104 protein-coding genes, 4 tRNA genes and 1 pseudogene (2 of these 109 running past the window's edge) are annotated in these 113,954 nt (G+C 59.0%); 55 read left to right on the top strand and 54 right to left on the bottom strand.

The genetic code is table 11. The features are described from left to right. Positions 1-245, top strand: partial view of a drug/metabolite exporter YedA gene (gene yedA / locus ACA052_RS25245; protein WP_497647279.1) — the 3' end only. The gene continues 682 nt to the left of window position 1, outside the view; only the last 245 of its 927 coding nucleotides appear in the window; the start codon falls outside the window, past its left edge; it ends in the stop codon at positions 243-245. Between the two features lie 65 nt (positions 246-310). Further along, positions 311-1,645 carry an RNA helicase RhlE1 gene (rhlE1, locus tag ACA052_RS25240; protein WP_497647278.1) on the top strand — a complete coding sequence of 445 codons (1,335 nt, stop codon included), beginning with the start codon at positions 311-313 and terminating at the stop codon, positions 1,643-1,645. A gap of 135 nt (positions 1,646-1,780) precedes the next feature. On the opposite strand, the gene ACA052_RS25235 is transcribed toward rhlE1, so the two are convergent. Next, positions 1,781-3,019, bottom strand: coding sequence for a TIGR03862 family flavoprotein (locus ACA052_RS25235; RefSeq protein ID WP_497647277.1), 1,239 nt, complete (start codon positions 3,017-3,019; stop codon positions 1,781-1,783). A gap of 281 nt (positions 3,020-3,300) precedes the next feature. Beyond that, complete coding sequence (locus ACA052_RS25230) at positions 3,301-4,221, bottom strand: histone deacetylase family protein (protein WP_497647276.1); 921 nt, start codon at positions 4,219-4,221, stop codon at positions 3,301-3,303. Between the two features lie 75 nt (positions 4,222-4,296). On the opposite strand from ACA052_RS25230, the gene ACA052_RS25225 reads away from it, so the two are divergent. The 3 genes from ACA052_RS25225 to ACA052_RS25215 all read left to right on the top strand — a co-directional run bounded on the left by ACA052_RS25225 (position 4,297) and on the right by ACA052_RS25215 (position 6,434). After that, positions 4,297-4,866, top strand: a complete 570-nt coding sequence (locus ACA052_RS25225) for a GNAT family N-acetyltransferase (protein ID WP_497647275.1) — start codon at positions 4,297-4,299, stop codon at positions 4,864-4,866. Positions 4,867-4,974: 108 nt separating this feature from the next. Beyond that, on the top strand, positions 4,975-5,844 hold the full coding sequence (gene tesB, locus ACA052_RS25220) for an acyl-CoA thioesterase II (RefSeq protein ID WP_497647274.1): 870 nt from the start codon (positions 4,975-4,977) through the stop codon (positions 5,842-5,844). Next, a complete protein-coding gene (locus ACA052_RS25215; protein ID WP_497647273.1) occupies positions 5,841-6,434 on the top strand; it encodes an HAD family hydrolase in 594 nt (197 codons plus the stop codon). Before tesB ends, ACA052_RS25215 begins: the two co-directional genes overlap by 4 nt. Before the next feature lie 94 nt (positions 6,435-6,528). On the opposite strand, the gene ACA052_RS25210 is transcribed toward ACA052_RS25215, so the two are convergent. Further along, positions 6,529-7,485 carry an alpha/beta hydrolase gene (locus ACA052_RS25210; RefSeq protein ID WP_497647272.1) on the bottom strand — a complete coding sequence of 319 codons (957 nt, stop codon included), beginning with the start codon at positions 7,483-7,485 and terminating at the stop codon, positions 6,529-6,531. Next, positions 7,486-8,382, bottom strand: a complete 897-nt coding sequence (ypfJ, locus tag ACA052_RS25205) for a KPN_02809 family neutral zinc metallopeptidase (protein WP_497647271.1) — start codon at positions 8,380-8,382, stop codon at positions 7,486-7,488. A gap of 465 nt (positions 8,383-8,847) precedes the next feature. On the opposite strand from ypfJ, the gene ACA052_RS25200 reads away from it, so the two are divergent. Further along, on the top strand, positions 8,848-9,624 hold the full coding sequence (locus ACA052_RS25200) for an IclR family transcriptional regulator (protein WP_497647270.1): 777 nt from the start codon (positions 8,848-8,850) through the stop codon (positions 9,622-9,624). Between the two features lie 209 nt (positions 9,625-9,833). Next, on the top strand, positions 9,834-10,712 hold the full coding sequence (locus ACA052_RS25195) for a DMT family transporter (RefSeq protein WP_497647269.1): 879 nt from the start codon (positions 9,834-9,836) through the stop codon (positions 10,710-10,712). Between the two features lie 95 nt (positions 10,713-10,807). Here ACA052_RS25195 and ACA052_RS25190 read toward each other — a convergent pair whose 3' ends face one another. Further along, complete coding sequence (locus tag ACA052_RS25190; protein ID WP_497647268.1) at positions 10,808-12,109, bottom strand: MFS transporter; 1,302 nt, start codon at positions 12,107-12,109, stop codon at positions 10,808-10,810. Between the two features lie 393 nt (positions 12,110-12,502). Between ACA052_RS25190 and quiC the strand changes: the two genes are divergently transcribed. Next, positions 12,503-14,404 carry a 3-dehydroshikimate dehydratase QuiC gene (gene quiC / locus ACA052_RS25185; RefSeq protein ID WP_497647267.1) on the top strand — a complete coding sequence of 634 codons (1,902 nt, stop codon included), beginning with the start codon at positions 12,503-12,505 and terminating at the stop codon, positions 14,402-14,404. A 102-nt stretch (positions 14,405-14,506) separates the two neighbouring features. Further along, a complete protein-coding gene (locus tag ACA052_RS25180; RefSeq protein WP_497647266.1) occupies positions 14,507-15,184 on the top strand; it encodes a TetR/AcrR family transcriptional regulator in 678 nt (225 codons plus the stop codon). Between the two features lie 80 nt (positions 15,185-15,264). On the opposite strand, the gene ACA052_RS25175 is transcribed toward ACA052_RS25180, so the two are convergent. The 3 genes from ACA052_RS25175 to ACA052_RS25165 form a co-directional block, all read right to left on the bottom strand. Next, a complete protein-coding gene (locus ACA052_RS25175; RefSeq protein WP_497647265.1) occupies positions 15,265-16,119 on the bottom strand; it encodes a shikimate dehydrogenase in 855 nt (284 codons plus the stop codon). Between the two features lie 5 nt (positions 16,120-16,124). Next, positions 16,125-16,565 (bottom strand): type II 3-dehydroquinate dehydratase, encoded by a 441-nt coding sequence (gene aroQ, locus ACA052_RS25170; protein ID WP_497647264.1) that lies wholly within the window; start codon positions 16,563-16,565, stop codon positions 16,125-16,127. A 207-nt stretch (positions 16,566-16,772) separates the two neighbouring features. Next, positions 16,773-17,684, bottom strand: a complete 912-nt coding sequence (locus ACA052_RS25165) for a LysR family transcriptional regulator (RefSeq protein WP_497647263.1) — start codon at positions 17,682-17,684, stop codon at positions 16,773-16,775. A 116-nt stretch (positions 17,685-17,800) separates the two neighbouring features. Here ACA052_RS25165 and ACA052_RS25160 point away from each other — a divergent pair, with 116 nt between their 5' ends. Then, positions 17,801-18,007, top strand: coding sequence for a tautomerase family protein (locus tag ACA052_RS25160; protein ID WP_059402046.1), 207 nt, complete (start codon positions 17,801-17,803; stop codon positions 18,005-18,007). 123 nt (positions 18,008-18,130) lie between these two features. On the opposite strand, the gene trmA is transcribed toward ACA052_RS25160, so the two are convergent. Both trmA and ACA052_RS25150 read right to left on the bottom strand, forming a co-directional pair. Then, positions 18,131-19,210 carry a tRNA (uridine(54)-C5)-methyltransferase TrmA gene (trmA, locus tag ACA052_RS25155; protein WP_497647262.1) on the bottom strand — a complete coding sequence of 360 codons (1,080 nt, stop codon included), beginning with the start codon at positions 19,208-19,210 and terminating at the stop codon, positions 18,131-18,133. Continuing rightward, positions 19,207-20,502, bottom strand: a complete 1,296-nt coding sequence (locus ACA052_RS25150) for an NCS2 family permease (RefSeq protein ID WP_497647261.1) — start codon at positions 20,500-20,502, stop codon at positions 19,207-19,209. Before ACA052_RS25150 ends, trmA begins: the two co-directional genes overlap by 4 nt. A gap of 223 nt (positions 20,503-20,725) precedes the next feature. On the opposite strand from ACA052_RS25150, the gene ACA052_RS25145 reads away from it, so the two are divergent. Next, positions 20,726-21,172 (top strand): DUF4879 domain-containing protein, encoded by a 447-nt coding sequence (locus ACA052_RS25145; RefSeq protein ID WP_497650398.1) that lies wholly within the window; start codon positions 20,726-20,728, stop codon positions 21,170-21,172. 66 nt (positions 21,173-21,238) lie between these two features. Beyond that, complete coding sequence (locus ACA052_RS25140; RefSeq protein WP_497647260.1) at positions 21,239-21,790, top strand: DJ-1 family glyoxalase III; 552 nt, start codon at positions 21,239-21,241, stop codon at positions 21,788-21,790. Between the two features lie 5 nt (positions 21,791-21,795). Here ACA052_RS25140 and ACA052_RS25135 read toward each other — a convergent pair. Then, positions 21,796-21,978, bottom strand: a pseudogene (locus ACA052_RS25135) (HigA family addiction module antitoxin); the annotation flags it as partial. A gap of 45 nt (positions 21,979-22,023) precedes the next feature. Next, complete coding sequence (locus ACA052_RS25130; protein WP_497647259.1) at positions 22,024-23,262, bottom strand: MFS transporter; 1,239 nt, start codon at positions 23,260-23,262, stop codon at positions 22,024-22,026. Positions 23,263-23,780: 518 nt separating this feature from the next. On the opposite strand from ACA052_RS25130, the gene ACA052_RS25125 reads away from it, so the two are divergent. The 3 genes from ACA052_RS25125 to ACA052_RS25115 are packed head-to-tail and all read left to right on the top strand — an operon-like array spanning position 23,781 to position 26,413. Next, complete coding sequence (locus tag ACA052_RS25125) at positions 23,781-25,220, top strand: cytochrome ubiquinol oxidase subunit I (protein ID WP_497647258.1); 1,440 nt, start codon at positions 23,781-23,783, stop codon at positions 25,218-25,220. Between the two features lie 3 nt (positions 25,221-25,223). Continuing rightward, on the top strand, positions 25,224-26,231 hold the full coding sequence (cydB, locus tag ACA052_RS25120; protein ID WP_497647257.1) for a cytochrome d ubiquinol oxidase subunit II: 1,008 nt from the start codon (positions 25,224-25,226) through the stop codon (positions 26,229-26,231). Between the two features lie 14 nt (positions 26,232-26,245). Then, positions 26,246-26,413, top strand: coding sequence for a DUF2474 domain-containing protein (locus tag ACA052_RS25115; RefSeq protein WP_074880353.1), 168 nt, complete (start codon positions 26,246-26,248; stop codon positions 26,411-26,413). A gap of 73 nt (positions 26,414-26,486) precedes the next feature. Here the strand turns inward: ACA052_RS25115 and ACA052_RS25110 are convergent, their stop codons facing one another. Continuing rightward, positions 26,487-27,611, bottom strand: a complete 1,125-nt coding sequence (locus tag ACA052_RS25110; protein WP_497647256.1) for a methyltransferase — start codon at positions 27,609-27,611, stop codon at positions 26,487-26,489. A 163-nt stretch (positions 27,612-27,774) separates the two neighbouring features. Beyond that, on the bottom strand, positions 27,775-28,494 hold the full coding sequence (locus tag ACA052_RS25105; protein ID WP_497647255.1) for an autoinducer binding domain-containing protein: 720 nt from the start codon (positions 28,492-28,494) through the stop codon (positions 27,775-27,777). A 321-nt stretch (positions 28,495-28,815) separates the two neighbouring features. Here ACA052_RS25105 and ACA052_RS25100 point away from each other — a divergent pair, with 321 nt between their 5' ends. Beyond that, a complete protein-coding gene (locus tag ACA052_RS25100) occupies positions 28,816-29,592 on the top strand; it encodes a ferredoxin--NADP reductase (protein WP_497647254.1) in 777 nt (258 codons plus the stop codon). Positions 29,593-29,629: 37 nt separating this feature from the next. On the opposite strand, the gene mscL is transcribed toward ACA052_RS25100, so the two are convergent. Next, positions 29,630-30,049 (bottom strand): large-conductance mechanosensitive channel protein MscL, encoded by a 420-nt coding sequence (mscL, locus tag ACA052_RS25095; protein ID WP_497647253.1) that lies wholly within the window; start codon positions 30,047-30,049, stop codon positions 29,630-29,632. A gap of 606 nt (positions 30,050-30,655) precedes the next feature. Here mscL and radA point away from each other — a divergent pair. Further along, entirely contained in the window at positions 30,656-32,023 is a 1,368-nt protein-coding gene (gene radA / locus ACA052_RS25090; RefSeq protein ID WP_497647252.1) for a DNA repair protein RadA, read from the top strand. 111 nt (positions 32,024-32,134) lie between these two features. On the opposite strand, the gene ACA052_RS25085 is transcribed toward radA, so the two are convergent. Next, a complete protein-coding gene (locus tag ACA052_RS25085) occupies positions 32,135-32,503 on the bottom strand; it encodes a PilZ domain-containing protein (RefSeq protein ID WP_497647251.1) in 369 nt (122 codons plus the stop codon). A gap of 160 nt (positions 32,504-32,663) precedes the next feature. Between ACA052_RS25085 and ACA052_RS25080 the strand changes: the two genes are divergently transcribed. The 3 genes from ACA052_RS25080 to yjiA all read left to right on the top strand — a co-directional run bounded on the left by ACA052_RS25080 (position 32,664) and on the right by yjiA (position 36,067). Further along, a complete protein-coding gene (locus tag ACA052_RS25080) occupies positions 32,664-34,730 on the top strand; it encodes a carbon starvation CstA family protein (RefSeq protein ID WP_497647250.1) in 2,067 nt (688 codons plus the stop codon). 15 nt (positions 34,731-34,745) lie between these two features. Beyond that, positions 34,746-34,943, top strand: a complete 198-nt coding sequence (locus tag ACA052_RS25075; protein WP_007895266.1) for a YbdD/YjiX family protein — start codon at positions 34,746-34,748, stop codon at positions 34,941-34,943. A 152-nt stretch (positions 34,944-35,095) separates the two neighbouring features. Then, entirely contained in the window at positions 35,096-36,067 is a 972-nt protein-coding gene (yjiA, locus tag ACA052_RS25070; RefSeq protein ID WP_497647249.1) for a GTPase, read from the top strand. A 102-nt stretch (positions 36,068-36,169) separates the two neighbouring features. Here yjiA and ACA052_RS25065 read toward each other — a convergent pair whose 3' ends face one another. The 5 genes from ACA052_RS25065 to ACA052_RS25045 form a co-directional block, all read right to left on the bottom strand. Then, positions 36,170-36,859, bottom strand: a complete 690-nt coding sequence (locus ACA052_RS25065; RefSeq protein ID WP_497647248.1) for a GntR family transcriptional regulator — start codon at positions 36,857-36,859, stop codon at positions 36,170-36,172. Positions 36,860-36,883: 24 nt separating this feature from the next. Beyond that, positions 36,884-37,588, bottom strand: a complete 705-nt coding sequence (locus ACA052_RS25060) for a FadR/GntR family transcriptional regulator (protein ID WP_497647247.1) — start codon at positions 37,586-37,588, stop codon at positions 36,884-36,886. Positions 37,589-37,668: 80 nt separating this feature from the next. Continuing rightward, positions 37,669-38,982: a C4-dicarboxylate transporter DctA gene (locus ACA052_RS25055; RefSeq protein WP_497647246.1), complete on the bottom strand. Its 1,314-nt coding sequence runs from the start codon at positions 38,980-38,982 to the stop codon at positions 37,669-37,671. 255 nt (positions 38,983-39,237) lie between these two features. Continuing rightward, positions 39,238-40,491, bottom strand: a complete 1,254-nt coding sequence (glyA, locus tag ACA052_RS25050) for a serine hydroxymethyltransferase (RefSeq protein ID WP_123509173.1) — start codon at positions 40,489-40,491, stop codon at positions 39,238-39,240. 222 nt (positions 40,492-40,713) lie between these two features. Continuing rightward, entirely contained in the window at positions 40,714-44,562 is a 3,849-nt protein-coding gene (locus ACA052_RS25045; RefSeq protein ID WP_497647245.1) for a sensor domain-containing protein, read from the bottom strand. A 283-nt stretch (positions 44,563-44,845) separates the two neighbouring features. Between ACA052_RS25045 and ettA the strand changes: the two genes are divergently transcribed. Continuing rightward, the gene (ettA, locus tag ACA052_RS25040; protein ID WP_497650397.1) at positions 44,846-46,510 is read left to right on the top strand and encodes an energy-dependent translational throttle protein EttA; all 1,665 of its coding nucleotides are present in this window, start codon (positions 44,846-44,848) and stop codon (positions 46,508-46,510) included. A 170-nt stretch (positions 46,511-46,680) separates the two neighbouring features. On the opposite strand, the gene ACA052_RS25035 is transcribed toward ettA, so the two are convergent. The 4 genes from ACA052_RS25035 to ACA052_RS25020 form a co-directional block, all read right to left on the bottom strand. Next, positions 46,681-47,175, bottom strand: a complete 495-nt coding sequence (locus ACA052_RS25035; protein WP_497647244.1) for a GreA/GreB family elongation factor — start codon at positions 47,173-47,175, stop codon at positions 46,681-46,683. Between the two features lie 70 nt (positions 47,176-47,245). Beyond that, entirely contained in the window at positions 47,246-47,602 is a 357-nt protein-coding gene (locus tag ACA052_RS25030; RefSeq protein ID WP_497647243.1) for a hypothetical protein, read from the bottom strand. A 156-nt stretch (positions 47,603-47,758) separates the two neighbouring features. Further along, the gene (locus tag ACA052_RS25025; RefSeq protein ID WP_497647242.1) at positions 47,759-49,612 is read right to left on the bottom strand and encodes an Lnb N-terminal periplasmic domain-containing protein; all 1,854 of its coding nucleotides are present in this window, start codon (positions 49,610-49,612) and stop codon (positions 47,759-47,761) included. Between the two features lie 220 nt (positions 49,613-49,832). Beyond that, entirely contained in the window at positions 49,833-50,321 is a 489-nt protein-coding gene (locus ACA052_RS25020) for a DUF3015 domain-containing protein (protein WP_497647241.1), read from the bottom strand. A 278-nt stretch (positions 50,322-50,599) separates the two neighbouring features. On the opposite strand from ACA052_RS25020, the gene ACA052_RS25015 reads away from it, so the two are divergent. Both ACA052_RS25015 and ACA052_RS25010 read left to right on the top strand, forming a co-directional pair. Continuing rightward, a complete protein-coding gene (locus ACA052_RS25015) occupies positions 50,600-53,038 on the top strand; it encodes a Lon protease family protein (protein WP_497647240.1) in 2,439 nt (812 codons plus the stop codon). Positions 53,039-53,330: 292 nt separating this feature from the next. Continuing rightward, the gene (locus tag ACA052_RS25010) at positions 53,331-53,654 is read left to right on the top strand and encodes a PA4575 family protein (protein WP_497647239.1); all 324 of its coding nucleotides are present in this window, start codon (positions 53,331-53,333) and stop codon (positions 53,652-53,654) included. A gap of 23 nt (positions 53,655-53,677) precedes the next feature. On the opposite strand, the gene ACA052_RS25005 is transcribed toward ACA052_RS25010, so the two are convergent. After that, positions 53,678-55,507, bottom strand: a complete 1,830-nt coding sequence (locus ACA052_RS25005; protein WP_497647238.1) for a hypothetical protein — start codon at positions 55,505-55,507, stop codon at positions 53,678-53,680. Positions 55,508-55,666: 159 nt separating this feature from the next. Between ACA052_RS25005 and ACA052_RS25000 the strand changes: the two genes are divergently transcribed. The 3 genes from ACA052_RS25000 (at position 55,667) to bamJ (ending at position 57,425) form a co-directional block, all read left to right on the top strand. Next, on the top strand, positions 55,667-56,155 hold the full coding sequence (locus ACA052_RS25000) for a TIGR00645 family protein (protein WP_020296439.1): 489 nt from the start codon (positions 55,667-55,669) through the stop codon (positions 56,153-56,155). Positions 56,156-56,375: 220 nt separating this feature from the next. Further along, complete coding sequence (locus ACA052_RS24995; RefSeq protein ID WP_497647237.1) at positions 56,376-56,687, top strand: DUF6482 family protein; 312 nt, start codon at positions 56,376-56,378, stop codon at positions 56,685-56,687. Positions 56,688-56,807: 120 nt separating this feature from the next. Beyond that, positions 56,808-57,425, top strand: coding sequence for a BamJ family beta-barrel-assembly machinery protein (bamJ, locus tag ACA052_RS24990; RefSeq protein WP_497647236.1), 618 nt, complete (start codon positions 56,808-56,810; stop codon positions 57,423-57,425). A gap of 131 nt (positions 57,426-57,556) precedes the next feature. Here the strand turns inward: bamJ and ACA052_RS24985 are convergent, their stop codons facing one another. The 3 genes from ACA052_RS24985 to ACA052_RS24975 form a co-directional block, all read right to left on the bottom strand. Then, positions 57,557-57,814, bottom strand: a complete 258-nt coding sequence (locus tag ACA052_RS24985; protein ID WP_283181734.1) for a PA4570 family protein — start codon at positions 57,812-57,814, stop codon at positions 57,557-57,559. A gap of 205 nt (positions 57,815-58,019) precedes the next feature. Further along, positions 58,020-58,361, bottom strand: a complete 342-nt coding sequence (locus ACA052_RS24980) for a zinc ribbon domain-containing protein YjdM (protein WP_497647235.1) — start codon at positions 58,359-58,361, stop codon at positions 58,020-58,022. A gap of 178 nt (positions 58,362-58,539) precedes the next feature. Beyond that, entirely contained in the window at positions 58,540-59,508 is a 969-nt protein-coding gene (locus ACA052_RS24975) for a polyprenyl synthetase family protein (RefSeq protein WP_497647234.1), read from the bottom strand. A 240-nt stretch (positions 59,509-59,748) separates the two neighbouring features. Here ACA052_RS24975 and rplU point away from each other — a divergent pair, with 240 nt between their 5' ends. The 5 genes from rplU (at position 59,749) to ACA052_RS24950 (ending at position 63,511) form a co-directional block, all read left to right on the top strand. After that, positions 59,749-60,063 carry a 50S ribosomal protein L21 gene (gene rplU, locus ACA052_RS24970; RefSeq protein WP_003176051.1) on the top strand — a complete coding sequence of 105 codons (315 nt, stop codon included), beginning with the start codon at positions 59,749-59,751 and terminating at the stop codon, positions 60,061-60,063. 35 nt (positions 60,064-60,098) lie between these two features. Next, positions 60,099-60,374 carry a 50S ribosomal protein L27 gene (rpmA, locus tag ACA052_RS24965; RefSeq protein ID WP_007901871.1) on the top strand — a complete coding sequence of 92 codons (276 nt, stop codon included), beginning with the start codon at positions 60,099-60,101 and terminating at the stop codon, positions 60,372-60,374. 194 nt (positions 60,375-60,568) lie between these two features. After that, positions 60,569-61,792 carry an Obg family GTPase CgtA gene (gene cgtA, locus ACA052_RS24960; protein ID WP_059402008.1) on the top strand — a complete coding sequence of 408 codons (1,224 nt, stop codon included), beginning with the start codon at positions 60,569-60,571 and terminating at the stop codon, positions 61,790-61,792. A 123-nt stretch (positions 61,793-61,915) separates the two neighbouring features. Further along, positions 61,916-63,034: a glutamate 5-kinase gene (gene proB / locus ACA052_RS24955; RefSeq protein ID WP_497650396.1), complete on the top strand. Its 1,119-nt coding sequence runs from the start codon at positions 61,916-61,918 to the stop codon at positions 63,032-63,034. Positions 63,035-63,046: 12 nt separating this feature from the next. Continuing rightward, positions 63,047-63,511, top strand: coding sequence for a CreA family protein (locus ACA052_RS24950; RefSeq protein ID WP_010467533.1), 465 nt, complete (start codon positions 63,047-63,049; stop codon positions 63,509-63,511). A gap of 184 nt (positions 63,512-63,695) precedes the next feature. Here ACA052_RS24950 and rpsT read toward each other — a convergent pair whose 3' ends face one another. Next, entirely contained in the window at positions 63,696-63,974 is a 279-nt protein-coding gene (gene rpsT / locus ACA052_RS24945; RefSeq protein WP_008154937.1) for a 30S ribosomal protein S20, read from the bottom strand. Positions 63,975-64,226: 252 nt separating this feature from the next. Here rpsT and murJ point away from each other — a divergent pair, with 252 nt between their 5' ends. The 6 genes from murJ to ispH all read left to right on the top strand — a co-directional run bounded on the left by murJ (position 64,227) and on the right by ispH (position 71,799). Then, entirely contained in the window at positions 64,227-65,765 is a 1,539-nt protein-coding gene (gene murJ / locus ACA052_RS24940; RefSeq protein ID WP_497647233.1) for a murein biosynthesis integral membrane protein MurJ, read from the top strand. A 129-nt stretch (positions 65,766-65,894) separates the two neighbouring features. Beyond that, positions 65,895-66,845, top strand: a complete 951-nt coding sequence (ribF, locus tag ACA052_RS24935; protein WP_497647232.1) for a bifunctional riboflavin kinase/FAD synthetase — start codon at positions 65,895-65,897, stop codon at positions 66,843-66,845. Then, entirely contained in the window at positions 66,846-69,677 is a 2,832-nt protein-coding gene (gene ileS, locus ACA052_RS24930) for an isoleucine--tRNA ligase (protein ID WP_497647231.1), read from the top strand. Next, positions 69,670-70,182 carry a signal peptidase II gene (gene lspA / locus ACA052_RS24925; RefSeq protein ID WP_497647230.1) on the top strand — a complete coding sequence of 171 codons (513 nt, stop codon included), beginning with the start codon at positions 69,670-69,672 and terminating at the stop codon, positions 70,180-70,182. The genes ileS and lspA overlap by 8 nt, the downstream gene beginning before the upstream one ends. 7 nt (positions 70,183-70,189) lie before the next feature. Continuing rightward, positions 70,190-70,627 carry an FKBP-type peptidyl-prolyl cis-trans isomerase gene (fkpB, locus tag ACA052_RS24920; protein ID WP_497650395.1) on the top strand — a complete coding sequence of 146 codons (438 nt, stop codon included), beginning with the start codon at positions 70,190-70,192 and terminating at the stop codon, positions 70,625-70,627. A gap of 224 nt (positions 70,628-70,851) precedes the next feature. After that, a complete protein-coding gene (gene ispH / locus ACA052_RS24915; protein ID WP_497647229.1) occupies positions 70,852-71,799 on the top strand; it encodes a 4-hydroxy-3-methylbut-2-enyl diphosphate reductase in 948 nt (315 codons plus the stop codon). Here the strand turns inward: ispH and ACA052_RS24910 are convergent. Then, a complete protein-coding gene (locus tag ACA052_RS24910; protein WP_497647228.1) occupies positions 71,776-72,324 on the bottom strand; it encodes a GspH/FimT family pseudopilin in 549 nt (182 codons plus the stop codon). The two genes, ispH and ACA052_RS24910, sit on opposite strands and share 24 nt — an antisense overlap. A gap of 130 nt (positions 72,325-72,454) precedes the next feature. Here ACA052_RS24910 and ACA052_RS24905 point away from each other — a divergent pair, with 130 nt between their 5' ends. Genes ACA052_RS24905 through thiO form a run of 7 tightly spaced genes read left to right on the top strand, consistent with a single transcriptional unit; the run spans position 72,455 to position 79,207 of the window. After that, positions 72,455-72,928, top strand: coding sequence for a GspH/FimT family pseudopilin (locus ACA052_RS24905; protein WP_497647227.1), 474 nt, complete (start codon positions 72,455-72,457; stop codon positions 72,926-72,928). Continuing rightward, positions 72,925-73,374 (top strand): type IV pilus modification protein PilV, encoded by a 450-nt coding sequence (pilV, locus tag ACA052_RS24900; protein WP_497647226.1) that lies wholly within the window; start codon positions 72,925-72,927, stop codon positions 73,372-73,374. The genes ACA052_RS24905 and pilV overlap by 4 nt, the downstream gene beginning before the upstream one ends. Further along, the gene (locus ACA052_RS24895) at positions 73,371-74,084 is read left to right on the top strand and encodes a PilW family protein (RefSeq protein WP_497647225.1); all 714 of its coding nucleotides are present in this window, start codon (positions 73,371-73,373) and stop codon (positions 74,082-74,084) included. The genes pilV and ACA052_RS24895 overlap by 4 nt, the downstream gene beginning before the upstream one ends. Before the next feature lie 10 nt (positions 74,085-74,094). After that, a complete protein-coding gene (locus tag ACA052_RS24890) occupies positions 74,095-74,577 on the top strand; it encodes a pilus assembly PilX family protein (RefSeq protein ID WP_497647224.1) in 483 nt (160 codons plus the stop codon). Further along, the gene (locus ACA052_RS24885) at positions 74,564-77,638 is read left to right on the top strand and encodes a pilus assembly protein (protein WP_497647223.1); all 3,075 of its coding nucleotides are present in this window, start codon (positions 74,564-74,566) and stop codon (positions 77,636-77,638) included. The genes ACA052_RS24890 and ACA052_RS24885 overlap by 14 nt, the downstream gene beginning before the upstream one ends. A 14-nt stretch (positions 77,639-77,652) precedes the next feature. Further along, positions 77,653-78,051: a type IV pilin protein gene (locus tag ACA052_RS24880; protein WP_497647222.1), complete on the top strand. Its 399-nt coding sequence runs from the start codon at positions 77,653-77,655 to the stop codon at positions 78,049-78,051. A 55-nt stretch (positions 78,052-78,106) separates the two neighbouring features. Further along, positions 78,107-79,207, top strand: a complete 1,101-nt coding sequence (gene thiO / locus ACA052_RS24875; RefSeq protein ID WP_497647221.1) for a glycine oxidase ThiO — start codon at positions 78,107-78,109, stop codon at positions 79,205-79,207. Positions 79,208-79,298: 91 nt separating this feature from the next. On the opposite strand, the gene ACA052_RS24870 is transcribed toward thiO, so the two are convergent. The 4 genes from ACA052_RS24870 to ACA052_RS24855 form a co-directional block, all read right to left on the bottom strand. Beyond that, positions 79,299-80,639 carry a sigma-54-dependent transcriptional regulator gene (locus ACA052_RS24870; RefSeq protein WP_497650394.1) on the bottom strand — a complete coding sequence of 447 codons (1,341 nt, stop codon included), beginning with the start codon at positions 80,637-80,639 and terminating at the stop codon, positions 79,299-79,301. A gap of 2 nt (positions 80,640-80,641) precedes the next feature. Further along, positions 80,642-82,231 carry a sensor histidine kinase gene (locus ACA052_RS24865; RefSeq protein ID WP_497647220.1) on the bottom strand — a complete coding sequence of 530 codons (1,590 nt, stop codon included), beginning with the start codon at positions 82,229-82,231 and terminating at the stop codon, positions 80,642-80,644. Continuing rightward, positions 82,221-82,454, bottom strand: a complete 234-nt coding sequence (locus tag ACA052_RS24860) for a PP0621 family protein (RefSeq protein ID WP_497647219.1) — start codon at positions 82,452-82,454, stop codon at positions 82,221-82,223. The genes ACA052_RS24865 and ACA052_RS24860 overlap by 11 nt, the downstream gene beginning before the upstream one ends. A 136-nt stretch (positions 82,455-82,590) precedes the next feature. After that, positions 82,591-83,613: an outer membrane protein assembly factor BamD gene (locus ACA052_RS24855; protein WP_497647218.1), complete on the bottom strand. Its 1,023-nt coding sequence runs from the start codon at positions 83,611-83,613 to the stop codon at positions 82,591-82,593. A 151-nt stretch (positions 83,614-83,764) separates the two neighbouring features. On the opposite strand from ACA052_RS24855, the gene rluD reads away from it, so the two are divergent. The 8 genes from rluD (at position 83,765) to ACA052_RS24815 (ending at position 90,633) form a co-directional block, all read left to right on the top strand. Further along, the gene (rluD, locus tag ACA052_RS24850) at positions 83,765-84,727 is read left to right on the top strand and encodes a 23S rRNA pseudouridine(1911/1915/1917) synthase RluD (RefSeq protein WP_007942311.1); all 963 of its coding nucleotides are present in this window, start codon (positions 83,765-83,767) and stop codon (positions 84,725-84,727) included. Continuing rightward, positions 84,724-85,449, top strand: coding sequence for a peptidoglycan editing factor PgeF (pgeF, locus tag ACA052_RS24845; RefSeq protein ID WP_497647217.1), 726 nt, complete (start codon positions 84,724-84,726; stop codon positions 85,447-85,449). Before rluD ends, pgeF begins: the two co-directional genes overlap by 4 nt. Before the next feature lie 130 nt (positions 85,450-85,579). Beyond that, entirely contained in the window at positions 85,580-88,144 is a 2,565-nt protein-coding gene (gene clpB, locus ACA052_RS24840) for an ATP-dependent chaperone ClpB (protein WP_194940747.1), read from the top strand. A gap of 298 nt (positions 88,145-88,442) precedes the next feature. Beyond that, positions 88,443-88,518 (top strand) — tRNA-Asn (locus tag ACA052_RS24835). Positions 88,519-88,527: 9 nt separating this feature from the next. Continuing rightward, positions 88,528-88,604, top strand: a tRNA-Pro gene (locus tag ACA052_RS24830). Between the two features lie 5 nt (positions 88,605-88,609). Continuing rightward, a tRNA-Lys gene (locus ACA052_RS24825) sits at positions 88,610-88,685 on the top strand. Positions 88,686-88,780: 95 nt separating this feature from the next. Then, positions 88,781-88,857 (top strand) — tRNA-Pro (locus ACA052_RS24820). A 150-nt stretch (positions 88,858-89,007) separates the two neighbouring features. Next, positions 89,008-90,633, top strand: a complete 1,626-nt coding sequence (locus tag ACA052_RS24815) for a methyl-accepting chemotaxis protein (RefSeq protein ID WP_497647216.1) — start codon at positions 89,008-89,010, stop codon at positions 90,631-90,633. 62 nt (positions 90,634-90,695) lie between these two features. On the opposite strand, the gene ACA052_RS24810 is transcribed toward ACA052_RS24815, so the two are convergent. The 5 genes from ACA052_RS24810 to ACA052_RS24790 all read right to left on the bottom strand — a co-directional run bounded on the left by ACA052_RS24810 (position 90,696) and on the right by ACA052_RS24790 (position 94,149). Next, a complete protein-coding gene (locus tag ACA052_RS24810) occupies positions 90,696-91,094 on the bottom strand; it encodes an HvfA family oxazolone/thioamide-modified RiPP metallophore (protein WP_150654468.1) in 399 nt (132 codons plus the stop codon). Between the two features lie 320 nt (positions 91,095-91,414). Beyond that, positions 91,415-92,713 carry an NAD(P)/FAD-dependent oxidoreductase gene (locus ACA052_RS24805; protein ID WP_497647215.1) on the bottom strand — a complete coding sequence of 433 codons (1,299 nt, stop codon included), beginning with the start codon at positions 92,711-92,713 and terminating at the stop codon, positions 91,415-91,417. A 60-nt stretch (positions 92,714-92,773) separates the two neighbouring features. Beyond that, positions 92,774-92,947 carry a DUF3094 domain-containing protein gene (locus ACA052_RS24800; RefSeq protein ID WP_032830895.1) on the bottom strand — a complete coding sequence of 58 codons (174 nt, stop codon included), beginning with the start codon at positions 92,945-92,947 and terminating at the stop codon, positions 92,774-92,776. Positions 92,948-92,998: 51 nt separating this feature from the next. After that, a complete protein-coding gene (locus tag ACA052_RS24795; RefSeq protein WP_497647214.1) occupies positions 92,999-93,526 on the bottom strand; it encodes an MOSC domain-containing protein in 528 nt (175 codons plus the stop codon). After that, positions 93,523-94,149, bottom strand: a complete 627-nt coding sequence (locus tag ACA052_RS24790; RefSeq protein ID WP_157709730.1) for a DUF1780 domain-containing protein — start codon at positions 94,147-94,149, stop codon at positions 93,523-93,525. The genes ACA052_RS24795 and ACA052_RS24790 overlap by 4 nt, the downstream gene beginning before the upstream one ends. A gap of 138 nt (positions 94,150-94,287) precedes the next feature. Here ACA052_RS24790 and ACA052_RS24785 point away from each other — a divergent pair, with 138 nt between their 5' ends. After that, complete coding sequence (locus tag ACA052_RS24785; protein WP_497647213.1) at positions 94,288-94,977, top strand: energy-coupling factor ABC transporter permease; 690 nt, start codon at positions 94,288-94,290, stop codon at positions 94,975-94,977. A 33-nt stretch (positions 94,978-95,010) separates the two neighbouring features. Here ACA052_RS24785 and yacG read toward each other — a convergent pair whose 3' ends face one another. The 5 genes from yacG to pilB are packed head-to-tail and all read right to left on the bottom strand — an operon-like array spanning position 95,011 to position 99,622. Then, on the bottom strand, positions 95,011-95,211 hold the full coding sequence (gene yacG / locus ACA052_RS24780; RefSeq protein ID WP_497647212.1) for a DNA gyrase inhibitor YacG: 201 nt from the start codon (positions 95,209-95,211) through the stop codon (positions 95,011-95,013). Next, positions 95,208-95,831 (bottom strand): dephospho-CoA kinase, encoded by a 624-nt coding sequence (coaE, locus tag ACA052_RS24775; protein ID WP_497647211.1) that lies wholly within the window; start codon positions 95,829-95,831, stop codon positions 95,208-95,210. Before coaE ends, yacG begins: the two co-directional genes overlap by 4 nt. Continuing rightward, positions 95,828-96,700, bottom strand: coding sequence for a prepilin peptidase (locus ACA052_RS24770; protein WP_497647210.1), 873 nt, complete (start codon positions 96,698-96,700; stop codon positions 95,828-95,830). Before ACA052_RS24770 ends, coaE begins: the two co-directional genes overlap by 4 nt. A gap of 1 nt (position 96,701) precedes the next feature. Further along, on the bottom strand, positions 96,702-97,919 hold the full coding sequence (locus ACA052_RS24765; RefSeq protein ID WP_497647209.1) for a type II secretion system F family protein: 1,218 nt from the start codon (positions 97,917-97,919) through the stop codon (positions 96,702-96,704). A 2-nt stretch (positions 97,920-97,921) separates the two neighbouring features. Beyond that, a complete protein-coding gene (gene pilB, locus ACA052_RS24760) occupies positions 97,922-99,622 on the bottom strand; it encodes a type IV-A pilus assembly ATPase PilB (protein ID WP_497647208.1) in 1,701 nt (566 codons plus the stop codon). Between the two features lie 224 nt (positions 99,623-99,846). On the opposite strand from pilB, the gene ACA052_RS24755 reads away from it, so the two are divergent. Next, entirely contained in the window at positions 99,847-100,263 is a 417-nt protein-coding gene (locus ACA052_RS24755) for a pilin (protein WP_497647207.1), read from the top strand. Positions 100,264-101,330: 1,067 nt separating this feature from the next. After that, positions 101,331-101,684, top strand: a complete 354-nt coding sequence (locus ACA052_RS24750; RefSeq protein WP_497647206.1) for a BON domain-containing protein — start codon at positions 101,331-101,333, stop codon at positions 101,682-101,684. 229 nt (positions 101,685-101,913) lie between these two features. Here ACA052_RS24750 and ACA052_RS24745 read toward each other — a convergent pair whose 3' ends face one another. From ACA052_RS24745 to folK, 9 genes are all read right to left on the bottom strand, one after another. Then, positions 101,914-102,210, bottom strand: a complete 297-nt coding sequence (locus ACA052_RS24745; protein WP_497647205.1) for a DUF2845 domain-containing protein — start codon at positions 102,208-102,210, stop codon at positions 101,914-101,916. Further along, the gene (locus tag ACA052_RS24740; protein ID WP_497647204.1) at positions 102,210-105,158 is read right to left on the bottom strand and encodes a DUF748 domain-containing protein; all 2,949 of its coding nucleotides are present in this window, start codon (positions 105,156-105,158) and stop codon (positions 102,210-102,212) included. The genes ACA052_RS24745 and ACA052_RS24740 overlap by 1 nt, the downstream gene beginning before the upstream one ends. A 93-nt stretch (positions 105,159-105,251) precedes the next feature. Then, complete coding sequence (locus tag ACA052_RS24735; protein ID WP_497647203.1) at positions 105,252-106,268, bottom strand: class I SAM-dependent rRNA methyltransferase; 1,017 nt, start codon at positions 106,266-106,268, stop codon at positions 105,252-105,254. Between the two features lie 175 nt (positions 106,269-106,443). Then, positions 106,444-107,316 carry an oxygenase MpaB family protein gene (locus ACA052_RS24730; protein WP_497647202.1) on the bottom strand — a complete coding sequence of 291 codons (873 nt, stop codon included), beginning with the start codon at positions 107,314-107,316 and terminating at the stop codon, positions 106,444-106,446. 134 nt (positions 107,317-107,450) lie between these two features. Further along, positions 107,451-109,388, bottom strand: a complete 1,938-nt coding sequence (gene acs, locus ACA052_RS24725; RefSeq protein ID WP_497647201.1) for an acetate--CoA ligase — start codon at positions 109,386-109,388, stop codon at positions 107,451-107,453. A 234-nt stretch (positions 109,389-109,622) separates the two neighbouring features. Next, complete coding sequence (gene pgi, locus ACA052_RS24720) at positions 109,623-111,287, bottom strand: glucose-6-phosphate isomerase (RefSeq protein WP_497647200.1); 1,665 nt, start codon at positions 111,285-111,287, stop codon at positions 109,623-109,625. A 320-nt stretch (positions 111,288-111,607) separates the two neighbouring features. After that, complete coding sequence (gene panC, locus ACA052_RS24715) at positions 111,608-112,468, bottom strand: pantoate--beta-alanine ligase (protein ID WP_497647199.1); 861 nt, start codon at positions 112,466-112,468, stop codon at positions 111,608-111,610. Beyond that, positions 112,465-113,265, bottom strand: a complete 801-nt coding sequence (gene panB / locus ACA052_RS24710) for a 3-methyl-2-oxobutanoate hydroxymethyltransferase (protein ID WP_497647198.1) — start codon at positions 113,263-113,265, stop codon at positions 112,465-112,467. The genes panC and panB overlap by 4 nt, the downstream gene beginning before the upstream one ends. 346 nt (positions 113,266-113,611) lie before the next feature. Next, a protein-coding gene (folK, locus tag ACA052_RS24705; RefSeq protein WP_497647197.1) for a 2-amino-4-hydroxy-6-hydroxymethyldihydropteridine diphosphokinase crosses the window boundary here: on the bottom strand, positions 113,612-113,954 show its 3' portion. The gene runs 143 nt beyond the window's last position; the window shows 343 of its 486 coding nt (coding positions 144-486); the start codon falls outside the window, past its right edge; it ends in the stop codon at positions 113,612-113,614.

The raw sequence follows: 113,954 nt of genomic DNA, 5'->3' as shown, positions 1-113,954 counted from the left end.
CCTTCAACGCCTACATGTACCTGTTGAAAAACGTGCGTCCGGCGGCGGCCACCAGTTATGCCTACGTCAATCCGGCGGTGGCGGTGTTGCTGGGGATCGTGTTTGTCGGCGAAACCATCGGTATCGAAGAGGCACTGGCGATGCTGGTGATCATCAGCGCCGTGGTGTTGATCGGGTTACCCCAGTGGCGTAGGGCTGCTGTTCGGCCTGCCGTAGCGGTGCCGACAGAATCCCGTGTGAATTAGGGTAAACTGCGCGCCATTGCACACTCGTTTTGCACAACCGCGCTGAATTTTCCTACGGTACTCCCATGACTTTCGCCACCCTTGGCCTGATCGAACCCTTGCTGCGCTCTCTCGAGACGCTCGGCTACCAGACCCCGACGCCGGTTCAGGCGCAAGCCATTCCGGCGGTGCTGGCCGGTCGCGACCTGATGGCTGCCGCCCAGACCGGCACCGGCAAGACCGCCGGTTTCGCACTGCCGCTGCTGCAATTGCTGGCCATGGAAGGACCGAAAGTGGCGTCCAACTCGGTACGCGCGCTGATCCTGGTACCGACCCGCGAACTGGCCGAACAGGTTCACGAAGCCGTGCGGCAGTACGCCGAGAACCTGCCGTTGAGCACTTACGCGGTGTACGGCGGCGTCAGCATCAACCCGCAAATGATGAAGCTGCGTAAAGGTGTCGACGTGCTGGTGGCGACGCCGGGGCGTTTGCTCGACCTCTATCGCCAAAAGGCTCTCAAGTTCAATCAACTGCAAACCCTGATTCTTGACGAAGCCGATCGCATGCTCGACCTGGGTTTCTCCGAGGAGCTGGGGAACATTTACCGCGTGCTGCCGAAGCAACGTCAGACGCTGCTGTTCTCCGCGACCTTCTCCGATGCGATCCGCTTACTGGCCGGGCAAATGCTCAACGATCCGCTGAGCATCGAAGTCAGCCCGCGTAACGTGGCTGCCAGCACCGTCAAGCAATGGGTGGTGGTGGTAGACAAGAAGCGCAAGCCGGAGCTGTTCATCCATTTGCTGCGCAAGGGCAAGTGGAAACAGGTGCTGGTGTTCGCCAAGACCCGTAACGGCGTGGACGCACTGGTGGAAAAACTCCAGGGCCTGGGCATAAACGCCGACGGCATCCATGGCGACAAACCGCAGGCGACCCGTCAACGGGCACTGGACCGGTTCAAGGCCAGCGAAGTGCAAATCCTGGTCGCCACCGACGTCGCGGCCCGTGGTCTGGATATTGAAGATTTGCCCTTGGTGGTCAACTTCGACCTGCCGATCGTGGCTGAGGACTACATCCACCGCATCGGTCGCACCGGTCGCGCGGGTGCCACCGGGCAGGCTATTTCGCTGGTTTGCGCCGATGAAGTGAATCTGCTGTCGGCCATCGAGACGTTGACCCGTCAGACGTTGCCTCGGCAGGTGGAACATGACTTCGAGCCTGAGCACCGCGTGCCGGACACCGATGCCAGTGGTCAGGTGGTCAAAAAACCTAAAAAGCCGAAGAAGCCGAAGACTTCCAGTGGCGGTAAACGCAACCTGGGTAAATGGGTTGAGAGCGGCGATGCTTCGGCGCCGGAGCCTTCGATCAAGCCTGTGCGCAAGGTGCCGGTGTTTAATACCGGGCCGCGTAAGCGTAAGCCTTGATCTACTGCGGCGGCTGTTAGGCCGCCTTCGCGAGCAAGCCCGCTCCCACACTGGATTTTCTGTGGACACATCATTTGTGAACACCAGAGATCAAATGTGGGAGCGGGCTTGCTCGCGAAGAGCGCGCCTCGGTCTTCAGCCTTGGCGCTTCAACCACTCCACCATCCCCAATCCCGCAGCTCGCCCACTGGCGAAACACGCCGTCAGCAGATAGCCGCCTGTGGGCGCTTCCCAATCCAGCATTTCTCCCGCGCAAAACACTCCAGGCAGTTGCTTGAGCATCAAGCGCTCATCCATTGATTCGAACATCACGCCCCCCGCGCTGCTGATGGCTTCGTCCAACGGGCGGGTTTTCACCAGCGTCAGTGGCAGCGCCTTGATCGCTTTGGCCAGCAATGCCGGGTCGGCGAAACATTCAACGGCTGTCAGCTCGCGCAGCAACGCCGCTTTCACGCCATCAATCCCGAGCTGACTGTGCAGGTGTTTGGACATCGAACGCGAACCGCGCGGTTTGCTCAGCGCAGCCTGAACTTTATCCACAGGCTTGCCGGGCAGCAGGTCGAGATGAACAGTCGCCGAGCCGTGCAGGTTGATGGCTTCGCGAATAGGCGCCGACAGGGCGTAAATCAAACTGCCTTCAACCCCGGTCGCCGTGATTACACACTCGCCAAGGCGTGGTACGTCGTCGTTGAGGCCGATGGCGATGTTTTTCAGCGGTGCGCCGGCGAATTTGCAGACCATCAACTCGCTCCAGGCCTGCACCTCGAAGCCGCAATTGCTGGGTTGCAGCGGCGCCAGTCCTACACCGAGCTGTTCGAGTGGCCGCATCCACGCGCCGTCCGAACCCAGGCGCGACCAACTGCCGCCGCCGAGGGCCAGCAAGGTCGCAGAGGGCATTAAGGTTTTCTCACCCTCAGGGCTGGCAACTTTCAGGCTGCCATCGGCGTTCCAGCCAAGCCAGCGGTGGCGGGTGTGGATAACGACGCCGGCCTCTCGCAACCGCTTGAGCCAGGCCCGCAACAGCGGGGCGGCCTTCATGTCGGTAGGAAACACCCGGCCCGAGCTGCCGACAAATGTTTCGATGCCCAGGTCATGAATCCATTGGCACAGTGCCTCGGCGCCAAATGAGCGAAGCAGCGGTGCAATGTGCGGGGCGCGTTCAGCGTAGCGTGAGAGAAACGCCGGGTAGGCTTCGGAATGAGTGATGTTCATGCCGCCGACACCGGCCAGCAGGAATTTTCGCCCCACTGAAGGCATGCCGTCGTACAGATCGACCTTGAGTCCGGCCTGGCTCAGCACTTGCGCCGCCATCAAACCGGCGGGACCGCCGCCGATGATGGCGACGTGAGGGGAGGAGGGCGAAGGCTGGGTCATGGTGAGAGCTGCGGCGTGGCGGAATAAGCCGGGCATTCTATCAGCACAAATTAATGTGGGAGCGGGCTTGCTCGCGAAAGCGCTGTGTCGGTCAACATCAGTGTTGAATGTTAAATCGCCTTCGCGAGCAAGCCCGCTCCCACAAGGGGTCGTGGTGTTTCAAAGATGTGATCAAAAAACAACCACCGCTTTGCAGGCTATATGCAATCTGGCCTGTAGGACCTTTCACTCAGGTTATCCACAGGCAGTTCCACAGGCATTGTGGGTAAAGCATCCACAGCTCAATGACAACCTGATGACGTCCACACCCGCTGCGCGCTGTGATGCAGGATTCCATGACGACGCGCCAACGCCTGGCGGTCCTTGCTGTAACCGCCGCCAATCACTCCGACCACCGGAATATCCCGGCCCAGGCAATGCCGCATCACGCTTTCATCGCGAGCGGCAACCCCTTCGTCGGTCAACTTCAAGTACCCCAGTGCGTCATCTTTATGCACATCGACCCCGGCGTCATACAGCATCAGGTCCGGTTGGTAGAGCGGCAGCAGGTAGTTGAGCGCATCGTCTACTACCTTCAGGTAATCCGCATCGCCCATGCCCTTGGGCAACGGGATATCCCAGTCACTTTCGGCTTTGCGTGCAGGAAAGTTCTTTTCGCAATGCAGGGAGACGGTCACCGCTTCCGGGGTGTTGTGCAGGATGCGTGCAGTCCCGTCGCCTTGATGCACGTCGCAATCGAAGATCAGCACCCGATTCACACGACCGCTTTCCAGCAGGAACCGGCTGATCACCGCCAGGTCATTAAAGATGCAAAATCCCGCCGGATAATCGTAGTGCGCGTGATGCGTACCGCCCGCCAGGTGACAGGCGAGGCCATGTTCAAGTGCCTGCTCGGCCGCCAGCAACGAACCACCCACCGCCCGCACCGTGCGCCGGGCCAGGGCTTCGCTCCACGGCAAACCGAGGCGCCGCTGGTCTTCGCGGGACAACTGGCCACTCATGTAACGCTCGATATAGGCAGCGTCATGGGCGAGGGCGAGAATCTCCGGCGGACAGAGTTCCGGTCGCAGCAAGTCAGCGTCGCGGGTCAGGCCGCTGTCCACCAGGTGATCGCGCAGCAGGCGAAACTTGTCCATCGGGAAGCGGTGATCCGCCGGAAACTCGGGACTGTAGTCTTCGTGGTAGATCAGCGGCAGTGACATGAGTGATTTCATGGGTGAATGAAGGAAGGATCCTACCAGCGTTGTAGACTTGCGGCATGGAAAGGGGAGGACACGATGGAGCCGATACTGGAACTCGAGAGCGCGCGACTGCTATTGCGGCAGTGGCGCGATGAGGATTTGCCGGAGTTTGCGGCGATGTGCACCGATCCCCAGGTGATGCGGTATTTCCCGGCGCCCTTGAGTCGACTGGAAAGCGCTTCGTTGATCGGCCGGATTCGTGGGCATTTTGCCGAGCACGGTTTCGGCCTTTGGGCGCTGGAGCGCAAGGACACCGGCGCTTTCATCGGTTTTACCGGGCTGGGTGTGGTCGGTTTCGACGCGCCCTTCACCCCGGCCGTGGAGATCGGCTGGCGCCTGGCGCGTGAACATTGGGGGCTGGGCTATGCCAGTGAAGCGGCGTGGACCGCTCTGCGCTGCGGTTTTGACCGCCTGGCGCTGGAAGAGGTCGTGTCCTTCACCACTCAAGCCAATACGCCTTCGGAAAAAGTCATGCAGGCGATTGGCATGCACCATGATTCAGCCGACGACTTCGAACACCCGAAGCTCGCGGTCGATCATCCCCTGCGGCACCATGTGCTGTACCGCATCAGTCGTGAACAATGGCTGCAAACCTTGCATGGATAAGCGGGCGCAGACGTTTACAATGGCGGCCATAGAGTGGCCCGGGCCAGAACCTGAATCGACCGCCGCAGCCAAGACTGCGCGGCATTGTGTTGTGTGAGGAGAGTCTGAATGAGCCAAGTGTTGGATGATCTGGTCGACCTGCTGACCCTTGAACCGATCGAAGAAAACCTGTTCCGTGGCCGCAGTCAGGACCTGGGCTTTCGTCAGTTGTTCGGCGGTCAGGTGATCGGCCAATCCCTGTCGGCGGCCAGCCAAACCGTCGAAGAAGCGCGGCACGTGCATTCGATGCACGGTTATTTCCTGCGTCCGGGGGATTCCGCGTTGCCGGTGGTGTATCAGGTTGATCGGGTGCGCGACGGCGGCAGTTTCAGCACGCGTCGGGTGACGGCGATCCAGAAGGGCAACCCGATCTTCACCTGTAGCGCTTCGTTCCAGTACGACGAAGAAGGCTTTCAGCACCAGGCCGAGATGCCGACTGTGGTCGGCCCGGAAAACCTGCCCTCGGAGCTGGAGCTCACTCAGCAGCGTGCGCACCTGATTCCGGAGCACATGCGCGAAAAATTCCTGTGCCCCAAACCGATCGAATTCCGACCGATCACCGAGAAAGATCCCTACAACCCGCAACCGTCGGATCCGATCAAGTACGTCTGGTTTCGCGCCGACGGTGCGCTTGCCGACTCCCCGGCGCTGCACAAATACCTGCTGGCTTATGCCTCGGACTTCGGCCTGCTGACCACGTCGATGCAGCCCCATGGCAAATCGGTCTGGCAGAAAGACATGCAGGTCGCCAGCCTCGATCACGCGCTGTGGTTCCACGCCGATCTGCGCGCAGATGACTGGTTGCTCTACGCCATGGACAGCCCGTGGGCCGGCAATTCTCGTGGCTTCACCCGGGGCAGCGTGTTCAATCGTGCCGGGCAACTGGTGGCTTCGGTCACTCAGGAAGGCCTGATTCGTCACCGCAAGGATTGGGCATGAGCCTCGCCGAGGTGCGGCATTGGGTGTTCGACATGGACGGCACCCTGACGGTGGCCGTGCATGACTTCGCGGCGATCCGCGTGGCCTTGGCGATTCCTGCCGAAGACGACATCCTGACCCACCTCGCGGCGCTCCCGGCGGATGAAGCGGCAGCCAAGCATGCGTGGTTGCTGGAGCACGAACGGGATCTGGCGCTGGGTTCGAAGCCAGCACCGGGTGCGGTGGAGTTGGTGCGAGAGTTGGCCGGACGTGGTTATCGCCTCGGCATTCTGACGCGCAATGCTCGGGAGCTGGCGCATGTGACGCTGGAGGCGATCGGCCTGGCCGACTGTTTCGCGGTGGAGGATGTGTTGGGCCGCGACGAAGCGCCGCCTAAACCGCATCCGGGTGGTTTGCTGAAGTTGGCGCACGCCTGGAACGTGCCAGCGAGCGAGCTGGTGATGGTCGGTGATTACCGCTTTGATCTGGATTGCGGGCGGGCGGCGGGGGCACGGACGGTGCTGGTGAATCTGCCGGATAACCCGTGGCCTGAGCTGACCGATTGGCATGCGGCGGATTGTGTGGTGTTGCGGGAAATGCTGTTGGCTTGAGAATTAAGGTCAAAAGATCGCAGCCTCCGGCAGCTCCTACAGGGGTACGCGATTTCCTGTAGGAGCTGCCGGAGGCAGCGATCTCTTGATCTTTTTATTGAAACAACACCTTCTGCCCCTCCGGCGACGTGAACATCCCATCCCCATTGTGCCCAACCCCGGGCACTTCGATCAGCCGCTGACTCAAGCCCTGAGGATGGCTGCGCTTCAAATAATCAAAATAATTTCGCCCGCGGATCAACCGATACGCACCCTGGGCCTCAGCCTCACAGCCTTTATCCAGCGCCGGGTGTTTTGGGTCGATGTCTTGCTGGCCCAGAAGATAAACGATGTCACGCTTGACGTAGTTTTCTTCCAGCTGCGCAGGTGCTTTTCCCTCAGCATAGGCAGGTAAATCCGACAGCCCGTATTTCCAACGATTGAAACCGGGACACGCCGCGTGATTGAACGCCACCGGCCGGCGCTCATCGAAATACGCGTAGGAAGACGGGTTGGCGATGACATAGCGCACCTGAACGCCGGCGGCCTTGAGTTCTGGCTGATCCTCGCTCAGCAAGGCATATCGCTGAACGACTTGAGCTCCGCCGGAATGCCCGGCAATCACGACTTCTTTCAGATCTGGAAACTGTTGATGATCACCGAAGCGGGCGATGATTTGATCGAGGGCGCCGTAGGAACTCAGCGGGAACGGAGCGGTGGATAATCCGCCAGCCATCCAGTCATTTCCCTGCCAGCGCAAGACCGTGTCCGCCACGGGGTGGCGTGCAATGTCGGTTTCATTGAGGAATTGCGGGGCGATCACCAGCGTGGTCGCGCTTTGCCCGGCCTGTTCGGCTGCGTGCTCGGCGCTCTGACGATAGGTTTCGGCATTGCGCAGCCGACCGTGGATGATGATCAGTACGCGTTCGATTTTTGCTGGAGCCGGGCCGATGCCCACGGCCATCTCACCTTCTTTCAACAGCAGGCGACCGGTGCTGATCTCCTTGACCCCATTTTCGGCCGCCAAGGTATTTGCGCAGGTGAACAGCAGTACCAGCAGCCACTTATTCATTTACAGGTTTTTCGCCGCAAAGGTATCGCACTGGCCGACCTGGCCTTGTGCGAACCCGGTTTTGAACCAGCGCACCCTTTGCGCCGACGTACCATGGGTAAACGAGTCCGGTACTACGCGCCCCTGGCCTTTTTGCTGCAAACGGTCGTCGCCAATGGCGTTGGCGGCATTCAGCGCTTCTTCGATGTCACCCGGTTCCAGCCAGTTCAGGCGTTTTTGTGCGTTGTTGGCCCAGACCCCGGCCAGGCAATCGGCTTGCAGTTCTTGGCGCACCAGCAAACCGCCGTCTCCTTCCATCTGCCGGCCTTGCTGGCGAGCCGTCTGAATTTTCGCTGAAACGCCGAGCAGCGTCTGAACGTGGTGTCCGACTTCGTGAGCGATCACGTAGGCCTGGGCGAAGTCGCCGGCGGCAGAAAACCGTTGTGACATTTCCTGGAAGAACGCCATGTCCAGATAGACCTTCTGGTCTGCCGGGCAGTAGAACGGGCCTGTCGCTGACGTCGCCAGACCGCAGGCCGAGTTCACGCGGTTGCTGAACAGCACCAGCGTCGGATTTTTATACTGCCGACCGGCCTGCTGGAAAATCTGGCCCCACGTGTCTTCGGTATCGCCGAGAATCGAGCGCACGAACTCGGCGCCTTCATCATTGGCGGGCGGCGCCTTGCGGGTTTGGGACGAGGCCGGTGCCGATTGCTCGCTCATCTGACCGGTCAGTTGGCCGAGGATCTGCATCGGGTCCTGGCCGGTGATCCAGCCGATTCCGACGATCAAGATGATGGCGGTCAGGCTCAGGCCCTTGCCGCCACCGAAGCGCATCCCGCCACCACCGCCACCGCCGACATCATCACCACGGGCATCGACCACGTTGTCGCTGCGTCGGCCTTTTTTCCATAGCATGTGGGAATCCTCTATTTGTCCGTGGGGTTGAGTGTAGCTGTGTGGGGACGGCGTCAGTCCGGTTGTCCGGCTTTCGCGTACGGAGCGTTTGCCTTGCTGACAGTAGGAACATGGATAACCCATCGAATTCCTTCACGTGTCGGGTTTTTATCGAGCGGGCGAATGCCAATTGCCGAACAGTCAAGCCGTAATACGGTCTGTAGCAGCTGGCGAAGCCTGCGTCCGGCTGCGCAGCAGTCGTATTCCAGCGATGTGGTGTTTCAGGAAAAACTCGCGCTCAGGTTTTTCGAGTGCTGCGCAGCCGGACGCAGGCTTCGCCAGCGGCTACATAAAGCGCGTTTTGCCTGCCATTTCTTAACTGACTGGTATTGGGGCTAACGCCTGTGTTTATCCCGCGTCGAGTTCCAGATTTCGCAATAATCGGTTCGTCTTCTAGAATCAGGCAAATTATGTACGGAACCTCCCATGGCCGGCAGTCAGATCGAACGTGTCTTCAACGTGCTGGAAAGCCTGACCAGTGATCCGCGGGGCCTGCCGATGCAGACGCTGGCGGGGCAACTGGACATCCCCAAAAGTGCAACTCATCGTCTGCTCGCGGAGCTGATTCGGCTGGGTTATGTGCGGCAGAATCCGGAAAACCTGCGGTACCACCTGTCGACCAAATTGGTGGCGATGGGTTTTCGTTTCCTGTCGGGCAGCGGTGCCGATATCGTTCAGCCGGTGCTTGATCGCCTGGCTCAGGAGACCGGTGAGTTGGTGCGTCTCGGGGTGATTGAAGGGGAGCGGCAGATCTGGATTGCCAAGTCTCAGGGTGCCCGTTCCGGTCTGCGTTATGACCCGGACATGGGTCGCGATGCACCGTTGTTCTATACCGCGTCCGGCCATGCATGGCTGGCGTGCATGAGCGATGCCCAGGCGTTGTCGCTGGTGGAGCGCCAGGGTGGCGACCGGCCTAAAGACCTCGGGCCAAATGCACCGCGGTCCACTATTGAACTGCTGGAACGGCTGCGACTCGCGCGGGAGCAGGGTTATGCCTGGGTCGAGGAAAGCTCGGCGGTGGGCACCTCGGCGATCGCGGCGGTGGTACGGCATCCGAGCGAGGGCCGAGTGCTGGGTGTGTTGAGCATCGCCGGGCCGAGTGCGCGTATGCCGGGGGCACGACTGCACGAGTTGGCGCCGTTGTTATTGGGGTATGCCGAAGAGTTGTCGGCGGCGAGCCTGGCGTCGGAGTTCTTCAACTAATTTGGATTCATTGTAGGAGCGAGCTTGCTCGCGATGGAGTGTCAGCTTGCGCGGTGTCGACTGACACTCCATCGCGAGCAAGCTCGCTCCTACAGTAAAGGGTGATTTCCGGAAAATTGTGCGCTGTTCGCCCATTTTCGGGTTGTGGTCATGTCAGAATCTGGAACCCGGTTCTAAATTAGTGAATTTGCAAGGCATAAGGGAAACCCATGACCGTCAGCACCCCGCTCTCCGGCGTAAACCAACCCTTTAAAGGGATTTTGCTGATCGTCGTCGCGACCTTCCTCTTCTCCAGCCATGACGCCTTGTCGAAATACCTGTCGGGCTTCTACCCGATTGTCATGGTGGTCTGGGCCCGCTATGTGGTTCACACCTTACTGATGGCCGGGATTTTTTTGCCGCAAGCCGGGTTGCGTGTCCTACGCACTAAACGGCCGCTGCTGCAGGTGCTGAGGGCGTTGTGTCTGTTGGGCACCAGTTTGTTTTTCACCACGGGTCTGCAGTACATCCCGTTGGCCGAAGCCACGGCGGTCAACTTCCTTGCGCCGGTGCTGGTCACCGCGTTGTCGTTGCCACTGCTGGGTGAACACGTCAGCCGAGGCCAATGGATCGCGGTGATCTGCGGCTTTATCGGCGTGGTGATCATCGTCCATCCCGGCGGCGATCTGTTTACGCCCGCGGTGTTGCTGCCGCTCTGTTCTGCGCTGTTTTTCTGCTTCTATCAATTGCTCACTCGCAAGCTCAGCAACATCGACAGCCCGACCACTAGCAACTTCTTTGCTGGCCTGTGCAATACGTTGGCCATGAGTGCGCTGGTGCCGTTCTTCTGGCAGATGCCAAGCGTTGGGCACGGCTTCATGATGGTGGCGCTGGGCGCCTGCGGGATGACGGCACACTTGTTTCTGACCCAGGCTTTCCGTTACGCCGCCCCCGCGCTGCTGGCGCCATTCGGCTATTGCCAGATTGTGTTTGCCGGTTTGCTGGGCTGGCTGTTGTTTTCCCACACACCGACCTTGACCACGGTGGTCGGGATCGCGGTGATTTGCTGCAGCGGGTTGGCGGCAGCGTGGCAGCAGAGCCGTCGGTAAAACGGTGAACGAACTGTGGGAGCGAGCCTTTGTGGCGAGGGGACAAGTCCCCTCGCCACAAAGGCTCGCTCCCACAGGGGAATTGCGTCGGATTTTTACTCGGTAACGGTTGGAATCTTGCGCGGCGCCATGAAGTACATCCAGGTCAGCGCGATGAAGTACATCGCCGGAATCAGGGTGAACAGCACGGTGTAGTTGTTGTTGGTGACCGTCAGAATGTGGCCGACCAATTGAGTCATGAACATCCCGCCGATGGCGGCGCACATGCCGCCGAAACCGAACACCGTGCTCATCATGTGTTTAGGCGTGTAGTCCATCACCAGGCTCCAGATGTTCGCGGTCCAGGCCTGGTGTGCGCCGATGGCCAGGGAGATGGCGAACACCGCGACCCACAGGCTGCTCGAACCGGCGGCCATGATCACGCCGATGATGCAGCAGGCGAACAGGAACATGGACATCAGTCGCGCCTTGATCGGGTTGATTCCGCGGCCGATCAGGAACGAAGACAGGATCCCGCCACCCACACTACCGAAGTCAGCCGTCAGGTAGATGATGATCAGCGGGATACCCATCTGGGTCACGTTGATCCCCAGATTGTATTGCTGGTTCAGAAACGGCGGCAGCCAATACAGGTAGAACCAGAACACCGGCGCCGTCATCGAGTAGGCGAGGGCGAAAGCCCAGGTGCCACGCATGCGCAGGATTTTCGAGAATGGCACGCGGGCCTGTTCCGGTTCGACTTCTTTCTGGATGTAGTCCAGTTCCGATTGTTTAACGCTCGGGTGTTCTTCCGGGTTGAAATACTTCAAGCCCCAGAACAGCAACCAGATCCCGCCCAGTGCCGACATGCACAGGAACGCCGCTTGCCAGCCCCACACATGGAGGATCAGCGGCAAGAGCATCGGGGTGAACATCGCGCCGACGTTTGTCCCGGCGTTGAAGATGCCGGTGGCCACGGCGCGTTCGCCGGCCGGGAACCACAGCCGCGTGGTTTTCACGCAGGCCGGGTAATTGGCGGCCTCAGTCAGGCCGAGGATAAACCGGCAGACCATGAAGCCGACCGCCGACGTGGCCAGGCCGTGAGCGCCGGTGGCAATGCTCCAGAGCAGCACCGCGCAGAAGAACACACGTTTCACGCCGACCCGGTCGATCAACCTGCCTTGCAGCACGAAGCCGATGGCGTAGCCGACCTGGAACCAGAAGTTGATGTTGGCGTAATCCATCGCCGTCCAGCTCATTTCCTTGGCCAGGATGGGCTGCATGACGCCCAGTGCGGCGCGGTCGATGTAGTTCAGGGTGGTGGCGAAAAACACCAGCGCCAGCATGCCCCAACGGGTTTTGCCAACCGCCATGGCGCCACGGATCTTGTCGCCGATGCCGCCAGCGGCAGGAGACATGGAGGAACGCTCCACGGGAGAGCTTTGAGAAGGAGTCATGTAGGCCACCGATTATTTTTATGTGGTGTTCTGGGTCTTTGGTCACCGAGACCGATGTTGTCACCGGACTCAATGTGAAGTCGATGGTGGGCAGTGGACGAAAAATCGTCAATTCGCCAAGGGCCTTTTTGTTCGATAATCGAACGGAAAACTAACTGGATAGTACACATTGAGTGTCTCGCAGCCAATAATTCCCCCAGGATAAACGCCACCCCTGTAGGAGCTGCCGAGTGAAACGAGGCTGCGATCTTTTGATTTTATAAAACCAACATCAAAAGATCGCAGCCTGCGGCAGCTCCTACAGGAATGCAAAACCTCGATAACAAGATTGTCTCCACCACCGGGAGTCGAAACATGCAGCGTTCCATTGCCACCGTGTCCTTGAGCGGTACCCTGCCGGAAAAACTCGAAGCCATTGCCGCCGCCGGTTTTGACGGCGTGGAGATTTTCGAAAACGACCTGCTCTATTACGACGGCAGTCCCCGGGAAATTAAACAGATGTGTGCCGATCTCGGGATCGCCATCACGCTGTTCCAACCTTTCCGCGACTTCGAAGGCTGCCGCCGCGATCGCCTGTCGCGCAACCTGGAGCGGGCCGAGCGCAAGTTCGACCTGATGCAGGAACTGGGCACCGATCTGGTGCTGGTGTGCAGCAACGCCTCGGCCGATTCAATCGGTGATGAACGCATCCTTGTTGACGACTTGCGCCTGCTGGCCGAGCGGGCCGGTGCTCGTGGCTTGCGGATCGGTTACGAAGCGCTGGCGTGGGGGCGGCATGTAAATACTTATCAACAGGTCTGGAACATCGTCCGTCAGGCCGATCACCCAAGCCTCGGTGTGTTGCTGGACAGTTTTCACACGCTGTCGCTCAAGGGGGATCCGAGCGCCATCGCCGAGATTCCGGGTGACAAGATTTTCTTCGTGCAAATGGCCGACGCACCGATCCTGGCCATGGACGTCCTGGAGTGGAGCCGGCATTTCCGTTGCTTCCCCGGGCAGGGTGAATTCGATTTGCCGGGGTTTCTTGCCCCTATCATCAAGAGTGGCTACACCGGGCCGCTGTCGCTGGAAATCTTCAATGACGGCTTTCGCGCCGCGCCGCCTCGGGCCAATGCCGCCGACGGTTTGCGTTCGTTGCTGTACCTCGAGGAAAAAACCCGTGAGCGGTTGGCGCAGGAGGCCAAACCAGCGACCAGCGCCGACATTCTGTTCGAGACGCCCAAGGCCAGCGAGTACAACGGCGTCGAGTTTCTCGAGTTCGCCGTGGACGAAAGCCTTGGCGCCAAGCTCTCCCATTGGCTGGAGCGGTTGGGGTTCGTCAAGGTGGGCCAGCATCGTTCCAAGAGCGTCAGCCTGTTCCGCCAGGGGGATATCAACCTGATTCTCAACTCCGAGCCTTACTCATTCGCCCACAGTTTTTTCGAGGCTCACGGCCCATCGCTGTGTGCCACGGCTGTGCGGGTCAAGGACAGCGCCAGCGCTTTGGCTCGGGCCGTGGCCTACAAAGGCCAGCCGTATCGCGGACTGGTGGGGCCCAATGAACTGGAGCTCGCGGCCGTGCGCGCACCGGACGGCAGCCTGATTTACCTGGTGGATCAGGACGCCGATGTCTACGGGACTGATTTCAATCTGCAACCGACGGCGGCGGTCAGCGGCGGCCTCAAGCGCATCGACCACATGGCGATGGCTCTGCCGGCCGACAGCCTCGACAGCTGGGTGCTGTTCTATAAAAGCTTGCTGGATTTCGAGGCCGACGACGAAGTGGTGTTGCCCGATCCGTACGGTCTGGTGAAGAGCCGAGCCTTGCGCAGCCGCGACAGTTCGATCCGCTTGCCACTGAACATTTCCGAGAACCGCAACACCGCGATCTCACATGCGTTGTCGAGTTATCGCGGCTCGGGCGTGCACCATATTGCCTTCGATTGCGACGACATTTTCACTGAGGTCAGCCGGGCCAAGGAGGCGGGGGTGCCGCTGCTGGATATCCCGCTGAATTACTACGATGACTTGGCGGCGCGGTTCGATTTCGACGACGAGTTCCTTAGCGAACTGGCCTATTTCAACGTGCTTTACGACCGTGACGCTCAAGGAGGCGAGCTGTTCCACGTCTATACAGAGCCGTTCGAAGGGCGGTTTTTCTTTGAGATTATCCAGCGCAAGAACGGGTATGCCGGTTACGGCGCGGCGAACGTGGCGGTGCGACTGGCCGCCATGGCCAAATCTCGCAGTGGCGCCGTTCGTCAGGCAAAGTTGTAGGGAATTCGTAAGCGCGGGGCTAATCCGTTGCCGCACGACTTCCTTCAGTGTGCGGCGCGGCCCATAATCGCCAGCCTGTGCAGTAATGGCCGTGAGCCCGCAATGACAATACATTCAGACCTCTCTGCAGCCGCCGAAGAACCCATCGTCGAGCCGCGCAAGAGTCGCAAGAACAACCCGGAAAAAACCCGCGAGAACATCCTTCAGGAGGCCATCGTCGAGTTCGTCCAGCAAGGGCTCTCCGGTGCTCGCGTCGATGCTATCGCCGAGCGCATCCACACTTCCAAACGCATGATCTATTACTACTTCGGCAGTAAGGAACAGCTCTACGTCGAGGTACTGGAGAAACTCTACGGCGATATCCGCAGCACTGAAAACCGCCTGCATCTGGCGGAGCTGGCGCCGCTGGAGGCCATTCGACGGCTAGTGGAGTTCACCTTTGATCACCATGATCGAAACGTTGATTTCGTGCGCATCGTCAGTATCGAGAACATTCACAACGCCGAGTATGTAAAACGCTCCGATGCGATCAAGGCGATGAACAACACCATCCTCGATTCATTAGGCGTGATTTTGCAGCGCGGTGCTGAGGAGGGGGTGTTCCGTAGTGGCTTCAATCCGCTGGACGTGCATTTGCTGATCACGTCGTTTTGCTTCTATCGTGTCTCGAACCGCCATACCCTGGGTGAGATTTTTCAGATCGACTTGTCGGAAGAAAGCGTCAAGCAACGTCATCGGGAAATGGTCTGCGAGTCGGTTTTGCGCTATCTGCAGGCCTGAAAAGATCGCAGCCTGCGGCAGCTCCTACAAAGGCACGTATTCCCATGTAGGAGCTGCCGCAGGCTGCGATCTTTTGATCCTCAACCGTTCATGCTCTGAAAATGCGCCAGCATTCGCCGGGCATCCGGCACCACGCCGCTGAATAACTCGAACGCCTTGACCGCCTGGAACACCGCCATGTTGCCGCCATCCAGCGTGCGGCAACCCAAGGCCCGGGCATTGCACAGCAGTTCGGTTTCCAGCGGGAAGTAAACGATCTCCGCCACCCATAACTGCGCCCGAAGCAACTCCACCGGTACCGGCATGCCCGGCAGCTTTTTCATGCCCATGGGCGTGGTATTCACCAGGCCGTCGGCCTGCGCCATCGTGCTCGACAAATCATGCCCGGCCACCGCCCGGCCGGCGCCGAAGGTCTGATTGAGGTTGTCGGCCAGACTTTGGGCGCGGCTGATTTCCACATCAAAAATGCTCAGTTGTTGTACGCCCTCGCTCAATAGCGCGTGGGCCACCGCCGCCCCGGCGCCACCTGCGCCCATTTGTACGATACGTTCGACGGCAACGCCCTTCAGGCCTCGACGAAAACCTTCGGCAAAACCCAGGCAGTCAGTGTTGTGGCCGATGCGTTTGCCATCCTTCAGAACGACGGTGTTCACCGCGCCAATGGCTCGGGCTTCCGGCGACAATTCGTCGAGCAGCGGGATGATCGTCTGCTTGCACGGGAAGGTGATGTTCAGCCCTGTGAAATTCATACGCTCCGCGGCCATTAGCAGGTCGGGCAGGGCGGCGCTGTCGAGTTGCAACTGATCAAGGTCGATCAGGCGATAGAGGTAACGCAAACCCTGGGCATCGCCCTCCTGCTCGTGCAGCGCCGGAGTGCGGGAAGCCTGGATGCCGGCGCCGATCAGTCCGGCCAGTACCCCGTTGTTCTGAGTCATGGTGTTCACCCTTTCAAACGCTGGCTGAAATGCTCCAGCGCGAGGCGATAACCATGGCTACCGAAACCGGCCATTACCGCGGTGGCAATGGCCGAAACGAATGAGTGGTGGCGGAAGGGCTCGCGGGCGTGGACGTTGGACAGGTGAACTTCAATCACCGGCAACTCGCTGGCGACGAGGGCATCGCGGATCGCAACCGACGTGTGGGTCCAGGCAGCCGGGTTGATGACGATCCCGGCGCAACGGCCCCTCGCGGCATGAATCCAGTCGAGCAATTCGCCTTCATGGTTGGTCTGGCGAAACTCCACCGCCAGACCGAACTCTTCGGAGGCACGTGCGCACAACACCGAGATATCCGCCAGGGTTTCGTGGCCGTAAGTCGCCGGTTCACGGGTGCCGAGCAGGTTCAGGTTCGGGCCATTGAGCACCAGAACGATAGGGTTCATCGGGGACTCTCCACTTATTATTTTTGGCATTGGCTGAGGGGTTCAGCCTGTGGAGATAAATTGTACTAGATGGTTAATTTGGTCAATCGGAGAGGTGCTGTGCCGGGCTTTTGTGTGCGGTGATCGAACATCAAAAGATCGCAGCCTTCGGCAGCTCCTACAGGGGAACGCGTTCAAAATGTAGGGGCTGCCGAAGGCTGCGATCTTTTAACGTGGCAAATGCTCAACCAGAAAATCGATGAATGCTCTTAGCCGCAACGGCACATGCCGACTTTGCGGGTAAAGCAGGGTGAACGGCCGCGAGCGTCCGCTATAAGGCTGGAGCACTTCCACCAGCGAGCCATCGGCCAGTTCGTTTTCGACAATGAAGCGATAGGTTTGAAACAACCCCGCCCCGTGTTTTGCCAGGGTCACGCCACCCAGCACATCGTCCGAACAACTGAGGTTGCCCTCGGCAAGAATCTCGCGCTGCACGCCGTCGTCGTTGAACAGCCAGGCAATCCGTCGGCCGCTGCTGGGCAGTTCGTACTGGACGCATTCGTGTTGCTTGAGGTCGTCCAGGGTGTGCGGAGTGCCCGCACGCTTCAGGTAATCGGGGCTGGCAATCATCACCAGCGCCGCGTCCTCAAGGTGTCGGGCGATCAGCCCCGAATCCGGAATCGCCCGCACGCGGATGGCCATGTCATACCCTTCGCCGACGAAATCGATGTTGCGGTTGCTGATGTGCGACTCGACTTTTACTGACGGGAACCGGGCCCGAAACTCAGGCAGCAACGGCAGGATGCGATGGTGGGCGTAGGTGGTGGGAATACTGATGCGCAAGGTGCCGGAAGGCTCCTGCTGCTGGCCCATGACCTCACGTTGGGCTTCGACCAGTTGTGCCAGCGCCTGACGACATTCCTCGTAATAACGCCGACCACTGTCGCTCAGTTTGACGCTGCGGGTGGTGCGCGCGAACAACCGCACACCCAGGCGTTCCTCCATGCGCGATACCGAACGGCTCACGGCCGCCGGCGTAACACCGGCCACCAGTGCGGCCGCGGTAAAACTGCCAGCCTCGGCGGCCAGGCAAAACAGTTCGATGCTGCCGAGCTGAAGATCGTCGAAGGTTCGCTGCATGATTGATTACACCGGGGATCAAATGAAGTAGTGAATTGCGCCACTGTAGATGAAATAGCCGGAGCAGTGCTTTACTTGACCTGCGCCTAATTTAATTACCGGACAGGAGCAATATCATGCCTTTCGTCAGCGTACGCATCACCCGTGACGGCGTGACTCGGGAGCAGAAAGCCCAGGTCATCGCCGAAATCACCGACACTTTGAAGCGCGTCCTCGGCAAGCCTCCGGAGCTGACCCACATCGTCATTGAGGAAGTCGACACCGATAACTGGGGGTATGCGGGCATCACCACCACTGAATATCGAAAAAATCAGCCGGGTTGATTCGGTTATGGAGTTGTAGGAGCGAGCTTGCTCGCGATGATCGTTAACGATAACGCGTGTTTGCTGGATAAAACACGGCGCTTTGAGTCCATCGCGAGCAAGCTCGCTCCTACAGGGGGCTGCTCAGCGCCGGGTCAACAACACCCCGGACTCCATGTGATGAGTCCACGGGAACTGGTCGAACATTGCACACCGGGTGATGCGGTGAGTGTCGTGCAGTTGGGCGATGTTGGCCGCCAGGGTTTGCGGGTTGCAGGAAATGTACAGGATGTTGTCGAAGCGGCGCGTCAGCTCGCAAGTGTCCGGGTCCATGCCGGCGCGAGGCGGATCGACGAAGACGCTACCAAACTCGTAGCTCTTGAGGTCGATGCCGTGCAGGCGACGGAATGGCCGCACTTCGTTCAGCGCTTCGGTCAGCTCTTCGGCAGACAAACGCACCAGGGTGACGTTATCCACAGCGTTTTCGCTGAGGTTGCTCAACGCCGCGTTGACTGAACTCTTGCTGATTTCGGTGGCCAGCACTTTGCGCACACGGGTGGCGAGTGGCAGCGTGAAGTTGCCGTTGCCGCAATACAACTCCAGCAAATCATCCGGGCGATCACCGAGTGAGTCATAAGCCCAGTTGAGCATCTTCTGGTTCACGGTGCCGTTCGGCTGGGTGAACGCGCCTTCCGGCTGGCGGTAGCTGAAGGTGCGGCCGCCGACTTCGAATTGCTCGACCACGTAATCGTGGCCGATCACTTCGCGCTTGCCTTTGGATCGGCCAATAACACTGACGTTAAGGTCAGCCGCGAGTTTGGACGCGGCAGCGTGCCAGTGCTCGTCCAGCGGGCGGTGATAACACAGGGTGATCATCGCATCGCCGGCCAGGGTGGTCAGGAACTCCACCTGAAACAGTTTGTGGCTCAGGGCCGCGCTGGCTTTCCACGCCGCTTTAAGCTGCGGCATCAACTCATTGATGCGCAGGCTGGCAATCGGAAACTCTTCGATCAGGATCGGCGTGCGTTTGTCTTCCTGGGAAAACATCGCGTAGTGCCGCTCGCCCGCTTCGCGCCACAAACGGAACTCGGCCCGCAGACGGAAGTTTTTCAGGGGCGAATCGAACACGACGGGCTCCGGCGCATCGAACGGAGCCAGCAGGTCACGCAGGCGCGTGGCCTTTTCTTCGAGTTGAACGGCGTATGCCTGGGAATCAAAAGTCATGCGTTGAACCAACCCAGCTTGATGACGAACAGAATCGATAGAATCACCAGTGCCGAGTTCAGCTCACGGCCGCGACCGGACAACAGCTTGATCACGGTCCAGGAAATGAAACCGAACGCGATGCCGTTGGCGATGGAGTAGGTGAACGGCATGGCCAGCGCGGTGACCACGACCGGTGCGGCCACAGTGATGTCGTCCCAATCTATTTCGGCCAGGCCGGAAGTCATCAGTACCGCGACGAACAGCAGTGCCGGTGCGGTGGCAAACGCGGGAACGCTGGCGGCCAGTGGCGAGAAGAACAGCGCCAGCAGGAACAGAATGGCCACCACCACAGCGGTCAGGCCCGTGCGGCCACCGGCACTCACGCCGGCGGCGGATTCGATGTAGCTGGTGGTGGTCGAAGTGCCCAGCAAGGACCCGGCCATGGCAGCGGTACTGTCGGCGATCAGGGCACGGCCCATTTTCGGCATGTGGCCATCCTTGCTCATCAGGCCGGCGCGCTTGGCGACGCCGATCAGGGTGCCGGAGTTGTCGAACAGGTCGACGAACAGGAAGGCAAAGATCACGCTGACCAGACCGATGTCCAGTGCGCCTTTGATGTCCAGTTGCAGGAAAGTCGGCGCCAGCGACGGCGGCATCGACATGACACCGCCGAACGGTGTGAAGCCCAAGGCGATGGAAGCGATGGTCACTACCAGGATGCCGATCAGCACTGCGCCGCGCACCGCCAGTGCTTCGAGGGCAACGATCAGGGCAAAACCGAGGGTGGCGAGGATCGGGGCCGGTTGCTTCAGGTCACCGAGGCCGACCATGGTCGCGGGGTTGCTGACCACGATGCCGGCGTTGTGCAGGGCAATCAGTGCCAGGAACAGGCCGATACCGGCGGCAATCGCCGAGCGCAGCGGCAGCGGGATGCTGTTGATGATCCATTCACGGATGCGGAAGATCGACAACAGGAAGAAGCACACTGCCGAAATGAACACCGCGCCCAGCGCCACTTGCCAGGTGTGGCCCATGTGCAGGACCACGGTGTAGGTGAAGAAGGCGTTCAGGCCCATGCCCGGTGCGAGGGCGATCGGGTAGTTGGCAATCAGGCCCATCACTGTCGAGCCGAAGGCGGCTGCCAGACAGGTCGCGACAAACACCGCGCCCTTGTCCATGCCGGTCTCGCCGAGGATGCTCGGGTTGACGAACAGAATGTAGGCCATGGCCAAAAAGGTCGTGACGCCCGCCAGAATCTCGGTGCGTACGTTGGTGTTGTGTGCCTTGAGTTGAAACAGCCTTTCCAGCATGTCTGCTCCCCGTGGCGCGCCCGGCGCCGTGAATGTATCGACCTCAACAGCAAAGCACAGACCGCTGCAGGCGCCTGGTAATTTTCTGTGGGTCGGAAAAAGCCGCGCATCATACCAGCAGCGTGGGGTTATGGCTGCTTATGGCTGCGATCGTCGTCGATGTTTTGCGGTCAAGCCAAGTGCGCCATACTGCGCGCTGGTTTTGGGGCTAGATAGGAATTGCATGAAAAAGCCTGGTTTTGCCGCATTCGGCGCAATGATCGGCCTGTTTCTGATCACACAAACCGCCTTGGCGGCCTCGGCACCGCCGTTGACCCAGGTGAAAGTGCTCAAAGTCGAATCGCCGGGCTGCGGCTTTGAAGATATTGCCGAGGGTCAGGAGCAGACCCGTTGCAATCACAGCGGACCGCACATCAAGGTCTACGTGCTGGAGGTCGGTTACGGTCGCCAGCCCCGGGTCGCACTGGATGGCTTCGAAGTGGACGGCACCCGGAGCAAGGTGTGCGCGTTCGCTAACGGCAACCTGACCGATTGTTCCGAACGGACGAAAATAGTGGGCTATCTGTATGTCTTCGATCTGGCTGGAAAACAGGAAGGCACCTTCACTTTCAGCAACACGTCGATCAATGCGCCCGGCAACACGATATCAACGCAGCTTTACATCAAGTAAAGACAGGCTCGAACAAGGGGCAGGAAAGCTGACTACGCTCTAAAGATCATCCTGTGGACTGCGCCCATGACCTTTAGAGCCTTGATTACCCTCGCCGAGGGCATCGATGACCTGCAAACAGTGACGTTGATCGATGTGTTGCGCCGCGCCAAAGTTGAAGTGGTGGTGGCGAGCATCGAAGGACGGCGCATGCTCACCTGTGCCCGTGGCACCCGAGTGACAGCCGACGCGATGTTGGTGGATTTGCTGGCCCAACCGTTCGACCTGATCGCACTGCCAGGTGGCGCCGTCGGGGCGCAACACCTGGCGGCCCATCAACCCTTGCAACAATTGCTCAAGGATCAGGCAGCGGCCGGGCGTTTGTTCGCCGGCATCGCCGAAGCCCCGGCCCTGGCACTGCAAGCCTTTGGCGTCCTGCGTCAGCGGCGCATGACCTGCCTGCCTTTGGTCAGCCATCAACTCTCGGGCTGCAACTTCATCGATCAGCCGGTGGTGGTCGATGGCAATTGCATCACTGCCCAAGGCTCCGGTGCGGCGTTGGAGTTTGCGCTGACGCTGGTGGAGCAACTCTGCGGCAAAGCCATGCGGGTGACGGTGGCGGGGGAGTTGCTGGTTTAGAAATGTCAGGCGTGAACGGCAAGGAGTTTGATGACCGGTTGCTCTCGCTGCTCTGCTTGCCAGAGATCGTAGTCGGTCTGAGCCCCTAGCCACATCCGCGCCTTACCAAGCCCGGCCCGCTCCAGACGAACCGCGAGGTCTGGGCTGATCGGCGCGTGTCCATGCAGTACACGCGAAAGGTGCGGGCGTTGGGGTGAAACAGGTGTAAACCTATTTCAGGACTAGACAGCGCTTCAAACTTTGGCTTCTTCCGCCGGCACATGCATCCGGTCGCGACTGGCCAGGGTCGGGAACAGTTTGATCCAGACGCCCGTCACCACCAGCGTGCCTATGCCGCCCATGACCACCGCCGGCACGGTGCCAAACCAATGGGCGGTGAGACCGGATTCGAACTCACCCAGCTGGTTCGAAGCGCCGATGAACAAGCCGTTCACCGCGCTCACCCGGCCACGCATTTCGTCCGGCGTTTCCAGCTGCACGAAGGACGCGCGAATCACCATGCTGATCATGTCTGCTGCGCCCAGGACCACCAGCACCGCCAGTGAGAACCAGAATGATGTGGACAGGCCGAACGCAATGGTCGCGACACCGAACACGCCGACGGCGGTGAACATCACCCGGCCGACCTTGCGATCCACGGAGAACCGCGCGAGCCAAAGCGACATCAGCAACGCACCGACGGCGGGAGCCGAACGCAGCAGGCCCAGGCCCCAAGGGCCGGTCAGCAGAATGTCTTTGGCGAACACCGGCAGCAACGCTGTCGCGCCACCCAGCAATACGGCAAACAGGTCCAGGGAGATCGCCCCGAGAATATCCGGGCGGCTGCGGATGAAACGGATGCCCGCCATCAACGAATGGAGCGTTGCCTTGCCCTTGTTCAACGGTGTTTGTCGGGCCGGGAGGTTGAGCATCAATGTGCAGGCGATGATGTAGAGAATCACCGTCGGCCCATAGACCCAGACACTGCCGAAGGCGTAGAGCAGGCCACCGAGGGCCGGAGCGACGATCGTTGCCGATTGTTGTGCCGATTGGGCTGCCGCGACGGCGCGGGGGAACAGTGCGTTGGGAACGATGCTCGGGAGCAAGGCTTGCGTCGTCGGCATCTCGAAGGAGCGCGCAGCGCCGAGCATAAACGCCAGGATGAAGATCATCTCGCGGGTGACATGATCGGTCGCGCTGCCAATGGCCAGCGACAGCGCGATCAACGCTTGCACGGATTGGCAGATCGCCGCGACCTTGCGCCGGTCATAGCGGTCCGCGACATGTCCGGTGTGCAGCATGAAGAGCACGCGAGGGGCGAATTCCACCAGCCCTACCAAACCCAGATCGAGCACGTTCCCGGTCAGTTGATACAGGTTCCAGCCGATGGCGACGGTGAGCATCTGAAAGCCGCTGGCGGTAAACACCCGAGCCAGCCAGAACGCGATGAAAGGGCGGTGATGACGTAACAGCAACGGTGCTTGGCTGGGCATCTGAGGCAGAGTCTTGGGCGAGGGGAGGCCCGAGATTATCACCAACCTGTAACCAGAAGTTGCAGCAGGGGGAAATTTAGTTAGCTAGACACCGATGTTGGTTCTGTGACTTGTAGCAGCTGCCGAAGGCTGCGTTCGGCTGCGCAGCAGTCGTCATATCGAACACTGCGGTGCTTCAGGCAGAACCGAGTTAGCCGGATGTGCGCCTGCTCCGCAGCCGAACGCAGCCGAACGCAGCCGAACGCAGCCTTCGGCAGCTGCTACAGGGGCTATGAGGCAACCTGTCACGCGGCAAAAGACCACACCGTCCATCATCCAAAACCGGACTACTCTTTTACCCATGCTTGATCCAGATCAAAACCTGTATGGAATTGATCCGGCGGCCAGATGGCCAGACTCCCTACGTTGTGATGTTTGTAAAAAAAGAACGAATTCAAATTCGCCACACTCCATATCCGTGGGGGCAGTGGGTGTAGGCCGCAAGCCTTCAGCCGGAATTACCTGACAGAGGAAGACTTATGTTCGGTTTGGAGGCGCTTGATCTCGCCCGAATTCAGTTCGCGTTCACCATCTCATTCCACATTCTGTTCCCGGCCATCACCATTGGCCTGGCGAGTTACCTGGCGGTGCTCGAAGGTTTGTGGCTGAAAACCCATAACGACACTTACCGCGATCTGTACCACTTCTGGTCGAAGATCTTTGCCGTCAACTTCGGCATGGGCGTGGTGTCCGGGCTGGTCATGGCCTACCAATTCGGCACCAACTGGAGCCGCTTTTCTGACTTCGCCGGTTCGGTTACCGGGCCGTTGCTGACGTACGAAGTCCTCACGGCCTTCTTCCTTGAGGCCGGTTTCCTTGGCGTCATGCTGTTTGGCTGGAATAAGGTCGGACGCAAACTGCACTTCTTCGCCACGGTCATGGTCGCCATTGGGACCTTGATTTCGACCTTCTGGATTCTCGCCTCCAACAGCTGGATGCAAACCCCGCAGGGCTACGAAATCGTCAACGGCCAGGTTATTCCCACCGATTGGCTGGCGGTGATTTTCAACCCGTCGTTCCCCTACCGCTTGATGCACATGGCCACGGCGGCGTTTGTCGCCACCGCGTTCTTCGTCGGCTCGTCGGCGGCCTGGCACTTGCTGCGTGGCAAGGACAACCCGGCGATTCGCACCATGCTGTCGATGGCGATGTGGATGGCGTTGATCGTGGCGCCGATTCAGGCCGTCATCGGGGACTTCCACGGTCTCAACACGCTTGAGCATCAGCCGGCGAAAATCGCCGCGATTGAAGGTCACTGGGAAAACGTCGGTGATGAACCGACGCCACTGATCCTCTTTGGCTGGCCCGACATGAAAGCCGAGAAGACCAAATTCGCGGTCGAGATTCCGTACCTGGGCAGCCTGATCCTGACGCACTCCCTGGATAAACAGGTGCCGGCGCTCAAGGAGTTTCCACCGCAAGACCGGCCAAATTCGACCATCGTGTTCTGGTCATTCCGCGTCATGGTCGGCCTGGGCTTCCTGATGATCTTCACCGGTTTGTGGAGCCTGTGGCTGCGCAAGCGCGACAAGCTGTATACCTCGCGGCCGTTCCTGTACCTGGCGTTGTGGATGGGGCCATCGGGGCTGATTGCCATTCTCGCCGGCTGGTTCACCACTGAAATCGGTCGTCAGCCGTGGGTGGTTTACGGCCTGATGCGCACGGCGGATGCGTCCTCCAATCACAGCTTCATGCAGATGAGCATCACCCTGGTCCTGTTTGTCGTGGTCTATTTCGCATTGTTTGGTGCCGGTCTGGGCTACATGATGCGCCTGGTGCGCAAAGGGCCGAAGATCGACGAAGGCGCGGAGACGCCCGATGGCGGTCCAGGCAAGAAACGTACGCCGGCCCGTCCGCTGTCCGCAGCCGACGATTCCGCCGATGCCGACCACGGCCCAAGCCTACAAAAGGAGATTTGAGTCATGGGTATTGATCTTCCGCTGATCTGGGCCGTGATCATCATCTTCGGCATCATGATGTACGTGGTCATGGACGGTTTCGATTTGGGAATCGGGATTCTCTTCCCGTTCATCAAGGGTAAAACCGATCGTGACGTGATGATGAACACCGTCGCGCCGGTCTGGGACGGTAACGAAACCTGGCTGGTGCTCGGTGGTGCCGCGTTGTTCGGGGCCTTCCCGCTAGCCTATTCGGTGGTGCTTTCGGCCTTGTACCTGCCGCTGATTTTCATGCTCATCGGGCTGATTTTCCGCGGGGTGGCTTTCGAGTTCCGCTTCAAGGCCAAGGACGACAAGCGTCATTTGTGGGACAAGGCGTTTATTGGTGGTTCGGTCGCTGCGACGTTCTTCCAGGGTGTAGCGCTGGGGGCATTCATTGATGGGCTGCCGGTGGTCAACCGTCAATTTGCCGGTGGCTCACTGGACTGGCTGACGCCGTTCACCCTGTTCTGCGGCGTAGCGCTGGTGGTGGCTTATGCGCTGCTCGGCTGTACCTGGCTGATCATGAAAACCGAGGGCAAGTTGCAGGAACAGATGCACGATCTGGCGCGGCCACTGGCGTTCGTGGTGCTGGCAGTGATTGGTATCGTCAGTATCTGGACTCCGTTGGCCCATGCCGAGATCGCGGCGCGCTGGTTTACCCTGCCGAACCTGTTCTGGTTCCTGCCGGTGCCCATCCTGGTATTGGTGACCATGTATGGTCTGATTCGCGCGGTGGCTCGCAATGCGCACTACACGCCGTTTCTGCTGACGCTGGTGCTTATTTTCCTCGGCTACAGCGGTTTGGGTATCAGCCTGTGGCCGAACATCGTGCCGCCGTCAATCTCGATCTGGGACGCCGCCGCACCGCCGCAAAGCCAGGGCTTCATGCTGGTCGGCACCTTGTTCATCATCCCGTTCATCCTGGGTTACACCTTCTGGAGCTACTACGTGTTCCGTGGCAAGGTGACCCACGAAGATGGTTACCACTAGAGGAGATCCCGATGATGGCTGGCAAACATTCCTTGCAGGAGATCGAAGCCGCGGAGAAAAAGCCGCTTTGGCAGCGGCTCGGCTGGCTGGCAATGATCTGGACCGGCAGCGTCGTGGCGCTGTTCATCGTGGCGAGCCTGATGCGCATGTTCATGAATGCCGCAGGCTTGACGACCCACTGATCTGCACCTGATCCCATCCCGTTGCCCTGTGGCACGGATTTGTAACCCTCCTGACGGAGGGTTTTTTTTGCAGTTACTTGCGTGCCTTGAGAATCACGAATTTCGGCGTCGCCGCCACTTGTTCGACACCGCGGAACAACCGCGCCAGCTTGCTGTGATAACCCAGGTGACGATTGCCGACGATGTACAGCGCACCGCCTGTCACCAGCGCCTCACGCGCTTGCTGGAACATCCGCCAGGCAAGAAAGTCGCCGACGACCTGTTGCTGGTGAAACGGTGGGTTACACAGCACCACCTCCAGCGACTGAGGTTCCTGGCCCGCCAAGCCATCGCCGGCACGCATGATCACCTCACGCTCACCCAGTGCCGCGCGCCAGTTGTCGGCCGCCGACTGCACGGCCATGAACGATTCGTCCACCAGCGTGTAGTGAGCCTCGGGGTTTTGCAGGGCGCTGGCGATGGCGAGCACTCCGTTGCCGCAACCCAGGTCGGCGACGCGCGCTGCGCCCAGATTCTTCGGCAAGTGCGGCAGAAATGCGCGTGTGCCGATATCCAGGCCCTCGCGGCAGAATACATTGGCGTGGTTGAGCAGTTCGATTGCCGGTTCGTCGAGCCGATAGCGCGAAGGATAAGGCGATACGGCAGGCGTTCTGGTTTCAGCGGTAGCGATGAGCAACCGAGCCTTCTTCACGGCCAACGATGCCTGTACCGGACCGATGTAGCGCTCCAGCAGATCGCCTGCCGCGCGGGGCAAATGCTTGATCATAGCGGCGGCAATGACTTGGGCGCCGGGGGCCAAATGACCTTGCAGGCGAATCAATTGCTCCTCCAGCAGGGCCAGTGTCTTGGGAACTCGAATCAGTACCCGGTCGAACGACCCCGTGAAGGCATCGCTGGCAGGCACGCTCGGCACCGCATCGAACGCCTGCCCATTACGCATCAGATTTTTTTCCATCCCCTGAAAGGCCAGGAACGAGTCCCCGCTGCTGGTCACCAGAACCTTGCCCACCAGACTGGCAGCCAATGCGCCGAAGCTGTCATTGAGCACCAGTACCCGTGTTTCGGTGGACGGTTGCTGTTCGGCCAGATGATTGAGCAAGTACTCGTCGGCTGCGTCAAACGCTTGAAGGGGTTCGTTCTGTTGTTCAGGCTGGCGGATCAGGTCGAGTCGGGCGAAGGGTGTTTCGAGCAAAGGCATCGGGCGGGGGCTCTTGGTAATCAACGGGTGTCCCGCCGCCAAGAGGCGTTTTCGCGGGCGGAACCGGCTGAGTGGAATGCGCCGTGGAGGTTCACACAACATCACTCAGGAGGGACCGCAAATGGTACGTTTTTTTCTTTTGGATTACTCGCAGGTTTTTTGATCAGCCGGGTAGATAGCCTGCCTTCGCAGCCGCAATAACCGCGGAAAGCTTGTTATTGACTCTGAATTTCTCAATCACCTTCTGTACGTGGAAATTGACGGTACGGGGGGTGACGTTGAGGATGACCGCGCTCTCGCCCGCGGTCTTGCCATCGGCCGCCAGTTTCAATACGTCGATTTCACGCTGTGACAAATGCGGCGTAGCAGGGGGAGGGGCTTTCCTGGGCAACGTCTGCGCCACCAGTGCGTGGAGGTGCTGCCCCATGAAAATTGAAAAGCCGAGGTGTTCATACAGCTCAAGTGCCGTGACCGGACAATGGCTTCTGGCCAGGCTCAAAATGCTGTAAAGGCCGGTTTCTTCGTCAAGCACCGATTGTGACCACCCATGCCGCATATTATGGTAATCGAGCGAATCCCATAACCACGGAACCTTGGAGAAGAGTTCTTCATGCCACATGATTGGCATCATTGTGTGATTGCAATGCGCTACTACCGGGTCAATGTCACGATGCAGTTTTTCCACATAATTCTTATCGAACCCGGTCGGGTAATTGTTTAATCGCACAGTGTGAAGCGTCCCGCCTTTTGTTTGATAAGTTGTTGAAAAAGCGAAAAATTTGTAGCCGATATTTTTCGCAAAAGTGAGGGAGATTCGATAGGCAGTCTCAATGTCCTTCGTCATCAAAAGTTGATTGAGGTGCGATTCCTTCCACCGTTCCATAGGGGACTCCAATTGTATATTTTCGCGAGGGTGCTTATTGGATCCGAGACCCGGCACGTTGCGAGTGTAGGATATTTCCTATAAAAGCGCTGAAATATTTTGATGTTATTGTCTTATAAAAAACACTTGTTCGGTTCTAATACCGGTTGGCGTTTTGTTTGTGATTTTAAATGTCATGATTAATATTAAATAGTTCGTATGCTAACAAAGGTGTTAGTCAGAGGCATATATGAGAGTGAAATTCAATGACACTACAAATCGTCGGTGTTTAATTCGAATGCTTTGAGGGACACTGGGGCTGCCAGTTCAACGGAGCGACCCATGACCGCCAGTGCAGAAAAATTCACTCTCCAGACCTTGCTCGACGTCCAGCCGTTGACCCCGAACCTCTTTAGCCTGCGGACCACCCGGGACTCGGGCTTTCGGTTTCGCGCGGGTCAATTTGCCCGATTGGGGGTAACCAAGGCTGACGGCAGCACGGTATGGCGGGCTTATTCCATGGTGTCGTCGCCCTACGACGAGTTTCTCGAGTTCTTTTCAATCGTGGTGCCTGGGGGCGAATTCACCAGTGAATTGAGCCGCCTGGAAGTCGGCGATACGTTATTGGTCGAGCGCCAGGCCTTTGGTTACCTGACACTTGATCGCTTCGTCGACGGGCGTGACTTGTGGCTGTTATCCACAGGCACCGGCGTGGCGCCGTTTCTGTCGATCCTGCAAGACTTCGAGGTGTGGGAGAAATTCGAGCGAATCATCCTGGTCTACAGCGTGCGTGAGTCGCGTGAATTGGCCTATCAAGAGCTGATCGCCGGGCTGGCACAGCGTGATTATCTGGCGGAGGTCGCACACAAGTTGCAATTTATAGCCACCGTCACTCGCGAACAGCATCCGGGCGCGTTGAGTGGCCGGATTACGACGCTGATCGAAAGTGGCGAGCTGGAGCGAACGACCGGCCTGGCCCTGACCGCTGAACATTCACGGGTGATGCTTTGCGGTAACCCGCAGATGATCGATGACACCCGCCAGCTGCTTAAACAGCGGGACATGCACTTGAGCCTCAGCCGACGACCCGCGCAAGTGGCGGTAGAAAACTACTGGTAAAAAAAACGGCGCCCCAAAGGCGCCGTTTTTTCTTGCACTAAAGCGAGGGCCGATTGTTCTGGGCTTTCAACAGGTCGCGGATCTCGCTTAATAGCTCCTCTTCCTTGGTCGGAACCGGCGGCAAAGTAGGGGCGACCGCTTCCTCACGCTTCAGGCGGTTGATGGCCTTGACGCCCATGAAAATTGCGAACGCGACGATGATGAAGTCGATCATGCTCTGGATGAATTTACCGTACGCGAGCACCACCGCCGGGACATTGCCGTCGGCGGCCTTGAGCGTGATGGCCAGGTCACTGAAGTCCACCCCACCGATCAGCAGGCCGATCGGAGGCATCACGACATCGCCCACGAACGACGACACGATCTTGCCGAAGGCGGCGCCGATGATGATACCGACGGCCATGTCGACGACGTTGCCTTTGACCGCGAAGGCCTTGAACTCACTTATCACGCCCATAGGTTATTTCCTTGTTACAGATGAGGTTGGTGAACGCAGTGTAAATCAGCAAAATGCTTCCTGCTCGAAACACCTGCTTACAGCGCTTGCGTGGTATCGACCGGGTCCCCGGCAAAAAGTTTACAAAATGCGATCCCCATTGTGCGAGCAACCTGGTCAAACCGGGGGAATGCTTTCAGTGATTTTTATGCTCGGCTCGGCGTATCTTTCCATGGTTGTTTCTATCGGTCACTGTCGAGGCTGGATGGACTGACTATTACTAAAGTTCTACAGATAAGTTGGTTGTGTATCGAAATATCGCCAAGACATAACCACGAGCATGACGCACTCATCGAGTGCTCGATTTTCTTGATTGTATTTCCAAGCTGATTATTGGGGAGGAGGTTGTACGGCTATGTTGAAGTTGATTAAGGCCTGTACAGGTTTGTCGCTAAGTGCTGGGGATGTTTTAAATCTATTGTTGTGGGAGAGTTATACAGGCGTTCATTAGTTGTATTGATTCAATGTCGTTAATTCGAAAAGTTGTCACCCCGAAATCGCCAAGCCACAGCGTCGCACTGATCCGGCCTACCTGAGTTATCATCGGGTCTTTTGCCGGGAGTTCAAATGGCCAAGGCCAAGCGCATGTATGGCTGCACCGAATGCGGGTCGACTTTTCCCAAGTGGGCCGGTCAATGCGGCGAGTGCGGCGCCTGGAACACCTTGACTGAGACCATGGTCGAGAGCGGTGGTGCTGCGGCTCCGAGCGGGCGTACCGGCTGGACGGGGCAACAGGCCCAGATCAAGACCCTGGCCGAAGTCAGCGTGGAAGAAATTCCGCGTTTCTCCACTGCGTCCAGCGAGCTTGACCGCGTGCTGGGCGGTGGCCTGGTGGATGGGTCGGTGGTGTTGATCGGCGGTGACCCCGGCATCGGTAAATCGACCATTCTGTTGCAAACCCTATGCAACCTGGCCAAGAGCATGCCGGCGCTCTATGTCACTGGCGAAGAATCCCAGCAGCAAGTAGCCATGCGCGCCCGTCGCCTCGGCTTGCCGCAGGACCAACTGCGGGTCATGACCGAAACCTGCATCGAAACCATCATCGCTACGGCTCGGGTCGAAAAACCCAAGGTCATGGTGATCGACTCGATCCAGACGATCTTCACCGAACAGTTGCAATCGGCGCCGGGCGGGGTGTCCCAGGTTCGTGAAAGTGCGGCGTTGCTGGTGCGCTATGCGAAGCAGAGTGGCACCGCGATTTTCCTGGTCGGTCACGTCACAAAAGAAGGCTCGTTGGCCGGGCCACGAGTGCTCGAGCACATGGTCGACACTGTGCTGTATTTCGAAGGGGAGTCCGATGGACGCTTGCGTCTGTTGCGGGCGGTGAAAAATCGTTTCGGCGCCGTCAACGAATTGGGCGTGTTCGGGATGACCGACAAGGGTTTGAAAGAAGTCTCTAACCCTTCGGCGATTTTTCTCACGCGCGCTCAGGAGGAAGTCCCGGGCAGTGTGGTCATGGCGACGTGGGAAGGCACACGGCCGATGCTGGTGGAGGTTCAAGCGCTGGTGGATGACAGCCACCTGGCCAATCCGCGACGGGTCACGCTGGGGCTGGATCAGAATCGGCTGGCGATGTTGTTGGCCGTGTTGCACCGGCACGGTGGCATTCCGACCCACGATCAGGACGTGTTCCTCAACGTGGTGGGCGGTGTGAAAGTGCTTGAAACGGCCTCCGACCTGGCGCTGATGGCCGCGGTGATGTCCAGTTTGCGCAACCGGCCATTGCCGCATGATCTGCTGGTGTTCGGCGAAGTGGGTTTGTCGGGTGAAGTGCGTCCGGTGCCGAGCGGCCAGGAGCGCTTGAAGGAAGCCGCCAAGCACGGTTTCAAACGCGCCATCGTGCCCAAGGGGAATGCGCCGAAAGAGGCCCCGCCGGGGTTGCAGATCATCGCCGTCACACGCCTCGAGCAAGCCCTCGACGCACTATTCGAATAACCCCCCTGTAGGAGCTGCCGCAGGCTGCGATCTTTTGATCTTGGCGTCTTCAAGGGCGTTGAAAATCAAAATCAAAAGATCGCAACCTGCGGCAGTTCCTACATAGAACGTTCAAACCTCAATCAGCGCACCCAGCTCACGTTCCAGCTCCTGAGCATCGCCCAGATTGAGCTCGATCAACCGCCGCAGGCGTTCGATGGATTCCAGGCTTATGTGCCGGCAGACGAAGCCCAGCTGACCGTGGTCTTCGTGCGTCAGGTGCACATCCATGGCGATGTCGATTTCGTCGGTCAGATGAATATCGACGAAGAAGTCCTTCGATTGATCCCCCGACCACAGAACGGGCTTCTCAATCAGCAACCCCTTGAGCGACAAGTCCACCAGCTTCACTGGCCAGGTGACTTCCCCTTGACTCAGCTCAGTTCTGGCATCGAACGCTATACGTTTGAAGCGGCGGCGATCGGCGCGATGGTCGCTCATGGTGCAATCCTCGATAAGGTTCGCTGACTATAGACCCGCATCGCCTAAGGCTGCCACCGAAGGCAAATTCCTAGACCAATGTCGGGGTATGGCCTTTGCCGTCAGGAGAGCTAAACTCGGGGTGGCTGTCTTTCTTGTCCACCCTGGCTGGAATCATAAAATGAAAAATAATAATAGCCTGCTACGCCATCTGCCCTGGCTGCTGCTGGCAATCGTAGGAGCGTGCGCCCTTGGCGTAGTGGCATTGCGCCGAGGCGAGGCGATCAATGCCTTGTGGATTGTGGTCGCCGCCGTGGCCATTTATCTGGTTGCATACCGCTATTACAGTCTGTTCATCGCTACCAATGTGATGCAACTCGACCCGCGACGGGCCACCCCCGCCGTGCTCAACAATGACGGTCTGGACTATGTGCCGACCAACAAACACATTCTCTTCGGTCACCACTTCGCGGCCATCGCTGGCGCGGGGCCGCTGGTCGGTCCTGTGTTGGCGGCGCAGATGGGTTATCTGCCCGGCACACTGTGGCTGATTGCCGGCGTGGTGCTGGCCGGTGCGGTTCAGGACTTCATGGTCCTGTTCCTGTCCACCCGCCGCAACGGTCGCTCGCTGGGCGACATGGTCCGTGAAGAAATGGGCCGCATCCCCGGGACCATCGCGCTGTTTGGCTGCTTCCTGATCATGATCATCATCCTCGCGGTGCTGGCGCTGATCGTGGTCAAGGCCCTGGCCGAAAGCCCGTGGGGCATTTTCACGGTGATGGCGACCATCCCGATCGCGATGTTCATGGGCATTTACATGCGCTACATCCGCCCGGGCCGCATCGGTGAAATATCCGTGGTTGGCGTGCTGTTGCTGCTGGGTTCTATCTGGCTCGGCGGGCAGATTGCTGCCGATCCGGTCTGGGCCAAGGCGTTCAGCTTCACCGGAATCCAGATCACCTGGATGCTCATCGGCTACGGTTTCGTTGCCGCCGTGCTGCCGGTGTGGCTGATTCTCGCACCGCGCGACTACCTGTCGACCTTTCTGAAAATCGGCACCATTGTCGCGTTGGCGATCGGCATCCTGATCACCATGCCCGAGCTGAAAATGCCGGCACTGACCCAGTTCATCGACGGCACCGGGCCGGTGTGGAAGGGCGGTCTGTTCCCGTTCCTGTTCATCACCATCGCCTGTGGTGCGGTCTCGGGTTTCCACGCGCTGATTGCCTCCGGTACGACACCGAAGTTGCTCGCCAGCGAAGGCCATGCCCGCTACATCGGTTATGGCGGCATGCTGATGGAATCCTTTGTGGCCATCATGGCCATGGTTGCCGCATCGGTGATCGAGCCAGGCGTGTACTTCGCCATGAACAGCCCCGCGGCAATTGTCGGCGGTGATGTGATGCAAGTGGCGCAAACCGTCAGCAGCTGGGGTTTTGCAATTACTCCGGAAGCCTTGCAAGCGGTGGCCAAGGATATCGGTGAAACCACTGTCCTGGCTCGCGCCGGCGGCGCACCGACCCTGGCGGTCGGTATCGCGCAGATCCTGCACAGCGTGCTGCCGGGTGAAAACACCATGGCATTCTGGTACCACTTCGCGATTCTGTTCGAAGCGCTGTTCATCCTGACCGCAGTCGACGCCGGTACCCGTGCCGGACGGTTCATGCTGCAGGACTTGCTTGGCTCCTTCGTGCCGGCGCTTAAACGCACCGAATCCTGGACCGCCAACCTGATCGCAACGGCCGGTTGCGTGGCGATGTGGGGTTACTTGCTGTACCAAGGTGTGATCGATCCGCTCGGTGGTATCAACACCTTGTGGCCGCTGTTCGGTATTTCCAACCAGATGCTGGCCGGTATCGCGCTGATGCTGGCGACCGTGGTACTGATCAAAATGAAACGCCAGCGCTACATCTGGGTCACGATGCTGCCCGCCGTGTGGCTGCTGATCTGCACCGTCACCGCAGGCTTCATCAAGCTGTTCGACGCCAACCCGGCGATCGGCTTCCTGGCCCTGGCGAAAAAATACAGCGATGCGCTGGCCAACGGTCAGATCCTTGCCCCGGCCAAGGACATCACGCAGATGCAGCACGTGATCTTCAACGCCTACACCAACGCGACGCTGACGGCGCTGTTCCTGTTCGTGGTCTTCAGTATCCTGTTTTATGCGCTCAAGGTCGGCATTGCTGCCTGGGGTACAAAGGAACGTACGGATAAAGAAGCGCCATTTCATGCTGTGCCAGACGCGTAATCGAGGATTGCAACCATGTTCAATGACCTGAGTCGCCTCGGTAAATACCTGGGTCAGGCCGCACGCCTGATGGTCGGCATGCCCGACTACGACAACTACGTCGAGCACATGCAAACCAAGCACCCGGACAAACCGGTGATGAGCTACGAGATGTTCTTCCGGGAACGCCAGGAAGCTCGTTACGGTGGCAAGGGTGGGCCGAAGTGCTGTTGACCCGTTAAGCCTCTTGTAGGAGCGAGCTCGCTCGCGATGGACGTCAACGATAACGCGTGCTTTCTGAATGCACGCGTTGTCCTTGTGTTTATCGCGAGCAAGCTCGCTCCTACAGTTATTTTTGCGCCCTTATTTTTGAAGGAAAATCAGGTTTGCTATCTCCCATCCCAGTCACGATCCTCAGCGGCTTCCTCGGCGCGGGCAAAACCACGCTGTTGCGCCATCTGCTCAAAGTCGAGCACGGACTGAAAATCGCCGTGATCGAGAACGAATTCAGTGACGCCGGCATCGACACCCAGTTGTTGGGCGATGAGCCGGTGCAAGTGATGACGCTGTCCAATGGCTGCGTCTGCTGCACCATCCACACCGACCTGACCAAGGCGTTGTACCTGCTGCTCGAACGCCTGGACAGCGGTGAAATCGCCTTCGATCGCCTCGTGATCGAATGCACCGGGCTGGCCGATCCGGCACCGGTGGCGCAAACCTTCTTCATCGACGAAGAGCTGCGCGAACGTTACATCCTTGACGGCATCATTACCCTTGTCGATGCCGCGCACGCTGACGTGCACCTGACCCAGACCATCGCCCAGGCACAGATCGGTTTCGCCGATCGCCTGTTGGTGAGCAAGCGCGATCTGGTGGATGAGCCGACGTTCAACGCCTTAAGCGAGCGCCTGACCCGTATCAACCGTCGCGCGCCGATCCGTGTGGTCGATCATGGCCAGATCGATCTCGCCGAATTGCTTGACGTGCGTGGTTTCAACCTCAATGCCGACCTCGGCGGCGGTGTGAGTTTGCGCCCGGTCAGCAAAACGCCGTCTATTGATCGTATTTCCAGCCTGGTGCTGCGTACCGACAAGCCGCTGGATATCGACAGGCTCAGTGAATTCATGAACGACTTGCTGGAAGAGCACGGCAAGCAACTGCTGCGTTACAAAGGTGTGCTAAGCATCGTTGGTGAGCCTCGGCGGATGGTGTTTCAGGGAGTGCTGAAGCTTTACGGTTTCGACTGGGACACGGAATGGGCAGAGGGCGAGGTGCGGGAAAGCGTGATCGTGTTTATTGCCGATGATTTGCCGGAAGAGAAGATTCGTGCGGGGTTTGCGCGAGTGGCGGCCATCTGATGCATCTGCGGCGTTAGTTATGACCCCTTCGCGAGCAGGCTCGCTCCCACAGGGGAGTGCATTCATTCCCCCTGTGGGAGCGAGCCTGCTCGCGAAGGCGATCTAGCCGGCAACACGATTTTGACTGAGTGACGGTCCGGCGTTCAGCAAAGTCTCTTCCAAATGATCCAGATGCCGGCTCAGCAATGTCTCCGCCATCAACGCGTCCCCCCGCTGCACAGCCTGCAGAATTGCCTGATGCACCTGCCAAACGCAATATCCCTGCGCCCGAGATTCAAACTGCGCAATCGCGAGGGAAACGAGTGGCACGAGGCTGCCAAGAAAGTGCGCCAACGGAGCATTTTCCGCCATTTCTGCCAGCCGCAAATGAAACTCCCCCGACAGCCGAATCGCCGCGCCTCGCTCGGTACAGTGGCGCTCGCTGTCGATCAACGCACCCAGGCGTTTCAAATCATCTGCACAAGGTTCCCGACAGGCCAGCCGCACCAGCGTGGTCTCCGTCAGCCGCCGCGCATGCAGCGTTTGCCCGATCTGCTCCGCATCAAGCGCAGCGACACGCGGCCGGTGATTCGTGCGAAGGACAATAATCTGCTGATGGGACAGCTGCGTCAGCACGCCACGAATATCACTGCGTCGAGCACTGAACATTTGCGCCAGGCTTTCTTCGGTAAAGCGGCTGGTCGTATCGATTCGCTGTTCGAGTATCGCGTCGAAGACCCGCGAATAAAGATCGTCCGCCCGCGGCGAAAAGGGCAGGGCAGAGAGTGTTTGCGCTGAAGCGAAGCTGTTCATGGCCTGTCTCCGGTTCCAGGGGGTTCAACTGCCGAGGTTGTCATCCGGGATGTTCAATTCGATGCCCATCCGCTGGCCTTCGCGAAGGATGTGCCGACGCATTTCGGCGCTGGCCTGGGCGCTGTTCTTGCTGCGGATCGCGCGCACCACGGCTTCGTTTTCTTCGAGGCGCTCGGCCAGGTGTTCGGGTGAGTTGCGCAGCACGTCGGCGCTTTGTTTGAGGGCGTTGCTGGTCTGTTGCACCACGCTCTGGAAAATCGGGTTTGAGGTCAACGTGAACAGCTCTTCGTGGAACGCGATATAGGCGTTCGCGCCGGCTTCACTGTCATTGGCGTCAAGCGCTTCTCGCATGTCCATCAGGGTCAGGCGCAATTGTCCGACTTCCTTGCTGCTGATCGACTGCGCCACCAACCCGACAATGAACGGCTCGAGTGTGTAGCGCAGTTGCAGCACATCCTCCAGGCTCGCCCCGGCCACCGCGCTGTCGTGGCTTTGGCTGTCGCTGAGATTGGCGTCCAGCACCACCACGCCTTTGCCCGGCATCGAACGCACCAGGCCTAGGGTTTCCAGGACGATCACTGCTTCACGCAGGCTCGGGCGGCTGATGCCCAGTTGTTCGGCCAGGTCACGCTGTCCCGGCAACATTTCGCCGGTGCGCCACTGACCGCGGGCCAGGGCGGCCCGAAGTTTTTCTACGACTGAATTGACGACGGTTGACGTGGTAATCACTTGATTGCTCCATGAGCCTATAAGGACGGCGTCGCAGGCAAGATCAAAAGATCGCAGCCTGCGGCAGCTCCTACAGGGAGTCAGAATTCTTGTTGATGAGGTGGGGCGACCGGTTTTCTGGGCTGAAAGGTATAACCCTGTTGGCCGGAAAGCACCTTGTTCGCGCGCTGGATGTCGATGTCCTTTTCCCAGCGGGCGATGGCGACGGTCGCCACGCAGTTACCGATCAGGTTGGTCAGCGCTCGACCGATGCCCATGAACCAGTCCACCGCCAGCACCAGCACCAGGCCGACCACCGGAATTGCCGGGATGGCCGTCAGGGTTGCCGCCAGAATCACCAGCGCCGAGCCGGGAATCCCATGGGCGCCTTTGGAGGTGATCAACGACACCAGCAGAATTGTCAGCAGATCTGTCATGGCCAGCGGCGTGCCGGTGGCGTTGGCGATGAACACGATGGCCAGCGTGAGATAGATCGAAAAGCCGTCGAGGTTGAACGAGTAACCCGTCGGAATCACCAGCCCGACTGTCGAACTGCCAATGCCCAGATGCTCCAGCTTGCGCATGATCTGTGGCAACACGGCGTCGGACGAGGCGGTGCCCATGACGATCAACAGTTCTTCGCGCAGGTACTTGAGCAATGGCCACATTCGCAGGCCGGACAAGCGCATCACCAGGCCGAGAATCAACGACACGAACGCCGCGCAAGTCAGGTAGAACAAGCCGACCAGGCTGCCCAGATGCTGCAGCGAGTCCAGGCCATATTTGCTGGTGGTGAACGCAATCGCCCCGAACACGCCAATCGGCGCCAACCGCACGATCATGCCCATGATGCGGAAAATAACGTGGCTGAGCTCATTGATCAGCCGGGAAATGCCCGAAGCCGCTTCACCCACCAGGTTCAATGCACTGCCGAACAGCACTGAAAACAGCAGCACTTGCAGGATGTTGTTCTCGGCAAAGGCGCCGATCACCGAAGTCGGGATCAGGTCCATCAGGAACTGGGTGGTGGTGTGCATCTGCTGGCCACGCTGGGCCAGATCGCCCATGTCGGCTTTGGCCAGTTGATCCAGGTGAATATTCGCGCCACTCCCGATGCCGGTGCTGAAGGCGAATACCAAGCCGATCACCAGGGCGATGGTGGTCAGCACTTCAAAGTAGATCACCGATTTCAGGCCGATGCGCCCGACCTTCTTCAGGTCGCCGGCACCGCTGATGCCGCTGACCACCACGCAGAACACGATTAAGCCAATGAGCATCTTGATCAGTTTGATGAAACCGTCGCCGAGCGGTTTTAGCTGGGCGGAGTATTCAGGAAGGGTCAGCCCGCAGACGATGCCGAGCACCAGTCCGAGAACCACTTGGAGGAAGATTGAACGCGAGCACCATCTGAGCATGGGAGGAATCCTGGTCGGTGTCCTGGCTGCCGTGCGCGGAGCGCATCAGATTCAGGACTTAATTATTTTGGTCTTACCGGTATGTCCAGTGCAGGCGCAGTCTACGCTCCGATTTTTGGGAATTACAAGATGAAATGTCAAAATTGGCATGACCGGTCTGACCAGTGGCGCCGATTTCCTACACGGTGATATGCGGGCGAAAAAAAACCGGCCATCACTGGCCGGTTTTTTTACTGCTGCGGTTCAGCGATGCAATTAAGCGCCGTACACCGGCAGCTTCTTGCAGATGGTCTTGACCTTCTCACGAACGGCGTCGATCACCGCTTCGTTGTTCAGGTCAGCCAGGATGTCGCAGATCCAGCCAGCCAGTTCCTTGCACTCTGCTTCCTTGAAGCCGCGAGTGGTCACAGCCGGAGTACCGAAACGCAGGCCGGAGGTGACGAACGGGGAGCGTGGGTCGTTTGGTACGGAGTTCTTGTTCACGGTGATGAAAGCCTTGCCCAGAGCGGCGTCGGCGTCTTTACCGGAGATTTCCTGCTTGATCAGCGACAGCAGGAACAGGTGGTTTTCAGTACCACCGGACACCACGTCGAAACCGCGCTCGATGAACACGCCAGCCATCGCCTTGGCGTTTTTCACCACTTGTTGCTGGTAGGTCTTGAACTCAGGCTGCAGCGCTTCCTTGAAGCAGATCGCTTTAGCGGCGATCACGTGCTCCAGTGGGCCACCCTGGGCGCCCGGGAATACCGCGGAGTTCAGCTTTTTCTCGATGTCGGCGTTGGCGCGAGCCAGGATCAGGCCGCCACGTGGACCGCGCAGGGTCTTGTGCGTGGTGGTGGTCACGACGTCAGCGAAAGGCACCGGGTTCGGGTAGACGCCAGCGGCGACCAGACCGGCCACGTGGGCCATGTCGACGAACAGGTAGGCGCCAACCTTGTCAGCGATTTCGCGGAAGCGCGGGAAGTCGAGGATCTGCGAGTAGGCAGAGAAACCGGCCACGATCATTTTCGGCTTGTGCTCAACGGCCAGGCGCTCGACTTCGTCGTAGTCGATCAGGCCATTGGCGTCGATGCCGTACTGCACGGCGTTGTACAGCTTGCCGGAGGACGAAACGCTGGCACCGTGAGTCAGGTGACCACCGTGGGCCAGGCTCATGCCCAGGATGGTGTCGCCTGCTTGCAGCAGGGCCAGGTAAACGGCGCTGTTGGCTTGCGAGCCAGCGTGCGGTTGAACGTTGGCGTAATCGGCGCCGAACAGTTCTTTTGCACGGTCGATGGCCAGCTGTTCAACCACGTCGACGAACTCGCAACCACCGTAGTAGCGCTTGCCCGGGTAGCCTTCGGCGTACTTGTTGGTCAGTACCGAGCCTTGAGCTTCCATCACCGCTGGGCTGGTGTAGTTTTCCGAAGCGATCAGCTCGATGTGTTCTTCCTGACGCTGAGCTTCTTGCTCCATGGCGGCAAAGAGATCGGCGTCGTACTTGGCAATAGTCAGATCACGGCTGAACATGGCGGTCCTCAAGGATCGGGGCAGAAAAGGGGGGCATTCTAACCCAATGGGTTTTAGATGGCATATGAAAGGACATCATGTCGCAGACAAGTGGCGTTCATGACAAGCCAGTGGATTGGGGGGGCATCAAAAGATCGCAGCCTTCGGCAGCTCCTACAGGGGGACGCGATCAACTGTAGGAGCTGCCGAAGGCTGCGATCTTTTCATACCCAACACAGAGCTTCAGTCGAACACGAAGAGCGCATCATTACTGAACTGCGCTTCAAAGCGGCTGGCCGGCATCGGGTGCCCAAACAGATACCCCTGAACCTCATCGCACCCATGCTCGCGCAGGAAATCGAGTTGCTCTTGAGTTTCCACGCCCTCGGCGATCACCGCCAGATTGAGGCTGTGGGCCATGGCGATAATGGCGCGGGCAATCTGCGCGTCCTGCTCGCCAGACGGCAGGCCATCGACGAAGGTGCGGTCGATTTTCAGCACGTCGATCGGGAACTGCTTGAGGTAGTTGAGCGATGAATAACCGGTGCCAAAGTCGTCGACCGCAATGCTCAAGCCGAGGTTTTTCAGCCCGGCGAGAATCTGCATGGCTTCGCTGACTTCGCGCATCAGGATACTTTCGGTCAGTTCGAGCTCCAGGCACGCCGGCGGCAGGCCGGTTTCCTTGAGAATGGTGGCGATCCGTGTCCCGAGCTGGCCATCCGAGAACTGCCGCGCCGAAATGTTCACCGACACCTTCGGGACGCGGACCTTGGCCTGATGCCAGGTCTTGAGCTGACGACAGGCCTCGCTGAGCACCCAGTCGCCGACATCGACCACCAGGCCAAGCTCTTCGAGCACCGGAATGAAATCGCCCGGCGGCACCAGGCCGCGTCGCGGATGACGCCAGCGCAGCAGGGCTTCGGCACCGGTCAAGCGTTTTCCATCGCCGCTGAACTGCGGTTGGTAATACAGAACGAATTCGTCCTGTTCCAGGGCGTGACGCAAATCGCTTTCCAGCTCCAGGCGTTCCAGGGCGCTGGCGTTCATGTCGGCCTGATAGAACTGGAAGTTGTTCTTGCCGCGCTCCTTGGCGTGGTACATCGCCGTGTCGGCGTTCTTCATCAGCTGGCTGAGTTCGTTGCCGTCCTGTGGGCTCAGGGCGATGCCGATACTGGCCGTGACGAAGAACTCGCGGCCTTCAAGGACGAAGGGTTTCACCAGGCTGGCGAGGATCTGTTCCGCGACGTGAATGGCCCGGTTCAGCGCGATTTCACGATTGACCTTCGGTTGTAGCAGCAAGGTGAACTCATCACCGCCCATGCGTGCCACGGTGTCGTCATCGTCGACGCAGCCGAGCAGGCGCGAGGCCATTTCCTTGAGCATGCGGTCGCCGGCGGCGTGGCCCAGGGAGTCGTTGATCGGCTTGAAGCGGTCCAGGTCGAGGAACATCAGTACGACCCAGGACTTCTGGCGATCGGCCGATTGCAGCGCAGTGTGCAGGCGATCCTGGAACAGCGTGCGGTTGGGCAGATGAGTCAGGGCGTCGTAGTAGGCGAGCCGGTGAATTCGCTGTTCACTGGCCTTGCGCTCGCTGATGTCGCTGAAGAAACACACATAGCTGGCCAGGTCGCCTTCGTCATCCAGTACCGCGGTTATCCCGACCCAGGCCGGGTAATGTTCGCCATTGCGCCGCTTGAGCCAGACTTCACCTTCCCAGGTGCTGTGCTGGTGCAGTTGCTTGAGCACATAACGCAGGTGCGCTTCCTGCTGTTCGTCGACAGTCAGCATGTTCGGCAACTGGTCGAGGACTTGCTCCACCGCATAGCCGCTGACGCGACTGAAGGCTTCGTTGGCCTGGACGATGTAGCCGGCCGGATCGGTGATCAGGATCGCCGAGGTCGAGTGTTCGAATACGGTGGCCGCCATGCGCAGGTCTTTTTCGGCCCGGCGTTGCTGGCTGATGTCGCGCCCGACGCCCAACACACCCTCAAATGCACCGTGCTCGTCCCAGACCAATACCAGCCGCAGCTCGATGGGGATCTTGCGCCCGTCGGCCCGCAGGCAGTCGAACAGAAATAGCTGGGTCTGCACCTGGCTGCGCAACAGCGCCAGGTGCTCGGGTTGCCCCAGCGCTTTGCTGACCCGGTCCATCAGGTTGTAAATGCCGGTCAGTTGTTGCGGGTTGGCGATGGTCGATTGCCAACCGTTCTGGAAAATCCACTCGGCGTCGTAGCCCAGCACCGCTTGCACCGACGGGCTGACGTAGTTGAGCGTCAGCTTGCTGTCGGTGGAGAAAATCACGTCGCTGATGCTTTCGGCGAGCATTCGATAGCGCTGCTCACTGTCGCGCAGGGACTCGCTGGCTTCGATCTGTTCGGTGATGTCCTTGGCCACGCCGATGATGCGTGTGACCTGATCGTGCTTGTCCCGCGCCAACGCCTGTTCGCGAATCTCGAAACGCCGCCACTTGCCATCCCGGTGCCGGAAGCGCAGTTGGCACTGCAGCAATTGCCGGTAGCCGGCATGCCGCTGGTTCTGGCGCGAACGGTGGTAAAAGTCGGCATCTTCGGGGTGCAGGAGAATTTCCCAGAAGTACTCGCCCATCTGGTGCAACTCGGTACGGTTGTAACCGAGCGTCTGGCCCAGGTGGTGGTTGCTGAAGATCATTCGCTGGCTGATCACGTCTTGCACATAAAGGTGATCCGGCACGGTGCGTACCACATCAGACCAGAACCCTTCACGCTCCAGCAGCGACAGCTCAATGAGTTTGCGACTGGTGATGTCGGTGATGCTCAGGATCACCGCGTTATAGTCGTCCTGGTCTTCCGGCAGGCGCAGCACCAGCCACAGGTGCTGGTCACGGCCACCGGCGTCCTGGAGTTTGATTTCCAGCTCAAGCTGCTTTTGCTGATTGAGGACCGCTTCGAGCATTTGACTGCCGATGTCGGTGCCATCCAGCGGCCCGCCGTCGATCAGCAGTTTCCAGGCTTGATCGCGCGAATTGACGTTGAGCAGGTTCAGCGCGACCTGGTTGACCTCGGTGATGCGCAGTTCTCGCAGCAATTGTTGACGTTGCTCCGGTGTTTGCAGCCAGGCCTGCAGTTGTTCGTTGTTTTGCAGCTGGGCCTTGTCGAAACAGTTTTTAAGTCTGCAGACGTCGAGTACACACAAGGCGACGCCGGTACCTTCAAAAATATCCTGATAACGTCGACGGCCTTCGTGTAGCTGGCGCTGACGGCGGCGCATGTTCAGCAGAACGATGAACGGCAGCAGGGAAAACGCCAGGCCCAGCAGGCATTTGCCGACGAACGCCGGCATCAGTTGTTCGAGCACGAGTTGCCGGTCGAACAGCCCGCGCAATTGCCAGTCGCTGCTGCTCAACGGGACCGTCAGCACGCTGTTGGCCACATCGTCCGGGCTCAACACGCCCGGGTTGCTCGAGGGCATTCTTTCGTCGCGGCTGATGATCTGGTGATTCAAGCGGTTTTCAACCAGCCACAGCGGACGCAGGCTGGCTTCGTTTTGTTGGGTCAGCGTGGTGAAAAATGTCGGTTTCAGGCGCAGGGCCCAATAGCCACGGGTGCTGCCGCTGGCTTGATGCAGTAACAGATGCACCACCGAGCCATCGTCGGCATTGCTGAAATAGTGCGCCTGGGCGCGGCTGCGCCGAACCAGTTCGCTCAGGTAGTCGGCGTCTTCGCTGCTGGCGGCGCTGTCGCTGAGGATGTTTCCGGAGGGACTGAGCAAGGCGAGGCTGCGCAGTTCAGGTAACGACTGTTGCAGTTTGCGCAGCAGTGCCTGTTGTTCATCGTCACTTTGCGGTTGCTCGACGATCGGTAGCAGGTTGAGCGCAATTTGCGCCTTCAGCGTCATGTTCAAGCTGACTTGCGCGGCCAGATCGGCGGTGTAGTCGATGGTGTACTGGCGCTGGCTTTTCTGGGTTGCGCGAAGTTGATCCAGTAACTGCCAGAACATCAGCGCGAGCAGCAACAGGACGAGCATGGCCAACACGCCCTTCAAGCTTCCGCTCAGGGGGGAGCCGGGCGCAACAGTCGGTGCACGGGAGGTCAGGGGCGGAGTGACATTAGACAAACTGTAATCCTGCGGTTTGGCTGGACTGGCGCGACGTGCACTATAAGCCGGACGCCCGAAGGGCGGCTAGCATGCCTTGAGTTGTGGCGAAGTGCCAGCCCCTTCCGGCTGGACTGCCTTCCGTCAATCAGGTAGCTTTGCCGGTTACGCGGGAGCGTTCCAGCTCCTAGAATCAGGTTTTTTCAGCGCGCAGCATTGATATCCATCAATGATCGACGCGCACGGCCTGGCCGGGCATCGCCCGCGCTCCAACCATTCATCTGTCACTGACCCAAGGTTCTCCATGGCTCAATACGTCTTCACCATGCATCGGCTGGGCAAAGTTGTTCCGCCGAAGCGGGAAATCCTGAAAAACATTTCTCTGTCGTTCTTCCCTGGCGCGAAGATCGGCGTACTCGGTCTCAACGGCTCGGGTAAATCCACGCTGCTGAAAATCATGGCTGGCGTCGACACCGAATTCGAGGGCGAAGCCCGTCCGATGCCGGAGCTGAACATTGGCTACCTGCCGCAAGAGCCGATCCTTGACCCGACCAAAACCGTGCGTGAAGTGGTCGAGGAAGCGGTCAGCGTGATCAAGAACGCCCAGGCGCGCCTGGACGAGGTCTACGCGGCTTACGCTGATGAAGATGCCGACTTTGACAAGCTCGCGGCAGAACAGGCCAAGCTCGAAGCCATCCTGCAAGCCAGCGATGGTCACAACCTGGATCGCCAACTGGAAGTCGCTGCCGATGCGCTGCGTCTGCCGGCGTGGGATGCCAAGGTCGAATTCCTTTCCGGTGGTGAAAAGCGTCGTGTGGCCCTCTGCCGCCTGCTGCTGTCCGCCCCCGACATGCTGCTGCTCGACGAACCGACCAACCACCTGGACGCCGATTCCGTCGCCTGGCTGGAGCACTTCCTGCACGACTTCCCGGGCACCGTGGTCGCGATCACGCACGACCGGTACTTCCTGGACAACGTCGCCGGCTGGATCCTCGAGCTCGACCGTGGCGCCGGTATTCCTTACGAGGGCAACTATTCGGGTTGGCTCGAAGCCAAGTCCAATCGTCTGGCTGCCGAATCCAAGCAGCAGTCGGCCCACGAAAAAGCCATGAAGGAAGAACTGGAGTGGGTGCGCCAAGGCGCCAAGGCCCGCCAGTCCAAATCCAAGGCTCGCCTGCAACGCTTCGAAGAAATGCAATCGCAGGAATTCCAGAAGCGCAGCGAGACCAACGAGATCTACATCCCGGCCGGCCCGCGCCTGGGTGACAAGGTCATCGAGTTCAAGAACGTCAGCAAGGGCTACGGCGATCGCGTGTTGATCGACAACCTGTCGTTCTCCATGCCTAAGGGCGCCATCGTCGGCGTGATCGGCGGTAACGGTGCCGGTAAGTCGACCTTGTTTCGCATGCTGATGGGCAAGGAAACGCCGGATTCGGGCAGCATCGAAGTCGGTGAAACCGTGCAACTGGCCTGCGTCGACCAGAGCCGCGACGACCTGGACGGCAGCAAGACTGTGTTCCAGCAAATCTCCGACGGTTCGGACCAGATCCGCATCGGCAACTACGAGATTCCGTCGCGTACCTATGTCGGTCGCTTCAACTTCAAGGGTGGCGATCAGCAGAAGTTCGTCAAGGACCTGTCCGGTGGTGAGCGCGGTCGCTTGCACCTGGCCCTGACCCTGAAGGAGGGCGGCAACGTCCTGCTGCTCGACGAACCGTCCAACGACCTCGACGTTGAAACCCTGCGTTCCCTGGAAGAAGCCCTGCTGGACTTCCCGGGCGCCGCCATTGTGATCTCTCACGATCGGTGGTTCCTTGACCGCGTCGCGACGCACATCCTGGCGTACGAAGACGACTCGCAAGCGGTGTTCTTCGAAGGCAACTACACCGAGTACGAAGCTGATCGCCGCAAACGCCTTGGCGAAGCTGCTGCCCAGCCGCATCGGGTACGGCACAAGAAACTGGCCTGATATCGGGTTGGTTGCATAAAAAACGGAGCCTTCAGGGGCTCCGTTTTTTTTATGGGGGTTTCAGTTACACCGTGGTGCGGCCTTCGCGAGCAAGCCCGCTCCCACATTGGTTTTGTGAACGCCACGGATTAAATGTGGGAGCGGGCTTGCTCGCGAAGGCGTTCTCAATATCACCCGATCTCTACGCCTAAAATCTCAATCGCCAAATCCCCCACCGGCCGCCTCCACACCACTTCATCACCCACTCGCGCGCCCAACATTGCCCGCCCCAACGGCGAGCTCCAGTTGATCAGCCCACTGGACGCATCCGCCTGATCCTCACCCACCAACTGCACGCGCTGTTCGTTGCCTTGCTCATCGGCAAAGGTCACCCAACTGCCAATCTGCACTTTATCGGTGGAGGAAGCCGGCGTGACCACCTGAGCGCTTTGCACGCGTTGATTGAAATATCGCCAGTCGCGCTCAAGGTCGGCCTGGCGCTGTTTATCGGCCAGTTCACCCTGCGCATTCTGTTCATTGATCAGGTTTTGCACCTCGGCGACTTTCGCCTGCAACTGGGCGAGGCCGGCCGGTGTGACGTAGTTGGGCTGCGTGCTGACCTGCCGTTCGACAGGCTGATCGGCTTGCGCAGCGGCATTATCTTCATTGACGAAGGCGCGACTCATGGTTTTCTCCCGTTATAGGGTTTGGGCCATGGTCGCAGCCTTTTAGTTTCGACGGATGTCTGTCAGCGACTCATTGCGCGCGATACGCCCTGGCCGCGCCCTGGTCTTTTTCCTGCTGCCAGGCTTTTTCTCGCTCGTCCCAATGGTGGCTGTGGTAGTCATCGCGATCCTGGTTGTCCAGCATGGCCTGGCACTGGCGAAAACCATCGCCCCAGCCTTCGGCGTACTGCTTGTCCTTGAGATAGCGCGGGACGTTCTTGCGGAATTCACCGGTGATTGCGCCTGCGGCTTGTCGGCCACTGACACATCCGTCATCGAAGCCATCGGCGAACGCCGGCGGATACCCCTTGGCGATCAGATCTTCGTGGGTCGACTGGCAACCCGCGATCAGCATCATCAAACACATTACAGCCACACACCGCCACATTCCGGACTCCCGGCCGTTCAACGGCCTATGTTGGAAGTCTAGGATTCGAGTCGTGATCGGGGTGTGAAAGAAAGATCAAAAGATCGCAGCCTGCGGCAGCTCCTACAGGTGTCCGCGATCGAATGTAGGAGCTGCCGCAGGCTGCGATCTTTTGATCTAGTAGTGATACCACTTCACCTCGAGCATCACTTCATTCTCGGGCGAGGCAAGGTGGCTGAACTCGCGCTGGGCGCTCAGGCGCAGACCCAGGTTGCGCGACAATTCCCACTGCTGATTCAGACTCACGCTACGGCGCACTTCGCCGTTGGTGAAGAAATCGCCCTTGGTTTCCAGGCTGAAGTTGCCCAACGGGTTTTTCCACAGCACCCCGCTGTTGAAACCCGCCGCCGGGGCGATGAAGCCGGCGAAGTCATTGTTGTGCTCCACACGCACTGTGCCCAGGGCGAACCCGAGCACGTCCTCGCCCAGTTGCCAGGTGCCGCCGCCGCCACCGTTGACGTGGCTGACCAAGGTTTCGTCATCATGCTTGCCCGGCACGCGCTCCAGCCCGCCGGTGACTTGCCATGAAAGCGGTTGCAGCAATTCATTGCGCGGAGTCAGTGAGCGGATAGTCGCCAGATCAAGCTGTTGAAACTGCCAGTGATTGCCTTCGTACTGGCGCAGTTTCATTTGCAGGATCTCGATTTGCGCGCCGAGCGGAAAGCTTTCGGCGTTGTCATTGAGGTCGTGATAGGCCATGCGCAAGCCATATTCGCCAAACGCCTTGTCGCCACGGGTGCCGAGACCGGCCTGCCAGGTGCGGGATTCATGGCCGTCTTCGGGCAGGCCGGGTCGGGCAATATCCAGCTCCGGTGCCGGGTTCTGGTTGATGGCCCGCAGCAGCTCGAAACTGCGCTGGGCCCGTTGTGGGTCGCGCTCCTGGCCGTTGGCGCGGTAACGCTCCAGGCGATAGGCGGCGTCGATGATCAGCGCCTGCCGGTCGCGCGGTTGCGCCTTGAATGCCGGTTCCTGCAATTGCTTCTGGTCGGCGCTGACTTTCAGCACCCACTGCTGCTCTTCGTCTGTCAACGGCTCGGCGCGGCTCAGCAATTCGCGCTCGCGCGACGGGCGATATTGAATGGATTCCACCAGTCCCGCTTCTTTCACGGCTTTGACGGTGTCGGTGGGGATCGCGGTCAGCGGAAATTGTTCGGTCAGGCGCAGGCTTGGCCGGGCGACCTGCAGCAGCTCCAGGAGGCGATAGGAGCAGTTTTCGTCGAAGAAAAAGTAGTCGAACTGGATCTGCTTGAGTTCCCAGACATGCTCGACCATGCGCCCGGTTTCCTGTTGGGTCAGGTTCAGCCGGTATTCCCACAGGTCGCGGTTCTCGAGGCTGCGGTACTCCGAGAGTTTTTCCTGATACGGCACCAGCGCAAACAGCCCCGGGTAGCCGCCCATCAAACCTTTCCAGGCATAGAGAATGCTGTTGTCCGAACCCTCGATGTAGGCACCGAAATTGATCGCGTAACTGAGCAGGGCAGTGTGATCGCTTTGCACATCCGCCTGATCGATTCGCAGCAACGTGTGGCCGAACATCGAGGACGGACTGTTCAGGTAGGCCGCGGGGAAAATCATCACGGCGCTGTGGGGCGAGACATCCTTGAACCATTGCTTGAATTCTGTGCAGTCCAGCGTCGGCAGATCGGTCAGGCTGAGCTGCGCCTTGAGCCAGCGGGTACGCGCCGGGTAAACACATTGCGCGTGTTTTTCACCGGCACTGGCCGGGGCGTACAGCGCCTGTACGGTCGCCGCGAGTTCACGATCAGGGTGTTCGTTGCCATCGGGGGCCAGGAAGAACTTCTTGTCGCTGACATAGCTGCGCCAGCCGCCGAGCTTGGCGGTTTCGTAGTGGCCCAGGGAAATCCAGAAGGGGTCGTTGGCCAGTTGCTGCAAACGTTGATTGTCGATGTGGGGCGCGGCGGACAGCGGGGCGCAGACACAGAGCGCCAGCCAGGCAAGGCGTTTGAGCATAGTGGGCAACTTAAGTCGAAAAAAATAAAGACCCGGCGCGGTCGATGCCATTTGCCTGTAGGAGCTGTCGAGTGCAACGAGGCTGCGATCTTTTGATCTTTAAAAGCAAAGATCGCAGCCTCGTTGCACTCGACAGCTCCTACAGTTGATGGGCATTACCCAAAGGGGGCAGGTCCAAAAAACAAAACCCGCTCCCCGAAAGGAACGGGCGGGTCCGAGCTTAAGCTTGAGTAGCGTACTTGGCCAGACGCGGATCGTTCTTCAGGACGGCCAGGGTATTGGTATGCACGTCGTCAGCGGTCACGTCAGCCTTGCTGAAGATCTGCTGGAAATGCTCATGAGTGACGGCGGCGAAATGCGCACGGTCTTCCGGCGCCACGCCCAGTACCACAGCGTAAGTAGTCAGCGCTTCGCCCTGACCTTTAGCCATGTCTTCGGACAGCTCATTCATCATGCCATTCATGGCAAACCAGGATTTGCCGCCATAGGTCAGCGACGCATTAGTTGAGCAACCGTTGGTACCTGAAGTCATACCGAACGTTGCGTTGCCGGAAGTGCCGTTGGTGGTGGATGCCAGGAAATGAGCCGGGGTGCCACGCTGACCTTCGAACAGCATGTTGCCCCAACCGCAATCCGGACCGCCTGGCGCCTGTGCCATGGCGTTGAGGGATACAACGGTGAAGAGAGTACCGAGAAGAATCCGTTTCATAGCTTTGTTCTCTTTATGTGCATACCAATGGACAAGGGGTTCTGGCCAATGTGGGCGCCAGTTGGGCCGGTTATTAGTCCAGCCGCGCAGTTTGGAGTTTAGGCACGATCCCGGGGTTCCGTGATTTTTTGCAAAACATTCGTTGAAATCATTGATTTGGCCCCGGCCCGCCTGCAGATGGCTGCTTGTCTATGCTTTGGCTTGAGGCGCGCCTTGCAAGTGAGGTATGGGCAGCGCCAGAATGCCGCTATCTGCCCCGCCTGATGTAAGGAAGCCCGATGCCTGATCCTGTTGCTGCCAGCTTGCGTCTAGCGCCCGAAGCGCTGACCCGTCCGTTTTCCGCTGAACAGTTCAGCTTCTCTACCACTAATGATCTGGAGCCCTTCCGTGGTGTGCTCGGCCAGGAACGTGCGGTCGAAGCCTTGCAGTTCGGTGTGGCCATGCCACGCCCCGGTTACAACGTATTCGTCATGGGCGAGCCCGGCACGGGTCGGTTCTCATTCGTCAAACGCTACCTGAAAGCCGAAGGCAAGCGCCTGCAGACCCCGGCGGACTGGGTCTACGTCAACAATTTCGATGAGCCGCGCGAGCCTCGCGCCCTGGAATTGCCATCGGGCACGGCCGGCGCCTTCATCGGTGACATCAACGGTTTGATCGACAACCTGCTGGCGACTTTCCCCGCGGTATTCGAACACCCGTCCTACCAACAGAAGAAAAGTGCCATTGATCGCGCTTTTAACCAGCGCTATGACAAGGCCCTGGACGTGATCGAGCGCCTGGCGCTGGAGAAAGAAGTCGCGCTTTACCGCGACGCCAGCAACATCGCGTTCACCCCGATGAGCGAAGGCAAGGCTCTGGACGAAGCAGAATTCGCCCAGTTGCCGGAAGCCGATCGCGAGCGCTTCCATGACGACATTTCATGGCTGGAAGAGCGACTGAACGAAGAACTCGCCAGCTTGCCGCAATGGAAGCGCGAGTCGAGCAATCAACTGCGTCACCTCAACGAGGAAACCATCACGCTGGCTTTGCAGCCGCTGCTGTCGCCGTTGTCCGAGAAATATGCCGAGAACGCAGCGGTGTGCGGTTATCTGCAAGCCATGCAGGTTTACCTGTTGAAAACCGTGGTCGAGCAATTGGTCGACGACAGCAAAGTCGACGCCGTGGCCCGCAAAATGCTGGAAGAGCAATATGCGCCAAGCCTGGTGGTCGGTCATTCGGCCAGCGGTGGCGCGCCGGTGGTGTTCGAGCCGCACCCGACCTACGAAAACCTGTTCGGCCGCATCGAATACAGCACCGATCAGGGCGCGCTGTACACGACCTATCGCCAACTGCGTCCGGGTGCGTTGCATCGGGCCAACGGCGGTTTCCTGATCCTTGAAGCGGACAAAATGCTCAGCGAGCCGTTCGTATGGGATGCGCTCAAGCGTGCCCTGCAATCGCGCAAGCTGAAAATGGAGTCGCCCCTGGGCGAGTTGGGCCGCCTGGCCACGGTGACACTCACGCCGCAACACATTCCGTTGCAGGTCAAAGTCATCATCATCGGCGCCCGGCAGCTCTACTACACGCTGCAAGACCTCGATCCGGACTTCCAGGAGATGTTCCGCGTCCTGGTGGATTTCGACGAAGACATCCCGATGGTCGATGAGAGCCTGGAGCAGTTCGCCCAGTTGCTCAAGACCCGGACTTCCGAAGAGGGCATGGCGCCGCTGACCGCCGATGCGGTGGCACGGCTGGCAACCTATAGCGCGCGCCTGGCCGAACATCAGGGGCGTCTATCGGCGCGGATCGGTGACCTGTTCCAACTGGTCAGCGAGGCGGATTTCATTCGCCACCTGGCGAGTGACGAAATGACCGACGCCGGCCACATCGAGCGTGCGCTCAAGGCCAAAGCCACGCGTACCGGGCGTGTCTCGGCACGCATTCTCGATGACATGCTGGCCGGGATCATCCTGATCGATACCGATGGCGCTGCGGTCGGCAAGTGCAACGGGCTGACGGTGCTGGAAGTTGGCGACTCGGCGTTCGGTGTGCCGGCGCGGATTTCGGCCACGGTCTATCCGGGCGGCAGCGGCATCGTCGACATTGAACGTGAGGTCAACCTCGGCCAGCCGATTCACTCCAAAGGCGTGATGATCCTCACCGGGTACCTGGGCAGCCGCTACGCCCAGGAATTCCCGCTGGCGATTTCTGCCAGCATCGCCCTGGAGCAATCCTACGGCTATGTCGATGGCGACAGCGCTTCGTTGGGCGAGGCTTGCACCTTGATTTCGGCCTTGTCGAAAACGCCGCTCAAACAGTGCTTTGCGATCACCGGCTCGATCAACCAGTTCGGTGAAGTGCAGGCGGTGGGCGGGGTCAACGAGAAGATCGAAGGCTTCTTCCGGCTCTGCGAAGCGCGTGGCCTGACCGGTGAACAGGGGGCAATCATCCCCCAGGCCAACGTCGCGACGCTGATGCTCGACGAGAAAGTCCTGGCAGCGGTGCGCGCCGGGCAGTTCCACGTGTACGCGGTACGTCAGGCCGACGAGGCGCTGAGCCTGTTGGTGGGCGAGCCGGCGGGTGCGCCGGATGAAAATGGTGAATTCCCTGAAGGCAGTGTGAATGCGCGGGTGGTGGAACGCCTGCGGGTGATCGCTGAAATGATCAGTGAAGAAGACCTCAAGGAAGCCGAAAAAGAAGCGGCGCAGGAAGCACTGGTCGAAGCCAAGCCAGCCTGATGCAGCAAAAGATCGCAGCCTGCGGCAGCTCCTACAGGGGAACGTATTCCAATGTAGGAGCTGCCGCAGGTTGCGATCTTTTTTTGGTCCTGGTATTAAGTCCCGGAACTGACATTGCGTCACAAGTCTGACGTCAAACTTCACACAATGACCGCTCGGCGCCTTCTGGTGCCGGTCAGTATGCTAGCCGTACTTTTCTTCTATTCTCAGCTCAAGGATATCGACAGTAATCACTGGATCGAGACAGCCTTCCCGTGGGGGCTGAATACCGGATCTACCGAGGGTCGCCGCCATGTCGCGCAACCTCTGCCTCACCCGTCAATGCCTGGGTCTTGTGACCCGTATCGAATGTGCCATCCGCCCTTTGGCGGGGGATACGGGCATGTGGACCTTACTGTTCGCTGCCGGAATGGCCGGTGAACAACCTTCAGCCATCAAGGCCCAAGGCCCGTTTCATGGACCTTTTGCCGCTGAGTCGATTCTCGACACCATTGTTGAAAGCCTGACGCTGCACGGCTATGAACTGGCCGATGATCCGCAAATCTGGTGCCTGCATCTGCAAGCCCAGCTGCGGGAAATCAATGGTGGCCGTGGCCGATCGCTTAGCGGTTCCTAGTTGCTGCCGGAATACTGAGCAGGCTATTGGGCAAGGTGTGAAGTGTCAGCCTTGTCGAGTTTGACCTCGAAACCATATTGCACGGTGGTGAGATCGGTTCGTTGGTAGGTTTCCAGTCGAGTGGGTTGGCCGTAGAAGTAATGCACGCCGAACAACGCCGGGCCTTGAGCGCTGGCGTCGTGGCTGACTGAAAGAATTTCCTTCAAGTAATTACCGCTGTCGTCCTTGGCGAAGAAACGCCACTCCTCTGCCGCAAACAGCTTCTGATCCACCACCAGCGCATTGCCCTTGAGTTCCAGGCCCTTGGGCAGCTGGTGGGCGTCGATGGTTTTCTTCTCGACCGTCGCCAGGAACAACGGCATGGAACCCACCGCGTAAGCCGGTGTTTCCGGAAACAGGTTCAGATCGTAGGTGATGGTGCCGCGCAGGGGATCGACCTGGTAAGCCTCCGGCGGCAGTTCGATCGGCTCGTCGCGTTTGCCGTTACCATCCTCGGTAAAGAAGCTGACCGGGCTATCGCCGGGGTTGAAGGACGTGCCGAGCAATTCATTATTGAAGCTTTTGGGGTGATCGAACTCGATACGCGCAGCACTCGGATCATCGACTGCCTGACTGATACTGACACTCTTTTTCAGTTGTTCCTCACCCAGCGTGGCTCCCTTTAACCAGATCGGGGCCTGATCGTCGTACACCACCACCGGCAGCGTCAGTGGCGGGATGGTTTTCTCCGTGGTGCTGCGGTCGAAGCGTCGTACTGGCAGGTTCAGGTCTTTGCGGGTGACCGTGGCCGCTGAGAAGTCCAGCACACTGACTTCAAGCGTATCGATCAACCCATTGAAATACACCTTGGTGTAGTGGTGGTTCTGTTGTTTCTCAAAAGTGCGCTGTTCTTCATCGATCTGTTTTTCGAACGCCTCGCTCCAAGCCTTCTGTTGCTGCATTTTCGCCAATTGTTTTTGATAAAAGGCAATTTGAGTGGCGGTTTCGTTGATCGAGCCTGAGCGCGAGAGGAATTGCCCGCTGGTGTCCCTGGCCTGGACGATCAGCGGGTTCAAGGGGGTATCGCCGACCTCCGGGGCCAGCGGCGCGCTGTTGTTGAATTCGACTTCGGCGTAGTTCTTTGTAAGGTTCAACAGGGTGACGCTAAGGTTGTCGTTGGTGCGCGTCTGGCCAATGTCCTTTTTCGTCAGGTCGAAACTGTAGAGCCTGCGCGGTGCAATGACTTCTACTTTGCCTTGCAGGCTCACGGGTTGTGGCTGGTTCTTGTTATCAACCTGCAGGCCATCGATGAACGGGTAGGTCACCGTCAGGTCATCGGGGTTGGTCAGGTTGGAACTCGAGGGGCTCAGCTGAATACCGGGATCGGTTTCCGACCATTCCGGCTGAAACGGGATCACGCGTTTGTCGCTCAGGGTGACCGACTGCCATTCCAGCCCGTGAGGAAACAGAAACTCGGCCGGAATGCTGAAGTTGAAGGGAAATACGGGTTGCAGGTCGGTCAGGTAATCGGAGCTTGAGTCCTTGTGCAATACGAACAGGCCGTTGATGTAGGTGTCGACCAAAGCCTGAGGGGTCGGGTAGTGCTTGAGTACGGCGAGTACATCTTCACCGTATTCGGTATCAACCGGTTTACTGTCGAGCTTGAGTTGAGCGCGCTCGAGCAACAACAGTGAGCCACCGAGTTCGGCTACGGCATCCTTGAGTTTCGGGTCCGCAATCGCATCCAGGGTCTTCTCGAACTGTGCGGTTTTTTCCTCGAGGCTGAGCTGGCGCTTCTCATCGCTGGGTGAACAGCCGCTGATCAGCAGAGCCAGGCAAAGCCCGGCGCTCGTTAAAGGCAATCGCACATCCATTTCCAGTCTTCCTGTCCGATGTCGCTGAGCTGTCAATGCTTTGGACACTAGCAGAAAAACTTTGTGACACATGCGCAGGTGGCGGATTTCCCGACGGTTTCTGGCTGTTACAGGCGACTGTTATACTCGCGGCCATTTCCAGCCCACCTGTGAGATTCAATGGAACGCTTTATCGAAAATGCAATGTACGCCTCCCGCTGGTTGCTCGCGCCGATCTATTTCGGGTTGTCCCTGGGTTTGCTGGCCCTGGCGCTGAAATTCTTCCAGGAGGTCTTCCACGTTATCCCTAACGTCTTTTCGATGGCTGAGTCGGACCTGATCCTGGTGCTGCTGTCGTTGATCGACATGGCGCTGGTGGGCGGTTTGCTGGTGATGGTGATGATTTCCGGTTACGAGAACTTCGTCTCGCAGCTGGACATCGACGAAAGCAAAGAGAAGCTCAACTGGCTGGGAACCATGGATTCGTCTTCGTTGAAGATGAAGGTGGCCGCTTCCATCGTGGCGATTTCGTCCATCCACCTGCTGCGGATTTTCATGGACGCCAAGAACGTCGATCCCGAGCATTTGAAGTGGTACGTGATCATCCACATGACCTTCGTGATCTCGGCGTTTGCCATGGGCTATCTGGATAAGCTCACCAAGCACTGATTTCGCTCCCCTGTGCGGGAGCGAGCTTGCTCGCGAAAATCGCCAACGATGACGCGCTGTATCTGCGAAAGCGAGGCGCCAGATGGTTTTTCGCGAGCAAGCTCGCTCCTACAACAGATAGAGGTGAAACAGACGGGCGGTGTGGTTCGTGGCTTGTACTTTGATGCGCCGAGGCCTATGTCTGTAAGAGTCTTGGCTCGCCACTGTGTGAGGTGCGTTCATGAACCTGCAAGAGCTGAATGCCTATGCCATCGCCGGGAAGGTCGATGAGTTGAATCTGATTTCCATGGAAGGCGGTATCTATTTGCTGGAAGCGCGAATGCATGGCTCCGCGTACCCCTTGAGTGATGCCCATGGACAGATGTTTCATGTCCGCTCGGTCGAGCACGCGAGGGAGGTGCTCCACACCTGTCCCCGCTTGCCGTTCAACCTGGTGCACACGTCGGTTCATGACGAAATGTGCGGGCTCGGTAACAATACCGAGGAAAGCCTGAAGGTGCCGATCGCCTTCCGTTCTGTCTGGCAACGCTGACCCTCTCATCAGCGCGATGACATCTGTGCTAGTCTGCTGGCCCTTTTGGTTCCGGGCGCTCCGGGACGCGCTGTGCACGCACGGCGAGTTCCTGGGCCGTCCGCACAGCGGAGCAATGTCATGTCCGAAGTAAATCTGTCCACCGACGAAACCCGCGTCAGCTACGGTATTGGCCGTCAGTTGGGCGACCAACTGCGTGACAACCCGCCACCGGGCGTTAACCTGGACGCGATCCTGGCAGGCCTGACCGACGCTTTCGCCGGTAAGCCAAGCCGTGTAGCCCAGGAAGAAATGGCTGCGAGCTTCAAGGTCATCCGCGAAATCATGCAAGCCGAAGCAGCCGCGAAAGCTGAAGCGGCCGCTGGCGAAGGCCTGGCATTCCTGGCTGAAAACGCCAAGCGTGATGGCATCACCACTCTGGCGTCCGGCCTGCAATTCGAAGTCCTGACTCAAGGTGAAGGCGCCAAGCCAACCCGTGAAGATCAAGTGCGCACGCACTATCACGGCACCCTGATCGACGGCACTGTGTTCGACAGCTCCTATGATCGTGGCGAGCCGGCAGAATTCCCGGTTGGCGGCGTGATCCCGGGCTGGACCGAAGCCCTGCAACTGATGAATGCTGGCAGCAAATGGCGCCTGTACGTGCCGAGCGAACTGGCTTACGGCGCTCAAGGCGTTGGCAGCATCCCGCCGCACAGCGTTCTGGTATTCGACGTCGAACTGCTCGACGTTCTGTAAGACCAGGCCTGTCACCATGACGGGCTAATGTGGGAGCGAGCCTGCTCGCGAATGCATCACCTCGGTTTCAAAGTAATACCGGGTTGGCTGCATCGCGAGCAGGCTCGCTCCCACAGTTTTTTGCGGGGTTCTCATACTTCGATCTTGTGGTGCAGTTCACTTGTCGGGCGCAACGCCCTGGCATAGCAGAACAGAAACAGATTGCGCACCAGTTCCTTGAGCACCACCGGTTCGCTGGAACTCAGGCCATTGACGTCCAGATCACCCTGATCCTGCAGCTCGTTCAAGGCTTCTTCTTCAAGTACCGCACAGACTTCCCCAGTTTCCCGATGCAAGATCCTGAGGTAAGGGTGTGGGCGGTCCAGCCAGGCATCGATCAAATAAGTCATGTCTCATCTCCATTGATTCGGGTTTCAATGAGAATAATTCTTATTCATTAAATAGCAAGGTCCTATTGGTGCTTTGTGTTTTTTTCCGGGTAAAGATTGCGTAAGGTCAAAACGGCTTGCGTTTGGCTATTGCGAGGGATCGTTGGGCGAGGCGGGGAGGGCGAAGCACCATCCCGCGCCAGGCGCAGGATGGAATACAGCAGGTTCAGACTTTTCTGACAAACTCGGATTTGAGCTTCATTGGGCCGATGCCATCGATCTTGCAATCAATGTCGTGATCGCCATCGCACAGGCGGATGTTCTTGACCTTGGTGCCGACCTTGACCACCAGAGACGTGCCCTTGACCTTGAGATCCTTGATCACGGTGATGGTATCGCCGTCCTGCAGGACATTGCCGACCGAATCCTTTTTCACGCTGTCATCGGACGCGACTTCGGCTTCGCCGCCGGCGGACCACTCGTGGGCGCACTCGGGGCAGATCAGCTGCGCGCCGTCTTCATAGGTGAATTCGGAATTGCATTTTGGGCAGGGTGGCAACGTGCTCACTAAAGCTCCTTGGATTGAGGATCGCTAAAAGTCGCACATTATATAGGGTTTCTACGGGGAGGGGGCGCGCGACCTGTGTAGGAGCGAGCTTGCTCGCGAAGGACGTAAGGGCGCCGCATACATCCGGGCAGCGCTCGTTATCGTTAACGTCCATCGCGAGCAAGCTCGCTCCTACAAGTTAGTGCGTACGGGCAACCGCAAACTCACTCAACTCAATCAACGCATCGCGATATTCGCTGGCCGGCAGCGCGTCGAGGCATTTGATCGCCCGGGCTACATACTGCCGTGCAAGCTGCGCCGTGTAATCCAGCGAACCGGACGCTTCCACCGCTTCGCGGATGCTTTCCAGGTCTTCGATGCCGCCTTTCTGGATCGCCTTGCGCACCAGTGCAGCCTGCTCCGGCGTACCTTCGCGCATGGTGTAGATCAGCGGCAGGGTCGGTTTGCCTTCGGCCAGATCGTCGCCGACGTTCTTGCCCAGGGTTTCGGCGTCGCCCTTGTAGTCCAGCAGGTCGTCGACCAGTTGGAAGGCGACGCCCAGGTGATCACCAAAGGTGCGCAGGGCTTCAGCCTGTTCCGCAGTGGCTTCGCAGAGGGCGGCAGCGCTGTGGGTCGAGGCTTCGAAGAGCATCGCGGTCTTGCCCCGGATGACTTCCATGTAGGTTTCTTCGGTGGTGCTGGCGTCGCGAACCTTGGACAGCTGCAACACTTCGCCTTCGGCGATGATCCGCGTGGCTTGCGAAAGGATCTTCATGACTGGCATTGAGCCCAGTTCGACCATCATTTCGAAAGAGCGCGAATACAGGAAGTCGCCGACCAGTACGCTGGGCGCGTTGCCCCACATGGCGTTGGCAGTCGAACGGCCGCGGCGCATGCCGGACATGTCGACCACGTCGTCGTGCAGCAGGGTGGCGGTGTGCAGGAACTCAATGGTTGCGGCCAGCAGGCGCAGGTCATCGCCTTCGCGGCCGAGGGCCTTGCCACACAGCAATACCAATAAAGGACGCAGGCGTTTGCCGCCGGCCGAGGTAATGTAGTCGCCGATTTTCGAAACCAGCGGCACTCGGGAAGTCAGCTGCTTCTTGATGATGCCGTCGACGGCGTTAAAATCGTCCGCCACCGCGCGGTAGAAAGCTTGGGGTTGCATCAGCGACAGTTGCTCCAGAAGGGTTGCGCGGCATGCTAGGACCCACGTCGGCGGGTGTCAAGGTACGATGGACGGCCTCTTGCATCGCCTCGGCAGCTTGCGTACAATCGCGCACCCTGAACTTCCTGGGCAGCACCTGCCTTACGCAATTGCAAACAGGCCTTCCAGCCTTATGCAGCCATGCCAGCCAATACCTCTTCTTATAAAGAGCTGGGTGAGCAGGATTATCGGAGAAATACCATGTCGTACGCAGTAATCGTTACTGGTGGCAAGCAGTACAAAGTCGCCCCAGGTGAATACCTGAAGATTGAAAAACTGGAAATCGCTACCGGCGAATCCGTAACTTTTGATCGCGTTCTGTTGGTCGCCAATGGCGATGACGTGAATATCGGCGCTCCAGTTGTTGCTGGCGCTACCGTTGTGGCTGAAGTGATCTCCCAAGGTCGTCACGATAAAGTCCGCATCATCAAGTTCCGTCGTCGTAAGCACCACATGAAGCGTATGGGCCACCGCCAGTGGTACACCGAGATCAAAATCACCGGTATTCAGGCTTAATTTCAGCCTAATTCCTCACTAGGAGAATTGAACTCATGGCACACAAAAAAGCTGGTGGTAGTACCCGTAACGGTCGCGACTCAGAAGCCAAACGCCTTGGCGTGAAGATGTATGGCGGCCAGGTTATCATTCCGGGCAACATCATCGTGCGTCAGCGCGGCACCCAATTCCACGCTGGCTACGGCGTTGGCATGGGCAAAGATCACACTCTGTTCGCTAAAATCGACGGCGTGATCAAGTTCGAAGTAAAAGGCGCCTTCGGTCGTCGTTACGTAAGCATTGTTCCGAAGACTGACGTCGTCGCGGCATAATTACGTAGTTGCTGGAAAAGCCCTGTCTTGCGACGGGGCTTTTTCGTTTGTGGGGTGAGTCTCTTGCAAAGCTGTTTGTGATGGGCGAAAGCAGCTGGATTTGCGGTCGTTGCTTGAGGTCGCTGCGCTCATTTTTGCAAGAGTCTTATGTCTAGGTTTTTTCGGCTCGTCCGTATGGCGAGAGGCGTTTTGTTATGAAGTTTGTTGATGAAGTATCGATTCGAGTAAAGGCCGGTGACGGCGGCAACGGTTGCATGAGCTTCCGTCGCGAGAAATTCATTGAAAACGGCGGCCCGAACGGCGGTGACGGTGGTGATGGCGGCTCGGTCTACATGATCGCCGACGAAAACCTCAACACCCTGGTGGACTACCGTTACACCCGGCACTTCGATGCCGAGCGTGGTTCCAACGGCGGCAGCACCGACTGCACCGGCAAGAAAGGTGAAGAGCTGGTGCTGCGTGTTCCGGTCGGCACCACGGTGATCGACTCGGCCACCCAGGAAGTGATCGGCGACCTGACCAAGGCTGGTCAGAAGCTGCTGGTTGCTCACGGCGGCTGGCACGGCCTGGGCAATACCCGATTCAAATCCAGTACCAACCGCGCTCCGCGTCAGACCACTCCGGGTAAGCCGGGTGAGGCGCGTGACCTCAAGCTGGAAATGAAAGTGCTGGCGGACGTTGGTCTGCTGGGCTTGCCGAATGCGGGTAAAAGTACCTTCATTCGCTCGGTATCGGCTGCCAAACCGAAAGTCGCCGACTACCCGTTCACCACGTTGGTGCCGAACCTGGGTGTGGTCAGTGTCGATCGCTGGAAGAGCTTCGTGGTCGCGGACATTCCGGGCCTGATCGAAGGCGCTTCCGATGGCGCGGGCCTGGGGATTCGTTTCCTCAAGCACTTGTCGCGTACCCGTTTGCTGCTGCATCTCGTGGACATGGCGCCACTGGATGACGCCAGCGCCCCGGATGCGGCTGAAGTCATCGTCAGCGAGCTGACCAAGTTCAGCCCGTCCCTGGCTGAGCGTGATCGTTGGCTGGTGTTGAACAAGTGCGACCAGATCCTTGAAGAAGAGCACGATGCTCGCGTCAAGGAAATCGTCGATCGCCTGGAGTGGACCGGTCCGGTTTACGTGATCTCCGCTATCTCCAAGCTTGGCACCGAGCGTCTGTGTCACGACATCATGCGTTACATGGAAGATCGTGCCGATCGCCTGGCGAACGACCCGGCTTACAAGGAAGAGCTGGCCGAACTCGATCAGCGCATCGAAGACGAAGCCCGTGCCCAGCTGCAGGCGCTGGATGATCAGCGTGCCCTGCGTCGCAGTGGCGTGAAGTCGGTCCACGACATTGGTGACGATGATTGGGACGAAGAAGATGTGGATGACGAAGACGGTCCGGAAATCATTTACGTGCGTGACTGATTCGTTGCGATAAACTTGAACGCCGCTCACCAGAGCGGCGTTTTGGTATCTGGAAATCGGAAGTCACGAATAACGTCATGGGCAGCGCTGGGTCGTGCTGCCCTCAAGCTAAGGTTGAAGATGATGCGGAGCAAGGTGACAGGTGCGCAGCGTTGGGTCGTGAAAATCGGCAGCGCGTTGCTGACGGCAGACGGCAAGGGCCTGGATCGCGCGGCAATGAGTGTCTGGGTCGAGCAGATGGTGGCTTTGCACGAAGCGGGTGTCGAACTGGTGCTGGTGTCCTCTGGGGCGGTAGCGGCGGGGATGAGCCGCTTGGGCTGGACCGTACGACCCAGTGCAATGCACGAACTGCAGGCCGCTGCCGCCATCGGCCAGATGGGGTTGGTGCAGGCCTGGGAGTCGAGCTTTGCCGAGCATGGTCGGCACACCGCGCAGATTCTCCTGACCCACGACGACTTGTCCGACCGCAAGCGCTACCTGAATGCTCGCAGCACCTTGCGTGCGTTGGTTGAGTTGAAAGTGATTCCGGTGATCAACGAGAACGACACCGTGGTCACCGATGAAATCCGATTCGGCGACAACGATACGCTCGCGGCGCTGGTGGCCAACCTGGTCGAAGCGGACCTGCTGGTCATCCTGACGGACCGCGACGGCATGTTTGATGCTGATCCGCGCAATAACCCTGACGCGAACCTGATTTACGAGGCGCGTGCCGATGATCCGGCGTTGGATGCGGTGGCCGGTGGTACGGGTGGTGCGTTGGGTCGCGGCGGGATGCAGACCAAATTACGCGCTGCGCGTCTCGCGGCGCGTTCCGGTGCGCATACGATCATTGTCGGTGGGCGCCTTGAGCGTGTGCTGGATCGCCTGAAGGCGGGCGAGCGCATCGGCACCTTGCTATCGCCTGAGCGCGGCATGCTGGCGGCGCGCAAGCAGTGGCTGGCCGGGCATCTGCAAACCCGTGGCACGCTGGTGCTGGATGCGGGTGCGGTGACGGCGTTGTCCCAGGGCAACAAAAGTTTGCTGCCGGTCGGTGTCAAATTGGTCCAGGGCAGCTTCCGTCGTGGCGAAATGGTGGTGTGCGTGGCGCCAGACGGTCGTGAAATCGCCCGTGGGCTGGCCAACTACAGCGCGCTGGAAGCGCAAAAAATCATCGGTCAGTCGTCTGAGGCGATTGTCGGTCTGTTGGGTTACATGGCGGAGCCTGAGCTGGTTCACCGCGATAACCTGATCCTGGTCTGAAGGAATACCTGAATGCGCGTGGCAAAAGGATTGTTGGGTCTGTTGTTGGCGATGCCGCTGCTGGCCTCGGCCGAGGAGATTGGTCAGGTGTCGACGGTGTTCAAGTTCGTCGGCCCGAACGACCGTATTGTGGTCGAGGCGTTTGATGATCCGAAGGTCGAGGGCGTGACTTGCTACCTGTCGCGAGCCAAGACGGGTGGCGTGAAAGGTGGCCTGGGTCTGGCTGAGGATCGCGCCGAGGCGTCTATTGCTTGCCGTCAGGTCGGCCCGATCAGCTTCAAGGGCGAACTGAAGGATGGCGACGAGGTGTTCAAGGAGCGTACGTCGCTGGTGTTCAAGACCATGCAGGTGGTGCGATTCCTCGACAAGAAGCGCAATACGCTGGTGTACCTGGTCTACAGCGACCGATTGATCGAAGGCAGTCCGCAGAATGCGGTCACCGCAATCCCGATCCTGCCGTGGACGCACGCCCAATAACCTGACGCAGATCGAAATGTGGGAGCGGGCTTGCTCGCGAAAGCGGTGTATCAGGCGGTATGAATGTCGACTGATACGCCCTCTTCGCGAGCAAGCCCGCTCCCACATTTTTTTGCGCTGCGTTCACCAAATCACAGGCAATAAAAAACCGACCCAGAGGTCGGTTTTTCAACAAGCTTATCGCTTATGCGGCAACAGCAAGGTTCAGAGCCTTGACGTGACCGTTCAGGCGGCTCTTATGACGAGCAGCCTTGTTCTTGTGGATGATGCCTTTATCGGCCATACGGTCGATAACTGGCACGGCCAGAACGTAAGCAGCTTGAGCTTTTTCAGCGTCTTTTGCGTCGATGGCTTTAACTACATTCTTGATGTAGGTACGAACCATGGAACGCAGGCTGGCGTTGTGGCTGCGACGCTTCTCAGCCTGTTTTGCACGTTTTTTGGCGGAAGGTGTGTTGGCCACCGTCGAGCTCCTCGAAAGACTTTTTAGGAAATAGCAAACAAAATAGGCCGCGAATCATGCCGATGAGTTGATGTCTTGTCAAGGGCGGTTGAGACGTTCCGCTAAGTGGTAGGTATAAAGAGGCGGGATATTTATTTCCGGCGCTTGACCTGTAAACTCGCGAGCTTTGGCTCTGTGCTGCTGCGGCGCGGAGTATCGCATAAGTAGGCGCTTTGTTCGCCTGCTGTTTATCGACAGGCACAAACTCTTTCAATGAATCTGCTCAAATCGTTGGCCGCCGTCAGCTCTATCACGATGATTTCCCGGGTTTTGGGGTTTGTTCGTGACACCCTCATTGCGCGTACATTTGGCGCCGGGATGGCGACCGACGCCTTCTTTATCGCCTTCAAACTGCCGAATCTATTGCGGCGGATCTTCGCTGAGGGCGCTTTTTCACAAGCATTCGTGCCAATTCTTGCCGAATATAAAAGCCAGAAAGGCGAGGAGGCGACGCGAACGTTCATTGCCTATGTATCGGGCCTGCTGACGCTGGTGCTGGCGCTGGTGACCGCTTTGGGCATGCTCGCCGCGCCGTGGGTCATCTGGGCCACCGCGCCGGGCTTTGCCGATACGCCGGAAAAATTCCAGCTGACGTCCAGCCTGTTGCGGGTGACCTTCCCCTACATATTGCTGATCTCCCTGTCTTCATTGGCCGGGGCGATCCTCAACACGTACAACCGTTTCTCGGTGCCGGCCTTCGTGCCGACCCTGCTCAACGTCAGCATGATCATCTTCGCGGTGTTCCTGACACCGTACTTCGATCCGCCGGTCATGGCACTGGGCTGGGCGGTGCTGGCGGGTGGCCTGGCGCAATTGCTGTATCAGCTGCCGCACCTGAAAAAGATCGGCATGCTCGTGTTGCCACGCCTGAACCTGCGTGACAGTGGGGTCTGGCGGGTGATGAAACAGATGTTGCCGGCGATACTCGGCGTTTCCGTGAGCCAGATTTCTCTGATCATCAACACCATCTTCGCCTCATTCCTGGTCGCCGGGTCCGTCTCCTGGATGTACTACGCCGACCGTTTGATGGAATTGCCATCCGGCGTACTGGGCGTGGCGTTGGGCACGATTCTGCTGCCGACACTGGCCAAGACCTACGCCAGCAAGGATCGCCAGGAGTACTCGCGCATCCTCGACTGGGGACTGCGCCTGTGCTTCGTGCTGGTGTTGCCGTGCTCCCTGGCGCTGGGGATTCTCGCCGAACCGCTGACGGTTTCGCTGTTCCAGTACGGCCAGTTCAACGCATTTGATGCGTCGATGACCCAGCGCGCGCTGATTGCCTATTCAGTCGGGTTGCTCGGTATTATCGTGATCAAAGTGCTGGCTCCGGGCTTTTATGCGCAACAAAACATCCGGACGCCGGTGAAAATCGCGATTTTCACCCTGATCGTCACTCAGTTGTTTAACCTGGTGTTGATTGGCCCGCTGGCCCACGCCGGCCTGGCCTTGGCCATCAGCGCCGGTGCCTGCATAAACGCCGGGCTGCTGTTCTACCAACTGCGCAAGCAGCAGATGTATCAGCCGCAGCCGGGTTGGGCGAAGTTTGGTGCCAAACTGGTGGTCGCTGTCGTTGTAATGTCCGCCGTATTGCTGGGCGCCATGCACTTCATGCCCGCCTGGGATCAGGGGCACATGCTCGAACGCTTCCTGCGTCTGGGGGCTTTGGTCGTCGCGGGTGTGGTGGCGTATTTCGGTATGCTGGGGCTGATGGGCTTCAGGTTGCGCGACTTCAATCGCAAGGCCTTGAGCTGAGGTCTTGACCTCGATAAACACGGGCGGGCCGGCGTTTTTGTCGGCTCGATCACTTTGGGTTACGGTGTTGCCTGTCGTCGGCCGCCGGGTGTGGTTATAATCGACCACTTTATGAGCAAGAAGCGCGTTATGCAGCTGGTTCGAGGCCTCCACAATCTGCGCCCCCAGCATCGGGGCTGTGTCGCCACTATTGGCAACTTTGACGGTGTTCACCGTGGCCACCAGGCAATCCTGGCGCGTCTGCGTGAACGTGCGATCGAGTTGGGTGTGCCCAGCTGCGTGGTGATTTTCGAGCCGCAGCCCCGGGAGTTCTTCGCTCCGGACACGGCGCCTGCCCGTTTGGCACGTCTGCGGGACAAACTGCAGCTGCTGGCCGACGAAGGTGTCGACCGGGTGTTGTGCCTGGCCTTCAACCAGCGCCTGAGCAAGCTCAGCGCCAGCGAATTCGTCGATACCATTCTGGTGGACGGCTTGGGCGTACAGCACCTGGAGGTCGGTGACGACTTCCGCTTCGGCTGCGATCGCGTAGGAGATTTCGATTTCCTGCAACAAGCCGGCGTCATGCAGGGCTTTACCGTCGAAGCGGCGCAAACCGTGGAGCTGGACGGCATCCGTGTCAGCAGCACTCAGGTGCGAAATGCCCTGGCCGCTGCCGATTTTGCCTTGGCCGAGCGCCTGCTCGGTCGTCCGTTCCAGATTACCGGGCGGGTGCTGCATGGCCAGAAGCTGGCGCGCCAACTGGGTACGCCAACCGCCAACATACAACTCAAGCGTCGTCGCGTGCCGCTGACCGGGGTTTACCTGGTCAACGTCGACATCGACGGCAAGACCTGGCCAGGCGTCGCCAATATTGGCGTGCGTCCAACGGTTCAGGGAGATGGCAAAGCCCACCTCGAAGTGCACCTTTTAGATTTTGCCGGCGATCTGTATGACCGGCGTTTGACGGTGGTTTTCCACCACAAGCTGCGTGAAGAGCAGCGTTTCGCCTCTCTGGAGGCGCTTAAGACGGCGATCAATGCGGATGTCGCCGCCGCCCGTGCCCTGTCGCACCTAGCGCCAATCGCTAATGAAGAGCCTTAAATGACCGACTATAAAGCCACGCTAAACCTTCCGGACACCGCCTTCCCAATGAAGGCCGGCCTGCCTCAGCGCGAACCGCAGATTCTGCAGCGCTGGGACAGCATTGGCCTGTACGGAAAGTTGCGCGAGATTGGCAAGGATCGTCCGAAGTTCGTGCTTCACGACGGTCCTCCCTATGCCAACGGCACGATTCACATCGGTCATGCGCTGAACAAGATTCTCAAGGACATGATCATCCGCTCGAAAACCCTGTCGGGTTTCGACGCGCCTTATGTTCCGGGCTGGGATTGCCACGGCCTGCCGATCGAGCACAAAGTCGAAGTGACCCACGGTAAAAACCTGGGTGCGGACAAGACCCGCGAACTGTGCCGTGCCTACGCCACCGAGCAGATCGAAGGCCAGAAATCCGAATTCATCCGTCTGGGCGTGTTGGGCGACTTCGCCAACCCGTACAAGACCATGGACTTCAAAAACGAGGCCGGTGAAATCCGTGCCTTGGCCGAAATCGTCAAGGGCGGTTTCGTGTTCAAGGGCTTGAAGCCTGTGAACTGGTGCTTTGACTGCGGTTCGGCGCTGGCTGAAGCGGAAGTCGAGTACGAAAACAAAAAGTCCTCGACCATCGACGTGGCGTTCCCGATTGCCGATGAAGCCAAACTGGCTGCCGCTTTCGGTCTGCCGTCGCTGGGCAAGCCGGCTTCGATCGTGATCTGGACCACCACCCCGTGGACCATCCCGGCCAACCAGGCGCTGAACGTTCATCCGGAATTCAACTACGCTCTGGTCGATGTCGGCGACAAACTGCTGGTGCTGGCGGAAGAGCTGGTCGAGTCGTGCCTGGCCCGTTACAGCCTGGAAGGTTCGGTCATCGCGACCACCACCGGTAAAGAGCTGGAACTGATCAACTTCCGTCACCCGTTCTACGATCGCCTGTCGCCGGTTTACCTGGCCGACTACGTCGAACTGGGCGCTGGCACTGGCGTGGTTCACTCCTCGCCGGCCTACGGCGTAGACGACTTCGTGACCTGCAAGAAGTACGGCATGGTCAACGATGACATCATCAATCCGGTACAAAGCAACGGCGTTTACGTACCGTCGCTGGAGTTCTTCGGCGGCCAGTTCATCTGGAAAGCCAACCCGGCCATCGTCGACAAGTTGACCGAAGTCGGTGCGCTGCTGCACACCACCATCATCGAACACAGCTACATGCACTGCTGGCGCCACAAGACGCCGCTGATCTACCGCGCCACCGCGCAGTGGTTCATCGGCATGGACAAAGAGCCTGTGTCTGGCGATACCCTGCGCAAGCGCGCGATCAAAGCCATCGAAGAAACCAAGTTCGTCCCGGCCTGGGGCCAGGCGCGCCTACACTCGATGATCGCCAACCGTCCGGACTGGTGCATCTCCCGTCAGCGCAACTGGGGCGTGCCGATCCCGTTCTTCCTGAACAAGGAAAGCGGCGAGCTGCACCCACGTACCGCCGAGCTGATGGAAGAAGTCGCCAAGCGCGTCGAAGTCGAAGGCATCGAAGCCTGGTTCAAGATGGACGCTGCCGAGTTGCTCGGTGACGAAGCGCCGCAGTACGACAAGATCAGCGACACCCTGGACGTCTGGTTCGATTCGGGCACCACGCACTGGCACGTCCTGCGCGGTTCGCACCCGATGGGTCACGAGACCGGTCCACGCGCCGACCTGTACCTGGAAGGCTCTGACCAACACCGCGGCTGGTTTCACTCGTCGCTGCTGACCGGTTGCGCCATCGACAATCACGCGCCGTACCGCGAGTTGCTGACACACGGTTTCACCGTCGACGAGTCCGGCCGCAAGATGTCCAAATCCCTGGGCAACGTGATCGCACCGCAAAAGGTCAACGACACATTGGGCGCCGATATCATGCGCCTGTGGGTCGCTTCCACTGATTACTCGGGTGAAATGGCGGTTTCCGAGCAGATCCTGCAGCGCAGTGCGGACGCCTATCGGCGGATCCGTAACACCGCGCGCTTCCTGCTCTCCAACCTGACCGGTTTCAACCCGGCCACCGACATCCTGCCCGCCGAAGAAATGCTCGCGCTGGACCGTTGGGCCGTGGACCGTACCCTGTTGCTGCAACGTGAGTTGCAGGAGCACTACAGCGAATACCGCTTCTGGAACGTCTACTCCAAGATCCACAACTTCTGCGTGCAGGAGCTGGGTGGTTTCTACCTCGACATCATCAAGGACCGTCAGTACACCACTGGCGCCAACAGCAAGGCGCGCCGTTCGGCGCAAACCGCGCTGTATCACATCTCCGAAGCGCTGGTGCGCTGGATCGCGCCGATCCTCGCATTCACCGCCGACGAGCTGTGGGAGTATCTGCCGGGCGAACGTAATGAATCGGTGATGCTCAACACCTGGTACGAAGGCCTGACCGAACTGCCGGAAAACGTCGAACTGGGCCGCGCCTACTGGGAGCGGATCATGGCGGTGAAGGTCGCGGTCAACAAGGAAATGGAAATCCAGCGCGCGGCCAAGGCCGTCGGTGGCAACCTGCAAGCCGAAGTGACACTGTTCGCCGAGGACGCACTGAGCGCCGACCTGGCCAAGCTGAGCAACGAACTGCGTTTCGTGCTGATCACTTCCACCGCCAGCGTTGCACCGTTCGTGCAAGCTCCGGCCGATGCGGTAGTCACCGAAGTCAGCGGCCTGAAGCTGAAAATCGTCAAGTCGGCCTTCGCCAAGTGCGCCCGTTGCTGGCACTGCCGTGAAGACGTCGGCGTGAATCCGGAGCATCCGGAAATCTGCGGCCGTTGCGTCGACAACATCAGCGGCGCTGGCGAGGTTCGTCACTATGCCTAACGCCGTTGGCCGTTTCGGACGGCTTGGCTGGCTCTGGTTGAGCTTGCTGGTCCTGGTCATCGACCAGGCCAGCAAGTTCTACTTCGAGGGCACGCTGAACATGTACCAGCAGATCGTGGTGATCCGCGATTACTTCAGCTGGACCCTGGCCTACAACACCGGCGCTGCGTTCAGCTTCCTGGCCGACAGCTCCGGCTGGCAACGCTGGTTGTTCGCCCTGATCGCGGTCGTGGTCAGTGCGGTGCTGGTGGTGTGGCTCAAGCGTCTGGGGCGCAACGAAACCTGGCTGGCGATTGCGCTGGCCCTGGTGCTCGGTGGCGCGCTGGGCAATCTGTACGACCGCATTGCCCTGGGCCATGTGATCGATTTCATTCTGGTGCATTGGCAGAACCGCTGGTACTTCCCGGCGTTCAACTTCGCCGACAGTGCAATTACTGTCGGTGCCGTGATGCTTGCACTGGATATGTTCAAAAGTAAGAAGACCGGAGAAGCCGTTCATGACTGAACAGGTATTGGCTGAGCAACGCATCCGCCAGAACACGGAAGTCACCTTGCACTTTGCATTGCGCCTGGAGAACGGCGACACCGTCGACAGCACCTTCGACAAAGCCCCGGCGACCTTCAAGGTCGGCGATGGCAACCTGCTACCGGGTTTCGAAGCAGCACTGTTCGGCTTCAAGGCAGGCGACAAGCGGACGCTGACGATTCAGCCGGAAAACGCTTTTGGCCAACCCAACCCGCAGAACGTGCAGATCATCCCGCGCTCACAGTTCAAGGACATGGAGCTGTCGCCTGGCTTGCTGGTAATCTTCAACGATGCGGCGAATACCGAGTTGCCTGGCGTGGTAAAAGAGTTTGATGACGAGCAAGTGACCATCGACTTCAACCACCCGCTGGCCGGTAAAACCTTGACCTTTGACGTTGAGATCATCACCGTCAAATCGCTGTAACTGACTGTATAGGGTCAAATGTGGGAGCGAGCTTTGTGGCGAGGGGATTTATCCCCGTTGGGGTGCGAAGCGCCCCTGAAACCAACCACCGCGGTCTTGAATGAGAACGCGCTGTCTTTTGTACGATTGCTGCGCAATCGAACGGGGATAAATCCCCTCACCACAAAGGCCTGCTCCCACATCAAGATTTTCAATGTATTCGCGCGCAAGACACGAGGCACAGCATGCAAATCAAACTCGCCAATCCCCGTGGCTTCTGCGCCGGTGTGGACCGGGCGATCGAAATCGTCAACCGCGCCCTGGAAGTCTTCGGGCCGCCGATCTATGTGCGCCATGAAGTGGTGCACAACAAGTTCGTCGTTGAAGACCTGCGCGCACGCGGAGCAATTTTCGTCGAAGAACTGGATCAGGTGCCGGATGACGTCATCGTGATATTCAGCGCCCACGGCGTTTCCCAGGCCGTGCGTACCGAAGCCGCTGGCCGTGGCTTGAAAGTGTTCGACGCGACCTGCCCGCTGGTGACCAAGGTGCACATCGAAGTCGCGCGCTACAGCCGCGACGGCCGCGAATGCATCCTCATCGGCCACGCCGGCCACCCGGAAGTCGAAGGCACCATGGGCCAGTACGATGGCAGCAACGGTGGTGCGATCTACCTGGTCGAAGACGAGAAAGACGTCGCCGCGTTGCAGGTACACAACCCCGAAAAACTAGCGTTCGTGACCCAGACCACCCTGTCCATGGACGATACCAGTCGCGTCATCGATGCCCTGCGTGCGCGTTTCCCTGCCATCGGCGGCCCGCGCAAGGACGACATTTGCTACGCGACGCAAAACCGTCAGGACGCGGTCAAGCAACTGGCTGATGAATGCGATGTGGTGTTGGTGGTCGGCAGCCCGAACAGCTCCAACTCCAACCGCCTGCGTGAGTTGGCCGAACGCATGTCCACGCCGGCCTACCTGATCGACGGTGCCGAAGACCTGCAAAAGAGCTGGTTCGACGGTGTCGAGCGCATCGGCATCACTGCAGGCGCCTCGGCACCGGAAGTCCTGGTGCGTGGCGTGATCCATCAGTTGCAGGCTTGGGGCGCTACCGGTGCCGATGAATTGGCCGGTCGCGAGGAAAACATCACGTTCTCCATGCCGAAAGAGCTACGCGTCCGCTCGCTGCTCTGAGTTTTCCCCTCCAGTGCATAACGCCTGTGCAGTCTTATTGCTGCGCAGGCTGACGCGACCGCTTGGGGCCAGCACCACCTGCATTAGACTCACCGGCTCGCTGGTTGCGCAAATGTGTATTGTCCCTGCCTGAAACTCTCCTCTGGCGAACTGCGGTTCGCCCAGATCGCTGAAACGCAGGAAATTTCTGACCGGCCGATTGCCAGCGATCAACACCCGAGTCCCGCTCTGGCGCTCGGCCAGCAGCGGATTGCTGCTGTCTTTATGCCCCTTTCCGCTGATGTCCAGAATGATCCGCCAACCTTGGCCCCAGTCACCGTTGAGGGCATGAATCACAACGCCCTGATGGCGTGTGATGGCCTCCGTTCTGGCGGTACGAATTCCACTGTAAAGCGACTGCGCCGCGTCCTCACGATGGTTCGATTCCGTGAGTGCTGCAAACGCCGGACTGACCAACAGCAGAACAATCCCGGCAATTGCCAGTCCCATAAGCAGTTCGATCAGGCTGAAGCCTCGCTGATGCATGTATTTCCCTCCGTGGCGTACTGCGGTTCGCGCAATCCATGCGCGAGTAATGGCAAAACAAACGAACATCTGCCGGTCGAATGTTCTAGCGTGTAGATGCAGGTATAGCCGACGGCTACGGAGGGCACAGATGGATCATCGTTCAAAAGGTTTCACGCTGATCGAGTTGCTGGTGACGCTCGCGGTTTTTTTGATCCTGATCACCCTGGCTGTTCCGGCATTCACCCGCTCGGTGCAAAGCACCAAGGCCGACACCGAGATCGGCGACCTGCAACGAGCTTTGAATTTCGCCCGGCTGGAAGCAATCGATCGAGGCATTACCACGCGGGTACGTCCAACGGTGGTGGGTGGCGCCTGGACCGGGGAGCTGACGGTCTACGACAGTACTGGCAATCCGGCGAATGTATTGCGGGTTGTTCCCGCAATGAGCAGCGGCGCGATCCTGGCGCTAACCTCAGGAGTGACCCCTATTGATTTCAACAACCTCGGGGGCTTGTCGGCGCCGTCCACGGTGGTGGTGATCAATTATGTATTGGGGGCGCAAAGCAGGACGCTGAATGTGTGTCTGAACGGACGAATTCTATTGGGTGGAAATTGCGGATGAGGGAAGGGAGCAAACGTGCACAGGAGGGCATGACGCTGATCGAAGTCTTGGTCGCGTTGGTGATTCTGAGTGTTGGCCTATTGGGGGCGGCGGCGATTCAGCTCAACGCGCTGAAGTACACTGACAGCTCGCGGATGACCAGCCAGGCGAGTTTTATCGCCTACGACATGATGGACCGCATACGCGCCAACGCTGGCGCCGATTACACCGTCACACCACCCGCCGCAGGCAACTTGAACGTCGCGCGGGATCAGGACCTCTACGATTTCACCTCCAACATCGTCAATTTCCTCGGCACTACCGCGACGGGCAGCGTCACCCTCAACCAGCGGGTGTACACCATCACCATTACCTGGGATGACTCGCGGGCGGCCAATATCGCCAATACCCGTCGCAGCTTTGTGCTGACCAGTCGCGCCACCGTCGACCCGGTGTCGACGCCATGAATACAAACAGCAGAGGTTTCGGCTTGATCGAGTTGCTGATCGCCTTGGCCTTAAGCCTGATCGTCGTGCTGGGCGTGGCGCAGGTTTTCATCGCGGCCAAGAACACCTACGTCAGCCAGAACACCTCGGCCGGCATGCAGGAAGATGCGCGTTTTGCGCTGAGCAAGCTGATCCAGGAAATTCGCATGGTAGGGATGTTCGGGTGTCTGGCGACAATCACTGACGCTAGTGCGGGAGCGAGCTTCACTGCCAGTCAGGTCGCGCCGATCAGTTGGGACAACGCCAACCTCAAGCTGACCCTGGTCACGGCAGATGTCGGGGGGAGTGGCGGTACACCGACCTGGACGGTGGTTTCCGATTGCCGCAACACGGCGACGGCCTACTCCAATCAGCAGGCTCCTGCGACGGGACAACTGGCCTTTCCGATTCGTCGACTGATCTACAGCCTCAAGAATGGTCAGCTGACAATGGGTAGCGGTATCGGTACGCCGGCTCAGGCGGTGCTCGTCGACAACGTCAGTGCTTTCAATGTGAGCTTCGGCCTTGCCGCTTCGGCCACCGATACGGCCGCGTCCAGTTACAGCACCAATCCGTCGGACCCGGCGCGAATACGTAGCGTGCGCCTGACCTTGACCCTCACTGACCCGAACAAACGGGTGCGCGATCAAACTTTCAACGTGGTTGCCGCTTTGCGCAATCGCTTGCCATGAGGGGCGGCCGATGAGTTTCTCTCCCGTGACCCCTGATTCCCAACGCGGCATGGCGCTGCTGGTCAGCCTGGTGTTCCTGTTGTTGCTGACCCTGATCGGACTTTCATCGATGCAGAACGCCACCCTGCAGGAAAAAATGGCCAACAGCGTGACTTTGCGCAATCAATCGTTCCAGGCTGCCGAAGCCGCGCTGCGCATCGGTGAAAGTGCGGTGCAACTGGACACCTATACGTTGCCGATATGCAGCGGTACCACTCAATGCGCGCCACCGGCCGAGTCATCGTTGATCGCCGCTGCCGGGTTCAATGGCACCTCGGGCGTGACCTGGATTGCCGCTGGCGGTGGTTTTTATGGCGTGCAAAACATCGGTACAACGCTGACAGCGGTGAATGTGCCGAGCAACACCTCTGCGACGCTTTATCGGGTTACGGCAGTGGCCATCGTGGGCAACAACGTGCGCAGTGTGGTGGAGAGTATTTATGCGAAGTACTGAGAGGCGCGCCGGGTTTTGGCAGCTTTTGTGCGGCGCGTTGCTGGGGTTGTATCTCTCGGCTCCGGCGTATGCCTTCACCCCTTCGGATTCGCCGCTGTTGAGTGCTGCGGCGGTTGCGCCGAACGTGATGCTGATGATTGACGATTCAGGGAGCATGAACAGCATCATCTGGGCGACGGGTTTTGACCCGACGATTACCAATCGCCCCCAAGTGACCATCTGCAGTTCTGACTTCTCCTGCCTGGGGGGGCAAAACCTCGACATGACCGATACCAACATATTTCTGTCGAGCCTGAATCGTGGTGGTTGTCCATCGGGCTATTTCGGTTTTTATGCCGGCTTCCTGGGATTCAGTTCGTTTTGCCTGAAACTTCCCGATCCCGTGGGCAACCAGAACACGCGTTACTCGGCTAACTACCTGGCTTACCTGAGCAATTTGGCCAACTACTCGACCAAGGATTTCACCACCGGCTCGATCCCCACGGATTACCGGATGAGGGTCGCGCGCAAGGTGTCGACCGATCTGGTCGCCAACAACCGCGCGCTGCGCATCGGCCTGGCGACGTTCAACCCGGCCACCAGCAACAACTCCGGTAATGGTGGTTACATCGCTCGCTCCATCAGCGACCTGTCGGACCAGAGCAACTACAACGCATTGATCGACTCCATCAATGGCTTGAGTGCGGTCGCCAACACGCCGCTGGCGGAAACCTATTACGAAGTGACCCGCTACTTGCGCGGCATGGCGCCGTACTACAACTCGACGCCTGCGACCTACACCAGTCCGATCCAGTACCGTTGCCAGAAAAACTACGGTGTGGTGATCACAGACGGCCTGCCCACTTACGACCGAACCTTCCCGACCAACGATCCCCTGGGCGGCACCCGACTTCCCAACTGGGATGGTGTGAACAATGACGGCCCGGACCTCACTGGCGATGATGAGGGCGACACCCTTTATCTGGATGACATCGCCAAGTTCGCTTTCGATATCGACATGCGCACCACCGGTGTCGATCTGGCGAACAAAAGCTGGAACGCAGCGGATTTTCCCAAGCAAAACTTGAATACCTACACCGTGGGCTTCACCACCTCTAACCAGATGTTGTCGGACGCAGCGAATTACGGACAGGGCAAGTACTACCAGGCGACAGACAGCGCCGGTCTCAATAGCGCATTGTCATCGGCCTTGAGCGACATCACCTCCAAGGCCGGGTCCGGAGGGAGTGGCACCACCAGCGGTACAATTGTGGGCGTCGGTTCTTCCTACTATCAGACCAGTTACGACCCCAAGGACTGGCGCGGCACGATCAAATCCTATGGGTTCACTTCGACGGGTACGGTCAATACAGCCTCGGTACTCTGGACTACAGACACGGCCATCGTTCCTGGCGCCACGGCGCCCATTTATCAATCCTGGAACAACCTGAGCAACGCTCCCGTCACGCTGGCCTATGCCAATTTAGCCCCGGCACAGCAGACGGCGTTGAGTCAGAGCCTGCCCACCGGCATCACCGGCACTGATCTGGTGGAATGGAGCAAGGGCACCAACAAAGCAGGGTTGAAGTCGCGCAGCGTGTTGCTGGGCGACATCATCAACTCACCGTTGGTGCTTGCTTCGCCCACAGACAAAACCGCGTCCGACCTGGTGGGCGACACCTCCTACAGCACTTACCTGACCATCAAAAAAGCCGCCAACATGAATGCCAGTCTGGTGGTGAACGGCAACGACGGGTTCGTCAGCGTCATCAACTCGGGCAACGGCGCGAGGCGCTATGCCTACATGCCCTCCAGTGTCCTGCCTTCGCTGCGTTATATCGCCGATACCACTTACATCAATGGCGTCAGCCACAAGTTTCTGGTGGACGGCCAGGTCGGTGTATTCGATGCCCAACTCAACAGTGCCTGGAAAACCCTCGCACTGGGCGGGACGGGCGCAGGCGGCAAGACGTTTTATGCGCTGCAATTGTTCGACGCTTCGGCAGGCAACGTGATCAAGGCGTTGTGGGAAATCAGCGCGCCGGCCACTCCAAACCCGGCGAACGTTTTCAATGATCTGGGTTATGCCTATGCCCGCCCGGAAGTGGCACGCTTGGCCGATGGTCGGTGGGCGGCGTTCATCTCCAATGGCTATGGCAGCAGCTCAGGTGTCGCGGCGTTGTATGTGGTGGATGTCAATGATGGGTCATTGATCAAAAAAATCGTCATCGACAGCACCGAAACCACCAATGGCTTGTCCTCGGTGAAACTCAAGGTCAACTCACAGAACGTGGTACAGGCGGCCTACGGTGGAGACCTGAAAGGACGGTTGTGGAAATTTGATTTGAGCGGCACCACCACGGACACCTGGGGCCTGGCGTTTTCGGGCAAACCGCTGTTCACCACGGTGGGTGGCGTCACTCAGCCGATCACTGCGCAACCGTTGCTGGCCGATAATTCCCAGGGCGGCAAGGAAGTGTTTTTCGGCACCGGCAAGTTCAACGAGACCGCTGACAAGACCAACAAGGATCTCCAGGCGTTCTATGCGGTGTGGGACGCGGACGGTGGCTCCGGACAGATCGCCCCCTCCAGTTTGCAGCTCCAGTCGGTGACGGGTGTGTTCTCGGGAAGCACGGGGCAATTCATCACCACCAGCCAGAACGACGTGACCTATCCGGCAGAGAAGGGCTGGTATCTGCCACTGGTCTACTCCAGCGTGTTGACCGGGGAGCGGGTGATCAATCAGGCAGCACTGATATTGGGGCGGATCGTGTTTACCACCGCCAGTGTGGACACCACCGACCCGTGTGCCAGTTTCGGCACCGGCAAACTGGTCGAACTGGATGCGTTCAGCGGTAAGATGCTCAACTATGCAGTGCTCGACACCAATAGCGATGGCTTGGTCGACGGCACTGACACGATTTCCAGCGGCGTGATTTTCACGGGCGGGATGCCGGTGTTGAATGCCATTGTCAATGGAGGAACCGGCAAGATCGTAACCGATTCCAGTGCGGCGGTGACCCGGCTGGCTGAAAAGGGCGGCGGTGGCAGCCGTCGCATCATGTGGCGACAAATACAGTAAGTGAGAGTTGAGGCATGCGCAGATCCAACCGAGGTTTTACCCTGATCGAAATCATGATCGTGATTGCGATCATCGGGATCGTTATCACCATTGGCTACCCGAGCCTCACCGAATACGTGAAAAAGGGGCGTCGCGCCGAAGTGGTCGGCGTGTTGTCCGAACAGGCGCAGACCCTGGAACGGTTCTACTCGAACAAGAATGTCTACACCGGAGCCATCGGCCTCAGCGCCGGCACCGATTACTACACCATTACGCCGACGCTGACTGACCAGACGTTCCTGCTGACGGCCGTGCGCAAGCCCGGCGCCATGGCGTCTGACAAGTGTGGCGATTTCACCCTGACCAACACCGGCGTCAGAAGCATGATCAATGCAACGGCCGGATTGACCACCAAGGATTGCTGGGGTCGCTGAGCGTGTTTTTCGGGCGCCTTTTGCGCCTCTGTCTATTTATCGGTTGGATCAGAACATGACCATGCAACAGCAAGTGGTGATTGTCGGCGGTGGGGTGATTGGCCTGCTGACGGCATTCAATCTCGCGTCCGAAGTGCAGAGCGTTGTGCTGCTGGATCGCTCGAATGTCGGTCAGGAATCGTCCTGGGCCGGCGGTGGCATCGTTTCGCCGCTTTACCCATGGCGTTACAGCCCGGCGGTCACTGCGCTGGCCCATTGGTCCCAGGACTTTTATCCACAGCTGGGCGAGCGGCTATTTGCGGTCACCGGTGTCGATCCTGAAGTGCACACCACCGGGTTGTACTGGCTGGACCTGGATGACGAAGCCGAGGCACTGGCTTGGGCCGAGCGCGAAAACCGCCCGCTAAAAGCTGTGGATATCTCGGCCGCTCACGACGCGGTGCCGGTGCTGGGCCCAGGATTCACACGGGCAATTTACATGGCCGATGTGGCCAACGTGCGTAATCCGCGGCTGGTGAAATCCCTCAAGGCGGCGTTGCTGGCGCTGCCGAACGTGACGATTCATGAGCAGTGCGAAGTCAGCGGGTTTGTCCGCGAAGGCGATCAAGTGGTCGGCGTACAGACTTCGGCGGGAGCCATTCTGGGTGATCAGGTGGTTCTGACGGCTGGCGCCTGGAGTGGCGATCTGTTGAAAACACTGGGGCTGGCGCTGCCTGTCGAACCGGTGAAAGGGCAGATGATTCTGTATAAGTGCGCGGCCGACTTTCTGCCGAGCATGGTGTTGGCCAAGGGGCGTTATGCAATTCCGCGGCGTGACGGGCACATTCTGATTGGCAGTACGCTGGAGCACGAAGGCTACGACAAGACGCCTACCGAGTCTGCTTTGGACAGTCTGAAAGCGTCGGCCATCGAGTTGCTTCCGGCGCTGGCGAATGCCGAGGTGGTGGGGCATTGGGCCGGGCTGCGACCGGGTTCACCTGAGGGCATTCCCTATATCGGTCGGGTGCCGGGGTTCAATGGGCTTTGGCTCAATTGCGGGCATTACCGCAACGGGTTGGTGTTGGCGCCGGCATCGTGCCAGTTGTTTGCCGATGTGATGTTGGGCAGGGCACCGATTATTGATCCGGCGCCGTATGCGCCTGCTGGGCGGATCTGAAAGCAAGATCAAAAGATCGCAGCCTGCGGCAGCTCCTGCAGGAGATCGCGTTCCCTGTAGGAGCTGCCGAAGGCTGCGATCTTTTCAGGCCTTAATCCAAACCCAATTTCTTGAGCCGATAACGCATCGAACGAAACGACAAATTCAGCCGCTGAGCCGCCGCCGTGCGGTTCCAGCGGGTTTCTTCCAGCGCCTGGAGAATGAGTTTGCGTTCGACGTTTTCCAGATAATCTTCCAGGTTATCGATCTGCGTCAGGTCCGGCACACCGCTTTCGGCGGCACAATTACCTTCGGCCAATCGCAGGTCGGCGGCTTCGATCTGTTTGTTTTCGCACAAGGTGTGGGCCCGTTCGAGCATGTTCTCCAGTTCCCGCACATTGCCAGGGAAGCGGTAGCTTTTCAGCGCGTCGAGGGCCTGTGGATGGAGTTTCGCGGCGGGCTGCCCGCTGCCGGCTGCCAGGCGCTTGAGCACATGGCTGGCCAAGGGCTCAATGTCGTCCCGGCGTTCGCGCAAGGGCGGAACCCGTAGTTCGATCACGTTGAGCCTGTAATACAAATCCTGGCGAAAGCGTTCCGCGGCGACTTCGGCGTCGAGGTCTTTGTGAGTGGCGCAGAGGATGCGCACATCGACCACGATTTCCTGTTGCCCTCCGACACATCGGACAGCTTTTTCCTGAATGGCCCGCAGCAATTTGACTTGCATCGCCAGCGGCAAATCAGCCACTTCGTCGAGGAACAACGTGCCGCCATTGGCCGCCTGGAAGAGGCCGGGCTTGTCTTCGATGGCACCGCTGAAGCTGCCTTTGCGGTGGCCGAAAAACTCGCTCTCCATCAATTCCGACGGGATCGCTCCGCAGTTCACCGGAATAAACGGCTGGTTAGCGCGAGGTCCTTGCTCATGGATCAGTCGAGCGACCAACTCCTTGCCACTGCCGGATTCGCCGCTGATGTACACAGGCGCCTGGCTGCGGGCCAGCTTGTCGATTTGTTTGCGCAGGTTACGCATGGGCAACGAGTCACCCAGCAGCTGGCGATCAATGGCGTGACTGACGCCGCCGGGCACGGGCAGGCGCAGGGCGCTGGTGACCAGCTCCCGCAGTCGAGTGAGGTCGACGGGTTTGGTGAGAAAGTCGAAGGCGCCGGCCTTGAGGGCATTGATCGCCGTTTCCAGGCTGCCGTAAGCGGTGATCATCGCCACCGGGACTTGCGGATAGCGCTGCTGGATGTGTTGCACCAGCTCAAGACCGGTGCCGTCCGGCAGGCGCATGTCGGTCAGGCACAGGTCGAATGTCTCCCGGGTCAGCAGCGCCTGGGCTTCGCCAAGGTTGCGGGCACTGAAAGTGTCGAGTTTCATCCGTCCCAGGGTGATTTCCAGGAGTTCGCGGATATCCGGTTCGTCGTCGACGATCAGGATTTTTTGCCGTGGGCACATGTTCAACTTTGTTTCCGTCCGTGAGCAAAGGTGATGCGAAAGCAGCCGCCGCCTTGGCGTGGTTTGAAGTCTAGGCGGGCCTGGTTGCTTTCGCACAGCTCACGGGACAGATAAAGCCCCAGGCCTGTGCCTTGGGTACGGGTGGTGAAAAACGGTTCGAACAAATGCGCTTGATGCTCCGGGGCAACGCCGGGACCGTTGTCCACGACGTCGAGGATCGGCAGCTGGCTGTCAGGCTCGACAAACAGCTCTAGCCAGACGTGCGCGTCATCGTGGCTGAGCGCGCTGTGGTGCCAGGCATTTCGCACCAGGTTGTCGAGAATCTGGCCCAGCTGGTTCGGGTCCATCAAGGTTTTGAAGTCTCCCGAACCGATGTGCAGATGGATCTGCTGGCGCTCGCTCGCGCCTTCGCGGGTTTCGGCGACGTACCGCTCCAGCCACGGCTTCAGATCGAGCCGTTGCGGCACGGTTTGCTGGCGGCGGGACAGTTGCAGGACGTTTTCGATGACTCGATTCATTCGCTGAGAGTGGTCTTGAATAATCTGTGTCAGACGTCGGTCCGCGCCGTTCAGTTCCTCGGATTCCTGCAATAGCTGCGCGGCATGACTAATGGCGCCCAACGGGTTGCGGATTTCATGGGCGATGCTGGCGGTCAGGCGGCCGAGGGCGACGAGTTTCAGTTGCTGGGCTTGTTGGGCAATCTGCGCGAGGTCCTCGAGGAAAACCAGCGTCTGGTGATGCGGGCTATGGTCCAGCGTAATGAAGCTCGGTTGCAGCTCCAGGCCATTACTGAGGATTTTCAGGCTCTGGGGGCGCAGTGTAGGGTTGTTGAGCCACAACTGCAGGCGTTCGACCAGCGCAGGGGAGTGGTCGTCGATCAATTGATCTTCGAGGCTGTCGCGGCCCAGCAGGGTCAAGGCGCTGTGGTTGGCCAGTTGCACTCGCCGGTGATGGTCGAGCACCAGGATGCCGGTACGCATGCGTTGCAGGATCAGCGTATTCAGGGTTTCGAGACCGACGACTTCGCTGGCTCGCTGCTCGGCCAGCGTTTCGCTGTCGTCCAGGCGCCGAATCAAGCCTTGAACCAGTAATGCCGCCGCAAAACACAAAGCGCCCAGCGTGCCGACTTGCAAGTAGTCGTTAGGGCTGGTGGGATGGCTGACGCTCAAGAGAAAGCTCAGGCCGACGATGCCAAGCGCGCCGACGGCCGCTATCAGCAGGCCGATCCGGCTTCGCAGCAAGGTGTTGCTGATGGCCACCGATACGATCAGCAAATTGCCAATGGCGCTGGCCACGCCTCCCGCGGCGTAGAACAGGCCACACAGCAACAACACGTCGACCAGCGCCAGGCTGAACAACTGCGCCGGGTACCGGGTGTTCTCGAAAAAAACCACCAACAGGATATTCAGGACCAGGTACAGCCAGCTGCCACTGCGCAGCAGGTCATCGTTGGCAGATGTCAGCAACTGGTTGTCCATGTTGCTGGAGATCAACAACACCAGGGTGATGCCGATGCTCAGACGGTAGAAGTGATAAAGGCGCAGCAGTCGCTGGGCCTGTTTGCTGCCGGGACTGGACGTCTCAGCGATCACTGGAACTCGGGCCTTGCTCAAGGTGAGCCTGGCTGCAATACCACTGTTGTTGAACATTCAGCGCGCGGTCGCGGGGCAGGTGGACACCGCAATGAGCGCAGCGGACCATGGGTGCCGCTTCCAGCTCGGCAGAGGACTTGGGCACGGAAGCCTGGCCCTTGAACTTGCGCCAGAACCATACCGCAGCGGCAATCAGAGCGATCCAGAACAATAAACGAAGCATGGTGAGCTGCTATTTGATTAATGATTCAGCAGTTTAGCCAAGGACGGGTCAGGCGCACAGCGTAATAGCTTGTCATTAAAAAGCAGGCAATAAAAAGGGAGACCCGAGGGTCTCCCTTTTTGCGCAACCCAAGGTGTCAGTCGAACACGCCAAAGGTCATGTAGCTGAACCACGAGCGGTCGCTGTTGTTGCCTTCGGCTTCGTGATTTTCCTCTTCGATCACATCGCCATTGGAATCTTTAGGCTTGAGATCACTCGGAATCGCGTCCTTGGCGTCCTGGAATTGCTTCTGCACGTCCTGGTTGGCGCGGGTTTCGCCCGGCGGCAGCGGTGGACGGGATTCGATCAGGCCCAGAGTCGCCTTGCTCAACCACGAACGGTTGTCGGCTTCGGCGACCGACGGCACGAACTGACCGTCCACCAGGCTTGGGTGGTTCGGGTAGTTGAGTTTCAGGGTTTCGAGGCTGGTGGCAGCCAGTTCGTCCAGGTGCAGACGCTGGTAGGCCTCAGTCATCACCGCCAGGCCGTCGCCGACCGAAGGTGTTTCCTGGAAGTTTTCCACCACGTAACGCCCGCGGTTGGCGGCGGCAACATAGGCCTGACGGGTCAGGTAGTAGTCGGCAACGTGAATCTCGTAGGCCGCCAGCAGGTTGCGCAGGTAGATCATGCGCTGCTTGGCGTCCGGCGAGTAGCGGCTGTTCGGGAAGCGGCTGGTCAGCTGGGCGAACTCGTTGTAGGAGTCGCGAGCAGCACCCGGGTCACGCTTGGTCATGTCCAGCGGCAGGAAACGCGACAGCAGGCCGACGTCCTGGTCGAAAGACGTCAGACCCTTGAGGTAATAAGCGTAATCCACGTTCGGATGCTGTGGGTGCAAACGAATGAAGCGCTCGGCAGCGGACTTCGCAGCCTCTGGCTCGGTGTTCTTGTAGTTAGCGTAGATAAGCTCGAGTTGAGCCTGATCGGCATAGCGGCCGAACGGATAACGCGACTCCAGCGCCTTCAGCTTGGCTGTGGCGGCGGTGTAGCTATTGTTGTCCAGATCGTGCTGAGCCTGTTGGTACAGCTCGACTTCGCTAAGGTTTTCGTCTACGACTTCCTTCGATGAGCAAGCAGCGGTCAATGCGAGGATGGCGATCAGCAGCAGGTGTTTCACTTGCATGGCGGCTTGCGTCCCTATGACGGCCGCTGTCTTGGGCGGGGCCGTCCTGTTATGATGAGCGCCCCGTTGAATAGCCTCGGGGCAAAAGACGCCGTATTTAACCACAAGCGCGCAGCCGAAACCAAAGGCTGTGCCGACGCCTAGCCTGAGCATGTCCGATAAAATTGAACTTCGCGCAGAGGTGCCGTCCGAATTGGGCGGCCAACGCCTCGATCAAGTCGCCGCACAATTATTCGCTGAGCACTCGCGCTCGCGCCTTTCCGCCTGGATCAAAGACGGCCGCCTGACTGTGGATGGGGCGGTTATCCGCCCGCGAGACATCGTTCACGGTGGCGCCATTCTTGAGCTGACTGCCGAGCAGGAAGCTCAGGGCGAATGGATCGCTCAAGACATCGAGCTGGACATCGTCTACGAAGACGACGACATCCTGGTGATCAACAAACCTGCGGGTTTGGTGGTGCATCCGGCTGCCGGCCACGCTGATGGCACCTTGCTCAACGCCTTGCTGCACCACGTGCCGGACATCATCAATGTGCCCCGCGCCGGTATCGTGCATCGCCTGGACAAGGACACCACCGGTCTGATGGTGGTGGCCAAGACCATTCAAGCCCAGACGCAGCTGGTTACACAGTTGCAGAGCCGTAGCGTCAGCCGGATCTACGAGTGCATCGTGATCGGCGTGGTGACGGCGGGTGGCAAGATCAATGCGCCGATCGGCCGACATGGCCAGCAGCGCCAGCGCATGGCAGTCATGGAAGGTGGCAAGCAAGCCGTCAGCCATTACCGCGTGCTCGAGCGTTTCCGCTCTCACACTCATGTGCGGGTGAAGCTGGAAACCGGTCGTACGCACCAGATTCGTGTGCACATGGCCCACATCAACTACCCGTTGGTCGGAGATCCTGCCTACGGCGGTCGTTTCCGCATTCCGCCGGCAGCCAGTGTGACCATGGTCGAGTCGTTGAAGGCGTTCCCGCGTCAGGCACTGCATGCGCGGTTCCTGGAACTGGATCACCCGACCACCGGTAAACGCATGAGCTGGGAATCGCCACTGCCGGACGACTTCGTCTGGTTGCTGACCCTGCTCAAGCAAGACCGTGAGGCGTTCATCGGATGAGTGACTGGCTGATTCCCGACTGGCCTGCGCCTGCCGGGGTCAAAGCCTGCGTCACCACTCGGGTGGGCGGCGTCAGCCTGGCGCCGTTCGACAGCCTCAACCTCGGCGATCACGTCGATGACAGCCCCGAAGCTGTTGCCGAAAATCGCCGGCGCCTGACCGATCATTTCTCTATTCAACCGGCCTGGTTAAAGCAGGTTCACGGCATCGCCGTGGCCCATGCCGACCCAAGTCTGGTGGTCGCTGCGGATGCCAGCTGGACGGCAACGCCCGGTATCGCCTGCACGGCAATGACCGCTGATTGCCTGCCGGTATTGTTTAGTGACCGTGCCGGTACTCGCGTTGCCGCTGCCCATGCCGGTTGGCGTGGTTTGGCAGCAGGTGTATTGGAAGCAACGCTCGACACACTGGCCGTGCCGCCAGAAGAAGTGCTGGTCTGGCTAGGCCCGGCCATTGGCCCGCAAGCCTTTGAAGTCGGCCCCGAAGTGCGCGAAACCTTCGTCCAGCAATTACCTGAGGCTGCCAAAGCCTTTGTACCGAGCCAAAACGCTGGCAAATTCATGGCCGACATCTGTGAACTGGCGCGTTTGCGACTGGCTGTTCGCGGTGTCACCGCTGTCTATGGTGGCGGTTTCTGTACCGTGACCGATCCGCGCTTCTTTTCTTACCGCCGCAGTCCAAAAACCGGTCGGTTTGCCTCCCTTATCTGGCTCGAACGCTAGACTTCCCTGATCTGCATCAACCTCGTGACGCTTGAAACTTCCAGAATCGACCACATCTAGTGAGGTATCTGGCAGGTTTCTTCATTCAGGATGTTTTATAGGTCCGGCCTGCTCAAAAGGAAGGTGACCCATGCGTATAGATCGTTTAACCAGCAAATTGCAGTTAGCTCTATCCGACGCCCAATCTCTGGCCGTCGGCCTTGACCATCCCGGCATTGAGCCGGCGCATTTGATGCAAGCCATGCTTGAACAGCAAGGCGGTTCGATCAAGCCCCTGCTGATGCAGGTCGGTTTTGACGTCAACAGCCTGCGTAAAGAGCTGACCAAAGAGCTCGACCAGCTTCCAAAAATCCAGAACCCGACCGGCGACGTCAACATGTCGCAGGATCTGGCGCGTCTGCTCAATCAGGCCGACCGTCTGGCCCAGCAAAAAGGCGACCAGTTCATCTCCAGTGAACTCGTGTTGCTCGCCGCCATGGACGAGAACAGCAAGCTTGGCAAATTGTTGCTCGGCCAGGGCGTGAGCAAGAAAGCCCTGGAAAACGCGATCAACAACTTGCGTGGCGGCGAAGCCGTCAATGACGCCAACCACGAAGAGTCGCGCCAGGCGCTGGACAAATACACCGTCGACCTGACCAAGCGCGCCGAAGAAGGCAAGCTCGATCCGGTGATTGGCCGTGACGACGAAATTCGCCGGACGATTCAGGTCCTGCAACGTCGCACCAAAAACAACCCGGTGCTGATCGGTGAGCCTGGCGTGGGTAAAACCGCCATCGCCGAGGGCCTGGCCCAACGCATCATCAACGGTGAAGTGCCGGATGGCCTGAAAGGCAAACGCCTGTTGTCCCTGGACATGGGGGCGTTGATTGCCGGTGCCAAGTATCGCGGCGAGTTCGAAGAGCGCCTCAAATCCCTGCTGAATGAATTGTCGAAGCAGGAAGGGCAGATCATTCTGTTCATCGACGAATTGCACACCATGGTCGGCGCCGGCAAAGGCGAAGGCTCGATGGATGCGGGCAACATGCTCAAGCCTGCGTTGGCGCGCGGTGAACTGCACTGTGTCGGCGCGACCACGCTTAACGAGTATCGCCAATATATAGAGAAGGACGCGGCCCTCGAGCGGCGCTTCCAGAAAGTATTGGTGGATGAGCCGAGCGAAGAAGACACCATCGCCATCCTGCGTGGCCTGAAAGAGCGTTACGAGGTTCACCACAAAGTGGCGATCACCGACGGCGCGATCATTGCCGCGGCCAAGCTCAGTCATCGTTACATTACGGACCGTCAGCTGCCGGACAAGGCCATTGACCTGATCGACGAAGCCGCCAGCCGCATCCGCATGGAGATCGATTCCAAGCCGGAAGTGCTGGACCGCCTGGAGCGTCGTCTGATTCAGCTGAAGGTGGAATCCCAGGCACTGAAGAAAGAAAGCGACGAAGCCGCGATCAAACGCCTGGAAAAACTTCAGGAAGAAATCGTTCGTCTGGAGCGTGAGTACTCGGATCTCGAAGAAATCTGGAACGCGGAAAAAGCCGAAGTCCAGGGTTCTGCGCAGATCCAGCAGAAAATCGAACAGTCCCGTCAGGAACTGGAAGCCGCGCGCCGCAAAGGCGACCTGAACCGCATGGCCGAGCTGCAATACGGTGTGATCCCGGACCTGGAGCGCAGCCTGCAAATGGTCGACCAGCACGGCAAAAGCGAAAACCAGTTGCTGCGCAGCAAAGTGACCGAGGAAGAGATTGCCGAAGTCGTGTCGAAGTGGACCGGCATTCCGGTGTCGAAAATGCTCGAAGGCGAGCGCGACAAACTGATGAAGATGGAAAGCCTGTTGCACCAACGTGTGATTGGCCAGGACGAAGCGGTCATCGCGGTTTCCAACGCGGTGCGACGTTCGCGAGCCGGGTTGTCCGACCCGAATCGTCCGAGCGGTTCGTTCATGTTCCTCGGCCCGACCGGCGTCGGTAAAACCGAGCTATGCAAGGCGTTGGCCGAGTTCCTCTTTGATACCGAAGAGGCCATGGTGCGGATCGATATGTCCGAGTTCATGGAGAAACATTCCGTGGCCCGACTGATCGGCGCGCCACCAGGCTATGTAGGCTATGAAGAAGGCGGTTACCTGACCGAGGCGGTGCGTCGCAAGCCTTATTCGGTGATCCTGCTGGACGAGGTCGAGAAGGCCCACCCGGATGTGTTCAACATCTTGCTGCAAGTGCTGGAAGACGGCCGCCTGACCGACAGCCATGGTCGCACGGTGGATTTCAAAAACACCGTGATCGTGATGACCTCCAACCTGGGCTCGGTGCAGATTCAGGAACTGGTCGGTGATCGCGAGGCGCAGCGCGCCGCGGTAATGGACGCGATATCCACGCACTTCCGGCCGGAGTTTATCAACCGGGTTGACGAAGTGGTGATCTTCGAGCCGTTGGCCCGGGATCAGATTGCAGGCATTACCGAGATCCAGTTGGGTCGTCTGCGCAGCCGCCTGACTGAACGGGAACTGAAGCTGGAACTCAGCCCTGAAGCCATGGATAAGCTGATCGCGGTGGGTTACGACCCGGTGTATGGCGCTCGTCCGCTGAAACGGGCGATCCAGCGCTGGATCGAGAACCCGTTGGCGCAGCTGATTCTGTCGGGTCGTTTCATGCCCGGCGACACCGCCAAGGGCGTCGTGGAAAACGACGAAATCGTCTTCGTCTGACCCACGGTGGCAACAAAATGAACGAGGCCTCGCATTGCGAGGCCTTTTTTTCGTTAGGCTGTTGAACTGAAAGGAAAAGGCTTGTAAAGTGCGCCCCGCAGTAAGTCACCCGGAAGGGTTTCTGCTCCCCAAGCAGGAATCTGAAATAAGTTGCAAATCATTAACTTGAATGCAATTTAGGGGGTTGACAGAGGTGCTTAAGATTGTAGAATAGCGCGCCTCAGACACACGAACGCAGCGATGCGAACGGGTCGAAGAGGTGAAGCAAGCTTCACAGTTGTAAATTGAAATATGTAGTTCCGTGATAGCTCAGTCGGTAGAGCAAATGACTGTTAATCATTGGGTCCCAGGTTCGAGTCCTGGTCACGGAGCCAATTTCAAACCGGGGTATAGCGCAGTCCGGTAGCGCGCCTGCTTTGGGAGCAGGATGTCAGGAGTTCGAATCCCCTTACCCCGACCATTTTTGGGTCGTTAGCTCAGTTGGTAGAGCAGTTGGCTTTTAACCAATTGGTCGTAGGTTCGAATCCCACACGACCCACCATTTTTGAAACCAGTTGATGCTGGGATCAGATCTTAAGATCAGAGGCCAAAAGCGCTGATCGAAGAAGGCGACTGTAAAGGTCGCCTTTTTTTTACCGGGGTATAGCGCAGTCCGGTAGCGCGCCTGCTTTGGGAGCAGGATGTCAGGAGTTCGAATCCCCTTACCCCGACCATATTAAGAATCCTCGTATCGAAAGATACGGGGATTTTTTTTTGCCTTCAAAAAAGGTCAAGTCATCGTACAACTTGCCGATAACGAAGCGACGGGGTTCTGCCAAAACACGCCCCTTATCCAAGCCACTACAAGAAAAAGGGCGCTCGTTATGTTGCTTCGCCAATTGAATATTGCCCCTCGGGCCGCCTTGGGCTTTGCCTTGATCGCCGTGCTGGTGGCGTTGCTCGGGATTTTTGCGCTGGGACAAATGTCGAGCATTCGCGAAAGCGAAGTGGCGGTGGAGAAACAGTGGTTGCCGAGCATTCGTGGTGGCGACGACATTCGTGAACTGATGTTGCGCATCCGCACCATTTCCTTGCGCATGGCCCTCGATCAGGACCCGAAAAACATTCCGGTCTACCGCGGGCAGATGGATACCCGTGACAAAGAGCTCAGCGAGAAGATCGCGGCCTATGACAAGCTGGTCGAAACCGCCGAAGGCCAAGCCTTGTATGACCAGTTCAAAACCACGTTTGCCGCTTATCGCACTGGCATCGCCCAGTCGTTCACCCTGGCCGAACAAGGCCGCCATGACGAGTTGACCAAACTGCTGCTGGTCGACATGAAGACCGTGGTCGATGGTTCCGGCAAACAGCTTAATGACCTGGCGGAAATGTTCGCCAAACAAGTCGCCGCCGAAAGCCAGAAATCCGCAGCGCATTATGAAACGTCGCGAATGATTGTCAGCCTGTTCATCGCACTCGCGGCCCTGGCCACCGTCGCCTTGGCCATGTTGCTGACCCGCAGCATCGTCCGCCCGTTAAGTGAAGCCTTGAGCGCCGCAGAACACGTGGCCCAGGGTGATCTGACCTGGCCTATCGAAACCCATGGCAATGACGAAGTGAGCCGTTTGCTCAAGGCCCTGTCGGCCATGCAGCAGAACCTGCGCGAAACCCTGCAAGGCATCAGCGGTTCGGCAACGCAATTGGCTACCGCAGCGGACGAGTTGAACGCGGTGACGCTCGACAGCACTCAGGGCCTGCAACAACAGAACAACGAGATTGAACAGGCCGCCACCGCGGTCAATGAAATGACGATCGCCGTGGAAGAAGTGGCGCGCAACGCGGTGTCCACCTCCGACGCCACCCGTCAGTCCAGTGAATCGGCGCATCAGGGGCAGGAGCGGGTCAGCGAAACTGCCAGCGCCATCAGCGCCCTTGCCAGCGATGTGCAGCATACCGGTGAGTTGGTGCAGTCCCTGGCCAATCAGTCACAGGACATTGGCAAGGTGCTGGATGTGATTCGGGCCATTGCAGAGCAAACCAATCTGCTGGCGCTCAACGCTGCCATTGAAGCGGCGCGGGCGGGCGAGAGTGGTCGCGGTTTTGCGGTCGTGGCCGACGAAGTGCGCGCGTTGGCGCACCGCACGCAGCAATCGACCCAGGAAATCGAACAAATGGTGCAAGGCATGCGCAACGGTTCAAGCCTGGCGCTGGACTCCATGCAGGCCAGTGCCACCCGTGCCGCCAGTACGCTCGTGCTGGCTGAGCGGGCAGGCGAAGCCCTGCTAACCATCACCGCATCGGTTCACGAGATTCACGAGCGTAACCTGGTGATCGCCAGTGCTGCCGAAGAACAGGCTCAGGTGGCGCGGGAAGTCGATCGCAACCTGGTGAACATTCGCGACCTGTCGGTGCGCTCTGCTGCCGGCGCCGATCAGACCAGCGCTTCCAGTCATGAGTTGTCAAAACTGGCCAATGCCCTGCAAGGCATGGTGCAGCGCTTTCGGGTGTAAATCCTTCAGACGAAAAAAAGCCGCGCTTCCCGATGGAAAAGCGCGGCGTGGTGCCCAGAGGCTTAGGCGCCGTCTTGGTCTTTCAGGTGTTCGAACAGGCCTTTTGGCATTTTCTTGCCATTGGCTTCGTAGTTGGCTTTCACGTTATCGAACGCCTCTTGTTCATCGATGAAGCCGTCATGGTTGGTGTCGATCTTGTCGAAGTTGGACTTCGGCGCGACTTTCAGGAATTCGGCACGGGATACTTTGCCGTCGCCATCGGTGTCGGTCTTGGCCATCGACGCATCACCACACTTGCCTTCACCGCACTTGCCCTCAGGGGTTTTCACAACCTGCTCGGCCGACGCCAGCAGATAGCCTTGGGTCAGTGGTTGGGAGGCGAAGACGGAGCCTGTCAACATCATGCCACCGGCCAAAACAGCGCCGAGCAGACCGATAGTGTTTTTGGTGGTACGGGACATTTAAATACTCCTGGGTTGCACGACACAACCGCTCGATAGTGGGCGCCACGTGAGTGCGGCGGTAGCCGAAGCTGGCGGGGTGCCTTGCTCGGATGTGGCTATTTAACGGGCGGGGTGTATCGCTACTGTGTCGCGCAAGGGGGAGTTTGTAAGCGAAGGGGCGTAATCGCGGGGGGAGATACAGTGAGACACAGATCTACAGATCGATGAGTAAAAATGTGGGAGCGGGCTTGCTCGCGAAAGCGGTGGATCAGCCAGCACTCATGTCGACTGGCACTCCCTCTTCGCGAGCAAGCCCGCTCCCACAGGGTGGAGCTTGATCAGTGCAGCTTCAGTCGCGGCTCGGTCCCGCGTCCGATCTTGCTGCCCAACATCAACATCGCCGTACGAAACGCGCCATACAGTGCCATCTGGTGCATGCGGTACAGCGACACGTAAAACATCCGCGCCAGCCAACCCTCAAGCATCACGCTGCCGGTCAGGTTGCCCATCAAGTTACCCACAGCCGAAAAACGCGACAGCGAGATCAGCGAACCGTAATCGGTGTACTTGTACTCTGGCAGGGTCTTGCCTTCGATCCGCAGCTTCAACGATTTAGCCAGCAACGAGGCTTGCTGATGGGCTGCCTGCGCCCGCGGCGGCACATTGCGATCGGTACCCGGTTGCGGACAGGCCGCACAGTCACCGAAGGCGAAGATGTTTTCGTCGCGAGTGGTTTGCAGGGTCGGCAGCACTTGCAGCTGATTGATCCGGTTGGTTTCCAGGCCGTCGATGTCCTTGAGGAAGCCGGGGGCACGGATGCCGGCAGCCCAGACTTTCAGGCTGGCATTGATCACTTTGCCATCGGCGGTGATCAAGCTGTCGGCCGTCACTTCGCTGACGGCGGCATTGGTCATCACGTTGACCCCGAGTTTCTCCAGGGTTTTATGCACAGGCCCGCCGATCCGCTCAGGCAGCGCTGGCAGCACCCGTGGTCCGGCTTCGATCAGGGTGATGTGCATGTTTTCCGGTTTGATCCGGTCCAGGCCGTAAGCCGCCAATTCGTGCGCCGCGTTGTGCAGTTCGGCGGCCAGTTCGACGCCGGTGGCGCCCGCGCCGACGATGGCCACGCTGATTTGCTCGACCTTGTCGGTTTGCCCGGCATGGGCGCGCAGGTAGTGATTGAGCAGTTGCTGGTGGAAGCGTTCAGCCTGTTTGCGGGTGTCGAGGAACAGGCAATGCTGCGCCGCACCCTGCGTGCCGAAATCGTTGGTGGTGCTGCCGACCGCGATCACCAGCGAGTCATAACCCACTTCACGGGCTGGAACCAGTTCCACGCCGGCTTCGTCGTAAGTCGCCGCCAGCTGGATTTTCTTCTGTGCGCGATCAAGCCCGCTCATGCGTCCAAGCTGGAACTCGAAGTGGTTCCATTTGGCCTGGGCCACATAGTTGAGTTCGTCTTCGGAAGAGTTCAGCGACCCGGCCGCCACTTCATGCAACAGCGGCTTCCAGATGTGGGTCAGGTTCGCGTCGACCAGCATCACACTGGCCGTGCCACGTTTGCCCAGAGTCTTACCCAGACGGGTAGCCAACTCCAGACCGCCGGCGCCGCCGCCAACGATGACAATACGATGAGTCATGGGGATATCTCGCAAGGCTAAAAGAAATCTGTGCAGTTACCCGAGCGAGCGCGAGGCAGCTCATAGCGTCAGGTAACTGATAAGTCGGCTCAACAGGCCCAGGCCAATGGTCACTGCCAACACCACCACCAGGAGCATCCACGGCCGGAAAGGCCGGCGCTCGACTCGGTGCTGGGACAGGTGCAGGTACTCTTCGACATGCTTCTGGTCGTCGGGGTTCAAGCGGCTCGTCATAAAGCCCTCCTCAGGTAGACGTTGCTGAATGTGTAGAAGCTACAGGCTGATCTAGCGAACGTTGAACGGAGCATAGCCGCTGTCCGGAATCGGCTCGACGCTCACCCTATCGTCCAGGCGAATGATTCCACTTTGTAACACTCGGGCAGTGATTCCGCCATGTCCGCGAACCGCCTGGAACGTCCCCGGCCCGAGGTTGTTTTCGAGGCGTGCGCACGGTTGGCACCAGCCGGTGGTCTCGAAGATGGCCTGGCCGATTTTAAAGCGCCGGCCCTTGAGGCTGAACAGGTTGATCCCGCTGATCACCAGGTTGCGCCGCAAATCAGCAGGCAATACCGGTTTATCCTGCGGTCGGCCCATCAGCGAGCTGATCACCGCCAGATGCTCCCACTGAATCAGCGTCACCTGCCGCGCGTTGCGCACGCCGGGACGGGCACGATCGCCGGTCAAGCCAGCCTCAAGCCGTGCTTCCACGGCATCAAGCTCAATCATCGGCACGTGAGGCTCCGGGCGCACGCCAATCCAGCGCACTTGACCGATTTGCGGGACTTCAGCGATCAATGCCTGCAATGGGCTCACAAGCTGATCCCGACATCGAAAACGATGCTGCGACCCAGGTTGCTGCGCAGGAAGTCCGGTGCGTCCGGATGCGCGAACAGCACACGGGCGAAGGTCGGACCGACCAGCGATAGCGAACGCCAACCCTGGCGCAGGTATTCAGTGGGAGGCGGAAAATGGCTGTTGAGGTCCAGCACTTCGCGCTTGAGGCTGGCGAAGGCGATGATGTCCAGCTCGCCCAGGTCCATGCCGCGTTCTTTGTAGTTGTGCGCTTTTTTGCGCAAGGTAGGCGCCAGTCTCAGCAAAAATTCATTGGCCGGGATGCGTTTGGGTTTCGCTTCGCGGCGTACCAGCGAACTGAGCGAAAAGGCGCTACGCCGACGTTGCAACTCGTCGCGCCATTCGTCGTTGAGGCGCCGGCCTTCGTCGAGGACAAAGAACACCTCGAAACTGGCATCACGAAACAGCACATCCGGCGGCTCCCCGGCAGGCGCGAATTCGTCGGCGCGATAGGGAATGTTCAGGCCTTGCAGCAGGCGCTGGCAGACCCAACGCTCACGCTCCCATTTGCGGGCATTGGACAGGAACGCGTTGGCTTGCTCGGCCGCGATGGTCAGCAGGCGTAAGTAATCTGAGTCATCCATAGGCCCAAGCTTAGCGTTCAAATGCGACAAGCAGAAAGCTTTGCATCGACTGAAGCAACTTCGAGGTCGTAGTAGACTGCTGCGCATGGGGCCGTATTCAATCTAGAAGTCGGCAGTGGCGCTCAAGGAGTTTCCCAAATGATCGGCGCAGAGTTGCTGTCACCGCTGACGCTGACGATCGGCTGGCTGATTTATGTGCCGGTGATTATCTGGGCGGTCTGTCGAGCGCCTTGGGTCGAATTGTTCACTGATAGTCGGCGTCAGCATCTGCTGTTCGGCACGGTGTTCGCGTTGTTCATGCTGTGGCTGGTGCGACGGGATTTCGATACAGGTGTCTCGTATCACTTTATCGGCATGACAGCGGTGACCTTGCTGCTGGACTGGCCGCTGGCGATCATCGGCGGGCTGGTGGCGCAAGGCGGATTGGTGCTGCTCGGACGCCAGGACCTGGCCGCAATCGGGGTTAATGGCACGCTGTTCATCCTGCTGCCGGTGCTGGTCACCGAGTGCTGCGCCATCCTCGTCGAGCGTGCTCAGCCGCGTAATCCCTTCGTGTATATCTTCGTTTCAGGTTTCTTTGCGGCGGCGCTGTCGGCATTGCTGTGCCTGCTGCTGGCGTTGACATTGCTGTGGTTCGACGAACGTTTCGCGATGCCGTACTGGCTGGAAGATTTTGTCGGTTATCTGTGGCTGCTGATTTTCCCGGAAGCCTTTATCAACGGCATGATCGTCAGTGCGCTGGTGGTGTTCAGTCCCGAGTGGCTGGAAACGTTCAACCGCACGCGCTATCTGTCGGCGCCGTGGAAAGACGACGACCCCAAGTCTTGATCCCTCTCAAGTCTGAAGTCGTCGTTGCATGGGTCAGTGACGCGGCTCGAAGTCTTCGCTGAACAGGTCGTCCTCGGCCTCCGGGCTAACCGGAATCTTGTGTTCTTCCGACGCCCAGGCCCCCAGGTCGATCAGTTTGCAGCGGTCCGAACAAAATGGCCGGAACGTGCTGGTGGCGCTCCATTCGACAGGGGCGCCGCAGGTTGGGCAATTGACGGTTGGGGTCTGGCTCATGACTGGCCTCCACGCAAAGTAAGGTAATAGTGATGCAGGCGTTCGACCTCGCTGTGCAGCCAGGCGAGGTCGCGGTCGTTGACCACCACATCGTCGGCATGACTCACGCGGTCCTGGCGGCTGGATTGCACCTTGAGGATCGCCTGGACCTGTTGCTCCGTAGTCTGGTCGCGCTGCAGGGTGCGTTCGATCTGTAGCTGTTCTGGGGCATCGATTACCAGGACCCGCTGGGTCATGGCGTACTGCCCCGACTCGATCAGTAACGGCGAAACCAGAATCGCGTAAGGTGATTTTGCCAGCGCCAGATGATGGGCGATTTCTTCGCCGATCAGTGGATGCAGCAAGGCTTCAAGCCAGCGACGCTCGTCCGGCACTTCGAAGATCAGTTTGCGCAGCGCACCGCGATCCAGTTGCCCATCGGCGTGCAACACGCCGGGGCCGAAGTGTTCGGCGATCTTCACCAGCGCCGGACGCCCCGGCTCCACCACCCAGCGGGCGGCGTGATCGGCGTCCACCACGTGCACGCCAAGGTCGATGAAGTGCTGGGCAGCAGCGCTTTTGCCGCTGCCGATGCCGCCGGTCAGGCCGAGAATCCAGGGTTTTTCCACAGGGGTATTCATTTCAAACCGACAAACTGCCAATAGAAGTCGGTTATTTGACCACCCCAGAGCAACGCAATCCAGCCAGCAATTGCCAGATAGGGGCCGAAGGGGATCGGTGTAGAGGTTTTCGCGTTGCGCAGGCGCAGCAAAATCAAACCGAGCAACGCACCCACCAGCGATGACAGCAGGATGGTCAGGGGCAAAGTCTGCCAGCCACCCCAGGCACCGAGCATCGCCAGCAACTTGAAGTCACCGTGACCCATGCCGTCCTTGCCCGTGATCAATTTGAACAGCCAGAACACCGACCACAGCGCCACGTAGCCGGCAATCGCGCCCCATAACGCGTCTTGCAGAGGCACGAACAGCTCGAAACTGTTGACGATCAGGCCCAGCCAGATCAGCGGCAGCACCAGCACATCCGGTAGCAGTTGATGCTCTGCATCGATCAGGCTCATGGCCAACAAGCCCCAACTCAGGACCAGCACCATGCAGGCTGGCCAGCCGAAACCGAAGTGCCAGGCGATAAACGCCGACAGCAGACCGCAGGCCAGTTCAGTGAGCGGGTAGCGTTTGCTGATGGGTGTGGCGCAGTTTGAACAGCATCCACGCAGAAACACAAAACTGATGACCGGGATATTTTCCCACGCACGGATCCGATGGCCACAGTGCGGGCACTGGGAGTGGGGCAGCATCAGGTTGTAGGTTGGCAGCGGTGTTTCGGTTGGCAGGTCCAGAAGTTCATGGGCCTGTTGGCGCCATTCACGCTCGAGCATTTTCGGCAGGCGCCAGATCAGCACATTGAGAAAGCTGCCGATCAGCAGGCCGACAGCCAGGGCGATGCCGACGAAAACCAGTGGATAGAAGGTCAGAATTTCATTCAAGGGCATGTCAGATCGCTGAGCCGAGTTGAAAGATAGGCAAGTACATGGCAACGACCAAGCCGCCGACAATGACCCCCAGCACCACCATGATGAACGGCTCCATCAGGCTGGTGAGGTTATCGACCATGTTATCGACTTCCGCCTCATAGAAACTCGCGACCTTGTCGAGCATGTCGTCCAGCGCGCCGGACTCTTCGCCGATGGCGGTCATTTGGATCGCCATGTTCGGAAAAATGCCGGAGGAGCGCATGGAGAAATTCAGCTGAATGCCGGTGGATACATCCTGTCTTATCCGCAGTACGGCGCGCTTGAAAACGATGTTGCCGGTCGCTCCGGCCACCGATTCGAGGGCATCCACCAGTGGCACGCCAGCGGCGAACGTAGTCGACAGCGTGCGGGCGTATCGAGCCACCGCGGACTTGTACATCAGCGTGCCAATCAACGGCAGTTTCAGCAGCCAGGTGTCCGTCCAGTCCCGAAAACCTTGCGACGTCTTGAAGGCGTGACGCACACCGAAGATCGCCGCGACCAGCCCGCCGAGCAGTGCCCACCACCATTGCTGCATGAATTCCGACAGTCCGATGACCATCACGGTGAACGCCGGCAGTTCGGCACCAAACCCTTTGAACACCGACTCGAACTGCGGCACCACCTTGACCAGCAGAATCGCGCTCACAATGATCGCGACCAACACCACGGCCAATGGATAGGTCATGGCTTTCTTGATCTTGGCCTTGAGGCTTTCGCTTTTTTCCTTGTAGGTGGCGACCCGCTCCAGCAGGGTATCCAGGGCACCGGCCTGTTCGCCGGCATCCACCAGGTTGCAGTACAGCTCATCGAAATATTGCGGTTTTTTGCGCAGGGACGCCGCGAAGCTGTTACCCGCTGCGACTTCCTGTTTCACCTCGTCCACCAATTTACGCATGGCCGGGTTATCGAAGCCTTCGCCGATGATGTCGAACGACTGCAGCAACGGCACCCCGGCTTTCATCATGGTTGCCATCTGCCGGGTGAACAGGGCGATGTCCTGGGCCTTGATGCGCTTGCCCAGGCTGAAAATCGAGGCGGATTTGCGGCGTACCTTACCGGGGTTGATGCCTTGCTTGCGCAGTTGTGCCTTGATCAGCGCCGGATTTTGACCACTGAGTTCGCCGGTTATTTTCGTGCCTTTGCGGTCCGTGCCTTCCCAGGCATATACGCTGATTTTTGCTGCTTTGACCGCCATGTTCAGTCCTTGGTGACCCGGTTGATTTCTTCAAGGCTGGTGATGCCTTGCATGGCCTTGCGCAGGCCCGAAGTACGCAGGTCGTCGAAGCCGTCCTTACGCATCTGGATATCGATTTCCAGTGAATTGCCTTCGGCCATGATCAGCCGTTGCAGGTCCGGTGTGTTCTTTACCACTTCATAAATCCCCACGCGTCCTTTGTACCCGCCGTTGCAGTGTTCGCAACCGACCGGCTCATAGATCGTGAACGAGCCGATGCGTTCCTCGGGGAAGCCTTCCTTGATCAGCGCCTCGCGCGGGATCTCGATCGGTTTCTTGCAATGGCTGCACAGCTTGCGCGCCAGGCGCTGGGCGATGATCAGGCTCACCGAGGTGGCAATGTTGAAGCCCTGGATGCCCATGTTGTGCAGGCGCGTCAGGGTTTCCGCCGCGCTGTTGGTGTGCAGGGTCGACAGCACCAGGTGCCCGGTCTGCGCAGCCTTGATGGCGATCTCGGCAGTTTCGAGGTCGCGGATTTCGCCGACCATGATCACGTCCGGGTCCTGGCGCAGGAACGAGCGCAGCGCTTGGGCGAAGTCCATCCCCTGCCGGGGGTTGACGTTGACCTGGTTGATGCCTTCCATATTGATTTCCACCGGGTCCTCGGCGGTAGAGATGTTGATGTCCACGGTGTTGAGGATATTCAGCCCGGTATACAACGACACGGTCTTGCCCGAACCGGTGGGCCCGGTCACCAGAATCATCCCTTGCGGCTGCTTGAGGGCGGCCATGTACAAGGCTTTCTGCTCAGGTTCGTAGCCAAGGGCGTCGATGCCCATTTGTGCGCTGGACGGGTCGAGTATCCGGATCACCACTTTCTCGCCCCACAGGGTCGGCAGCGTGTTCACCCGGAAGTCGATGGACTTGCTCTTGGACAGGCGCATCTTGATTCGGCCGTCCTGCGGTTTGCGCCGCTCGGAGATGTCGAGGCTGGCCATGACTTTCAGCCTCGCGGCAATCCGGCTGGCCAGTTGAATCGGTGGTTTTGCGACTTCACGCAGGATGCCGTCGGTGCGCATTCGCACGCGGTAGGTTTTTTCGTAGGGTTCGAAATGCAGGTCGGAGGAGCCACTCTTGATCGCATCCAGCAACATTTTGTGAACGAAGCGCACCACCGGCGCGTCGTCGGCATCCTGGCCGGCGATGGAATCCTGTTTGTGGTCGTCGTTCGATTCGATGTCGAGACTGTCGAGGTCAACGTCGGCCATGTCTTCCAGGCCGGTGCCATGGCTGTCGAAGAATTTTTCGATGGCGTCGCTGAGCTTGTCGTCCTCCACCAGGATGGCTTCGGTGTTCAGCCCGGTGCTGAACTGGATGTCGTTGATGGCCTGGTGATTGGTCGGATCGGAAACCCCCACGAACAGCTTGTTGCCGCGCCGCCAAAGGGGCAGGGCATGGTGCTGACGGACCAGCTTCTCGCTGACCAGCCCCTTGGGCTGGGATTCCTTGTCCAGGCTGTTGAGGTCCAGCAAGGCCATGCCGAAGTGCTCCGAAGCGATCTCGGCGACCTGGCGGCTTTTCACCAGTCTGTTTTGCACCAGGTAACTGACCAGGGAGATTCGGTTGCGTAGTGCTTGCTGATACGCCTGTTGCGCGCTTTGGTCAGTGAGCAGCTCGGCCAGCACCAATTGCTTGGCCAGACCGCTAAGGGCGATGTCATTCATTGGGATACCGGACGCAGACAGTTCATGACTTATAGCCTAGTCAAGGAGCTGAGCCAAACCAGCGGGGTCGAGGTGACAAAAAGTGTCAGATAGTGCGGATGCTGGGGGTAGAAAGGGCGTTGCGTTGTTCTCGCGCCCCGTTAACAGGGGGCGAAGGGCTTGGCATGGGCTGTGCTGCAGCTAGTTCAGATCATGAGATTTCGACTCATGCATGGAGCTTGTTTATGAATACTCAGAAAGGTTTTACGCTGATTGAGCTGCTGATCGTGGTGGCGATCATCGGGATTCTGGCGACGTTTGCGTTGCCGCAGTACTCCAAGTATCAGGCCAAGGCCAAGGTCACGGCCGGTGTCGCCGAGGCGTCTGCGCTTAAAGTCGATTTTGAAAATGTGATGAACGACGGGGTTACCAATCCAAGCACCTCTAATGTGAGTCCAAACGTGACCTCGACTCAAAACTGCACGTTCACGATCGCGGGTACTGTTGCTGACGGCAAAGGGACGATTGCTTGCAAGCTGATCAATGCCCCACCGCCAGTCTTGAATCAAACCATTACTCTGACACGTACCGCTACAGCTGGCTGGACCTGTGCGTTCACGGGGTCGAAAGACTATACAAACAACACCTGCCCGGGCGTCTGACTTATAGCTCTATCTATCAAAGCCCCGCCTCTTACGGCGAAATGCTGTTCGTTGGGGGGGGGATTGGGGGCATATCCGTTTCTGCGGGTGCTGCCGCTGGCCGTTTCGCTCTTACAGCGAGTCACTTGGAAAAGCCCCAAGTAACCAAGGGCTCTTGCCCCTGGCGTACGGCCCTTCGCTGAGGCTCAGGGTTCCCTCGCTCCGGTCCTGCTCCGTGGGCGCGCCGCGATCGGCCATCCATGGCCGTGCGCGGCTAACCCGGCATCCATGCCGGGTTGCCCACTGCGCAGAACCTGCGCTCGGCCTGCCGATGGGGCAAGAAGATCAAAAGCCAAAGCAAAAGCGAGGCGGCCTACCGGCCGGCCTGTCCTTCAAGCGCGCTCGCGTCGCCTACCAATGTTGATCGTTCCCACGCGTGGGAACGATCATCGGCAAGGCTTTTGATCTTCACCACTCAAGGCCGAGCGTTAGCTCGCCTGTAGCTTTTGATCTTGACGCACCGCCCCCTCGTGAGGCCGAGTGGAGGTTCTGCGCAGTGGGCAACCCGGCATGGATGCCGGGTTAGCCGCCCCCGGCCATGGATGGCCGATGGCGGCGTGCCCACGGAGCAGGACCGGAGCGAGGGCATGCCGAGCCACAGCGAGGCACCGAACGAAAGGGGCAGAAGCACTTTGGTTACTTTGGTGCTTTTCCAAAGTGACTCGCCGTAAGGGCGAAACCGCTAGCCGCTGCTGCCCAAATAACGGATATGCCCCAATCCCAATCCCAATCCCAATCCCAACCCCAAAACTCAGGCTATTTTGTTGTCCGGCGTTTGATCCTCAGCAAGCCAACCAGAAAACCCCGACAATTCATGGCCTTAGGCCCACGCCAAAACCCGCAACTTGCATGTAGATAATTCCGAAGTCATGCAATTTGCATGATTTCGAAAATTGAACGATTTTATAAGTAGTTGATTTTAATAGATTTATAGCCTGTCTCAAAGTTGGCACAGCGTTCGCAATATACCCAGTAACCCTGCTGACAAGACACGCAGCAGACTATCTGGAAAAACAGGAGTTACTCGTATGAAGAAGTTCGCTATCGCTGCCGCTACTGCAACCGCGCTGACCCTGACTATGGCCAACGTAGCATTTGCACAGACTCAAACCACCCAGGCGCCAATGACTCTGGCTGCTGGTGAAATGACCAAGGCAAAAGAAACCACTTCCGATACCTGGATCACCACCAAAGTTAAAAGTGACCTGGTAACCGAAAAAGGCATTCCTGGTACCGACATCAAAGTTGAAACCAACAAAGGTGTTGTATCGCTGTCGTCCACCGTCGCGGTGACCGAAGCTCAGAAAACCACCGCCGTGGCCATCACCAAGAAAATCAAAGGCGTCAAAGCGGTCTCCGCTGACGGCCTGAAAGCCGAGTAAGGCAAGACTTCTCGCCTGGACCGGGAGAAGGCGTGGCGGACGAGCCGAGCCATACGTCTGCCGCTTCTTAGGAGTTCATGCGAAGGCCATAAGGATGTGGCCATTACAGGCCTTCGACATTCGTGTCGGGGGCCTGTTCTATTGTGTGGACCCAAAAAAGATCGCAGCCTGCGGCAGCTCCTACATGGGGATACTTGTAGGAGCTGCCGAAGGCTGCGATCTTTTGATTTTAATTACCGCGTTTGCTGGAGATCTGCTTCAGGCGATTACCTTCGAAACGCAAGTATTGATACATCCCGCCATTCGGCCCGTAGGTCCATTCCTCGACCTGAAACTCCTCCCGCCGATTGGCGCTGCGCTTGTAGCCCAACAGATCGCGGCTCACCGGCTCGCCGCACTTTTGCAGCACTTCGCTGGACCGGTCGCCAACGCTGACCAACTGGCTGCCGCAACGCAGCGTATCCGCCGCCCAAGCCTGACTGGCAGCTATCGCCAATACCAGGCCGATCAGCCATCGCTTGATCATCACTCGGCATCCAGATGCAACGGTGTGACTACCCGACCATCACTTTCCGCTTCGCTGAGGTTGGCGTCGATGAAGTACACGCGGTCATCGGCAAGCTGAGTCTTGTCGACCAGATAATCCTTGATGCTGCTGGCGCGATCCTGACCCAGCTGGCGCAAGAGAACGTCGCTGGAGCTCCAGAACTTGATCACGTCGGCGCGCATTTTCGCGGTGCGTTCTTCCCTGCCCAGATCCTTCCATTCTGCTGGCGGCTGAGTCTTCAGGCGCGTGCGATAGATCCCTTCCAGCAGCGGGCCTTTCTCAACGTCCGGCACTTGCAACATGGACGCCTGAGCCGGCACTTTGTCACCGCGCCGCTGGAGCATTTTGTAATAGTTGTATTGGTATTCGCGCTCCAGGCGTTGCTCGGCGATCAGCGGGCCGTCGCTGCTTTTCGCGGCAGTGCCTTCGATTTCCAGGCGCAAGGCCGGCCGTTCCTTGAGCGCCTTGGACAGCTTGACCAACGAATCCTCGGCGTCTTTGCTCAATTCACTTGAACCCGGTGCAAACGCAACAGTACCCAAGTCTTCCGAACCACCGCCATTGATCAGCCCGCCGATCATTTTGAACGGCGCGGCAGCGGCCTTGACGATCAGGTTGCGCAAGGTCTGCCAGACAATCGGCATGACGCTGAATTGCGGGTTGTTCAGGTCGCCGGTGACCGGCAGCTCGATGGAAATCTTGCCGTCGACGTCCTTGAGCAGGGCAATCGCCAGTTTCAGCGGCAGGCTCACAGCATCCGGGCTGTCGACTTTTTCACCCAGTTGCAGTTGCTCGACCACCACTTTGTTTTCTGCCTTCAGCTGGCCCTTGGTGATCAGGTAGTGCAGGTCCAGATTGAGTCGACCTTTGCGGATGCGGTAACCGGCGAATTTGCCGGAGTAGGGGGTCAGCGTGGTCAGCTCTACGCGTTTGAAACTGGTGGCGATGTCGAGACTGGCCATCGGGTCGAACGGGTTGACCGCGCCCTTGATGGTCACTGGCGCATAACGATCGACCTTGCCTTTGATATCGACGCTGGCCGGTTTTGCGTTACGGCTGTCGATCGTGCCGATCTGGCCATTGAGCTGTTGAACCGCCGTGGCGAAATTCGGTGTGAGGCTGAAGTCGGCGAAATTGGCCGAGCCATCATTGATGGCGATGCCGCCAATGTGAATGCCCAGTGGCTTGTCCTTGCTCGCGGCAGGCTTGGCAGCGGTCTTGGCAGCGGAATCGGCCGGTTGCGGGATCAACAGGTCATCGACGTTGGTGGTGCGATCATCGTTGATCATGAAACGCGCATAGGGCTGGAACAGGTTGACCTTGTCGATCGACAGGCTGTCGCCGTGCTGATAATTCAAGCCTTCGAGTACCAACTGCTGCCACTTGAGGACGTCGCGGGTTTTCAGGGTGTCGAGGGTATGCAGTTGATCGACCTGTGCGCGACCGGTGATGCTGAATGCCAGCGGATCGGTGCTTTTCAGGTTGACCGCCAGGTCACTGCCCAGCATGCCGCTGCGCAGTTCCAGGCGTATGAACGGCGTGATATAGGACTGGGCAACGCGCAGGTCGATGTCCTTGGTTTGCACTTTCAACCTGGCACTGACCGGGGCCAGGTTGACCTCGCCATCCGCGGTGATCTTGCCTTGCTTGCCCACGCCGGTGTCGAGCTTGAGGTTGAAAGGCGAGCCATTGAGGCTGTCGAAATTTTGCAGGTCCAGGTTCAGTGGTCCGACATCCAGCGCCACGGCTGGCTGTGCCTTGCGGTCTGCCAGATGAACCTGGTAATCGCGCAGTTGCACGTCTTTGAGCAACACCTGCCAGGGTTTGCTTGGCGCGGCAGGTTCCTTCGGCGAATCGGCCGTCGCCGGGGTGCTGGCCGGTTCGGCGGCGGCTTTGGCGGCCGGTTTCGACGGTTGACTGGCGAACAGTTTCTGCCAGTCGAGTTGCCCGTCAGCTTCAAGGGCTGCCCACGTTTCGAGTTTGTTACTGCGGATTTTTCCCACCACCACTTGCTGTTTGGCCAGGTCCACGGTGGTTTCGCTGACATCGAGTCGCTCGAGTTTCACCAGTGGCCTTCCGTCCGGCGCCTTGATGGCGAAGGGCGCAATACTGACCGCTGTATTGCTCAGCAGCAGTTCGGTTTCCTTGGACAGGTTGAGTTTGTAGTCTGTGCTCAAGCTGACGGTGCCGCTTTCGAGGTCCAGTGGCACCGCGTCGCGCACATAGGGCCAAAAGGCTTTCATCTGGCCGTCGGTGATTTTCAGCTTACCCTCGGAGGCGATGGGGATCAGGCTGAAGTTACCGGTCCAGTCGATCTGCCCACCTGCGGGGCCGACGGCCACCAACGTCATGTCCGCACTGTCGTCGGGCAGGGTGCTGAGGTTGTTCAGCTCGAAGTCGAGTGTGTCGTAGAGGAATTCGATCGGCTCACTGGGACGTGAATCCTTGAAGTGCACCGCGCCGCCAGCCAGTTTGATCCGCTCGATGCGCATCGGAAACGGTTTGGCGTTCGGGTCGGCCGGGGTCGGTTCGCTGGCGGGGATCTTGAACAGGCCGAGCAGGTTGAGTTTGCCGTCCTTGTCGAACAGGATCTCAGTCTTGGGTTTGTCCAGTTCGATATCGGACAAGTGCAGCGCCTTGGTCCACAGGCTGTCGATCTGCAGGTTGGCGTACAGGCGTTCGAAGCCGACCTGTTCCTTGCCCGGCTCGCCGATGATCAGGCCCCAAAGGGTCACTTCAAGGCTGAAGGGGTTGAGTTCGATCCGCGAAATCGTTGCGGGCACCGTGGCGTAGTTAGCCAGTTGTTGGTTGGCAACCCGCAAGGCGATGCCCGGTAAAATCAGAAACCCCAGCAGGCTGTAAAGGGCGAGAGCAGTCAACAAGGCGCCGATAGCGCGAATCAATCCTTTGGGCATGTGCGGCTTCATCTGTCTGAATCGGAGTGCGTTGGAGTATGGCACGCGAATCCGGTTCCGAAGTGATCCTGCTTTATAGGATTAATCTGATTTTGCGGTTGAATCTCAGAGTTGCAGGATCAGGGTTTTCAGCGGCGGCTGTTGATCCATGGACGGGAAATCCCCACCCGGTTTCATCACGGTCCACTCACGCACAGGCCGCCCGGCCTTTTCCGCGCAACGCAGAACCTGTTCGCGCCAATCGTCCATGCTGACTTTTGCCAGGTTGTTGCAGCAGATCAACACGCCATTCTCAGCGGTGGTCAGCAGTGCCGGTTTCAGCAGGCTCTGGTAGTCGCGTAGCAGGTCGACGGTGCCGAACGCGCTCTTCGCCCAGGCCGGCGGATCCAGCAGCACAACATCGTACTGACGTTGTTCCAGGCGCTGGTAGCTCGGCAGTTTCTGCCCGCGACGCTGACTGATCGGCAAACCAGCCAACTGGCGGATCGCCGGGAAGTAGTCCGACTGGATGAACTGCATGGTCGGCAATTGCGGATTGAGCAGGCCGTTTTCGCGACCGACCGCCAGGTTACCCTCGGCGAAGTCCAGGTTGCAGACTTCGCTGGCGCCACCGGCCGCTGCGCTCAGGCCAACGCCGCAGGTGTAGGCAAACAGGTTGAGCACGCTCTTGTCCTTGCTGTGATCCTTGACCCAGCCGCGGGTGTTGCGCAGGTCGAGGAACAACAACGGATCCTGGCCGGGGTGGCGGCCGCGAACCCGATAGTTCAGGCCCCATTCATGGCCGACCAGGTCTTGCAACGCGGCTTCGTCGGCGCGGTAGACGGTGTCTTCGCGGTCGATGCGGGAATTGCCACGGGAACGGTCGTTGTAGACCAGCAGGGTTTCAAGGCCCAGGTGCTGATTGATGGTCTGGTGCAATTGCTGCAGATCAGCACGTTCCAGCGACTGGTGAAAGCTTTGCACCAGCAGTTGCGGGCCGTAGCGGTCGATTGTCAGGCCGCCTGCGCCTTCCTGGCTGCCGTGGAACAACCTGTAGCAATCGGTGCCTTGCTGATACAGCTCGGCGAGCAGGTCCTGGCGATGTTCGAGGGCGGCGCACAGCGCCTGGTTCAAGGAAGACATGCTGGGCGCCTTGCAGGAGGGAATTTGGCGCGGGAGTTTAACAGCTTGAGCGGTGAAGAACCTGTAGGAGCGAGCGGTGCGACGATTCGACTTGCCCGCGAAGAAGGTCGCGCGGTCTGGTTGATACACCGCGTTATCGTTCTTCGCGGGCAAGCCTCGCTCCTACGGGAATGATTCAGGTCAGCAACCCCATCCGCCGTTTGGCCCGATGCACCGAGCCGTTGCGTACCGCCCAGCGCAGCATCGGTGCGCTGCGGTTGACGCTGGCGCGGATCAGTTTGCGCTGCAGCAGGCCTTGGTGGACGCCGAGCATGTCGCTGGCCCAGTCCGGTAGCAGGTCGATGCCGGCCTGCATCATCAACCCGCCGAAAGGCTTGGCCAGGCGACTCGGTGATGGCGCATTCAACAACAACCGCAACACTTCGCGACTGCGCTCGTCGCACAGTAGCTGCGGGCGAATTCGTTCCAGATATTCGGAAACTTCCTGCCGCGAGCGGGGCACATCACGGGCGCCCAGGCGTTCGGCGACAAGCGCGATTTCACCGTAGTAACGATCCTGATCGGCCAGCGACAAGTGCGGATTTCGGTAGCGCAGGTGCGCCGCGAGGAAGTTGCTGACTTCAGCGACATGCACCCAGGTCAGCAGGTCAGGATCGCTGGCGGCGTAGGGCCGGCCATCGGGCGCCGTGCCGGTCACTTGCAGGTGGATGGTGCGGACCTTTTCGATCAACCAGTCGGCATCCTTGCGCGAGCCGAAGGTGGTGCCGGAGATGAATTGCCCGGTGCGACGCAACCGGCCAAGCATGTCCTCGCGAAAATTCGAATGGTCCCAGACCCCGGCCAGGGCCAGTGGATGCAAGGCTTGCAGCATCAGGGCGCTGATGCCGCCGATGAGCATGCTGCTGAAGTCGCCATGAACTTGCCAGCTCACCGAATCCGGGCCAAACAGACCGGGATCACCCTTGGGGTTTTCCAGGTCGAGCTTGCCGAGGGACAGGCCGGTGAGGCTCATGACCTGGGTTTCGATGCGGCTGCGGATGAATTCCATGGCAACTCGGTGGCGAAAAAAATGCGGACTTGGCGCCTTGTGTAGGAGCTGCCGAAGGCCGCGATCTTTTGACTTTTGTTTTCAAGATCAAAAGATCGCAGCCTGCGGCAGCTCCTACAAGGGCGGTCCGGGTGTTATTGGTTCAGGCGTTTATCGACCAGATCCTGCACCACGCTCGGATCGGCCAGGGTCGAGGTGTCGCCCAGACTGTCGAGCTCGTTGCAGGCGATCTTGCGCAGAATCCGCCGCATGATCTTGCCCGAACGGGTTTTTGGCAAGGCCGGAGCCCACTGGATCAAGTCCGGTTTGGCGAAACTGCCGATTTCCTTGCTGACATGGGCCAGCAATTCTTTCTTCAGTTCGTCGCTGGGCTCGGTACCGTTCATGGGCGTGACGAAGGCATAGATGCCCTGGCCTTTGACGTCGTGAGGGTAACCGACCACGGCGGCCTCGGCGATGCTGTCGTGCAGCACCAGCGCACTTTCCACCTCGGCGGTCCCGATGCGATGCCCGGAGACGTTGATCACATCGTCGATGCGCCCGGTGATCCAGTAATCGCCATCCTCGTCGCGCCGTGCACCGTCACCGGTAAAGTAGTAGCCGGGGTACGGCTTGAAGTAGGTGTCGACCATTCGTTGCGGGTCGCCGTAGACACTGCGGATCTGTGCCGGCCAGCTGGATTTGATTGCCAGTACGCCACTGCCGGCGCCCTTGATTTCCTTGCCCGTTTCATCCAGCAGCACCGGTTGCACACCAAACATGGGTTGGGTGGCGCAGCCGGGTTTGATCCGTTGCGCGCTGACCAAGGGGCTGAGCATGATGCCGCCGGTTTCGGTCTGCCACCAAGTGTCGACAATGGGGCAGCGCTGTTCGCCGACGGCATTGAAGTACCAGTCCCACGCTTCCGGGTTGATCGGCTCACCGACACTGCCGAGTAATCTGAGGCTCGCCCGGGACGTTTCCTTCAACGGCTCGGGGCCTTCGCGCATCAGCGAGCGCAGGGCGGTCGGCGCGGTGTAGAAAATGTTCACGTGGTGTTTGTCGATGACCTGCCAGAAGCGTGAACTGCTCGGGTAGCTCGGCACGCCTTCGAAGATCAGTGTGGTCGCGCCGTTGGCCAGCGGGCCGTAGACGATGTAGCTGTGGCCGGTGACCCAGCCGACGTCGGCGGTGCACCAGAAGACTTCGTTGTCGCGGTAGTCGAGCACGTACTTGAAGGTCATCGCCGCTTGCAGCAGATAGCCGCCGGTGGTGTGCAGGACGCCTTTGGGTTTGCCGGTGCTGCCGGAGGTGTAGAGGATAAACAGCGGGTCTTCGGCGTCCATCGGCTCGGGTGGGCAATCGTCGCTGACGTCCCGCAGTGCCTGGTGATACCAGATGTCCCGGCCTTCGACCCAGTTCACGTCACCCTGGGTCCGCTCGACCACGATCACCGTGCTGACATTCGGGCAACTGAGCAGCGCCTTGTCGACCTTCTCTTTGAGCGGCACGAATTTACCGCCGCGAACGCCTTCATCGGCGGTGATCACGGTGCGGCAGTCGGCATCGAGGATCCTGTCGCGCACAGAGTCCGGGGAGAAACCGCCAAACACCACCGAATGCACCGCGCCAATCCGTGTGCAGGCGAGCATGGCGTAGGCGGCTTCGGGGATCATCGGCATGTAGATGCACACCCGGTCACCTTTCTTCACGCCACGGCTTTTGAGCACGTTGGCCAGGCGGCAGACGTTGTGATGCAGTTTTTTGTAGGTGATTTGGGCGGATTCGACAGGGTTGTCGCCTTCCCAGATGATCGCGATCTGGTCGCCGCGCTTTTCCAGGTGACGGTCGATGCAGTTGTAACTGACGTTCAGTTTTCCACCCGCGAACCAGCTGGCTTCACCGGTTTTCAGGTTATAGCGCTGGACCGTGTCCCACGGAGCGCTCCAGTCGAGAAAGCGTGTGGCCTGTTCAGCCCAGAAGGTACTGGGGTGTTCGATGGATTGGCGATACAGGCGATGGTAGTCGTCTTGACTCAAGTGTGCAGCCCGGCGGACGGCATCGGCTTTGGGGAACGTGCTGATATCGAACATGACGGTTCCTTATTCTTGTTTGCGACAAGAGGGGAGCTTCGCGACCCCCTGTGTAGGAGCTGCCGCAGGCTGCGATCTTTTGATCTTGAAGTTTAAAAAACAAGATCAAAAGATCGCAGCCTGCGGCAGCTCCTACACAGTGATAGCGCACGCCACCGATTTTGCAGTAAACCCGGTGCCGTGGAATTGTCATGCTGCAGGTTGAAGGGGCGAGTAAACCGCCCCTTCAGCCTATCACCCGCGGTGACGACCGCGGAAGTAGTTGATCAGCCCTTGGGTGGAGGCATCGTCAGCCGGGGTTTCTTCGCTGCCGACCAGACGGTTGTAGACACCTTTGCCCAACTCTTTACCCAGTTCCACTCCCCATTGGTCAAAGGCGTTGATGCCCCAGATCACGCTTTGCACGAAGACTTTGTGTTCGTACATCGCCACCAGGGCGCCAAGACGACGCGGGCTGATGCGTTCGACCACCAGGGTGTTGCTCGGACGGTTGCCCGGGATCACCTTGTGCGGTGCGAGCTTCTGCACGTCTTCTTCGCTCATGCCCTTGTCACGCAGCTCGGCTTCGGCCTCGGCGCGGGTCTTGCCGAGCATCAGTGCCTGGCTTTGGGACAGGCAGTTGGCGTACAGCCACTGATGGTGGTCGGAGACCGGGTTGAAGCTGACGATGGGCACGATGAAATCGGCCGGGATCAGTTGGGTGCCCTGGTGCAGCAACTGGTGGTACGCGTGCTGGCCGTTGCAGCCCACGCCACCCCAAATCACAGGGCCCGTGTCGGTGGACACTGGCGTGCCGTCCTGGCGCACGCTCTTGCCGTTGGACTCCATGTCCAGCTGTTGCAAGTGCTTGGTGATGTTGCGCAGGTAGTGGTCGTACGGCAGGATCGCGTGGCTCTGCGCACCCCAGAAGTTGCCGTACCAGACGCCGAGCAAGGCCAGCAGCACCGGCATGTTCTGGTCGAAAGGCGCGCTCTGGAAATGTTGGTCCATGGTGTAGGCGCCGGACAACAGCTCCTTGAAGTTCGACATGCCGATGGCCAGGGCAATCGGCAAACCGATGGCCGACCACAGCGAGTAACGCCCGCCGACCCAGTCCCACATCGGGAAGATGTTTTCTTCGCGGATACCGAACGCCACAGCCGCCGCGTTGTTGCTGGAAACGGCGATGAAGTGACGATACAGCTCGGCTTCAGAACCCCCCTGGGCCAGGTACCAGGCGCGAGCGGCCTGGGCATTTTTCAGGGTTTCGAGGGTATTGAAGGATTTCGACGAGACGATGAACAACGTGGTCTCGGCGCGCAGCTTCATGGTCAGTTCGTGGAACTCACTGCCGTCGATGTTCGCCAGGTAGTGGCAGCGTACGCCTTTCTGGGCGTAGGACAGCAGCGCTTCGGAAACGAGTTCTGGACCGAGGAACGAACCACCGATGCCGATGTTCACCACGTCGGTGATCGGTTTTTCGGTGTACCCGCGCCATAGGCCGTCATGGATCCGGCCGACGAGGTCAGTAATCTGGTTCAGGACTTTGTGCACTTCCGGCATCACGTTGACGCCGTTGACCGACAGTTTGTCGCCGACAGGGCGGCGCAGGGCGGTGTGCAAGGCCGGACGACCCTCGGACGAGTTGACGATTTCGCCTTCGAAGAGTGCTTTGATCGCGCCCTTGAGGTCGACTTCGTCGGCCAGGCCCACCAGCAAATTGCGGGTCTCGGCGTTAATCAGGTTCTTCGAATAATCGAGAAACAGGCCACAGCTGCTGAGGGTAAATTGAGTAAAGCGCTGCGGGTCGGCATTGAAGGCTTCGCGCATGCTGAAATCCTGCATGGCTTGGCGGTGGTCATTCAACGCTTGCCAGGCGGGCAGAGCGGTCACGTCGTGAGGAGTGCGGTAATACGCCATCGCTGCGGGTTTCCTTTTTACTTGAACGGCCTTTTGAACACGATAAATCCCGGAGCGCTGCGGGTGAGCGTCCGGTCAACTGCGTCGACACGATTTCATGACACAGGGCGAATACAGTAAACCTCGCGCTGCAATCTGTCTTGACTTTGTCTGACCCGTTCCCGGTACTTTTTTATACATCAAGCAGGGATCGGTCCGACAAACGGAGAGAGGGTTTGAACAGGCGGGCTGAGCCGGGGTGGAATATGGCGCAAAAGATCGCAGCCTTCGGCAGCTCCTACAGGGAGACGCCGTAGGCTGCGATCTTTTGATCTTGCCGTTTAAACCGCGCCGTCGAGGTTGAGGTGCAGGTTGTCGATCAACCGGGTGGTGCCGAGAAACGCCGCCACCAGAATCACCAGGTCCCGATCCTCAGCAGTCGCTGGACGCAAGGTCAGCGCATGACGGATTTCCAGATAGTCCGGACGCAATCCCGCCGCTTCAAGCTGTTTGATCTGGGTGTCGATCAACGTCGGGTAATCGCGATCACCCTGTTTGATCGCCTCGGCAATCTGGCACAAGCCGCGATACACAACCGGCGCAACGGCCCGCTGTTCTTCGCTGAGGAAGCCATTGCGCGACGACAGCGCCAGGCCATCTGCGGCCCTTACGGTCGGCTCGCCGATGATCTGGACCGGCATATTCAGGTCATGCACCAGCGCGCGGATAACCGCCAATTGCTGGAAGTCTTTCTGGCCAAAGATCGCCAGGTCCGGCTGGACCATGTTGAACAGCTTGCTGACCACCGTCGCCACACCTTCAAAATGCCCGGGACGGCTGGCGCCACACAGGCCTTCGGAAAGTTGCGGCACGCTGACGCGAGTCTGGCCGGTCATGCCGTCGGGGTACATTTCTTCGACGGTTGGCGCGAACAGCAAGTGGCAGCCGGCCTGGAGCAGTTTTTCCTGGTCGGCTGCGAGGGTGCGCGGGTACTTGTCGAGGTCTTCGCCGGCGCCGAATTGCAACGGGTTGACGAAGATGCTCGCGACCACGAAATCCACCCGTTGGGAGGCTTTGGTAATCAGCGCGACATGACCACTGTGCAGGTTGCCCATGGTCGGCACGAAGCCGATGCGCTTGCCTTCACTGCGGGCACGGGCCACGGCGGCCCGCAATTCGCGTACGGTTTTTACGGTGTTCATGCAGAGAATCCGTGCTCGATACCAGGGAAAGTGGCTGCTTTGACTTCGGCGACATAGGCACTCAAGGCTGCTTGAATGCTGTCTTGACCTGCCATGAAGTTTTTCACGAATTTCGGCATACGGCCGGTAATGGACAAGCCGAGCATGTCATGCAGGACCAGTACCTGGCCGTCGGTGGCGTTGCCGGCACCGATGCCGATCACCGGGATTTTCACCGCTTGGGTGATTTCTTCGGCCAGTTCGCTCGGTACGCATTCGAGCAGCAACATCGCCGCACCGGCCTGCTCGAGGGAAATTGCGTCGGCACGCATCTGCCGCGCCTGGTTTTCGTTGCGGCCCTGGACTTTGTAACCTCCGAGGATGTTCACCGATTGCGGCGTGAGCCCCATGTGCGCGCACACCGGAATACCGCGTTCGGCCAACAGCCGAATCGAGTCCGCCAGCCACAGTGCGCCTTCCACTTTGACCATGTGCGCACCGGCCTGCATCAACAGCGCGCTGTTGGTCATGGCTTGCTCGGTGGTGGCATAGGCCATGAACGGCAGGTCGGCGAGGATCAATGCATCGGTGTTGCCACGTTTGACGGCGGCCACGTGGTAAGCCATCTCAGCGGTAGTGACCGGCAAGGTGCTGTCGTGACCTTGCAAAACCATGCCGAGGGAGTCGCCCACCAGCAGCACTTCGACACCGGCCTCATTGCAGGCATGGGCGAAGGTTGCGTCATAGCAGGTCAGCATGGTGATTTTTTCACCTTTTTGCTTGATACCTTGCAAGGTGGTCAGGGTGATGGCTGGCATGAAAAATTCCTCATTCAGGCGCTGTGGAAACTACTGCGAGTAACGCGCGTGATTCTTCGTTTAAATACAGGCGCACGGTCTATTGTCGTGCTTTTAAGGCCTGGATTGCGCCCTTCAACGCCCTATTGGCGGCAACGGGACGCCTATAGTCGTGAGGAGAACTCGGGAAGTCAATTGCATGTGTTACCGCGTTGTTACGCGTGGGGTGTTACCGGCGTAACTGATGCGATTCAGCAAGATTTCGGTGTGGCTTGCATCGTCAAAAGATCACAGCCATCGGCAGCTCCTACAGGTGCGGCGTACGCCATGTAGGAGCTGCCGAAGGCTGCGATCTTTTGATGGGGATTCAAGTCGGGGGTAGGCGTTCCAACCCGACGAACGGGCAGGCAGCGAGCAATTCCTTCAGGCTGCGGCCATCGGCCAAACGCAGATCTACAGGCGCCAGCTCGGCCAGCGGATACAGAACGAAGGGGCGTTCCTGCAGATGGTAGTGGGGGACTTTGAGGCGCGGCTCGTCGATCAGTCGATCACCGAACAGAACGATGTCGAGATCAAGCGTGCGTGGTCCCCAGCGTTCGAGACGCTCGCGACCCTGTTGGTTTTCGATGGCTTGCAGCGCATCGAGCAGGTCCAGCGGGGCAAGCAGGCTGTCGAGCGCGGCGACCGCGTTGGTGTAACGCGGTTGGCCG

The sequence above is a fragment of the Pseudomonas sp. LBUM1644 genome (genome assembly GCF_059716195.1).
The sequence above is the reverse complement of the archived record's forward strand: the minus strand, read 5'-3'. Positions and strand labels throughout refer to the sequence as shown.

Coding starts and splice junctions, on each gene's coding strand:
- rhlE1 (WP_497647278.1), top strand. CDS start 311: ATGACTTTCGCCACCCTTGGCCTGATCGAACCCTTGCTGCGCTCTCTC.
- ACA052_RS25235 (WP_497647277.1), bottom strand. CDS start 3,019: ATGACCCAGCCTTCGCCCTCCTCCCCTCACGTCGCCATCATCGGCGGC.
- ACA052_RS25230 (WP_497647276.1), bottom strand. CDS start 4,221: ATGTCACTGCCGCTGATCTACCACGAAGACTACAGTCCCGAGTTTCCG.
- ACA052_RS25225 (WP_497647275.1), top strand. CDS start 4,297: ATGGAGCCGATACTGGAACTCGAGAGCGCGCGACTGCTATTGCGGCAG.
- tesB (WP_497647274.1), top strand. CDS start 4,975: ATGAGCCAAGTGTTGGATGATCTGGTCGACCTGCTGACCCTTGAACCG.
- ACA052_RS25215 (WP_497647273.1), top strand. CDS start 5,841: ATGAGCCTCGCCGAGGTGCGGCATTGGGTGTTCGACATGGACGGCACC.
- ACA052_RS25210 (WP_497647272.1), bottom strand. CDS start 7,485: ATGAATAAGTGGCTGCTGGTACTGCTGTTCACCTGCGCAAATACCTTG.
- ypfJ (WP_497647271.1), bottom strand. CDS start 8,382: ATGCTATGGAAAAAAGGCCGACGCAGCGACAACGTGGTCGATGCCCGT.
- ACA052_RS25200 (WP_497647270.1), top strand. CDS start 8,848: ATGGCCGGCAGTCAGATCGAACGTGTCTTCAACGTGCTGGAAAGCCTG.
- ACA052_RS25195 (WP_497647269.1), top strand. CDS start 9,834: ATGACCGTCAGCACCCCGCTCTCCGGCGTAAACCAACCCTTTAAAGGG.
- ACA052_RS25190 (WP_497647268.1), bottom strand. CDS start 12,109: ATGTCTCCTGCCGCTGGCGGCATCGGCGACAAGATCCGTGGCGCCATG.
- quiC (WP_497647267.1), top strand. CDS start 12,503: ATGCAGCGTTCCATTGCCACCGTGTCCTTGAGCGGTACCCTGCCGGAA.
- ACA052_RS25180 (WP_497647266.1), top strand. CDS start 14,507: ATGACAATACATTCAGACCTCTCTGCAGCCGCCGAAGAACCCATCGTC.
- ACA052_RS25175 (WP_497647265.1), bottom strand. CDS start 16,119: ATGACTCAGAACAACGGGGTACTGGCCGGACTGATCGGCGCCGGCATC.
- aroQ (WP_497647264.1), bottom strand. CDS start 16,565: ATGAACCCTATCGTTCTGGTGCTCAATGGCCCGAACCTGAACCTGCTC.
- ACA052_RS25165 (WP_497647263.1), bottom strand. CDS start 17,684: ATGCAGCGAACCTTCGACGATCTTCAGCTCGGCAGCATCGAACTGTTT.
- ACA052_RS25160 (WP_059402046.1), top strand. CDS start 17,801: ATGCCTTTCGTCAGCGTACGCATCACCCGTGACGGCGTGACTCGGGAG.
- trmA (WP_497647262.1), bottom strand. CDS start 19,210: ATGACTTTTGATTCCCAGGCATACGCCGTTCAACTCGAAGAAAAGGCC.
- ACA052_RS25150 (WP_497647261.1), bottom strand. CDS start 20,502: ATGCTGGAAAGGCTGTTTCAACTCAAGGCACACAACACCAACGTACGC.
- ACA052_RS25145 (WP_497650398.1), top strand. CDS start 20,726: ATGAAAAAGCCTGGTTTTGCCGCATTCGGCGCAATGATCGGCCTGTTT.
- ACA052_RS25140 (WP_497647260.1), top strand. CDS start 21,239: ATGACCTTTAGAGCCTTGATTACCCTCGCCGAGGGCATCGATGACCTG.
- ACA052_RS25130 (WP_497647259.1), bottom strand. CDS start 23,262: ATGCCCAGCCAAGCACCGTTGCTGTTACGTCATCACCGCCCTTTCATC.
- ACA052_RS25125 (WP_497647258.1), top strand. CDS start 23,781: ATGTTCGGTTTGGAGGCGCTTGATCTCGCCCGAATTCAGTTCGCGTTC.
- cydB (WP_497647257.1), top strand. CDS start 25,224: ATGGGTATTGATCTTCCGCTGATCTGGGCCGTGATCATCATCTTCGGC.
- ACA052_RS25115 (WP_074880353.1), top strand. CDS start 26,246: ATGGCTGGCAAACATTCCTTGCAGGAGATCGAAGCCGCGGAGAAAAAG.
- ACA052_RS25110 (WP_497647256.1), bottom strand. CDS start 27,611: ATGCCTTTGCTCGAAACACCCTTCGCCCGACTCGACCTGATCCGCCAG.
- ACA052_RS25105 (WP_497647255.1), bottom strand. CDS start 28,494: ATGGAACGGTGGAAGGAATCGCACCTCAATCAACTTTTGATGACGAAG.
- ACA052_RS25100 (WP_497647254.1), top strand. CDS start 28,816: ATGACCGCCAGTGCAGAAAAATTCACTCTCCAGACCTTGCTCGACGTC.
- mscL (WP_497647253.1), bottom strand. CDS start 30,049: ATGGGCGTGATAAGTGAGTTCAAGGCCTTCGCGGTCAAAGGCAACGTC.
- radA (WP_497647252.1), top strand. CDS start 30,656: ATGGCCAAGGCCAAGCGCATGTATGGCTGCACCGAATGCGGGTCGACT.
- ACA052_RS25085 (WP_497647251.1), bottom strand. CDS start 32,503: ATGAGCGACCATCGCGCCGATCGCCGCCGCTTCAAACGTATAGCGTTC.
- ACA052_RS25080 (WP_497647250.1), top strand. CDS start 32,664: ATGAAAAATAATAATAGCCTGCTACGCCATCTGCCCTGGCTGCTGCTG.
- ACA052_RS25075 (WP_007895266.1), top strand. CDS start 34,746: ATGTTCAATGACCTGAGTCGCCTCGGTAAATACCTGGGTCAGGCCGCA.
- ACA052_RS25065 (WP_497647248.1), bottom strand. CDS start 36,859: ATGAACAGCTTCGCTTCAGCGCAAACACTCTCTGCCCTGCCCTTTTCG.
- ACA052_RS25055 (WP_497647246.1), bottom strand. CDS start 38,982: ATGCTCAGATGGTGCTCGCGTTCAATCTTCCTCCAAGTGGTTCTCGGA.
- glyA (WP_123509173.1), bottom strand. CDS start 40,491: ATGTTCAGCCGTGATCTGACTATTGCCAAGTACGACGCCGATCTCTTT.
- ettA (WP_497650397.1), top strand. CDS start 44,846: ATGGCTCAATACGTCTTCACCATGCATCGGCTGGGCAAAGTTGTTCCG.
- ACA052_RS25035 (WP_497647244.1), bottom strand. CDS start 47,175: ATGAGTCGCGCCTTCGTCAATGAAGATAATGCCGCTGCGCAAGCCGAT.
- ACA052_RS25030 (WP_497647243.1), bottom strand. CDS start 47,602: ATGTGGCGGTGTGTGGCTGTAATGTGTTTGATGATGCTGATCGCGGGT.
- ACA052_RS25025 (WP_497647242.1), bottom strand. CDS start 49,612: ATGCTCAAACGCCTTGCCTGGCTGGCGCTCTGTGTCTGCGCCCCGCTG.
- ACA052_RS25020 (WP_497647241.1), bottom strand. CDS start 50,321: ATGAAACGGATTCTTCTCGGTACTCTCTTCACCGTTGTATCCCTCAAC.
- ACA052_RS25015 (WP_497647240.1), top strand. CDS start 50,600: ATGCCTGATCCTGTTGCTGCCAGCTTGCGTCTAGCGCCCGAAGCGCTG.
- ACA052_RS25010 (WP_497647239.1), top strand. CDS start 53,331: ATGTCGCGCAACCTCTGCCTCACCCGTCAATGCCTGGGTCTTGTGACC.
- ACA052_RS25005 (WP_497647238.1), bottom strand. CDS start 55,507: ATGGATGTGCGATTGCCTTTAACGAGCGCCGGGCTTTGCCTGGCTCTG.
- ACA052_RS25000 (WP_020296439.1), top strand. CDS start 55,667: ATGGAACGCTTTATCGAAAATGCAATGTACGCCTCCCGCTGGTTGCTC.
- ACA052_RS24995 (WP_497647237.1), top strand. CDS start 56,376: ATGAACCTGCAAGAGCTGAATGCCTATGCCATCGCCGGGAAGGTCGAT.
- bamJ (WP_497647236.1), top strand. CDS start 56,808: ATGTCCGAAGTAAATCTGTCCACCGACGAAACCCGCGTCAGCTACGGT.
- ACA052_RS24985 (WP_283181734.1), bottom strand. CDS start 57,814: ATGACTTATTTGATCGATGCCTGGCTGGACCGCCCACACCCTTACCTC.
- ACA052_RS24975 (WP_497647234.1), bottom strand. CDS start 59,508: ATGCAACCCCAAGCTTTCTACCGCGCGGTGGCGGACGATTTTAACGCC.
- rplU (WP_003176051.1), top strand. CDS start 59,749: ATGTCGTACGCAGTAATCGTTACTGGTGGCAAGCAGTACAAAGTCGCC.
- rpmA (WP_007901871.1), top strand. CDS start 60,099: ATGGCACACAAAAAAGCTGGTGGTAGTACCCGTAACGGTCGCGACTCA.
- cgtA (WP_059402008.1), top strand. CDS start 60,569: ATGAAGTTTGTTGATGAAGTATCGATTCGAGTAAAGGCCGGTGACGGC.
- proB (WP_497650396.1), top strand. CDS start 61,916: ATGCGGAGCAAGGTGACAGGTGCGCAGCGTTGGGTCGTGAAAATCGGC.
- ACA052_RS24950 (WP_010467533.1), top strand. CDS start 63,047: ATGCGCGTGGCAAAAGGATTGTTGGGTCTGTTGTTGGCGATGCCGCTG.
- murJ (WP_497647233.1), top strand. CDS start 64,227: ATGAATCTGCTCAAATCGTTGGCCGCCGTCAGCTCTATCACGATGATT.
- ribF (WP_497647232.1), top strand. CDS start 65,895: ATGCAGCTGGTTCGAGGCCTCCACAATCTGCGCCCCCAGCATCGGGGC.
- ileS (WP_497647231.1), top strand. CDS start 66,846: ATGACCGACTATAAAGCCACGCTAAACCTTCCGGACACCGCCTTCCCA.
- lspA (WP_497647230.1), top strand. CDS start 69,670: ATGCCTAACGCCGTTGGCCGTTTCGGACGGCTTGGCTGGCTCTGGTTG.
- ispH (WP_497647229.1), top strand. CDS start 70,852: ATGCAAATCAAACTCGCCAATCCCCGTGGCTTCTGCGCCGGTGTGGAC.
- ACA052_RS24910 (WP_497647228.1), bottom strand. CDS start 72,324: ATGCATCAGCGAGGCTTCAGCCTGATCGAACTGCTTATGGGACTGGCA.
- ACA052_RS24905 (WP_497647227.1), top strand. CDS start 72,455: ATGGATCATCGTTCAAAAGGTTTCACGCTGATCGAGTTGCTGGTGACG.
- pilV (WP_497647226.1), top strand. CDS start 72,925: ATGAGGGAAGGGAGCAAACGTGCACAGGAGGGCATGACGCTGATCGAA.
- ACA052_RS24895 (WP_497647225.1), top strand. CDS start 73,371: ATGAATACAAACAGCAGAGGTTTCGGCTTGATCGAGTTGCTGATCGCC.
- ACA052_RS24890 (WP_497647224.1), top strand. CDS start 74,095: ATGAGTTTCTCTCCCGTGACCCCTGATTCCCAACGCGGCATGGCGCTG.
- ACA052_RS24885 (WP_497647223.1), top strand. CDS start 74,564: ATGCGAAGTACTGAGAGGCGCGCCGGGTTTTGGCAGCTTTTGTGCGGC.
- ACA052_RS24880 (WP_497647222.1), top strand. CDS start 77,653: ATGCGCAGATCCAACCGAGGTTTTACCCTGATCGAAATCATGATCGTG.
- thiO (WP_497647221.1), top strand. CDS start 78,107: ATGACCATGCAACAGCAAGTGGTGATTGTCGGCGGTGGGGTGATTGGC.
- ACA052_RS24870 (WP_497650394.1), bottom strand. CDS start 80,639: ATGTGCCCACGGCAAAAAATCCTGATCGTCGACGACGAACCGGATATC.
- ACA052_RS24860 (WP_497647219.1), bottom strand. CDS start 82,454: ATGCTTCGTTTATTGTTCTGGATCGCTCTGATTGCCGCTGCGGTATGG.
- ACA052_RS24855 (WP_497647218.1), bottom strand. CDS start 83,613: ATGCAAGTGAAACACCTGCTGCTGATCGCCATCCTCGCATTGACCGCT.
- rluD (WP_007942311.1), top strand. CDS start 83,765: ATGTCCGATAAAATTGAACTTCGCGCAGAGGTGCCGTCCGAATTGGGC.
- pgeF (WP_497647217.1), top strand. CDS start 84,724: ATGAGTGACTGGCTGATTCCCGACTGGCCTGCGCCTGCCGGGGTCAAA.
- clpB (WP_194940747.1), top strand. CDS start 85,580: ATGCGTATAGATCGTTTAACCAGCAAATTGCAGTTAGCTCTATCCGAC.
- ACA052_RS24815 (WP_497647216.1), top strand. CDS start 89,008: ATGTTGCTTCGCCAATTGAATATTGCCCCTCGGGCCGCCTTGGGCTTT.
- ACA052_RS24810 (WP_150654468.1), bottom strand. CDS start 91,094: ATGTCCCGTACCACCAAAAACACTATCGGTCTGCTCGGCGCTGTTTTG.
- ACA052_RS24805 (WP_497647215.1), bottom strand. CDS start 92,713: ATGACTCATCGTATTGTCATCGTTGGCGGCGGCGCCGGCGGTCTGGAG.
- ACA052_RS24800 (WP_032830895.1), bottom strand. CDS start 92,947: ATGACGAGCCGCTTGAACCCCGACGACCAGAAGCATGTCGAAGAGTAC.
- ACA052_RS24790 (WP_157709730.1), bottom strand. CDS start 94,149: ATGGATGACTCAGATTACTTACGCCTGCTGACCATCGCGGCCGAGCAA.
- ACA052_RS24785 (WP_497647213.1), top strand. CDS start 94,288: ATGATCGGCGCAGAGTTGCTGTCACCGCTGACGCTGACGATCGGCTGG.
- yacG (WP_497647212.1), bottom strand. CDS start 95,211: ATGAGCCAGACCCCAACCGTCAATTGCCCAACCTGCGGCGCCCCTGTC.
- coaE (WP_497647211.1), bottom strand. CDS start 95,831: ATGAATACCCCTGTGGAAAAACCCTGGATTCTCGGCCTGACCGGCGGC.
- ACA052_RS24770 (WP_497647210.1), bottom strand. CDS start 96,700: ATGCCCTTGAATGAAATTCTGACCTTCTATCCACTGGTTTTCGTCGGC.
- ACA052_RS24765 (WP_497647209.1), bottom strand. CDS start 97,919: ATGGCGGTCAAAGCAGCAAAAATCAGCGTATATGCCTGGGAAGGCACG.
- pilB (WP_497647208.1), bottom strand. CDS start 99,622: ATGAATGACATCGCCCTTAGCGGTCTGGCCAAGCAATTGGTGCTGGCC.
- ACA052_RS24755 (WP_497647207.1), top strand. CDS start 99,847: ATGAATACTCAGAAAGGTTTTACGCTGATTGAGCTGCTGATCGTGGTG.
- ACA052_RS24750 (WP_497647206.1), top strand. CDS start 101,331: ATGAAGAAGTTCGCTATCGCTGCCGCTACTGCAACCGCGCTGACCCTG.
- ACA052_RS24745 (WP_497647205.1), bottom strand. CDS start 102,210: ATGATCAAGCGATGGCTGATCGGCCTGGTATTGGCGATAGCTGCCAGT.
- ACA052_RS24740 (WP_497647204.1), bottom strand. CDS start 105,158: ATGAAGCCGCACATGCCCAAAGGATTGATTCGCGCTATCGGCGCCTTG.
- ACA052_RS24735 (WP_497647203.1), bottom strand. CDS start 106,268: ATGTCTTCCTTGAACCAGGCGCTGTGCGCCGCCCTCGAACATCGCCAG.
- ACA052_RS24730 (WP_497647202.1), bottom strand. CDS start 107,316: ATGGAATTCATCCGCAGCCGCATCGAAACCCAGGTCATGAGCCTCACC.
- acs (WP_497647201.1), bottom strand. CDS start 109,388: ATGTTCGATATCAGCACGTTCCCCAAAGCCGATGCCGTCCGCCGGGCT.
- pgi (WP_497647200.1), bottom strand. CDS start 111,287: ATGGCGTATTACCGCACTCCTCACGACGTGACCGCTCTGCCCGCCTGG.
- panC (WP_497647199.1), bottom strand. CDS start 112,468: ATGAACACCGTAAAAACCGTACGCGAATTGCGGGCCGCCGTGGCCCGT.
- panB (WP_497647198.1), bottom strand. CDS start 113,265: ATGCCAGCCATCACCCTGACCACCTTGCAAGGTATCAAGCAAAAAGGT.